We start from the raw sequence: 111,950 nt of genomic DNA, 5'->3' as shown, positions 1-111,950 counted from the left end.
GCGAGGGTGGGTACCTGGTGCCAGGCTGGCGGCTTTGCTGTGTGCGGGCGTGTCCGCGCGGGCCGGGGTGCATCCGTCCGGGGGGCACTTTGGGCACGGATTTCGACGGCGGCGCCCCAGTTGGCGGCGTGTCCGCGCCAATGTGCCCCTGGAGCGCGGGCGGCCCCGGGGGACCTCTGGATCTGGGGGCCCAGGGGCCAGGGGTCCGCGGGATGCGAGATGCCCGGTTTCGGCGTCGCGGGTGACTCGGGACCCGGCTGCGCGACGCGCAACTGGTTCCATGACGCGCCAAAGGGCTGTCGACGCGGGTATAACCGGTGCGAGAGCCCCTTAGCGCAGCCTGAGAAAATTAGCGCATCGTCAGGACCTTAGCGCATCGTCAGGACCTGAGCGCATCGCCAGGACCTTGGCGCAGCGTCAGGACATTTGCGCCGCGAGGAGGTGCTTCTAGCTGCGGAAGTTCACGAACTGCAGGTCGGCCTCGTCGAAGCCCTTCAGCAGGTTCATGGTCTCCTGCAGGTCGTCGCGGGACTTCGAGGTCACGCGGAGTTCGTCGCCCTGGATCTGCGACTTGACGGACTTGGGTCCCTCGTCACGGATGAGCTTGTTAATCTTCTTCGCGAGGTCCTGCGCGATGCCCTCCTTGATGGTGGCCTCGAGCCGGAACTCCTTGCCGGACGGGTACGGCTCGCCCGCGTCGAGGGACTTCAGGGAAATGCCGCGGCGGATGAGCTTGGACTGCAGCACGTCCAGGACCGCGAGCACACGCTCTTCGGAGTTGGCCTTCATCAGGATCTTCTCGTCGCTGAAATCGACCTCGGCGCCGACGCCCTTGAAGTCGTAGCGCTGGACCAGTTCCTTCTGCGCCTGGTGCAGCGCGTTGGCGACCTCCTGCTTGTCGACCTTGCTGACGACGTCGAATGTGGATTCGCCTGCCATGACTGTCCTCCTGGTGGTTGGGGGGGCCCGGTGAGGGGCCTTTGTGTCTGCAATCCAGCCTAGTACGGATGCCCCTGATGTGAAGGCCGGCGGGACGTTGTCGCCTTCACAGTCCCGTTCACAGTCCGCTCAAAGCTGAGTCAGGGCGGGAACGAAGTTTCGGGCGGCAGAGTTGCAGGAGTTGGAAGAGTCGCTCGAAAGGTACAGCTCATGCAGAACAACGCCGGCCGGTCCGTCATCCGCTCCACGGCAGCAGCCGTCGGCGGTATCGCCGCCGCCGCGACCTCGGTGGCGGCCGCGACGCTGGCGGCCTCGATCATCTTCAGCCCGGCTGCGGACGCCTCGTCGAGGCTGGACGGCGTCCACGCCGATCTGGCCCGCGCCGTCCAGCTGAACCAGATCACGGAGGAGCAGGCGGCAAGGTTTGAATCAAAACTCGCCGGCCGCATCCTGGGAGAAGCCTGATTTCCCGGGCTTTTTTGGGCCTAAAAGCGCCGATTCGATTCTTCGGCAGAAGTTCTGTAAAGTTGTCTTGCCCGCGGTTACTGGAAGCGGAACGGACTGGAAACAGGCGTTCTGACGATGGAGGCCGCGAGTGATCTTCTTTTGAAGTTCGGCAGATTACCCGAGCGGCCAAAGGGGGCTGACTGTAAATCAGCTGGCAACGCCTACGGGGGTTCGAATCCCTCATCTGCCACCCTTGGAAGAGCCTCCGGAACCACCAGGTTCCGGAGGCTTTTTCTTTTCCCGCCTCAGACCGGAGCGCCCGCCAGGACCCAGTTTCCGCGCCTGTTTCAGACGCGGGGCGCGGATTCGGATGGCGGCACGCCGGATCCGCGTAGCGCGCGTCCGAATGCGTAGCGGAAGGTGCAGAGCGTCCCGCCGGCGGTGGACGCCAGGACCAGTTTCCGCGCCTGCTTCGGACGCGGGGCGCGGATTCGGACGGCGGCACGTCGGATCCACGTAGCGCGCGTCCGAAAGTGTAGCGGAACGTGCTGCGCGTCCCGACTCGGGGGCCGCGGAAACGGGAGACCCGCGCCAGGGGCTATAGATCCGCATGCGTAGCGGAAGGTGCAGAGCGTCCCGCCGGCGGTGGCCGCCGGCTACTGGCGGCGCGCGGCCAGGGCAGCGGCCAGCGCTGTGGCGGAGCTGGTGCTGCTGTTGATCCGCCAATCTGTTTCCTTGTTGAAGTTGAACCAGACCACGGCCGTGACGTCGGCCTGCGCCGCGAGGTAGCTGATCAGCCCCGTGTTCCAGTCCGCCTTGGATCCGCCTTGTTCCGCGGACGAGGTTTCCGCGATGAGCACCTGTTTGCCGGGCGCAAGCCGCCGCAGTTCGGCGAGGCCCGGGCCGAAGAGCTCCGTCGGGGAGATCCAGCTGCTCCACGCCGCCGAAGTGCCCCAGTTGTACCCGTCGAGGGCCACCGCGTCCACGTACCCGGGGCCGGGGTAGAGGCCGTCGAGCGGCGTTGACCCCCAGTAGGGGACGTTGGGGTTCCAGACCCAGGTGATGTTGGTGGCGCCGGTGGCAGTGACGACGTCGTGGACGTGCCGCCACGCCGCCGCGTAATCACCGGGTCCGTTGCCGTTGGCGCCCTCGGACCACGGGTACCAGTTGCCGTTCATCTCGTGCCCGAAGCGCAGCATCACCGGGTGCCCCCAGGACGCCAGGGCCGTGCCCCACTGCCTCAGGTAGGGGTCGAAGTCACCGGCGGTAACGCGGTCGAGGGCGTAGGCGGGCTGTTCGGTTCCGCCGCCCCAGGCCCACGGCTCCCACGTCAGCAGGGTCGTGGCGCCACGGCTACGGGCGGCGTCGAGCTCCGGGACGGGCGGGGCCTGGTTGAAATCCTTGTAGGACAGAATGACGGACGGCACCTCGCCGGCGAGGGACGCGGCCTGGTCCAGTTCCGCCGACGCCAGCGGTCCGCCCGGGGTGCCGACGCCGAAGCGCAGCGCCGCGCTGCTGATGGCCGGTGGCGGCGCCGCAGGGTTGGTTACCGGGGCGACGACTGTGAAGGCCGCCGACGCCGTGACGGTCCCGGCGGCGGCCTGGACGTCGAGAACCGGCTGGGTGGTCTGCGGGATGACGACGGCGGCCGTGAAGTATCCGGAGGCGCTCACCTTGAACGCGGCGGAGCTGGTGCCCGCCGTGAGGGTCCCGGAGGTCTTTTTGGGGTATCCGGTCCCGGTGACGGTGACCGTGGTTCCCGCCGGGCCCTGGGCCGGACTGAGGCTCAGGGACGCGGAGGCGGCCTGCGCGGGGACTGCTGCCAGCGACAGGCTCAGGACCACCAGCGCCAGGACGCAGGCCAGGCTTCTTATCGGCTTCATCGGAACTCCTGGGCCGGACGCCGGGAACGGCGGGGCGTCGTGACGGTACCCGGCCCCCACCGGAAGCCGTAACTTCCAGTGTCCGCCACGTCCGTCCGGCCGCGGGGACCAAAAAGGCGCAGGACCTCCCGAGGATTGCCCAAGGATTCCGCTCAGTCGTGCAGCGGGGACCTTGAGAGGATCCAGGTGTTCGTCCCGTCCTGGCGCTTGAACGTCACGGTGGTGACGAGGGCGCGGATGAGGGCGAGGCCGCGCCCCGACTCCGCCTCGCCGTCGGGCATCGCGGGGTCGGTGTCGATGGGGTCGGGGCAGGCTGCGCCGAAGGCGCTGACCCGGGCCTCCAGCCTGATGGGCGTGACGCTGATGTCGACACCGAGTTCCACCGGGTTCCTGGATTCGGGAACGGCATGCTGCACCACGTTGCTGGCAGCTTCGATGACGGCCGTGGCGAACGTCATGCGGTCCATGTCCGGGACAAAGGACGCGTCATCCCACAGACCGTCCAGCTCGGTGTGCACGGCCTCGATGGCTTCCGGGAGTGCCGCCTGGCGCAGCGTCCGCCGGGCGAGAACGTCAGTCATCGCCGAACGCCTGGGCCGCGGAGGGGTACGACGTCAGGACTTTGTCCATGCTGGTCAGGCCCAGGACCATCTGGACCTGGGGCTGGACTGCCGCGATCCGCAGGTCGCCGCCGGCCTGCCGGGCGGCCTTGAGGCAGCCGATGAGGGCTCCGAGGCCGGAGGAGTCCATAAAGGCCGTCTCTTCCAGGTTGATCACGATCCGGGAGGTACCCGCCGCGACAACTTCCGCCACCATTTCCCGCAGTTTCGGCGCCGACACCATGTTGAGCCGGCCGGCGGCCGTTATCTCGGCGTAGCTGTCTTTCACTTCATAGCTCAGGTCCACGGATGGCCCTTTCTTTGGATGGCTCGGTGGTGCTGTCGGTCCCGTCGCCGGCATCGCTGGCCGGGTAGCCGCGGTACAGGACGGCCCGGACCAGGATGCTCATGACGACGAGGTCAAACACCACCCAGAGTACGTTGACGAGGGTGCCGATCGGTTCGGACATTCCGGCGGCGAGCCGCCCAATCCCCACAACCGCAGCGATGACCAGCAGGACGGACACGGCAATCTGCGGCCGGATCAGGCTCCACCGCGGTCCGCCGGACTGCCGGTCCTTGGGGGTGACGGCGAAGCCGAGGGGGCGTCCCAGCCAGACGTTCCGGGCCGCCGTCGTGCACGCCTTGATCCAGGTCGGAAACAGAGCGAGGCTGTACTGCTGGCCCCGCCACGTGGGGATGCCCTTCCCGGCAATGGCAAACAGGACCTGGTTCACCACCATGAACGGGATGAATCTCAGGAAGAAGTCCGCGCTGAGGCTGGTGACGGGCAGGATGCCGAAGAGCAGGTAGACGATCGGGGCGGCGAAGTAGACGACGGCGGCGAAGCCGCTGAGGTAGGTCCACATGGTCGCGAAGTACATAAGCCGCTGGCCGAGCTTGAGCCCGCGCTGGACCATGGGGTTTTCCCGCAGGAAGACCTGCATGGTGCCCTGGGCCCAGCGGAGCCGCTGGGTCAGCATGGTGCCGATGTCCTCCGGTGCCAGCCCGTAGGCCAGGACCTCGTGGTGGTACACGCTCTGCCATCCCATGGCGTGGAGCCGCATGGCGGTGGCCATGTCCTCTGTCACCGAGATGGTGGCCAGCGGCATGACCGGCTGGGCCTCGTCGGTCCGTTCCACCGACAATGCGTCCAGCACCGCCTGCACAGACTCGATGGCCCCGAGCGGGGACCAGTCGCGGGCGGCCATCCGCTGCACGGCGTCGTCGGTCACCACCGGCACGCCTGCTTCTCCGACCTCCACCGGGGACATCGCCGCGATCTCCTCCAGATCGGCCTGCAGGGCGGACACATCGGCCAGCACCAGCGACTGGACCGTCTGGTCCACCCGCCGGCGCGCCCGGTAGGTGATCTCGCTGAGGGACCCGCCGGCGTCGAGCTGGCGGCGTGCCTCCTGGGTTGCGGCTTCGACTTCGTCGAGGGTCTGCTGCAGGAGGACGGATTCGCTGGAGGCCGCTTTGCGTGCCTTGCGGATGGCGGCCTGGGAGGCGCTGAGGGCGCGCCGGATGCTCTTTTCCGTTTCCTTGACGTAGCCAACCAGCCCCAGCTGCATCAGGGCCTCGCGCCGGAGGACGGCGTTGGAGCCGCAGAAGAAGGCGGCATTCCAGCCGTCCTTGCCCTGCTGGATCGGACCGTAGAACAGCGGCGCCTGGCTGCCCAGGGGATCGTCCGCCGGGACGTTGCTGAAGTACTGGGGCGTCTGGACGAGGGCGACCCTGCGGTTGTTGAAGTAGCCCAGGGTGTTGTCCAGGATGTCCGGTTCGGGGATCTGGTCCGCGTCCAGGATGAGCAGGAACTCGCCGGCCGTCATCATCAGCGCATTGTTCAGGTTCCCGGCTTTGGCGTGCCGGGGCATCCCGCTCCACGCCGCACTGCGTGTCACGTACCCCAGCCCGTGCGCGGCGGCCAGGTCCCGGAGTTCCGGCCGGTCGCCGTCGTCGAGGATCCAGGTGCTGTGCGGATGCCGGATCTTCTTGGCTGCCAGCGCCGTCGTCATCACCATGTCCAGCGGCTCGTTGTACGTCGTAATGAAGACGTCGACAGTGGCGTCCGCGGGCGCCGGCGACGGCGGTGTGCGGGTCTTGAGCCGCCAGACCGTCATTCCGAAAAGCATCACATCGATCAGGCTGTACGTTTCGGCGATGACAAGCGGCACCGCGATCCACCAGGCGTCCCAGTTCAGCGACGCCAGCCAGCGCCAGGCAACGTAGTTGACCCCGGTCAGCACCGTCAGTACGACAACGAGCCGGACCCAGAAGGGCCTCACCGGGTCTCCCGCCGGACGGCAAGGATGGTGACGTCGTCGGGGTTGGCGGTTCCCTGGGCCCGACGGCGGACGGCGGCCACGAGCTCCTCCGCGGACCCCGCGGAGGCGGCGAGCTTTCCGATCTCGTCAACCGCGGCGAGTGTTCCGTCATAGAGGTCCAGGACACCGTCACTGAAGCTGACAATCATGTCCCCGGGGCCGAGCCGTGTCTCCAACGATTCCCAGCGGGTGCCGGGGAGCAGGCCGACCGGGAAGTTGTCGGAGGTGAGCCTCTCCCAGGTGCCGGCCGCCCGGACGACCAGGGTCAGGCCGTGGCCGGCGTCCGAGAACAGGATCCGCCCGTCCGAGGCCCTGAGCCGGGCGTGGAAGAGTGTCGCGAAGGAGCCCGCCTGGCTCAGGTCGGTCGCCAGGCAGTCCTGCGTCAGCGCCAGGGCAGCGGCGGGGTCACCGTTGTTTCGGGCGCTGCGGATGACAGCCCGCGTCGTGGCAGCGATCATGCCGGCCCCGGCGCCCTTGCCCATGACGTCGCCGAGGGTGAACCCGAGGCCCTCTTCGATGAGGTACCAGTCAAAGAAGTCCCCTCCCACGGCGGTGGAGGGAATGCAGGCGCCGGCTGTCTGGTAGCCGGGGAGGGGAGCGGCGTTCTTGGGGAGCAGGAAGCGTTGGATCTCGGCGGCCCGGCTGAGTTCGGCAGTGGCCGCGGCGGCTTGCTCGTGGGCGGTGTGGAGACGGCGCCGTGCCCGGCGCGCCAACTCGTTGACCACAAGGGCTCCCAGGACGAAGATCATCGTGCTGAACAGCCCGCGGAAGACCTCATTGGGGTTCGCGTCGATGCTCGACCCGAGTGCAAACGGGACCATGATTGCCACCGTCGCGCCCATCGCCGCGTAGGCCACGTGGCGGCGGCCTTCCATTGCGGCGAGCCAGAGCACCGGCAGCAGGACAATCGAGGCGTAGATGGAGTGGCTTTCGCCTGTGCCGTGCCGCAGGGCTCCGGCCGCGAGGAAATCCAGGAAGGGCACAATGATGGCAAAACGTGCCAGCTCCGGCCGGATTGCCAGTGCGGCCAGGCCGGTGGCGGACGCCATCAGAACCGCCCCGGCTGCCAGAGCCATCCAGTCGCTGACCGTCAGCGTCGCGATCGCACTGCTCATGGCCGCGGCGACGATAAAGAACACCACGAACGGCAGTTGTTTCCACAGCGGTGTCAGCTCGTCCACACCGGTCAAGAGGGACGGCATCTGGTGCCGCAGCCCTGGCTGCTCGTCCACACCCGTCACAACGGATTCCTGTGTTGCCGTCGCCGCCACTGAATCCCCTATGCCTAGACTTCCCCAGCTCTTGTCCCCATGAATCCTACCGATCCTTTTTGGGTGAAAGTTCCGGCGGGACGCCGGCCCGGCGCGGAGCGGCGCTGGACCGCCGTCGGAGCATAGATCCCTCCGGGACCGCGCTGGAAGAGGACGGCCGTGATGTCGTCCAGGACAACGGATTTTCCCCGCCGGTCGCACAATGTCCTCACGGCCGCGTCCGCACCGTCCTGCGTCAGGCTCTCCGTCATGGCGGCGGCGAGCAGGCCGAGGTCGCCGCCGTGGAGGTCAAGGAGGCCGTCGGTCGGAATCAGGACGGCGTCTCCGGGCGAGAGTGCGAAGGGGCGCTGGTTCCACGTCGCGCCGGGGACCAGCCCCAGGGGTGGTCCGGTGGGGGGCAGCCGCTCGACGGTGCTGTCGGCGCGCAGGATGTGGGTCAGTCCCTGTCCGGCGTCCGCATAGAGGCCGGTGCCGGTGGCCGGGTCGATGACGGCGTGGAAGACCGAGGCGAAGGACCCGGCGCGCGCCAGGGTCCCGTCGAGGCGGTCCGATACATCCCGGAGGAGGCGGGACGGGTCCGCGTCCCAGCCGGCGTCCGCGAAGGCGGAACGCGCCGCCCCCGCCACGAGCCCGGGACCGACACCCTTGCCCATCGCGTCGCCGACGGTCATGCGGAAGTGTCCGGACCCGGTGGTGCCGAGGTCGTAGAAGTCCCCGCTGAGGCCGAAGGCGGGATAGAAGCAGACTCCCAGAGAGTAGCCGGCTGGGGCCGGTGGAGTGACCGGCAGGAGGGCCCGTTGCGTGCGGGCGCCCTGGTCGATGTCCCATGACAGGTTCATCTCACGCTGGATGATCTGGGTGAGGTCCTCAAGGATCCTTTGCTGTTCCGCACCGAAGGACCGGGGCGACTGGTCGATGATGCAGAACGTCCCCACGTGCGTGCCACCGGGCCCGGTGAGGGGGTGGCCCGCGTAGAACTTGATGTGGGGGTCACCCGTCACGAGCGGGTTGTGCCGGAAACGTTCGTCGGTGAGGGCGTTCTCCACGATCAAGGTTTCGGAGGACTTGAGCGTCTCGGCGCAGAACGCTTCACTCCGGTCCGATTCGCGGGACAGCGGACCTACGAAGGATTTCAGGTACTGGCGGTTCTCGGCGATCAGCGACACGCTGGCTGCGCTGACCCCGAAAAGGCTCTGCGCCAGCCGCGTGATCCGGTCGAAGCGCTCCTCGGAAGGTGTGTCCAGCAGGCGGGTCCTGGACAGGTCCTCGAGCCGCGCCCATTCCGGGGCATTGGGGCCCCGGAGGCTGCTGGGGGATGGGTGTTCCGTGCTTGTCATACGTCCTCCAACGTTGAGGGGGAACACCCGCCGCGGACCTACTCGTCAGAATAGCCGGGTCATCCCGATTCCACGGTGGGCGCTCAACCTCGAATGAGCTTACAGCCCACCGCGGGGGAGCGGAGAAGCGTCGCACTCTTGCCTTGCACCGGGCGTCCAGCGCGTTCGCTGAGGCTCACCCGAAAGGGATGATGTGGCGGCCCCGCCGCGGACGCTTTAGTGGCATGTAGGACCCTAAGCGGGACAACCACGCTGCCGGCAACCCGCCGCCGGGATCACCCCGTGCGGGTGGCGACGCCCCGGCCGGTGACGACCACACTTAGACGAGCGTGCCGGACCGGGCGCGCCAATCAGAACGGAGGAAAGCCAGTGACAACCACACCGGAGACTGAGGCCCACGGGCCGGTCGACTTTGTGCTCCTCGAGTTCCCCATGGCAGGACTGACCGGACGGGCGAGTGAAGAGCTGATAAGGCTCGTGGAGCAGCGTGTGATCCGGCTCTTTGATCTCCTCGTCGTCATGAAGAACGAGGACGGCACAGTCGAGGTGCTTGAGCTCACCGATCCAGGCGGTCCCGCGGAGTCCTTCTCGTACTTCGATGGCGCGCAGACCGGTCTTCTCGGCGAGGAGGAAATCGCCGAGGCAACAGACGCGATCCTCCCAGGGAGCGTCGCCGCGCTGATTGTCTACGAGAACATCTGGGCGGCACCATTCGTTGCGGCCGTTCGCGACGGCGGGGGCGAGCTCGTTGCGAGCACGCGGATCCCTGCTCCGGACGTGATGGCAGCCCTCGAAGCCCTCGACGCCAAGCCGCCCGTGGCCTGACACACAAGACCCGATGCGAGAGGAGAAAAATTATGGGACTGCTTAGGGGTATGGCACGGACGGCGGTCGTCGCCGGGACGGCATCAGCGGTCAGCGGCCGCGTCCAGCGCCGGCAGGCTTCGAAGTTCGCCGAAAAGGACGCCGCTACCGCGGCCAAGCAGCAGGAGGCCTACGACGCGCAGATGAGCCAGCAGCAGCAACCGGTGTACGAGCAACCCGCTCCGCCCCCGGCTGCCGCAGGCGGAATCTCCAACGAGGCCATCCAGCAGCTCAAAGAGCTCGCGGCTCTGAAGGAGCAGGGGATTCTCACGGAACAGGAGTTCGGGGTACAGAAGGCGAAGATCCTCGGCGGCTAGTGCCGGCGGCCGCTTGACACGGATAGAGCACCCCCGCGGCTGCCTGGGAAGGCATCCGCGGGGGTGTTGCCTTGCGGGTCTGGGCTCGGCCCCGGAAAGACTCCCGTCAGCTGACCTTTGACTCGGCGAGGATGGCGTCGATCTGGGCGAGGGCCTCCCTCATGCCCTCTTCCATACCCATGGCGAGGACCTTCTCGAGCGCATCCGCGGAGTCGAACGTCGACACCATCGTCATGCGTGTGCGGTTGCCGATTGCCTCCAGCTCCATGACGGCGTGGCCCGTGCCCATCGCCAGGACCGGGTCGCCGTTCTCATCGGCGAAACCGTCGTCGAATTCCAGCCGGTGTGGCGCCTCGATGGCAGTGAACCGCCACCATCCCCAGCTCTTCTCGCCTTCGGGCCCGGTCATGTAATAGCTGGCCTTTCCGCCGGACACAAAGTCGTGGCTGGCGAAGGTCGCGGGCCAGGTGGGCGGGCCCCACCAGCGTTCGAGCTTGCGCGGGTCTTCCCAGACCTGCCAGACACGCTCGACGCCGGCATCGAACTCGGCGACGACGGTGAAGGTCAGGGCTTCGGCATTCGTGTGCGAACTGATGACCGTCATGACTGAACTCTCTTCCTATCCCTCTGCGAGAATGTCTGCGATCCGGTCGGCCCGCTGCCGCCAGATCGTCTCGTACTCATCGAGCAGCCGTCGAGCTCGTTGCAGGCCGTAGTGGTGGGCCCGCACGATCTGCTCCCGTCCGCGCTTTTCCTTCGTCACGAGGGAAGCGCGCTCCAAAACCGCCACGTGCTTCTGTACGGCGGCGAAACTCATGGCGTAGTGCTCCGCCAGCCCGGAGACCGAATACTCGCCGGCCGTCACGCGGGTGACAATGTCCCGGCGGGTGGCATCGGCGAACGCCTGGAACAGGCGGTCAAGGTCAGCATCCCGGAGCTCATCTACAACCATTTGGTTGTAGAATATTCCGCCCGTTCTGCGAAGTCAACAGGTTTTCAGGAAGCTATTTGGCCATGCCGGGGCGCACGGCGACGAACTCGATCGCGTTGGCGGGCTGGATGGTCCTCTTCGGTGCCCGGGAGTATCCCTTCGCGTCCAGGTGGTTCTCTGCCCGGTACACGGCCAGGGCCTCGTCATAGAGGGTGTTGAGCTGCTGGCCGGTGAACTCCTCCGAGGAGCCATCATTAAAAGTCACGGAAATGACGGTACTGCCGGGGAAGTGCCTCTTCATGCGGATGAAGCCTTCGGCGTCCTGCTGGAGATTGATCAATGCGGTCCTGCCTTCGTAGTGGGGACTTCCAGTCTCCCGCACGTTCTTCGGAACGCCCGCACGGAGGGGGCCTGACGGAGCGGAAGGCCCCTTGTGGAGGGGCCTTCCGTGGATTTCCGGCTAGACCTTCTCGCGGGTCCGGTCAGTCGTGGCCGGCTCCTCGACGGTGAATTCCCGGCTGCGGCGGGGGAAAGCCCAGAACTTGAAGCCTGGCTCGTCCACCCGGGGCTCCGGGCGTACACCGGTGTCCTTGGAATCATCCTTCTTGATGTCCCGCCGGAACTCCCTGTTGTACTGGTAGCACATCACTGACCTCCTCATCGTGGGTGCCCCTTAATCCTCCTCCGCGTCCCGCCGCGCGTCGATACCCTGCCTGCTTAACGCGGGGATCGCAGGGGAGTCTCTTCCAGATCGGCCGCGGAACAGCTTTACTGAACCCTGATACACACAATGGAGGGGGAACCATGAAGTCCAAGGGAACATGGCACGTCGCTGCCGGGAGCCTCGCCCTGGCTGCGACGATTTTCGTCCTGCCGACGCCATTTTTCCAGGTGGTCACCGGCAGTGCCGATGCGGGCGCGACGGGTCTTTTTGTCCTGGGACTGGCGCTGCTGGCAGGCGGACTCGGATCTGTCGGCGTCGGACTGTACCGGCGCTCGCGCGACCTGAAAACTGCGCGGACTTATGCCACGAGAGAGCCGTCGTCCCTGGACGAGGACCGGCCGGTCAACCCTTACGCGATCCCGAAGTCGTACGGCGCGGTACCTCCGCCGTCGTGATGGGATGACGATGGAGCCAATGCTGATCATGGACGCGGCGCCCTAATCCCGGCCGAGGAGCTTGTCGGTGGCCGCATCGGGCATGGCGTCAAAGTACTTCGCCAGGACCTCCTGGAAGATGCTCTGCCGGGGGTCCGCACGGAGGAACAGGGTCATTGAGGAGTGCAGCTTCCGCTCGTCGGTGCCGCCGAAGATCTGCCTCGCGGTGCGCCCTTCGAGACCGGCGACGGCCGCGGCGCACTCGACCAGCCGTGGACCCACCACCGGGTGTTGCAGATAGGCCTTCGCCTCATCGAGCGACGCCACGGCGTACCGTCGCGCGGTCGGGCTCTGCCCGAGTCCGGCGATCTGCGGGAACACAAACCACATCCAGTGGCTGCGCTTGGAGCCCGCGCGGAGTTCGTCGAGGGCGTGACGGTACGTGCCGCCCGAGTCCTGGGCCGTGACGAACCGTTGCAGATCGTAGGGATCCTCCACCGGGTCCTCCCGGGCTCCGCGGGTCATCACTCCTCGAACCGTGCCGTCATGTCGGTATCTCCGGCGATGGAGGACACGACGGCGGCCGCGACGTCGCGGATTTTCATGTTCCTGTTGTTGGACGTATTCCGGAGGATCTTGAAGGCGGCTTCCCTCCCGCACCGGTTCTGGGCCATGATTGCCCCGATCGCCAGGTCGATGATGGTCCTCGACTGCATGGCGGCGGCCAGGTCGTCCCGGGATTCGCTGAGCTGCGCGATCCGCAGGGCCAGCAGGAGGGCCGGCGCGGCTTCGGCGGCAGACCGATGAGCCCGCTCCGAATCGTCGTCGGAGAATGCCTGCGTCCGCGGCGAATAGAAGGTGACGACGGCGGAGCTGTCACCGTCGAGAACCAGAGGGATCCGCAGCGTGCTGCCGTATTCCCCGCCGGTGCTGCCCGCCTCCAGGGAAGCCTGCCTCCGCCGGTCGACGGTGATGCCGCAGGACACCTCGCGTCCCGGGTGCGAGAGTTCCTCCGCAGCCAGGCCGGCCAGTTCGGCCAGGAAACTTTCGACGCCGGACCCGTCCCGGGTGCTCTCCAGCAGAAGTTCCAGCAGCGTGCCGGCGCCGCCTCTGACGTTGTGCGCCGTCGACGAATCGGCATGGTTGTAACGCATAGCTGCCCCCAAATTCCCGGCCGCGCGCTGACGAAGCGGACGGCTTTCTCCCATCCTATTGCGGGGGATACGCCGGGGGTAGGGATGCGCCTTGCAGGATGTCCGCGGCAATGGTGTGCAGCTTCGTGTCGTTTGCCCTGGCGGCGAGATGGAGCAGCTCCAGGGACTGCTCCCTGCTGCATCTGTTCTGAACCATGATGAGCGCTACGGCGGCGTCAACAACGGCGCGGGATTTTAAGGCGGACCGGAGGTGCTCCGGGTAGATCTCCGGGGGATGGACCTTGAGTGCCAGCCTTAGTATCCGGGAGATGGACGCGGCGTGGCGCTCCACTTCCGCGACTGTGTCGCTGTCAAAAACGCCGCTGGTGCGGGCGTAGCAGTTCAGGGCCGCGGCGGAGCCAGGGTCCGTGGCGATCGGCACGGCCAGCACCGACCGGATGCCCTCGCCGGAAACCGCAGAGGCGTAGTGCTCCCAGCGGTCGTCGGCCCCCACGTCAGGAACCAGGACGGTGGTTCCGTGCCGGAGGGCAGTCAGGCAAGGGCCGTCGTCGAACGCGTATTGCTTCTCGTCCAGCCGTTTCGCGTCCTCGCCGCTGCTGGCGACAGTGGCCGGGGCCCCGTCCCGTTCCACCGTGATGGCACACAGCATGGGCTCCGGACCGCCGAGGCGGGTCGCGGAGATGGTGGTCAGGCCCAAAAGAAACTCGGTGAATCCCGGACTTTCCAGCAGGAGATCCTGCAGTTGCTCGGGTGTTGGAGATGCGCCGGTACCGGAAACCATGCCGGCCTCAATCCTACGAACGCCTGGACGTCCGTGACGCGCCGGCTCAGCGATGGCGGACTCTTGATCGCCCGCAACCCAAATAGCAAAGCCTGGATTCCCCCAAGCCAAGATGTAACTACTGACGACACTACGCCGTGCGGGGGACAGTGAATATACGCGCCCCCGGCCGGCCCGCCGTATGCTTGACTCCTGCGGCGATGCGCGCCGGCTGGCGTCCCGCCGGTATGGACCACTGAGGTGAAAATGAGCGTGGAACTGCCGCTGGCTGACGAGATCACCGCTGTTTTCGCCCGGGCCAGCAAGCTGCTGCTGACCGAACAGACGGTGGCCCACGCCCTGCGGCTGATCACCGACGCCGCCACTGTGGCGATACCCGGCGCGATCGGCGCCGGAGTATCCCTGATCAACCGTTCGGGCCTGCGGCAGACGACCGCCGCCTCCGACGCCGTCGTGGCTGAAGCCGACGCACTCCAGTACGAGCTGGGGGAAGGCCCGTGCATCACGGCCTGGGCCAGCGGGGAAACGGTCCTGGTCGACGATCTGGCCTCGGACCGGCGCTGGAAGCGCTGGGCCCCCGCCGCGGTGTCCCTGGGCATTTCGTCCTCGGTCAGCTGCCCCCTGTTGTCCGGCGGCCTGGCCCTGGGAGCAGTGAAGGTCTACTCCGACGGGGGAGGGTTCGCCGGAAATGGCACGGTCCGTTTGGCCGAGCTCTTTGCTGAACAGGCCACGCTCTTTGTCATCCACTCGCACGCCCGTGAGGCTGCCCGGACGCTCAGTGACCGCCTGCAGGAATCCCTGGCGCAGCGGGACACGATCAGCATGGCCAGGGGCGTGCTGATGGCCCGGAACGGAACCAATGATGACGTGGCGCTCCGGGACCTGATGATGCTGTCGCGGCAGACAGGGAAGCCCCTGGCGCTGGTCGCGGCAGAACTGCTGGCTGCGGCCAGACCCTTCGAAAACTAAGCGCAGGACGACGGCATGGCCTTGGGCGACGAGGAGAGCGAACAGCGGCAGCGGTTTGCCGAATCGCTGCGCCATGCCGACTTGGGCATGGAAGAGCTGTGGCTGAGGTACTTCACCCTCGGTGGGCACGCCGGACAGTTCGAGGTCGAGGCCTACATCCACGGCGCCATGGCGCTGCCCCCACTCCAGCGCGACATCCTCGCCCATGCCCTGAACGAACGCCTCGATGAGCTGTACTCCGGGGCGCCCCGGGCGCCGTACAGCGTCGATGCCTCCGACAAAACGTCCGACGGCGGGTCGGTCGAGGGCCCGGTTGAGGGTGCGGACGAGAAGCCCGACGGCGGGTCCGATGGCGGGTCCGAAAAATAGTCCGGCGACGACTGACTCCCGCGTTGCTAGAGTCAGCACTAGGGTGAGTGACCCGGGCCGGTCCGCCACTGGTTGACGGGCCAAGGAAGGTGGGCGGCATGTTCCCTTTTTTCACCGACACAAGCCTGGTGGAAGCCGGGCTGCTGCTCGCGACGTTCGTGCTGTGTTCGCTGGTCGGCATTGAACGGCAGGTCCGGCAGAAGAGCGCTGGCTACCGGACCCATGTGCTGGTGGGACTCGGCTCGTGCGCCTTCACGCTCGTGTCCGCTTACGGCTTCGCCTTCGTGACGGAGCCCGGAGCCGTCCTGGACCCGTCCCGCATCGCGGCCCAGATCGTCAGCGGGATCGGCTTCCTGGGCGCAGGCGTCATCTTCAAGGGCCGGGACGTGGTCCGCGGCCTCACCACGGCCGCCACCATCTGGGTATCTGCCGCGGTGGGCATGGCCTGCGGCGCCGGCATGGTCTCCCTGGGCGTCGTGCTGACGGTCTTCCACCTCGTGACACTGTTTGTGATTGCCCCGGCGGTCCGCCGAATTCCGTCCGTGGACAGAAACCGCGTGATGCACATCGATTATGCCGACGGCCAGGGCGTGTTGCGGCAGATCCTCGAAATCGCCACCAGCATGGGGTTCAGTTCCTCGATCCTGCGCACCCGGAGGACCGGCGACGAGCAGAAGCCCATGGTCTCGATGGAAGTGCGGTTCTTCGGCCGCCATCCGCTGCGCAACCTGGTCCTTCCCCTGATGGACCTGAACGGTGTCGCCAGCGTGATTGTCCGGGGGACCGATTCGAGCGAGGACGACGACGACGATGACGAAGACTGAGGCGCTTCCCGGGGCTCCCGGATGACCGGGACCAGCCGGGCCCTGGCGGGCAGCGTCCGGATCCGGGTCCTGAGAGCCTCCGACGCCGAACCCATGTGCGCCGCCTACCTGCGCAACCGTGAACACCTAGCGCCGTGGGAACCGCTGCGGGCCGAGGAGTTCTTTACCGTGGACGGCCAGATGGTGAGCGTCCAGTCCAAGCTGGCCTTGTTCATCGCGGGGTCCGACGTTCCATGGGTGCTGACCGACGGGGAACAGATTGTGGGGCTGATGACCCTCAGCGGCATCGTCCGCGGGCCGTTCCTCAGCGCCCACCTCGGGTACTGGGTGGACCAGGACTACAACGGGCGCGGGATCGGCTCCGCGGCGGTCGCCTTCGCCGTCGCCGCGGCGCGGGACGAGCTGGGCCTGCACCGGCTGCAGGCAGCGACCCTCCAGCACAATGCCGCCTCACAGAAGATCCTCACACGCTCGGGGTTCACGGAAATCGGTGTGGCACCGGCTTACCTCCACATTGCCGGGGGCTGGCGGGACCACATCCTCTTCCAGCGCATCCTGTTCTGAGCCCACCGGATACTGAATCAACGGTTACTGAGACAACCCAACGCGGGGTCAATCCGCGCCCACCCCGGAAAGGGCCGTACGTGACCCCGCGCTGCTGTTGGCGGCGGGGGCCGACGTACATCGGCTTCGAAGCCGAACTCATCGCCACGGACTGACGCTGCGCCCGATCGGCCCGGTGCACCGCGCCGCGGACGGCTCAGCGCACCATCCTCAGGATCCGGACCGGTGTTCCGGCCAGCTCATGCACCGCGGTGGCACCGTCGGGGGTGAAGCCGTTGCGCCGGTAAAAGGCGAAGGCGCGGGGGTTCTCCTCCGCAATCCAAAGGTAGGCGCCGGCGTCGCCCAGTGCTGCGTCCAGCAGCATCTGCCCCGCCCCGGAGCCATAGTGGCTGGCGAGCACGTAGATGCCCGACAGCTCCCGGGCCCGGGGGCCGTCGTCGTCGCGGCCGGCTCCGGCGCTTGCCCAGCCGACGATGTCCGGCCCTGCGCAGGCCACCCAGATATCCGAGGTGGCGGCAGCGATGATGGCGCGCCATCTGGCCTCCCGCGGGCCTTGCTGCAGCGCCGCCAGGGACCCGGCCGGCAGCAGGTGGGCATAGCTCTCGCGCCAGGCCTGGATGTGCACCCGCGCAATGCCAGCCGCGTCGTCCGGCACGGCGGCCCGAACGGTCAGGTCTGTCGTCATCCGGACAGCGTAATACGCATTTGTGCCCCACCCGTGGCAGCGATCCGGGTACCTTGAAGCCATGAGCATCTTTCTGGTCGGCGGCGGCCCGGATACCGTGTCGACTCCCGTGATCTTCGACCAGTTCATGGCGGAGGCCCGGCAACGCACCGGGGGCAGCCGGCCGCCGCAGATCGCGGTGGTGCTGGTCGACCATGAAGGCAGCGCCGAATACTTCCTCCCCGCCTATCTGGACCCCCTGCACCGCCGGACGCCGAGTGAGGTGACGACGGTCCTGCTCCGCCGCCACGGGCCGGTGGACCCCGGGGCGTTCGACGGCGTCGACGCGATAGTCGTCGGCGGTGGCCCCACTCCCGTCTACGCCGAGGGACTGCGGCCCGCCGCTGCGGCCATCCGCGAGGCGGTCGCCGCGGGCGCCCCCTATCTGGGCTTCTCCGCCGGTGCCATGATTGCGCCGGAGCGGGCGATTGTCGGCGGCTACCGGGTCCGCGGCGTCGAGGTGTGCCCCGAGGAAGCGTCCGAGGGGCTCGGGGAGGTGGAGTTCCGCGAGGGGCTGGGCCTTGTTCCGTTCGCCGTCGACGTCCACGCCGCGCAGGCCGGCACGCTGGGCCGTGCGGTCGCCGCCGTCGTGCACGGCATGGTCGACAGGGCCGTGGCTGTCGACGAGAACACGGCCCTGGTGCTGCCGCATGCGGACCCGGCGGAGCAGCGCGTGATCGGGACCAACAACTGCTGGCTGGTCCGTGGCCCCGGACACAAAGCCACGGTCTCGGTCCTTGGCAGTGTTGTTACCCGCGGGTAACATGATCCCATGCATCTGCTCCTCCGCACGCTTGTCCTGCTGTTCACGTCCTCCCGCCGCTCCCCGCTGAGCATCTGGGACACGTCGTCGCTGCCGCTGAAGGTCCTGCCGACCGACATTGACATCGCGATGCATGTCAACAACGGCATGTATTTCTCGCTGATGGACCTGGGCCGGTTCGACCTGATGGCCCGCAGCGGAACCTGGAAGGCCATGCGCCGTCGGGGATGGAGCCCGGTGGCGGCGGGGGAGACCATCGCCTTCCGCCGGTCGCTGCAATTGTGGCAGCGGTACACGATCGAAACGAAGATCATCGGCCTCGACGAGAAGGCCATCTACTTCGAGCAGCGCATGGTGGTGGCCCGGGAAATCTACGCCCGCGCCTTCATCGCCACGCGCCTGGTCTGCAAGGGCAAGCCCGTCAGCCAGGAGGAGATCATCCGCGAGTTCGGGGCGCCGCCGGCGGACCTGGAACTGCCCGCATGGATCCACGAATGGCGCGAAACCAATGCCCTCCCCGGCGCGCGGCGTCCGGCGCCCCACGTCTGGGCCTGAGCCGGCCTGCGCCTGAGCCCGGCCGCTCAGGCCCGGCCGCGCCTACGTCCCGACGTCGCGCCGGCTCAGCGCCACCGCGCTGAGTGCCACGAGAACGGCCGAAATTCCCCACAGCCAGCCGGCGGCCGCCCAGTCCGCGCCGTTGGCCACCGGGTTGTTGCCGTACGCCCAGCTGTAGGGCGAGAGGTTCAGGAGCCAGCCGACGTCGGTGCTTTGCCGGCCCACCGCGTTGAACACATAGCCCAGGACCCCGACGCCGGCGCCCGCGGCCAGCCCGTAGGTCTTCCGCCCCGTCACCGCGCCGGCAAAAAGCGCCGTGCTGCCCGAGAGCATGGTCAGGCCGGCGAACAATACGGAGGCGCCGAAAAGGTTCTCCGGTTCGATGTTGAGCTGGGCGGAATCGATCAGCAGCCGGATCAGCACAAACACGAGGGCCACGAGCAGCAGCACGCGCGCCAGGATGGCCAGCGCCCGCTCCAGGACCACCTGCTCGCGGGTGACGCCGTGCGCCAGGGTGAGTTCGAGCTGGCCCGATTCCTCATCCCCGCCCACCGCGGCCGCACCCCACGCCACCGAGGCGATGGTCATCAGCAGGAAGCCGATCAGCCCGAACATGGTGGCCTGGGTGTAGCCCGGTCCCGAGGTGATCTGGTCGTAGTTGAGGGCCTTGATCATCTCCGGCGGGAAGGCATCCATCACACCCTGCATCTCGGGGCTTCCGCCGATCGAGGGGTAGAGCGGCAGGTAGATGAAGATCGCGGCGGCGAGCCCCGCAGCCCAACCGAGCGTGGAGCGCCAGGAGTCCACGAACGCCCGGGTGAACAGCGGCAGCGGTTTGCTCATGCGCCGTGTCCCTTCCGACGGCGGCGTCCGTTCCCGTTCCCGTTCCCCACGCCGTTGCCGTTGCCGCGGATGGTGCCGTAGAGCTCAAGGACCGATTCCTCGAGGTCCGGCTCCTCCAGCACCAGTTCGGTGAGCCTGAGGGTGGCCAGGACCCGGAGCAGCGGCTGGATCGCGCCGCCCAGCGTGGCGGACAGCTCGACGCCGTCGCCCGCCGGCAGCACCTCAAGGTGCCCGATCCCGGGCACCCCTGCCAGCAGCGCGCCGGCGTCGGGCGCCGAAATCCCGGCGGCGGTGAACCGCACGTGCCGGACCGCGCCTTCCCGCAGGCTGTCCACGGTGGCGACGGTGATGATGCGGCCGTCGCGGAGGATCGCGACCGTGTCGGCGGCCTGCTGGACTTCGCTGAGCACATGGGAACTGAGGAAGACCGTCTGCCCGTTGGCCTGGGCCTCGCGGACCATGGTGAGGAATTCCTGCTGGACGAGCGGGTCCAGTCCGCTCGTTGGCTCGTCCAGCACGAGCAGTTCGGGATCATGCATAAAGGCCTGGACGAGCCCCAGTTTCTGCTTGTTGCCCTTGGAGAGTTTGCGGGTGTGGCGGTCCAGGTCCAGGCCCAGCCGTTCGGCCAGGGCGTCGACCCGGCCGGGCCGGACGGGACCGCTGATGTCGGCGTAATGGGACAGCAGCTTGCGGCCGGTGATCCGCCCCTCCAGGAACAGTTCGCCGGGCAGATAACCGATCCGGCGGCGGAGCGCAGGGCCGGCGGTCCGGGGGTTCTCGCCGAGCACCGTCGACGTGCCGGCGGTGGGCCGGATGATGTCCAGGAGGCACCTCATGACGGTCGTTTTGCCCGCGCCGTTGGGCCCGATCACGCCAAAGACCGAGCCCTTCTCGATGCCGAAGCTGACGCCGTGCAGCACTTCGCGGCGGCCGAACTTCTTGGTCAGGGAGTCGGCCATGATGGCCTGGCTGGCGGTGTTTCCCGGGTCTGGGGGCATGGCGCCGATGGTAGGCCGTGGCCGTTGTGCGGGCTAGGGTCCTAGGGCCCCGGGCCGGATGGCAGGGTGCGCGGGAGGGCCGTCACATGGATGTGCCAACAGCGAAATGCAGGGGACAAGCCGGGGCTGCTCGCGTACCGTTGACCCATGGCTACCGTCGACATTACAGGTGAACAGTTCGCATCGACCGTCGAGGACAATGACATTGTCCTCGTTGATTTCTGGGCCGAATGGTGCGGCCCGTGCAAGCAGTTCGGCCCCACCTACGCCGCAGTTTCCGAGAAGCACCAGGACGTCGTCTTCTCCAAGGTGGACACCGAGGCGGAGCAGCAGCTCGCCGCCGAGGCCGGCATCACGTCCATCCCGACGCTGATGGCGTTCCGCGAGAAGGTACTCGTATTTTCCCAGCCGGGCGCGCTGAATGCCCAGCAGCTGGAGCAGGTCGTGGACGCCGTCAAGGCCCTCGACATGGAGGAAGTCCACGCGCACGTTGCCCGGTCCCAGGCCGAGGCTGCCGCCGCGGCCGGCAAGCAGGACGGCAGCCAGATCCCGGAGGCCTAAGCGCCTCCCCATCCCGGCTGACAGCAACCCACCGGCAAACAGCAACGCGGGGTCACTCCGCGCCCATAATCCTCGGATTAATGGGCGCGGAGTGACCCCGCGTTGCTATGTCTGTTGTTGGGGCCGCTTAGAGCTTTACGAGCTTGACCGGCTCGGCCAGCAGGGCGCTGAGGGATTCGTTGAGGTCCTGCACGGCGGTGCCCTTCGAGTGCTTGTCCAGGTCCTCCTGCGAGGCCCACCGTTCGGTCAGGACCAGCTTGTCCTCGGTCGCCTCGGTGAGCTCGTACCGGATGCAGCCGGGCTCGTTGACCACCTCGTCAATCGCGATCTCCAGCGCGAGCTTCACGCGGAAGAACTCGCCGTCGTTGGGGATGAAGATGGCCTGAAGGTCAATGGGTGCACTCATGGATTTCACAATACCGGGCGACGGCGTTGTGTCCCGAAGATTTCGTAGGACATCCAAGCTTTAGTCTTCTTTTGCCGGCCGAGTGTTGGTAGCGTCACACCATGCTTGCATACACAGCCGGGGACACTGACGTCCCGCTGCTCGAGGAAACCATCGGCGACAATTTCGAACGGATCGTGGCCAGGTTCCCCTACCAGGACGCCCTGATCGAGGCTGCGGCGGTGCCGGGGGAAGAGGCCCGGCGCTGGAGCTACACCAAGCTGAACGACGACGTCGACCGCGTGGCACGCGCGCTGCTCGCGCTGGGCGTGGCCAAGGGTGAACGGATCGGCATCTGGAGCCCGAACTGTGCCGAGTGGACCATCCTGCAGTACGCGACGGCGAAGGTCGGGGCGGTCCTGGTCAACGTCAATCCCGCGTACCGCAGCCATGAGCTGGAATTCGTCGTCAAGCAGAACGGCATGCGGATGCTGGTCGCGGCGCCGTCGGACCGCAACAGCGACTACACCGGCATGGCCCGGCAGGCGCTCGCCGGATGCCCGGAACTGCGCGAACTCGTGTTCCTGCCCGACGCCGGGCTGCCCGGCCTCACCGCCGGCGTGCCCGAAACCCCGGCGGAGCGGACCTTCGCGGAGCTGCTCAAGCGGGCCGACGACGTCGCCCACTCCGCGCTGAAGGCGCGCATGGCCGAACTGGACCCCCACGACGCGATCAACCTGCAGTACACCTCCGGCACCACCGGCTTCCCCAAGGGGGCCACCCTCTCGCACTACAACATCCTGAACAACGGCTACTCGATCGGTGAGCTGCTGGAGTACACCGAGCACGACCGGGTGGTGCTGCCGGTGCCGTTCTACCACTGCTTCGGCATGGTGATCGGAAACCTGGCGGCCCTCAGCCACGGCAGCGCCACCATCATCCCGGGCCGGGGGTTCACTCCCGCCGCGGCGCTGGAGGCCGTGCAGGACTTCGGCGGGACGTCGCTGTACGGGGTGCCCACCATGTTCATCGCCGAACTCGCGCTGCCGGATTTCGCCTCCTACGACTTGTCCACCCTGCGGACCGGGGTGATGGCCGGCTCGCTGTGCCCCATCGAGGTGATGAACCGCGTCATCTCGGAGATGAACATGGCGGATGTGGCCATCTGCTACGGCATGACGGAGACCTCGCCGGTGTCCACCATGACCCGCAGCGTGGACACCATGGACCAGCGCACCCAGAGCGTGGGCCGGACCATGCCGCACCTGGAAAGCGAGGTGGTTGACCCGGTGACCGGTGACGTCATGCAGCGCGGCGAGATCGGCGAACTGTGCACCCGCGGGTACTCCGTCATGAAGGGCTACTGGAACCAGCCGGACAAGACCGCCGAGGCGATCGATGCCGACGGCTGGATGCACACCGGGGACCTGGCCCGGATGGACGAGGACGGCTACATCGTGATCGAGGGCCGGATCAAGGACATGGTGATCCGCGGCGGCGAGAACGTCTATCCCCGCGAAATCGAGGAGTTCCTGTACACGCACCCGGACATCCAGGACGTGCAGGTCATCGGCGTACCGGACGCCAAATACGGCGAGGAGCTGATGGCCTGCGTCATCCTCAAGCCCGGCGCCGCCCCGCTGGATGCCGGCAGCCTGGCCGAGTTCTGCCGCGGGAAGCTGGCGCACTACAAGATCCCGCGCTACGTGGACGTCCGCGAGAACTTCCCGATGACCGTCTCCGGCAAGATCCGCAAGGTGGACATGCGGCGGGAGGCAGTGTCCCGGCTGGGCCTCTGACCGCAACCAACCGCAACGCGGGGTCACGTAGCGCCCATAGCGCACCCCCGGATGGGCCGGGAGTGACCCCGCGTTGCGGTGTTTCCCGGGACCTGTGGATAACCTCTGCGCCGAGGCCGGGAGGCGGCCACACTGGTGGGCATGGTCCGCATTGTGCCGCTCCCCGAAAGCCTCGCCCGGACGCCGTTCACCGTCTATGAGTCCCGCCAGCTGGGTGTCCCGCCCAAACGGCTGCGGGCGAAGGACCTGTCCGACGGCGGCCGCCTCATCTACCTGCCCGCCGGCCGGTCCCTGGAGATCACCGAACGAGCCCGTGTGCTGGCCGCCGCCACCCCCGGCGCCTGGGTGTCCCACGAAACCGCGGCGGTCCTCACCCTGCTGGGCCTGCCGCCCTGGCTGGGCGGCTGCGCCAGCATCCACCTCAGCAAGCCGCATGAACTGCCCCGGGTCCGGCGGGTCGGAGTCATCGGCCACCGCGTGCGATGCATCCCGGGCGAGCTGACCGACGTCGACGGCATCCCCGTGACGGCACCGCCACGGACCTGGCTGGATCTGGCCGCGGTCCTGCCGCTGAACTACCTCATCGCCCTCGGCGACCAGATCATCCGCATACCCCGGCCGGGGCTCGAGCAGCGGTCCGAACCGTATGCGGAGAAGGAAGGGCTGCGGCTGCTCATCCGCCAGCATCCCAACATGAAGGGTGTGGAGAAGGCCAGGCTCGCGTTGGAGGAGATGCGGGTGGGAGCTGACTCCTTTCCGGAAACCTTCCTGCGGCTGGCGATGCTGGAGGCGCACCTGCCGGAGCCGGAGCTGCAAGTGCGGCTCGATCCGGACGACCGGCGCTCGCCGGCCGCCGACCTGGGCTACCGGCGGTACCGGATCGCCATCCAGTACGTCGGGGCGCCCCACCTGACGCGGGAACAGCAGTCCCGCGACAACCGGCGGGACGAGGCGTTCCGCAGCGCCGGGTGGGCGTACTTCAAAGTCAACGCCGACGATCTGGCCGAGGGCTTCGCAGGTGTCATCGCCCGGATTAAGAGGACAAGGCTCCGCCGTCTCTGACCCCTCCTCCGCGCCTGACGAATCCAGGCCGCCGCCCCGCCCGCCCGCCCCCAAGCAACGCGGGGTCACTTAGCGCCCAAAACGGGGCTCCGGACCGGCCGTAGGTGACCCCGCGTTGCTTTAAGGAGTGGGCTAGTGGCTGCGGTGGTCCTGGATGGTCATCCGCGGGCCGAAGGTCGGCTTGCGGAAGCCGCTGAGCCCGAGCATCCGGACCACGCGCTGCCGGTGCCCGGCCCACGGGGCCAGCAGCCGGAGCATCCCGGCGTCGTCCGTCCGGCGGCCGGTCAGCGCCGCCCCCACGTACGCCGCCAGGTGGTAGTCGCCCACCGCGATCGAATCCGGGCAGCCGTGCGTGCGCTGCACGACTTCCGCCGCGGTCCACACCCCGATGCCGGGGATGGTCTGCAGCTTCGCGGAGGCCTCCGCGGCCGGGAGCGCGGCCAGCCGCTCCAGCGCGGCGGCGGAACGCAGGGCCCGCATGACGGTCGCCGAACGCTGCGGACCCACCCCGGCCTTGTGCCACTCCCAGGACGGGATGCGCAGCCACTGTTCCGGCGTGGGCTGCACCAACAGGTTCGCCGGAGCAACGGTGCCGGCGCCGGGGGCCGGAGTGCCGAAGCGGTACATCAGGTAGCGGTAGCCGCGCCGGGCCTCGATCACGGTGACCTTCTGCTCCAGGATGGTGGGCACGAGGGAGTCGATCAGGCGGCCCGTGGCGGGCAGCCGCACGGCGGGGTTCCGGCGCCGGGCCTCCACAACCATCCGGGGGAGGGTGGCGTGGAAGGCGGGCTCGTCAAAGGCGGACCAGTCGTCGTCGCGTCCCAGCATCCGGGGGGCGGCATCGACGGCGTCGGCGGCACCCGGCCCCCAGGCCTGGACCTCGACGGCGGGATTAGCCGGCGGACAATCCGGCGCATAAGCCACCACCAGCCGGAGCGTGGCGGGACCCGACGGCGTGGTGAACGCCATCCAGAGTCCGTCCGGCGCGGTGCGGATGGCCGGATCGCCGTGCCCGCGCAACAGCGTCCCGACGGTCTGCATCAGGTCGAAAGGCCCGCCCGGGTGCCACCGCAGGGAGGCGTCCGCCGCGGCGGCAACGCCGGCGGGAACGTCTGCAATGGTCATCCGACCATGATTCCACGAACACCTGACAGCGCCCGCAGCTGCCCGCCCCTGCTGCCCGCCGGAAGCAGGGGCGGACGGCCCTTAACCCGCGGACCGGCCGGGACTAGACTCCGGCTGTGGCCTGGACGCCCGCGCCCGGCCCTGGGCCCGGATCCCTGTTCAAAGGAGAATGTGATGGCTGGTGGAGTGGTGCATTTCGAGATCCCCGCGGACGACGAGAACCGCGCCCGCGAGTTCTACAGTAAAGCGTTCGGCTGGGGCTTTGAGGTCATGCCGGAGATGAACTACAGCCTGGCGACGACCACGCCGATGGACGGGCAAGGCCGGCCGGCGGTTCCCGGCTCCATCAACGGCGGGCTGTTCAAGCGGGAAGGGGGGATCACGACGTCGGTGGTCACCGTGGACGTGGACGACATCGACGCCGCGCTGGAGAAGATCACCGCGCTGGGCGGCTCGACGTACCGGGAAAAGATGCAGGTTGGCGGGATGGGCTGGAACGCCTACTTCAAAGACTCCGAAGGCAACATCGTGGGTCTGTGGCAGAACGCGGCACAGACCTAGAATTTCCCTATGGCGCGGACCGCCGCGCTACAACCGAGGCACCGAATTCCTGTTCTAAGGAGAAAGTGATGGCTGGCGGAGTAATCCATTTCGAAATCCCCGCAGACGACGAGAACCGCGCGCGGGAGTTCTACAGGTCGGCGCTCGGCTGGAGAATAGACGCCATGCCGGAGCTGAGTTACGCCATGCTCATGACGACGCCGACGGATGAGACGGGCATGCCCTCCGTTCCGGGGTCCATCAACGGCGGCATGTTCCGCCGCGAGGGGGAGCTCACGTCCCCGGTGATCACGGTGGACGTGGAGGACATCGACGCGGCGCTGGAGAAGATCAATGCCCTGGGCGGCAGCACCGTCCAGCCGCGGCAGGAAGTCGGCACCATGGGCTGGGCCGCCTATTTCCGGGACACCGAAGGCAACATCATCGGCCTGTGGCAGAACGCCGCGCCGGAGGGAGGCACCGCCGCAGGGGCGAGCGGGGCGAACGACATCGGCGCCTGAGGCGCCCGGGGCGGCCCCCGGCGGGCGGAGACGGTAACTTTGTACCTATGAAGTACGCCCAGTCCGTTCTGGACCTCATCGGCAATACGCCGCTCGTCAAGCTGCACCACGTTACCGACGGCATCGGGGCCACGGTCCTGGTGAAGCTGGAATACCTGAACCCCGGCGGTTCCATCAAGGACCGCATCGCGGTGAAGATGATCGAGGAGGCCGAACGCACCGGCAAGCTCCTGCCCGGCGGCACCATCGTGGAACCCACCTCCGGCAACACCGGCGTCGGCCTGGCCCTAGTCGCCCAGCAGAAGGGCTACCGCTGCATCTTCGTGGTGCCGGACAAGGTCGGCGAGGACAAGCGCGCCGTCCTCCAGGCCTACGGCGCCGAGGTGGTGGTGACGCCGACCGCCGTGCCCCCCGACAGCCCGCAGAGCTACTACGGCGTCTCGGACCGCCTCGTCACCGAGATCCCCGGTGCCTACAAGCCCGACCAGTTCTCCAACCCGGCTGCCCCGGCCAGCCACTACGAATCCACCGGCCCGGAAATCTGGCGCGACACGGAGGGCCGGATCACGCACTGCGTGATCGGCGCCGGCACCGGCGGCACCATCACCGGCACCGGCCGGTACCTCAAGGAAGTTTCCGCCCACCGCGCGGAGGCCGACGGCGGCGTGGTCAAGATCATCGGCGCGGATCCGGCGGGTTCGGTCTACTCCGGCGGCACCGGCCGGCCGTACTTCGTCGAGGGCGTCGGCGAGGACATGTGGCCCGCGAACTACGACAAGTCCGTCCCGGACGACGTCATCGCCGTCAGTGACGCCGACTCCTTCGAGATGACGCGGCGGCTGGCCCGCGAGGAAGGCCTGCTCGTGGGCGGGTCCTCCGGCATGGCCGTCGTCGCCGCCCTGCAGGTCGCCAGGAACCTGCCGGACGACGCCGTCGTCGTCGTGATCCTGCCGGACTCCGGCCGCGGCTACCTGGCCAAGATCTTCAACGACCAGTGGATGCGCTCCTACGGCTTCCTGGCCAGCGGCGACGAAGCCTCCGTGGGCGAGATCCTCAAGGCCAAGACCGGGGAGCTGCCGGACCTCGTGCACATTCACCCGAACGAGAGCGTCCGCGACGTCATCAACATCATGAACGAGTACGGCGTCTCCCACATCCCCGTGCTGTCCCAGGAACCGCCCGTAGTGATGGGCGAGGTCCTCGGCGCCGTGGACGAACGCACCCTGACCGCCAAGCTGTTCCGCGGCGAGGCCAAACTCTCGGACAAGATCTCCGAACACATGGAGGCCCGGCTGCCGGTGATCGGTTCGCTCGAATCGATCTCGACGGCCCGCGAACTCCTCTCCGACGCCGACACCCTGATGGTGACGTTCGTCGGCGCTCCGGTGGGGATCCTGACCCGCCACGACCTCCTCGCCTACCTGAGCAACTGACCGCCGCAACTGACCTCAGCAACTGACCCGGCAGCCGGACCGCCCCCGGGGGCGCCCGGCCGCCGGCCGAAAGGAACGCACATGTCTTTGCCAGAAAGCTCCTCCGCACGAACCCCCGGCTTCAACACCCGCGCCGTGCACGCCGGCCAGGAATTCGAGCCGCGCACCGGCGCCGTCGTGCCGCCCGTGCACTTCTCCACCACCTACGCCCAGGAAGCGATCGGCGTGCTGCGGGCCGGCTACGAGTACGGCCGCGGCACCAACCCCACCCGCGACTCGCTGCAGGAACAGCTCGCCGCGCTGGAGGGCGGCTCCGCCGCGTTCTCCTTCAGCTCCGGCCTCGCCGCCGAGGACTCCATGATCCGCGCGCTCACGCGCCCCGGTGACCACATCGTGCTCGGCAACGACGCCTATGGCGGCACCTACCGGCTGATTGCCCGCGTGCTGGGGGAGTGGGGCATCGGCAACACCCCGGTGGACATGTCCAACCTCGACGCCGTCGCACAGGCCGTGGCGGCTGGTGGATCGAACGGGGGCAAGACCCGCCTCGTGTGGGTGGAGACGCCGTCCAACCCGATGATGAAGATCACCGACATCGCGGCCCTCGCCGAGCTGGCGCACGGCGCCGGCGCCCTCCTGGTCGTGGACAACACCTTCGCCTCGCCATACCTGCAGAACCCGCTGGCCCTCGGCGCCGACGTCGTGGTGCACTCCACGACGAAGTACATCGGCGGGCACTCCGACGTCGTCGGCGGCGCCATCATCGTCAACGACGCGGAGCTGGCCGAGAAGATCGGCTTCGTGCAGTTCGCCGTCGGTGCGATCTCCGGCCCGATGGACGCCTTCCTCACCACCCGCGGGCTCAAGACCCTGGGCGTCCGGATGGACCGCCACAGCGACAACGCGCAGGCCGTGGCCGAATGGCTGCTGCAGCGCCCCGAGGTCGAGGCCGTGCTGTACCCGGGACTGCCCTCGCACCCGGGGCACGAGCTCGCCAAAAAGCAGATGAAGAAGTTCGGCGGCATGATCTCCGTGCAGTTCAAGGGCGGCGAGGCGGCAGCACGCAAGGTGGCCGAGTCCACCTCCGTGTTCACCCTGGCGGAGTCCCTCGGCGGGATCGAATCCCTGATGAACTACCCCTCGGAAATGACGCATGCCTCGGTCAAGGGCACCGAACTCGCCGTCCCGGTCAACCTGATCCGGCTCTCCTGCGGCATTGAGGACGTCGAGGACCTCATCGCCGACCTCGAGCAGGCCTTCGCGCAGCTCGACTCCGCCACCGGCAAGTCAGGCAGCTAAGCACCCGTGACCACCACCACCAGGGCCACGCCCTCCACCATGCGCGGCTGGCTCGCGACGGCGGCCGGCGCGCTCGCCGTCGTCGCCGCCCTGGTGGTGCTGTACTCGTCCTACAACCCGCTGCTGAACGACTTCGAGGTGTATTTCTACGGCGGCAACCGGGTGCTGCAGACCGGCGAGACCGGCGTCAACGAGCTCTACGCGCCGCGGGACGGGCTGCCGTTCACCTACCCGCCGTTCGCGGCGCTGCTGTTCGCGGCCATGGCGGCGCTGGGCCAGGGCGGCGGCGGCCTCGTGTTCATCACCACGGCGCTGCTGGGCGCAGCGATCGTCTCGGCCTGGCTCGCCCGGCACTACTTCCGGCTTGGCAGCTGGCGGAACGCGTTCGCCGACTGGCGCTTCCGGGCCGTGGCCCTGGCTGGCACGGCGGCGATCCTGCTCCTGGGGCCGTGGCGGGACACCTTCGACTTCGGCCAGATCAACATCATCCTGATGGGCCTGATCCTCGCCGACTTCGCGCTCTACGGGAAAGCCCGGGCCGGGGAGATCCGCTGGCCCGCGGGGCTGCTGATCGGCATCGCGGCCGGGATCAAGCTGACACCGCTGGCATTCGGGCTGTATTTCCTGGTCCGCCGCGACTTCAAAGCCCTCGGTTGGATGGCAGCCGGTTTCTTCGGCTCGATCGGCTTGGCCTGGGCCATCCTGCCCACGGCCTCGCTCACCTTCTGGACCAAGATCCTGCCGGACACCGGCCGAATCGGCGGGCCGGCCTACGTGGACAACCTCTCGGTCAAAGGCCTGCTGCTGCACCTGGGACTCCCTGACTCCGGCCTGACCAGCATGCTGTGGCTCGTGCTCTCCCTGGCACTGGCCGCGGTGGCCGCGCTCGTGATCGCATGGGCCGTGGCCGCGGACGAGAACTTCGTCGCGGTCTCGGCCACCGCCGTGCTGATGCTGCTGGTCAGCCCGGTGTCCTGGTCCCACCACTGGGTGTGGATGGCCGTGGCGCTGCCCTGCATGGGCTTCGCGATCCACCGGGTGCCGTCCCGGAAGGGGCGGATGCGCCTCGCCGGATGGATCATCGTGGCGTTCTCGGCCCTGGCCTTCTACCTGACGCCCAAGTACCTGTCCGTCATGGCCGGGGCGGCCGAATGGGGCAAGGACCCGCAGACCCAGTGGCAGCTCATTGTGGCGAGCCTGGGCGTGCTCTGCGGGATCGCCATGCTGGTGTTCTGGGCGCTGGCCTACCGTCCCTCCCGCGCCGCGCTCCGCCCGGGGGCGTAACGCCGGGTTTCCCCGCTCTCCTTCCCTCCCGCACTCCTTTCCTCCCGCGCGAGTGTGCATTTCACGGCAGTGTTGCTCTAGCTTTCTTGAAGATAGTCAGCTAGTTTGGTCGGCATGGCACTTCGATCCGACTGGTCCCAGCGGAACTGCAGCATGGCCCGCGGCCTGGATATCCTCGGCGACCCCTGGGGCATGCTGGTCCTGCGTGAGGTCTTCTTCGGCAACGGCCGCTTCGACGCCATCAAGTCCCGGCTGGGGGCCGCGGATTCCGTCCTCACCAAACGCCTCACGGCCCTCGTCGACGCCGGAATGCTCCGCCGGCAGCCGTACGACGACGGCGGCCGCACCCGCCAGGAGTACGTGCTCACCGCGAAGGGGGAGGACGCCCTGCCGGTGCTGAACGCCGTCGTGCTCTGGGCCGAAAAGCATCTGCCGGCACCGTCGGAGCAAGCCCACATGTTCGTGATCCACACCGGCTGCGGCGCGCGCACGACCTCCGCGGACAGCTGCACCGTGTGCGGGGAGCGGCTCACGGCCCACAACACCAGCTGGCACAGCCTGACCCGGACCCCGGAACCCGTGGCCCTCGCCGCCGCCCCCGCCTCCGCCGCCCCCCGGCCGGCACTCCCACCGACGTGAACGGACCCGCCGCATGAGCGCCCCCGAAACCACCCTGCTGCCCGCGCGCAAACGGCGGATCCACCCTGCCTGGATCGTCGCAGCGGTCGCCTTCCTCGCGCTCGTGGGCGCCGCGGGCTTCCGCGCCGCGCCGGGGGTGCTGATGGTGCCGCTGCAGAGCGAATTCGGCTGGTCCACCACGGTGCTCTCAGCCGCGGTCAGCATCAACCTCGTGCTCTTCGGCCTCACTGCGCCCTTCGCCGCCGCCCTGATGGAGCGCTTCGGCGTCCGCGTTGTCACGTCGGTGGCGCTGGTGCTGATCGGGGCCGGCAGCGCCCTGACCGTGCTGGTCAACGAGTCCTGGCAGATCCTGCTGACATGGGGGCTGCTGATCGGGCTCGGGACCGGGTCCATGGCGCTGGTCTTCGCGGCGACCATTGCCAACACCTGGTTCGTCAAGAGCCGCGGCCTGGTGATCGGCATCCTCACCGCCGGCAGCGCCGCGGGACAGCTGGTCTTCCTGCCGTTCATCGCCGCCCTTGCGCAGGACCCGGGGTGGCGGCAGGCTTCGCTGCTGATCGCCGCCGGCGCCCTCGCCGTGGTCCCGCTGGTGCTGAAGTTCCTGAAGAACTCCCCGGCCGAGGCCGGCGTGCTGCCCTACGGCGCCGAAGCCGAGCCGGCGTCGGAAGGACCGGGAGCCGCTGGCACTTCCGGACCGGACGCCGCCGGAGCGGCCGGACCGAGCCGGAACGCCGCGGTCCGTGCCCTGCAGGTGCTCAAGCGGGCCAGCAAGGTGCGCACCTTCTGGGCCCTCGCCGCGGGGTTCGCGATCTGCGGCGCCACCACCAACGGCCTGATCGGCACCCACTTCATCCCCTCCGCCCACGACCACGGGATGTCCCAGACGACGGCGGCGGGCCTGCTGGCCGTCGTCGGGATCTTCGACATCGTGGGGACCATCGCTTCCGGCTGGCTGACCGACCGCTTCAATCCGCGGATCCTGCTCGCGGTCTACTACCAGTTCCGGGGCATTGGCCTGCTGGTCCTGCCGCTGCTGCTCAGCGCGACCGTGCAGCCCAGCATGATCGTGTTCGTGGTGATCTACGGGCTGGACTGGGTTGCCACCGTGCCGCCAACGGCCGCCATCTGCCGTGAGGTCTTCGGAGCGGACGGCAGCGTCGTGTTCGGCTGGGTCTTCGCGGCCCACCAGCTCGGGGCGGCCGCCGCGGCACTGGCCGCCGGCGCCATCCGGGACGCCACCGGACAGTACACCTACGCCTGGTTCGGTGCCGCCGCGATGTGCACCATCGCCGCCGTCATCAGCGCGACCATCCGCAAGGACACCGCCGCCAAGGAACCCGCGCCCGTTCCGGCCTAACCTCCCGCTGGGAACCTGCCGCTAGGCTGGTCCGCATGGATGCGACCCCGCCCGCCACGCCGTCTGCCGTGCCCCAGCCTCCCGAACACCGGCCCGCCGTGCCCCAGCTGGCCGAGACACCGGCGCACCGCAAGACTGTCCTCGTGACCGGCGTCGGGCGGCTGGCGGGAATCGGTGCGGGCATCGCGCGCCGGCTGGCGGCCGACGGCTGGGACCTCGTCCTGACGTACTGGCAGGACTACGACGCCCGGATGCCCTGGGGCGTCCAGCCCGACGACGTCGAACAACTCACCGCGGAACTCCAGGCCACCGGCGCCGCCGTCGTGGCCCTGCCGGCAGACTTCCAGGACCCGCAGGCCGTGGACCGGCTGATGGAATCCATTGCGGCGGAGGCCGGACCCCTGCAGGGGCTGGTGCTGAGCCACGCTGAATCCGTGGACTCGGGCATCCTCGACACGACCCTGGAGAGCTTCGAGCGGCATTTCGCCGTCAACACCCGCGCCAGCTGGCAGCTGATCGCGGCGTTTGCGCGGCAGGTCCCGGCCTCGGGCGGCGCGATTGTGGCCCTGACCAGCGACCACACCGCCTTCAACTTGCCCTACGGCGCCTCCAAAGGCGCGCTGGACCGGATCGTGACCGCGGCTGCGCGGGAACTCGGGCCCCGGGGGATCAGCGCCAACGTGCTCAATCCCGGTCCGGTGGACACCGGCTGGATGGACCGGCAGCTGCGCGACGACCTGACCCGGCGCCAGCCGGGCGGCCGGCTCGGAACCCCCGCGGATGTGGCCGGGACGGTCGCGTTCCTGCTCTCGCCCGAAGGCCGCTGGGTATCGGGCCAGCTGGTCAAGGCCGACGGCGGCTTCTCCGCCTGAGCGCCCCTCGACGGGCCCGCCGAGTTGGCATTCCGCGTTGCTCCGACTGCTTGACTTTGCCCGCTCAACACTGCCGCGAAATGCCAACTCGCGGAGGGTGCAGGCTCAGCGGAAGGCGGCCAACCCGGTGATGTGCTGGCCCAGGACCAGGGTATGGACCTCGTCGGTGCCCTCGTAGGTCCGCACGGACTCAAGGTTGGCGGCGTGCCGGAGCGGCGAATAGTCCAGGGTGATCCCGTTCCCGCCCAGGATGGTCCGGGCCTCCCGCGCGATCGCGATCGCCTCGCGCACGTTGTTCAGCTTGCCCAGCGAGATCTGCTCGGGCCGCAGCTTCCCGGCATCCTTGAGCCGTCCCAGCTGCAGCGCCAGGAGCGTGCCCTTCTGGATCTCGACCAGCATGTTCACGAGCTTCTCCTGGGTCAGCTGGTACCCCGCGAGCGGCTTGCCGAACTGCAGCCGCTCCTGCGAATACTTCAGCGCGGCCTCATAGGAGTCCCGGGCAGCGCCCATCGCACCCCACGCGATCCCGTAGCGGGCCTCGTTGAGGCAGCTGAACGGGCCACGCAGCCCCCGGGCTGCCGGAAGCAGGGCCTCCGGACCCAGCCGGACGCCGTCAAACGCGACATCACACTGGATCGAGGCGCGCATGGAGAGCTTTTGCCCGATCGGCGTCGCGGTGACCCCGGGTGTGCCGGCGGGGACCACGAAGCCGCGGACACCGTCGTCGGTCATCGCCCACACCACCAGCACGTCGGCCACCGACGCGAGCCCGATCCAGCGCTTGGCGCCGTCCAGGATCCATCCGGCCGCGTCGCCGGGGCCGTCGCGGCGGGCGAAGGTCTTCATTGAGGCCGGGTCCGAGCCGGCCGTGGGCTCGGTCAGCGCGAAGCTGCCGATCAGTTCGCCGGCGGCCATCCGGGGGAGCCACTCCTGCTTCTGCTCCTCCGAGCCCCACTTGTGGATGGCTGTCATGGCCAGCGAGCCCTGCACGGAGACGAACGTGCGGATCCCGGAATCGCCGGCTTCCAGTTCCATCGCCGCCAGGCCGTATTCGACGGCGGAGCGGCCCGGGCAGCCATAGCCCTCCAGATGCATCCCGAGGACGCCGAGTTCGCCCAGTTCGGGGGCCAGTTCGAGCGGGAACACGCCGTCGTCGTACCAGTCCGCGATTCCCGGACGGATCCGCTGGTCCGTGAAATCGCGGACCCGCTCCCGGACGGCCAGTTCCCCGGCGCTCAGCAGGGAATCGATCGCCAGGACGTCGGACACGTCTGTTCCTGCAGATCCAGGGGGAAAACCAGCCTCGTTGCTCATTCCAGCATCCTACGGTCTAGGCGCAGCGGTATTCGCGGGGGTGGGCCGGAAAGTAACCGGGCAGGAGCGCCGCGCGGGGCCCGGGCCTACACTGGTGCCATGGACACCGCTTCTGTGCTCGCCGTCTGCCGCGTACACCAGTTGCTGGACGACCCCGGAAGTGTGGGCGTCACAGCGATCGACAAACGGCCCGTGGCCGGGCCGGTCAGGGTGCACAGCCTTGGGCTGCGCGGTGACGTCCAGGCCAGCCGGGTCCACCACGGCGGCGAGGACCAGGCGCTCTACGCCTACTCCCAGGACGATGCCGACTACTGGGCCGCGGAGCTGGGCCGTGAACTGCCGCCGGGGATCTTCGGGGAGAACCTGCGCGTCGCCGGCATCAGCGCCACCAACGCCATTATCGGCGAACGCTGGAAGATCGGACTCGACGTCGAGGTCGAGGTGACGTCGCCCCGCACCCCCTGCGCGACGTTCCAGCGCCGGATGCATGAGCCGCACTGGACCAAGCGCTTCGGCGATGCCGGGCGGGTGGGGACCTATCTGCGGGTGGTTCGGGTGGGCAGCATCCAGGCAGGCGACCACATCCACCGGATCTTCGTCCCCACGCACGGGGTCACCATCGGCAAGTGGTTCAGCGACCCCACGATGGAGGACATGGAGGCCCTGCGGGACGCCGACGCCGACGGCGAGATCCGCCTCCAGCCCGAGTACCACGGGGAGTTCGCGAAGCTTCAGCGCCGCCTCGGCGTGTAGCGGGGCCGGCGCCCGTGTGCGCAAGCTCACCGCCGTCGCGGGCCCCTGCGTTACCCATGCGCGGATCCATGCCCTACAATTGAACTATCCCCCACTCCGGAAATCCCTTATTTCCTGCCCAATTCTTGAGGCAAGACTGGTAAGTGTTGGGGCCCGCGCATTGCGATGCGGGCATTTTCATAGGGAGAGCCGGCTAAAGAAAACGCTGTACAGACTGCTGGGATAGCAGCCAAGAGATGCAGCGGGAAGTCCTGCCACGGGATTGCGAAAGCGCCGGGCTTCTATGTGACCGGCCGGTCAAAGTATGCCCGGCGATTTCGGTCACGCGTACTGCGGCTCCGCTCACCTCGGGTTGTGCCGCTTGGCCCCTATGGATGAGGATATTTCACCTATGCCCGAAAATCAGAACAACTCCGTCGAAACCGAACTCGCCACCGAGAACAGCCAGGCCGACGTCGAGACTTCTGAAACGGCTGCCCCCGCAGCCGGCTCCGCCCCGGTATTCACCGAGGCTCCTGCGAACAACGACGCTCCGGCCGCTGCCGAAGCTGCACCGCAGGCCGACACCCAGACCGAAGCCCCGGCCGCCCCCGCGAAGGAAGACGACGCCGAGGAAGAGGGCGTCAAGTTCGTGGACCTCGGCATCGACGGCCGCGTCCTTGCTGCCCTGCAGGACGTCGGCTACGAGAAGCCGTCCCCGATCCAGGCAGCAACCATCCCGCTGCTGCTCGAAGGCCGCGACGTCGTGGGCCTGGCCCAGACGGGCACCGGTAAGACTGCAGCATTCGCAGTACCGGCGCTGTCCCGCCTGGCCGAGCTCCACGACCTCAACGGCCCGTCCCGCAAGACCCAGGCCCTGGTGCTCGCCCCGACCCGTGAGCTCGCCCTTCAGGTTGCCGAGGCCTTCACCTCCTACGCCAAGCACATCGACGACTTCACCGTCCTCCCGGTGTACGGCGGCTCCGCCTACGGCCCCCAGCTCGCCGGCCTGCGCCGCGGCGCCCAGGTTGTTGTCGGTACCCCCGGGCGCGTGATCGACCACATCTCCAAGGGTTCCCTCGACCTGTCCGAACTCCAGTACCTGGTGCTGGACGAGGCTGACGAGATGCTCCGCATGGGCTTCGCCGAAGACGTGGAGCAGATCTTCCAGCAGACCCCCGCGGGCCGCCAGGTTGCACTGTTCTCCGCCACGATGCCGAGCCAGATCCGCCGGCTGTCCAAGCAGTACCTGAACAACCCGGCCGAGGTGCAGGTCAAGTCCAAGACCACCACGGGCGCCAACACCCGCCAGCGTTACCTGCAGGTCATGGGCCCGCACAAGCTCGACGCGCTGACCCGCATCCTCGAGGTCGAACCGTTCGAAGGCGTCATCGCGTTCGTCCGTACCAAGATGGCCACCGAGGACCTCGCCGACAAGCTGCGTTCACGGGGCTTCCAGGCCGCCGCCATCAACGGCGACATCCCGCAGCAGCAGCGTGAGCGCACGGTCGAGGCCCTGCGTGACGGCAAGATCGACATCCTGGTCGCCACCGACGTCGCGGCCCGCGGCCTTGACGTCGAGCGCGTCAGCCACGTGGTCAACTACGACATCCCGCACGACACCGAGTCCTACGTGCACCGCATCGGCCGCACCGGCCGTGCAGGTCGTTCCGGCGACGCGATCCTCTTCATGACGCCGCGGGAGAAGTACCTGCTGCGGTCCATCGAGAAGGCGACCCGCCAGCCGGTGGAGCAGATGCACCTGCCCACCGCCGAGACGGTCAACACCCTGCGCCTGGGCAAGTTCGCGGAAAAGATCACCGAGACCCTCGCCTCCGAGGATGTTTCGTCGTTCCGCGACCTCATCGCCTCCTACGAGGAAGAGCACAACGTGCCGGCCTCGGAAATCGCTGCCGCACTGGCCGTGATGGCGCAGGGCGGCCAGCCGCTGCTGGTCAAGGAGCTGCCTGCTGCTCCTGAATTCCAGAAGCGTGAGCGCGCCAAGGACGGCTTCGGCTCCCGCGGCCCGACCCGCTCCCTGACCGAGGGCAACGCCACCTACCGGATCGCCGTCGGACGCCGCCAGCGCGTCATGCCGGGTTCGATCGTCGGCGCCATTGCCAACGAAGGCGGCATCTCCTCGGCCCAGATCGGCGGCATCGACATCCGCGCCGACCACTCCCTCGTGGAGCTCCCGGCGGACCTTAGCGCCGACCAGCTGAAGGCCCTGTCCCGCACCCGGATCGGCGGCGAACTGATCCACCTCGAGCTGGACAACGGCCGCAAGCCCTCCGGGGAGCGCGGCAGCTACCAGGGCGGCGGCCAGGGCGGCGGCCAGGGCGGCAGCCGCGGCGGTTACTCCGGCGGCGGCGACCGTGGCGGCAACTTCAAGGGCAACGGCGGCTTCAAGCGCGAATTCCGCAAGAACGACGGCGAGCGGACCTCCGCTGACCGTGGCGGGCGGTCCTTCAGCGACCGCAACGAGCGTGGCGTCGGCTCCGACGCGGCCCGCAAGCCGCGCACCGAAGGCGGCTTCAAGCCCCGGACCAAGTGGTAACCATCAGCTGCTAAAGCACTGATTCACCCTGAGAACGGGCCGGCCCAACAGCCGGCCCGTTCTGCGTTAAGTTCCCTTGGTCACATCCGCACCTCCGGCGGTGGTGCCGGGCCGCCCGCGGCCGTCGCTAGGGCCCCTCAGACCCCGGTTTTCCGCCGATTTAGGCGCTTTCGGGACGTCCCGGGCGCCGATTTGTTGGGAGCGGAATCTTCCGGTAGAGTATTTACTCGTTGCCCCCCTAGCTCAGTGGTAGAGCGCGTTCTTGGTAAGAACGAGGTCACCGGATCGATTCCGGTGGGGGGCTCTGAATGAGGGCCTGTGTCAAGGCGGTTTTTGACCGGCTGAGCACAGGTTTTCCTCATTTATGGCGGCGTAGCTCAGTTGGTTAGAGCGCACGACTCATAATCGTGAGGTCGGGAGATCGAGCCTCCCCGCCGCTACCAGATAAGACCCCCGGAATCCTTGTGGTTCCGGGGGTTTTTTGCGTGGGCAGTGGGTCAAGGAAACTACAAGGTCCTTGGGTAAGACTGTTCATGCTGGCCGGTCCGGGGCTGTGTTGGTGCACCTGTTGATGCATCTGGCGGGCGCTGGCTGCCGGTGAGGGCGGGCTTCCGGGGCGCGGGGTCTGCGCCTTTGCAGGTCCGGGTGCTGCGCGCCGACTGACGGAATGAGGACACGTGAAAAGAAGTGTGTTCAAGATTCGGGGCCTGCTGGCAGGTCTGGCGGTTTCTGCCCTGATGCTCACGGGCGTGGCGCCCGTGCAGGCGGCGGAGCCGGTCACTGTACTTCATGTCTTCCTGGCGGCGGGGCAGTCGAATATGTCCGGGCGGGGGCTGCCCCGCGGCACCACCGATGATCCGGTGGATCCGCGGATCTTCCAGTACGGCGCCAAGGACCGCAGGTTCCGGACGGCCACGGTGCCCCTGGACATGCATGACACCGCGAGCGGGATTTCGCCGGCCACGACGTTTGCCCGTGAGTATTTGAGAACCCAGCCCGCCAAAGTTGGGGTTCTCATCATCCCGGCGGCGCACGGCGGCACCGGGTTCACGAGCGATACGTCCTCACTCACGTGGACTGTCGGCGCGGCCACATCGTCCGCGCGTGACCTCCCGGAGTTGGCGGTGAGGCAGACCCAGGCGGGCATCGCGGCGGCGAAGGCGACCGGGCGCACGGTGAATCTCAAAGGCGTTCTCTGGCACCAGGGCGAGAACAACTCCTCGATGTCCACCTCCACGTACAGCGCGAAGTTGGATAAGCTCATTGCCTTCTTCCGGTCACGGTTGGCCGCGTCGACGCTGCCTTTTGTGGTGGGGCAGATGACGCGGGAGGGCATCGAGGCCACGCCCGGAAGGATCAACATCGACAGGAGCCACCGGGAGACGCCGGGGCGCGTCCCCTCCACGGGTTTTGCACTCTCCAAATCCGGCACCGTCAATGATGGCGATCTGATCCACTTCAACCGGGCCGGCGTCCAATACCTGGGGAAAACGTACCTTTCCGGGTATTGGCACGCCGCCAAGATCACCTACGGTCCGGTTCCGACCATCACCGGGATCCGGAAGGTCGGGTCCACGCTGTCCGCGGTGCCCGGTACCTGGGGCCCGTCGCCGGTGAACTTGACCTACCAGTGGTACCGATCGGGCGCCGCGATCAGCGACGCCAGCGGACCCGGCTACAAACTGCGCTCCGGCGATGCGGGCCGGTCCATCACCGTGAAGGTCACCGGTTCCAAGACCGGGTACACGTCGGCGTCCAGAACGTCCAACGGGACCTCAGCCATCGCCAAGGGCACGCTCACCGCACCCACGCCCACGATCACCGGCACCGCGGCGTACGGGTCCACGCTCACGGCGGTGCCCGGAGCGTGGGGCCCGGCGCCGGTGACCCTGACCTACAAGTGGTACCGCTCGGGCATTCTGATCAGCGATGCCAGTTCTGCCACGTACAAGGTCCGCTCCGGTGACCGTGGACGCACCATCACGGTGAAGGTCACCGGCTCCAAGAGCGGCTACAACACCGCCTCCAAAACCTCCGCCGGCACCAAGATCGCCGGGTAGCACCGGGTTGCGGGCGCGCGGGGATGGGACAGAATGGGTCCATGACGCGAATCGCAATCATTGGCGGCCACGGCAAGGTGGCACTGGAACTGTCCCGCATCCTCTCCGGCGAGGGAGTGGACGTTACGTCGTTCATCCGCAACCCGGACCACCGGGAGGACGTCGCGGCAACGGGGGCCACTCCGGTGGTCCTGGATGTTGAACATTCGACGACGGCGGAGATCGCCGGGGCGCTCCGGAACCACGACGCCGTGGTCTGGTCGGCCGGTGCCGGCGGCGGAAGCCCCGAGCGGACCTACGCCGTGGACCGGGACGCGGCCATCCGGTCGATGGATGCGGCGGCCGGGGCCGGCGTCGGGCGGTACATCATGGTCTCCTACCTGGGTGCGGGGCCGGACCACGGCGTCCCGGAGGACAACAGTTTCTTCGCGTATGCCGAGGCCAAAGCAGCCGCGGATGCCTACCTGCGCGGAACGGAGCTGGAGTGGACCATCCTGGGCCCTGGGGCGCTCACCGATGGGCCCGGCAACGGGCTGATCGATGTCGACCCCGCCGACGGCTCCGGGGGCCGGGAAACGGCCCGTGCCAACGTGGCCCTCGTCGCGGCGGCTGTGCTGGGCCTGCCCTCCACGGCCGGGCGCACGATCGAATTCCGCGACGGCAGGCTCCCGCTGGCGGCTGCCCTGGAACAGGTGGGGTAGCGGGCGCTTTGTCCGGGAGGCTGCTGCCGCGGGCCTAGAGCGTGAGCTCCAGCTCCGGGGCGTTCGCCTCGACGTAGTCCAGGGCATGCCGGACGGCGCCGACCGTAACGATCGCGTCGCCCAGGGGCGAAACCGTCACGCGCGGCGGAGTCGCCGTGAACCGTGGGAGCAGGGCGGTGATGCCCGGCAGGAGCGCGCCAGCGGATTCGGCCACTGCCCCGCCGATCACCACCTGCTCCGGGTTCATGAAGCTGGCCACGGAAGCGATGACGCGTGCCATCCGGTCCGAGAGGCGGGCCAGGATGGCCAGCGCGGCGGGATCCCCTGCGGCGGCATCCTCAAAGACCCGGCGGGCGCTCGCCTCACCGCCCGTGGCGGGGCCGCCGCCGGCCGCGGACCACTGCCGGGCGAGGCTGGCGATGCCGTCACTGGAGCCGACGCCCTCGACGAGGTCCAGGTATCCCATTTCGCCGGCCGCGCCGCCGCGGCCGTGCAGCAGCCGCCCGGACTCCATTACGCCGGCGCCCAGGCGTTCGCCGGCCAGCAGCACCACAAGGTCGTCGACGCCGGCGCCGGAACCCCGCCAGCGTTCGCCCAGGGCGGCCAGGTTCGCATCGTTCTCCAGCAGCACCGTCCACCCGTGCAGTTCGTTCAGGGCCGCGCGGAGCCCGACGTCGAACAGGCCCCAGAAGTGCTGGGTGACCAGCACCTTGCCGTCCCGGTCCACCGGGGCAGCGATGCCGGCGCCGACGGCCAGGACCTTGTCCGGGCCGGTCCGGGCGGCGGACAGCGCCCGGCGGCAGGCACGGTCGACGACGGCGATCCGCTCCTCCGCGGGAATGTCGGTGGCCCGGAAGCTTTCGCTGGACCGTCCGAGGATGGTGCCGCGGAGGTCCGCGACCGCTGCGGTGGTGGTGGCGGCGCCGATGTCGAGGCCCAGCACGTACCCGGCGCCGCTGTTGAGCTCGAAGCGACGGGCCGGGCGTCCTTTGCGCTGGCTTCCGGGCTGTTCGTCGCCGCGTGCCCCCAGCTCACGGATCCAGCCGCGCCGAATCAGGTCCTCACAGACGGCGATGACGGATGCCCGAGTCAGACCGGTCCGGGCCATCAGCTCGGTCCCGGTGGCCACGTCCGTGTTGCGGATAACGCCGAGCACGGAGCGGGCGTTGACCCGGCGCAGCAGCTGCGGCGTGGCGGCGGCTGCGTGCGGCATCAGATCTTGACCTCCCCGTAAGTCCGGACCCATAATTGATCCGGCAATATATTTACCTTGTATCTAAATTATCAGAAGCACGCTCCGAACCCGAAGGATCACCCCTTGTCCAACACCGCCACGCTGGCAACCCTGTCCGGTTCCGACCTCGCCGCCGACCCCAACTGGTGGCGCCAGGCATCCGTGTACCAGATCTACCCGCGCAGCTTCTCCGATTCCAACGGCGACGGACTCGGTGACATCAAGGGCATCACGGCGAAGGTCCCCTACCTGAAGGAACTCGGGATCGACGCCGTCTGGCTGAGCCCGTTCTACCCCTCGGCCCTCGCGGACGGCGGCTACGACGTCGACGACTACCGCGACGTCGACCCCAAGCTCGGCACGCTGGAGGACTTCGACGAGATGTCCGCCGCCCTGCACGCCGCCGGGATCAAGCTGATCGCCGACATCGTCCCCAACCACTCCTCCAACCGTCACATCTGGTTCCAGGAAGCCCTCGCGTCCCCGCGCGGCTCCGACGCCCGGGAGCGCTACATCTTCCGCGACGGCAAAGGCGAGAATGGCGAGATCCCGCCGTCGGACTGGGAGTCCGTGTTCGGCGGCCCGGCCTGGGAACGCATCACGGAACCCGACGGCACCCCCGGCCAGTGGTACATGCACATCTTCGCCAAGGAGCAGCCGGACCTGAACTGGTCCAACCGGGAAATCCGCGACGACTTCCTCAAGACCCTGCGCTTCTGGTCCGACCGCGGCGTGGACGGCTTCCGCGTCGACGTTGCGCATGCCCTGACCAAGGACCTCACCGAGCCGCTGCTGTCCAAGGTCGAGCTCAGCGAGGCCAACAGCGGCACCGACGGCTTCGACGACGGCTCGCACCCGTTCTGGGACCGCGACGAGGTCCACGAGATCTACGTCGAGTGGCGCGAGGTGTTCAACGAATACAACCCGCCGCGCACCGCGGTCGCCGAAGCCTGGGTCCACGCCAGCCGCCGCGGCCGCTACGCGAGCCCCGAGGGCCTGGGCCAGGCGTTTAACTTCGACCTCCTGCAGGCCGACTTCGACGCCGACGAGTTCCGCGAAATCATCACCCGGAACCTCGCCGAGGCCACCGAGTCCGGCGCCTCCTCCACCTGGGTGTTCTCCAACCACGACGTCGTCCGCCACGCCACGCGCTACGGGCTGCCCAAGGGCGGCGGCAAGCACGCCAAGGGCCAGGACGGCAAGGGCTGGCTGCTGGCCGGCGCCCCTGCCGGGGAGCTCGACGTCGAGCTCGGATTGCGCCGTGCCCGCGCGGCCACCCAGCTGATGCTCGCGCTTCCGGGCTCCGCGTACCTGTACCAGGGTGAGGAGCTGGGCCTGCAGGAAGTCGCGGAAATTCCCGACGCCGAGCGGCAGGATCCGACCTTCTTCCGCAACAAGGGCGTGGAGATCGGCCGGGACGGCTGCCGGGTGCCGCTGCCCTGGGCAGCCGAGGGCAGCTCGTTCGGCTTCGGCGACGGCGGGGCGCACCTGCCGCAGCCGGCGTGGTTCGGCCGCTACGCCGTCGCGGCCGAGGAAGGCGTGGAGGGGTCCACGCTGGAGTTTTATCGCAAGGCGCTGAAGCTGCGCCGGGAACTGCAGACCTCGGAGGATCTGGAGTGGCACACCACGGCCAGCCCCGAGATGCTGCACTTCAGCCGCCCCGGCGGCTGGCAGACGGTGACCAACTTCGGTGACGATCCCGTTGAGCTGCCCGCCGGAACGGTGCTGCTCAGCAGCGGACCGCTGGACGGGAACCTCCTGCCCGGCAGCACCACTGTCTGGCTGCGGTGAGCTGGCGGGAGGCCGGAGCGCCAGTCAGAGAGCCAGCCGGCCAGCCCGCCCAGGAACTGATTTACGGCTGCATGGGCCTGGGCGGCAGCTGGTCCTCGGAGCCGCACTCGTCCGCGCATGTGGACGAGGCGGCTGCCGCCGTCGACGCTGCCCTCGACATTGGCATCACCCTGTTCGACCATGCCGACATCTACCGTGGCGGCAAGTCCGAGGCCGTGTTCGGTGAGGTGCTCGCGCAGACCCCTGGGCTGCGGGACCGGATCCGGCTGCAGACCAAATGCGGCATCCGGCTCAACGAACACGGCCTGGAGGGCTACTACGACCTGAGCCGGGACGCCATCCTGGCCCGGGTCAACGAAAGCCTCGGCCGGCTCCGCACGGACTACGTGGACGTGCTGATGCTCCACCGCCCCGATCCGCTGATGGACCCCGCCGAGGTGTCCTCCGCCGTCGGGCAGCTGATGGCCGAAGGCAAGGTCCGGGCGCTGGGCGTGTCCAACATGTCCGGGGCGCAGATCGAGGTGCTGCAGGACCGGCTCGAGACGCCGGTGGTCGCCAACCAGCTGGAGATGAGCCTGTTCAAACGGGCCTGGCTGGAGAGCTCGGTGCTCGTCAACCATGCCGAGGGGACGGACTACAGCTTCCCGCACGGCACCGTGGAGCATTGTGTCCGGCACGGAATCACCCTTCAGGCCTACGGTTCCCTGGCCCGGGGCCTCTACACCGGGGCGCCGGCCGCAGCACCGTCGGCCGCGGAGGAGGCGACCGCCAGGCTGGTGGCGCAGCTCGCCGCGGAGAAAATGACGACCGGGGAATCAGTCCTGCTGGGCTGGCTGATGAAACACCCCGCCGGAATCGCCCCCGTGATCGGCACCGCTACGCCGGACCGCATCCGCGCCTGCACGGAAGCGGCCACGGTCGCCGCGGGCCTGACCCGGGCCGAGTGGTACCGGCTCTGGGTGACGGCGCGCGGGAGCAACATCCCGTAGTCGCCCCACCCATGCAGCCCGCAGCAGGGGCCGTTCAGGACGAACGAAAACGGCCCCTGCTGCGAGTCAGCGGCGCGCGGACGTGATTTTGGTCGTAATGGTCGCCCCGGAGTGCCGGATCGCTTAGCCGCAAACGCCCCCGGGCGGATAGCGTAGAGACATGACTTCCACCACCACCGCCGGGACCGTCCGGCAGCAACGCAATATTCCGGCAGAAATCGCCCGCTCCTGGCTGCTGGTCAACGCTATGAAAACCGAGCTCTTCGACCAGTCGGCCGGCTCCCGCGCGGACGCCATCATCCTGGACATCGAGGACGCGGTGGACCCTTCGCAGAAGGATGCCGCCCGCGGCAACGTCGTGGACTGGCTGACCGCCGGCGGCAGCGCCTGGGTCCGGATCAACGACGCCACGAGCCCCTTCTGGGCCGACGACCTGGCGGGCCTCCGCGGCACCCCGGGCCTGCTCGGCGTGATGCTGGCCAAGACCGAGTCCGCCGACCAGGTCACCGAGAGCTTCCACCGGATGGACGGCAAGACGCCCGTCATCCCGCTCGTCGAGTCCGCCGTCGGCATCGAGGAAGCGAACCACATCGCCAAGGCCCAGGGCGCGTTCCGGCTGGCCTTCGGCTCCGGCGACTTCCGCCGCGACACCGGCATGGCGGCTACGCCGGAGGCCATGGCCTACCCACGGGCCAAGCTGGTTGTGGCCAGCCGGGTCGGAAACCTGCCGGGACCCATCGACGGGCCCACTGTCGGCACCAACCACCCGATCCTGCGCGAGCAGACCGGGATCACGGTGATGATGGGCATGACCGGCAAGCTCTGCCTCGCGATCGACCAGACGCCGGTCATCAACGAGGTCATCAGCCCGACGCCGTCCGATGTCGCCTGGGCCACTGACTTCATGGCCGACTTCGAGGCCAACGGCCGCGTCATCCGCGACGGCTCCGACCTGCCCCGCCTGGGCCGCGCCGAGAAGATCATGAAGCTCGCGGTAGCCTTTGGGGTGCAGCCGGCCCTGTAGCCGGCCCCGACCCTAGGAGACCCCGTGACCGATACCCGCTATCTGGTCCACGGGGTCTTTTGGGATGCCGGTCCGGCGGGGCCGGCGGGCTCGGAAGTGCCCGACGGCCGGCTCCCGGCGATGCGCCTGCAGGACCCGGACGGCGGCGTCACTGAACTGCCGCTCGACGCCGGAACCCGGCTCGGTTTCCGGCTCGCCGCCGCGGGCAGGCATTGCCTCGGGCACCATAAGGTCCACGGGCCCGCGGACCGCGATCACGTCCTGTGCCCGGACCGGGCGCCGGCCACCAGGGGAAGCCAGTGTGAGCGGTGCTTCGTCGTCGACGATTCGCGGCTCATCCACGATTTCCACCGCGGCGGGCGCGTGCCGCCCGGGCTGCGTGCGTACCTGATGCAGCCGCACTGGCTGTACATCGCCACCTTCGCCAACGGCGCCAGCAAAGTGGGCACCGCCGCCAACCTGCGGAAATGGAAGAGGCTCGCGGAGCAGGGCGCCGTCGCTGCCCGCTACGTCGCCCGCGCCGACGACGGCCGGGTGGTCAGGAACCTCGAGGACCTGGTGACCCGCGACGCCGGCATCCCGCAGCAGATCCGTTCCGCCGCCAAAGCCGCAGCCCTGACGGGGCCTGCGCCCGCCGCCGAACTGGACGCCCGGAACAGCCGGCTGGCCGCGGAGGTCCGCGCGCTGCTGGCCGGTGCCGGGGGCGGCGGGTTCGACGTCGTGGACGAGCACTGGCTGCGGCCCGGGTTATCGGATGCGGTCTGCGCGCCGGCTGCCCGGCACGCCTACCCGCATGAGCTCAGCACCGGCGCCCACGGGTTCCGGATCGACTCGCTGAGCGGCAGCGTCGCGCTGGCCCGGCTCGACGGCGCCGACCTCGAATTCGTCGTCAACCTGGGGCAGCTGAAGGCGCGCACGATTGAGCTCGGCGACCACGGCGCCGACGTCCCGGCGGTCCAGGAGTCCCTGTTCTGACGCCGAAATTGCCCCGCGATGCGCCAAATACCGCACGCGCCCGTACTCCCACTCTGTCAGCCTGACGTGAGACAGACATTTTAAGCGTCGCCGGGAACTTCACGGCTCGCGGCGTTGCCGGCAGCCCCCAGTAGACTGGCACGGTGCTGAAAGAATTCTGGGACTCCGCGCCAACCACCTACAAGGTGCTCGTTTTCAGTGCCATGGGCCTGCTCGGCGTCGGCATTGTCCTGAACCTGGTCGGCAACAGCTCCGGCAACCAGGACCTGGCCGTCGCCTCCCTGGCCGTGATCGGACTCGGCCTGGTCCTGCACATCGCCGGGATCGTGGTCCGCGGCCAGACGATCCGCAAAAACCTCAAGCGTTAGCGGCGGCGTTCCGGAGCACATGGCTGCGGGCGTGCGCCACGGCCTCGGGCAGGGACGTGAACAGGTGCTTGTGGTGCCGCAGCGAGCGGATCACCCCGACGTTGGTCACGAGCTCCAGGTGCTGCGGCTGGACGCCCTTCAGCAGCACCGTCACACCGCGCAGCTCCAGCGCCGAGATGACCTCCACCAAAGTGTGGGCGCCGGTGGCGTCGAGCATCCGCACCTGTGAGAGCCGGATGATGGCCACCTGGATGTCCTTGACCTGGCTGATTTCCTGCAGGACGCGTTCCGCGGCGCCGAAGAACATGGCCCCGTCCAGCCGGAAGATCGCGATGTGCTCGTCCCCCTCCTCGCGGGGTCCCGGAATCTCCTCGCGCTTGACCCCGCTGAGCGAGGCGAACTTCCGCAGCGTGAAGATGGCCGCGGCGACCAGCCCGATCTCGATCGCCACAATCAGGTCGAAGGCCACCGTGATCAGGGCCGTCAGGACGAACACGAACGCGTCGGCGCGGGTGGAGCCCATGATGGCGGTGACCGTGCGCCGGGACACCATGCGCGTGGCCGTGACCATCAGGATCCCGGCCAGGACGGCCAGCGGGATCTTCCCGACCAGGTCGGCCGCCAGGTAGATGATGGCCAGCAGGACCAGGGCGTGCACGATCGCGGAGAGCCGGGTCTTGGCTCCGGAACGGACGTTGACCGCGGTCCGGGCGATCGCGCCCGTGGCCGGCATGCCGCCGAAGAACCCCGCGGCAACCGAGGCGAGTCCCTGCCCCATGAGTTCCCGGTCCGGACTGTAGGCCCCGGAGGGCCTCCCGTCGGGGCCAACCATGCCGGCGGCCACCCGCGCGGAGAGCAGGGATTCGATGGCGGCCAGCATCGCGATGGACACCGCCGGCATCAGCAAGCCGCCCAGCGCCGCCGGATCCAGGGACGGGACCGACGGTGCCGACAGGGAATGCGGCAGTTCGCCGATCCGGGGGATGTCCAGCTGCAGCAGCTCGGCGGCCACGGTGGCCAGCAGCACCGCGATCAGGCTCGCGGGCAGGGCCTTGTTCAGCTTCGGCAGCAGCAGCATCACGGCGGCCACTCCCGCGACGACGCCGAGCGTCTGCAGGACGGTGGGCACGGTGGCCTGGGAGGCGCTCTCGAAGGCGGCCAGCAGGGTGTTGTGGCCCGGCACGGCCTCGGTGCCGGTGGCCAGGGGCACCTGCTGGAGAAAAATGATCGCGGCGATGCCGAGCGTGAAGCCCTCCACCACCGGCCACGGGATGAAGGCCACGGCCCGGCCCAGCCCGCTGATGCCCAGGATGACCACCAGGAGCCCGGCCATCAGGGAGACCAGCGCGATGCTGCCGACACCGTGGATGGCCACGACCGGCGCCAGCACCACCACCATGGCGCCGGTGGGGCCGGAGACCTGGACGTGCGAGCCGCCCATGACCGCGGCGACCAATCCGGCCACGACTGCGGTGATCAGTCCGGCTTCGGCGCCGACGCCGGAACTCACCCCGAAGGCTAGCGCCAGCGGCAGGGCCACAATCCCCACGGTGATGCCCGCCAGCAGATCTGTTTTCCAGGATGAACTCAGCCCCTCGTAATCACGCCGGGACGGCAGGAACCGGGTCAGGGTGGCCGGTACGGCCCTCATGAATCGGAACCCTGCAGATGCTCGCTGGGCAGTCCGTGGGCGAGTTTTAGCTGTTCGTTGGAATCGGCCAGGCGGTCGAGGAGGAAGGCCCGGGCGATGGCCAGCAGTTCGGCGATCTTAGGGTGGGCCAGCCGGTAGGTCACGGCGTTAGCGGTCCGGGACGAGGTCACCACCCCGTGCCGCCGCAGGGTGGCGAGGTGCTGGGACAGGTGGGAGGCCTCGAGGCCCGTCTCGGCCAGCAGGTAGCTGACGGGCGCCGAATTGTCCGGCGCGGCGGACAGCAGCTCAAGCACGCGGATCCGCGCCGGATGGGCGAGGGCCTTGAACAGGTTCGCTTTGATCTCGTACAGGGGGGTTTGCGCCGGGGAAATCATCGCTGCCTGGGCTTTCTTGTCCGCGGATCCGGAAAACCGGTCGTGAATTGATGGAATGATGTTTTCATCATACCGCACGAGTCGTCATCCTGTGCGGCCCACCGTCACCGGCGCGGGCGGGCCGGAGGCCTGCCGTTAGGCTGGAACCATGACTATCAATCCGGATCTGCAGGGGCGCAGCTACCCTGCCAAAGAGGCGTACGACGTCGGCCGCGAGAAAATCCGCGAGTTCGCCCGCGCGGTCAAGGCCACCCACCCCGCCCACTTCGAGCTGGATGCCGCCGAAGCGCTGGGACACAGCGACCTCGTGGCACCCCCGACCTTCGCCATCATCGTGGCGCAACGGGCGGACGCCCAGCTGATCGAGGACCCCGACTCCGGCATCGACTTCTCCCGCGTGGTCCACGCCGACCAGCGGTTCATCCACCACCGGCCCATCGTCGCCGGCGACCGGCTGGTTGCGGAACTGCACGTCGACGGCGTCCGCGCCATGGGCGGGGGAGCCATGATCACCACACGCTCGGAGATCTTCGCCCTGACCGCCGGCGCCGCCGCCCCCGGCGAAGTCGCTGACGCCGCCCGCGAGGCCGTCGCCACCGCCACCTCGTCCATTCTGGTCCGCGGAGAGGGACAGTAGCCATGACACCCACACTTTCGGAACTCACCGTCGGCCAGGACATCGGCATCCGCAGCATCGACGTCACCCGCACAGACCTCGTCAAGTACGCCGGCGCCTCCGGCGACTTCAACCCCATTCACTGGAACGAAGCCTTTGCCACCAGCGTGGGACTGCCCGGCGTGATCGCGCACGGCATGTTCACCATGGGCTCCGCCGTCCAGCTCGTCAGCTACTGGGCCGGCGACCCTGCCGCCGTCGTCGATTTCCAGACCCGCTTCACCAAACCGGTCCCGGTGTCCGACACCACGGGCACGGCCGGGGCCGGTGCCGTGATCGAGGTCAGCGGCGCCATCGGGGCGATCGACGCCGACAAGGGCACCGCCCGGGTGGACCTGACCGTCATGTGCGCCGGACAGAAGGTGCTCATGAAGGCCCAGGCCGTCGTCAGGCTGGCCTAGCCGCATGGTGATGCTGTGAGCGTGAGCACCGGCCAGGCCGCGGAGGTCACGCACTGGCGGAACGCCGTCGTGGCCGCCTACGCGTTCAGCGGCATCGCCTTCGCCACCTGGGTGTCCCGGCTGCCGGCCATCCGTGACGGGCTGGACCTCACTCCGGCCAACGTCGGCCTGCTGCTGCTGTGCATGACCCTGGGCTCCTTCATCTCGGTCTCCGCGTCCGGGCTGATCGTGCTGCGGTTCGGATCCAAACAGACGATCCGGATCGGCAGCATCATGGTGGGCACCGGGCTGGTGCTCACCGGCGTGGGCACGTCGGTGCTGGTCAATTCGCTCGCCGTCGCCGCGGGGCTGGCCGTCATCGGCCTGGGAACGGCCAGCTGGAACACGGCCTCCAACGTCGAGGGGGCCGCGGTGGAACGCGCCGTCCGCCGGCACATTATGCCGCGGCTGCACGGAGCGTTCAGCCTGGGCACGGTGGCCGGCGCCGCGGCGGGCGCCTGGGCCGCCGGCGCCGGTGTTCCCGTCGTCTGGCACTTCGCCGTGGCGGGGCTGCTGGTCGCGGGCTCTGTGGCCACCGCGGCCTCCTGGTTCCGTGCAGACATCACCCCGGTGGAGGGCGGGCAGAGTTTCAGGCCCGCCAAGCCCGATACCTTCGAGGACCCCTCCACCGGGCCCATCCCGGTCATCGTGCCTGCCACGGTCCGGCCCGATGAACCGCTGGACAACAAACGCCAGATCGCGCAGGCCTGGCGGGACCGCCGGACGCTCTTGCTGGGCGTGCTCGTGCTGGGCCTCGCCCTCGCCGAGGGGGCGGCGGGGGACTGGGTGGCCCTTGCGCTCGCCGACGGCCACGGCCAGTCCGACGCCGCGGGCGCCGCCGGATACGGGCTCTTCGTAACATTCATGACCGTCGGCCGCTTCGCCGGCACCGTGGTCCTGGACCGCTTCGGCCGGGTCCCGGTGATGCGCTGGTGCGCGGCCCTTGCAGTGCTGGGCCTGGGCCTGTTCGTCTTCGCCCCGGTGCCGTGGGTCGCGTACGTGGCCCTCGCGGTCTGGGGGCTCGGTGCCTCGCTCGGCTTCCCGGTGGGCATGTCCGCCGCCGCCGACGACCCGCTCAGGGCCGCCGCCCGGGTCTCCGTGGTCTCCACGATCGGCTACGGCGCGTTCCTCTGCGGCCCGCCCCTGCTGGGCCTGCTGGCCGAGCACGTCGGCATCCTGCACTCGCTGCTGGCCGTGATGGTGATGCTCGTGGTCAGCTTCCTGCTCTCCCCGGTGGCCCGGAAGCTCGGCTGACGCGGCCCTGCTTAGGGGAGTCGGGCCATACCCGGCTAGGCTGGTCGGGTGACCCAGACACTGCTTTCCGCCCTGACCACGGCCGCCGTCGGCGGCCCCGCCGGCCGCTTCATCGAGGCCCGCACCGAGGCAGAGATCATCGAGACCGTCCGCTCAGCGGACGCGGCCGGTGAGCCCCTGCTGATCATCGGCGGCGGCTCCAATTTGCTGGTGTCCGACGACGGGTTCCCCGGCACCGTGCTGAAAATCGCCTCGGAGGGTTTCACCGTCAACGCGGAGGACTCCTGCGGCGGCGTCGCCGTGGTGGTCCAGGCCGGCCACAACTGGGACGCCCTGGTGGAGCACGCCGTGCGGCACGCCTGGTCCGGCATCGAGGCGCTCTCCGGCATTCCGGGCGCCACCGGCGCCACCCCGGTTCAGAACGTCGGTGCGTACGGCTCGGACGTTTCGCAGACCATCGCCGCCGTGCGGACCTGGGACCGGCAGCGCAACGCCGTGCACACCTTCGCCAATTCGGAGCTGAAGTTCGGCTACCGCGATTCGATCCTCAAGCAGACCACCGTCAACGGCTCCCCGCGCTACGTCGTGCTCACGGTCGAGTTCCAGCTGCCGCTGGGCCGGATGAGCGCCCCCATCCGCTACGCCGAACTGGCCCGCGCGCTGGGCGTGGAAGCCGGCCAGCGCGCCTATTCCAACGATGTCCGGCGCGAGGTGCTCCGGCTCCGGGCATCCAAGGGCATGGTGTGGGACGCCGCGGACCGGGACACTTACTCCACCGGCTCCTTCTTCACGAACCCGATCGTGCCGGCAGACGTAGCCGCCGGGCTGCCCGGCGACGCGCCGCGCTACCCGGGCGGCGCGGACGGGCTGACCAAACTCTCGGCGGCCTGGCTGATCGACCAGGCTGGCTACGGCAAGGGATTCGGCCTCGAACCGGACAGCGTCTCCGGCGGACGGGCCTCGCTGTCCACCAAACACACCCTGGCCATCACCAACCGGGGACACGCCAGCGCCGCGGACCTGCTGGCGGTCGCGCGCGAGGTGCGCCGCGGCGTCGTCGAACGCTTCGGGATCGAGCTGCACCCGGAGCCGCTGCTGATCGGCATGGAGCTCTAGGAAACAGCAGGCCTTTAGTTCCTGCGGCGGCGCCCGGCGACCCTGCCGAACAGCATGAAGCTGAAGCCGGACGCGGCGGCGCCCAGGAAGAAGACCTGGCAAAACGCCACGGACTGGGCGCTGGGACCGCTGCGGAGCACCAGGCCGGCGAGGGCGAAGACGACCGCCCCGGCCAGCAGGGCCAGCGAGCCAAGCAGGAAACTCTGCACGGTGTCCGGGAATTCCGCGGGGTCCAGGCGGTCCGGTGCCTCAGGTGATTTAGCAGTGATCCGCACGGCAGGACGCGGCTGCACCGAGGCGGCCGTGACGAAACTGGCCACTGCCACGGCCATGGATACCACCGCCACGAGTTGCAGGTTGCTCATCATGGGAGAAAGCCGAGTCCCGCTCGCAATGGCGACGGCGAGCCCGGCGGTCATGCCGGCGGCGCTGGACGCCCAGCCCAGCAGGGCCAGCCTCCGGCTCAGGGGCCGCAGCAGCGGCCACATCTCACTCAAGGTCATCCAATAAGGGTAGGGAGTCTGGCTGGACGGTGGCTGGGAACTACCCGCCAGGAGCCCTAGCATGGTGGCATGGCAGCAACGGCGCGTGCCCGGCTGAGCCGGGGGATCCTGGGACGGCTGCGGCTGGCCTCGCAGGGGCTGGCCGGGTCCGGATTCGGCAGTGTCCCCGCGGCTGTGCGCTGGATGACGGCCATGCAGGCGCAGGATCTGCAGTCCGCGCTGTGGGCCGTGGGCCAGCGCGTGCCGGGATCCCGCATCGGCGACGTCCGCAGCGCCCTCGACCGCGGCGAAATAGTCCGCTCCTGGCCGATGCGCGGCACCCTGCACCTGTTGGCGCCCGAAGACCTCCAATGGATGCTGGCCATCACTGCCGATCGGCTGATCCGGGGCCTGGCCGGGCGCCACCGGGAACTCGGCATCACCCCCGCGGACGTCGACGCCGCAGCGGGAGCTGCGCTGCAGCTGGTCTCAGGCGGGGCAGCCGCCAGCCGGGCGGAGCTGTTCCAGGCCTTCGAACGGGCCGGGCAGTCCACGGCCGGCCAGCGCGGCATCCACCTGATGGGGATCCTGTGCCAGCGGGGCTGGCTGGTGCAGGGCCCGCTGGCCGGCAACCAGCAGCTGGTGGTGGCCTTCGACGACTGGATCACGGAGTCGCGGGCCCTGGACCGCGCGGAAGGCACCGCCGAGTGGCTGCTGCGCTACCTGCGCAGCCACGGGCCCGCCACCGAGCGTGACTTTTCCTGGTGGTCCGGCATTCCCCTGACCGAGGTCCGCGCGGCCCTGGTCCGGGTGTTGGACCAGCTGGAGGAGTTGACCTTCGAGGGGACCAGCTACTGGCTGTCCCCGGAGACGGCGGCGCTGCTCGATGAAGGCGTCCCGGCGGGGCGCCTGGTGCTGGCACTGCCCGGCTTCGATGAGTTCCTGCTCGGCTACACGGACCGGTCGCTTGTGTTGCCGCCGGAGCATGCGGACAAGATCGTGCCCGGCGGCAATGGGGTCTTCCGAAGGACGATTGTTGCCGGCGGCCAGATCGTCGGCACCTGGGACGTGTCCCGCAGCGGAAAGGCCGCGGTGGTGGTGCCGGAGCCCTTCGACGACGTTAACGGGCTGCGGCCTGCCGCCCAAAGATCCTTTGAGCTGCAGGCCGCGAAGTACCGGAGATTCCTCGGCACCTGAACGGGGGTGGTGACTTCCCTAGCTAGAGCTTGCCGGTGGCGATGTTGAGCATGCGGCGCAGCGGTTCGGCCGCACCCCACAGGAGCTGGTCGCCCACCGTGAAGGCACTGATGTACTGCGGCCCCATCTCCAGCTTGCGGATGCGCCCCACCGGGATATCCAGGGTGCCGGAGGCCGCCACAGGCGTGAGGTCCGCCATGGAAGCATCCTTGGTATTGGGCACCACCTTGGCCCACTCGTTGTCCGCGTCCAGGAGCTTTTCGATCTCGGCGACGGAGAGGTCTTCGCGGAGCTTGAGCGTGAGCGCCTGGGAGTGCGAACGCATGGCGCCGATCCGGATGCACAGCCCGTCCATGATGATGTGCTCATCGCCGGAGGTGCCCAGGATCTTGTTGGTCTCCACCCCGGCCTTCCACTCTTCCTTGGACTGGCCGTTGCCGAGGTCCGCGTCGATCCACGGGATCAGCGACCCGGCCAGCGGCACCCCGAACTGGGTGGCGTCGATGTCACTGCGCTGGTGGGCCAGGACCTTGCGGTCGATCTCCAGGATGGCCGACGCCGGGTCGTCCAGTTCCGTGCTGACGGTGGCGTTGAGCGTGCCGAACTGGCTCAGGAGTTCGCGCATGTGCCGGGCGCCGCCGCCGGAGGCCGCCTGGTAGGTCATGGAGGTGCCCCATTCGACGAGGCCGTTCTTGAACAATCCGCCCAGGCCCATCAGCATGCAGGAGACGGTGCAGTTGCCGCCAATGAAATCCTTGGTGCCGTTGGCGAGGCCCTTGTCGATCACGTCGCGATTGATCGGGTCCAGCACGATGATCGAATCGTCGCTCATCCGCAGCGTGGACGCGGCATCGATCCAAAGGCCGTCCCAGCCGCGGCTGCGCAGCTCGCCGTGGACCTGCTTGGTGTAGTCCCCGCCCTGGGCGGTCACGATAATCGGCAGCTTGGCGAGGGTCTCGACGTCGAACGCGTCTTCGAGCTTGCCGGCGTCGCCCCCGGCAGAACCGGCGAAGGAGGGGGCGGCGCCCCCGGCGTTCGAGGTGGAGAAAAAGACCGGGTTGATGTTGGCGAAGTCGCCCTCGTCCTGCATGCGCTGCATCAGGACGGAGCCGACCATGCCACGCCAACCGACAAGTCCAACGGACGGAGTAGCTGCTGTAGTCATTTTGCCAGTTTAGACTTTGCCGGCACCGGCGCGCAGTCGGTTACGTCCGCTACTCGCCGTGGTGCTCGGTGAGCAGCGCGTGCTTGCGCTTCCGGAGGGCGTAGAACGCCCCGAAGGCGAAGGCCTGGGTAACGACCACAAGCACAATTGCTCCGACGATCTTGTTGCCGCCCAGGATCATTGTCAGCCCCACGATCGCGGACAGCAGCGCGAGCAGCGGAAGCAGCATGTAGCCAAGGACAAAGAGGGTCTCGGGTTTCTTCAGCATTTCCTTTAGCCCTCCGTCCGGCGCCACACGTTGATGCGGTAACGGGTGCCGTTGTCGGCGGTTTCCCAGCCGTCGGCCGGCAGGCTGGCGCCCATGGTCCAGTCGTAGCCGAGGTCCGGGGCGAACGTGTCGCCCTCCGTCGTGGCGTCGATCGTGGTGATCACGGCGACGTTGGCGAGGTCCATGGACTGCGCATAAATATTGCCGCCACCGATGATCCACACCATCTCGTTCCCCGGTGCGAACTGGGACTCCAGGAGCGCGTCGTCCAGGGACTTGACCGCGACGGCGCCTTCCGCTGCCGGCGTCCCGCCCCACTCCTCCTGCCGGGTGATGACGATGTTCGTCCGCCCGGGCAGGGGGCGGTACTGGTCGGGAAAGGATTCCCAGGTCTTGCGGCCCATGATCACCGGGTGGCCGGTGGTGAGCCGGGTGAAGTGCCGCATGTCCTCGGGCAGGCGCCACGGCATGCCCCCGTCCTTGCCGATGACGCCGGTGCTGGTCTGGACCCAGATGACGCCGAGCCCGGTGAGGGTGGCCAGCGTGTCGGTGAAGTCGGCGGGCTGCGCGCCCGGGATGTTGTCGTTGCTCATACGGCTATCGGGGCCTTAATCGTCGGGTGGTGCTGGTATCCGACCACCTCGAAGTCATCGAAGGTGTAGTCGAAGATGGAGGCAGGCTTGCGGGTGATCTTCAGCTGCGGGTAGTCGTAGGGCTCGCGGGCGAGCTGCTTGAGGACCTGGTCCATGTGGTTGTCATAGATGTGGACGTCGCCGCCGGTCCAGACGAATTCGCCGGGTTCCAGACCGGTCTGCTGGGCGACCATGCAGGTCAGCAGGGCGTAGGAGGCTATGTTGAACGGCACGCCCAGGAAAGTGTCCGCCGAGCGCTGGTAGAGCTGGCAGGAGAGCTTGCCGTCGGCCACGTAGAACTGGAAGAACGCGTGGCACGGCGGGAGTGCCATGTCCTGGAGCTCGGCGACGTTCCAGGCCGAGACGATGTGCCGGCGGGAATCCGGGTTGCTCTTGAGGTTCTCGATGAGCTCGGCGATCTGGTCGATGTGGCCGCCGTCGGGGGTCGGCCAGGAGCGCCACTGGACGCCGTAGACCGGGCCAAGTTCGCCGTCGGCGTCGGCCCACTCGTTCCAGATGGTGACACCCTGCTCCTGCATCCACTTCACGTTCGTGTCCCCGCGGAGGAACCAGAGCAGCTCCACGGCGACGGATTTGAAGTGCACGCGTTTGGTGGTGATCAGGGGGAAACTCTTACTGAGATCGAAACGCATCTGGCGGCCGAAGACGCTCAGGGTGCCCGTCCCGGTCCGGTCCGATTTATGCGTGCCGTGGTCCAGCACATCGCGCAGCAGGTCTTCATAGGGCGTTGGAATGCTCACCGTCCCAGTCTACTGAGAAGTCGCGGCCGCACCTTATCCGTCTTGCTGGCTGAGCTTCGTCCGCAGGATTGCCAGCAGCGCGGCGTCGTCGAAACCGGCGCGCCGGCCCTCGGCAATGTAGTGCTCGACGGCGGTGGTCACCTCCGCGGCGACGGCACCCGGCACCGGAGCGCCGACCAGAGCCCCTGCCGGTTCCTGCGTCGCGGGGGCCGGAGTCCCGGCGACCACGGTGCCGTTGCGCCGCCTGGTGTCGATCAGCCCCGACTGCTCCAGCTCCCGGTAGGCCCTGGCGACGGTCCCGGCCGCGATCCCGAGGTCCGCGGCAAGGCGCCGGACCGTCGGCAGCCGGGTGCCCGGCTCCAGCGCGCCGAGGACGATCAGCGAGGAGATCTGCGTCCGGATCTGTTCGTACGGCGGCGTGGCCGAGGCCAGGTCCACGGAGATCCCGGCCGTCACGCGGAGACTTCCGTCCTCGGCGCGGGAGCAGGGGCGGGCCGGGCCAGGCCGCGCACCGGGATGACGGCGATGACCGTGGCCGCAACACCCAGCACCGCGCCGGCCGCGATCGCCGGCCACCAGGTGGTCGCGGCCGGGTCCGTTTCCCCGAAGGCCGCCCGGCCCAGCACCGCAGCCCAGGCGTTGCTCCGGGTCAGCAGCAGGACACCGGCCTGGGCGGTGAGGGTGGCAGCCAGGGTCCGCACCACCCGGTGGACCGTGATGGCGCGCAGGGCCGCGTCCAGGCCGGCGGGAGCATCGGCCACACCTTGGCGGCGCCTGGCCAGGACGAGCGCAGGGAGGGCGACGGCGCACACTCCGGCGGTGAGCAGCCCGGCCGGAACCCAGCCCGGGCCCTCGGCGAGGCGGGCCTGCCCCAGCGCCGTGACTACCAGGACGACGAGGAAGGCCAGCAGCCCCAGGACGGCCGTGGTCAGCAGCGCGGGGCTTACCGGTGGCCGGGGCCAACCGCGCGGTGCGGCCGGGCTGCCGTAGTTGTGCTGCAGCAGGAACTCGCCGGCGGCGATGACGAGCAGGACCAGGCCGGCCATCATCGCCACGACGCCGGCAAAGCCGTAACTGGCCGCAGCGGCAAGGGCATCATAGAGGAAGGCTCCGCCCGCCAGCGGCACGGCCGCCGCCAGCCCCAGCAGCGCCCCCAGGGAGGTGACGAGCCGGGCCGCCGGGTGCTGCGGGCCGGTGGCGATTCCTGGTTCGGGCCGGTTCCCGGGGCCCAGCCCGGCGGCCGCGAGCCGCGGGGGCCGCCACCCCCACATGACGAGCAGCACCACCATGCCCGCCAGACCGGCAGGATTCGTCCATGACGCTGTCCCCTGGGCCGGATCGGGCCGGGCCGCGAAGTTCCCCGCGATCACACCGAGTCCAGCGGCCACCGTGGCGACCGTCCGCAGCAGCCGGTTCATCGCGATGGTCCGCAGCACGGAGTTATCGGCCGTGTCGAGGGACTCCAGCTGGCGGCGGCTGGCGATCAGCCACAGCACCAGCCACGTCCCGCCGGCCAGCACCAGCAGGGCGCCGCCGAGCCACCCGGCCACCTCCGTCCCGGGGATGCGGCCGTCACCGCCGCCGCTGTAGTAGCTGTAGCTGTTGGGGCCGTCTCGGACAGTTGTGGGTGCCACGGCCGCGAACCCTGGGAGGGTTGCCGTTCGGGCGATGGCCGCGGCGGCGCTGAGGAAGATGGCGGCAGTGGTGAGGGCCAGCCGGCGGGGCAGGAAGTCGCGGATCTGCCGGACGGACAGCACGGCCTGCCGCCGCATCCGCTTCGGCCCCGGGTAACTCACCTGACCCAGGGCGTGGACCGTCAGGCAGCCCAGGACCGGCCACAGCAGTGCCGGCAGGATCGTCCCGGCGGTGGTCAGGCAACCGCCGGTGGAGGGATTGGCCGGAATGATACCCAGGGTCATCGCCCCCTGGAGGGAGCTCGCCAGCCAGCCGATGACGCCCACCCACAGGGCGTGCTCCGACACCGACGCCGGCGAGGTTCCCGTGCGCGGCGCCCAGACCACCCAGCGCAGTACCACGTACACAACGACGGCGGCGAGGAGCGGACCCAGCAACAGAAGCGGCGGCAGGTCGGACTGGACCGGCATAAAATCCCCCAAAGATTCCGCGGCAATGTATCAAGTGTTTGATACAAACTACGGCCGCGACCCCGGAGGGTCAAGGACCTCAGTCGTCGAAGGGCCTGAACCGCTCGACGGCAACCACCTTGTCCTTGCTATGGTGCGCCACGTGGCAGACGACGATCTCACCGGGAGCGAGGAACGGGTCGGCGTCCGGCAGCAAGGCCCGCAACCGGGACCCCATGTGCTTGCCAAGCTGCGCGAACACTGTCGGCAGGGCGGGGCGGTGCGTGCACAGCGCCACAGCCCGCTGTTTGTCGAAGAGGCCCTCGACGGCGGCCGCCGTCCTGTGCGGATGACGGCCGTGCCGGTGCTCGGTGAGGGCTTCATTCAGCTTCACCTTCGCCTCGGACGCCTTGGCGTAGGGGGCGATCGTGGCGACGCACCTCAGCCACGGGCTGGAGACAATGCGCAGGGGCTTCCAAACCTGCAGCAGCCGGCCCACTGCCTGCGCCTGCCGCAACCCGGTGGCGGCCAGGGGCCGGTCCCCTTCGGCCTTGGACCATGAAGAGCGCGGCTTGGCTTTGGCGTGGCGCACAATCACGAGCGGCCACGTCTTCAGTTCGCCCCGGGCATGGGCGTCCGCCAGGTGCTCCAACGGGGCCACATCGCCCGGGTTGCTCAGCAGGCCGGCCGCCCGCTCCGGCGAGCACCACATGACGCTGTCCACCTCCTTGCCGTCCGGCACGAGGATGGCCCCGTCGACGTTGACCGCCCAGTAATGGACGACCTTCAGCCCGACGGGGACATGGTAGTGGATGGCGGGCAGCGGGATGCCCAGGGGCGCCTTCAGCCCGATTTCCTCGTCGACCTCGCGGGCGGCACACTCGGGCACCGTCTCGCCGGGGTCGATCTTGCCCTTGGGCCAGGACCAGTCGTCATACCGCGGGCGGTGGATCAGCAGGACCTCGACTTTGTCCTTGTCGCCCGGAGCGACGCGCCAGGGAACGGCGCCGGCAGCCACCACGGCGATCGCTTCACCGGGATGGTCGGTCTGGTCGGGAACCAGTGAATCGCTGTTCAATGCCAGAGCCCCTACCGCAGCCCGGCCGAGCGCTGCCGCGAGCGGGAATTGAGCAGCCAGGACTGGATGTCTGCGAGATCCTGCCCGTCTTCGGCGAGGTGGTGGCGGGTCCATTCCGCCTTGTTGTTAAGGTGCCAGCTGGCGGTGCCGGGATCCATGTAGCGGCGCAGCAGGTCCATGACGTACGTCGTGTCGTCCCCGCTGGTGAGCTGGACGAGGGCTTCCACCCGCCGGTCGAGGTTCCGGTGCATCATGTCAGCCGATCCGATGTAGACCACCGGGTCCCCGGCATTGGCGAAGGCGAAGACGCGGGAGTGCTCCAGGAAGCGGCCCAGCACGGAGCGGACCGTGATGTTCTCGCTGAGGCCGGGCACGCCGGGGCGCAGGGAGCAGATGCCGCGGACGATGATGTCCACGGGGACGCCGGCCTGGGAGGCCCGGTACAGGGAATCGATGATGGCTTCGTCCACCATCGAGTTGACCTTGATCTGGACCCGGGCGGTGAGGCCGGCCCGGGCGTTGCGGATCTCGGTTTCGATCCGGTCGATGAGTCCGGAACGCACGGACCGCGGCGCCACCAGGAGCCGCTTGAAGGTCGATTTCGGGGCGTAGCCGGAGAGCTGGTTGAAGAGCTTGGAGAGGTCCTCGCCCACCTGCTCGTTGGCCGTGAGGAGCCCCAGGTCCTCGTAGTAGCGGGCCGTGCGTGGGTGGTAGTTGCCGGTGCCGATGTGGCAGTAGCGGCGGAGGCCGTCGACTTCCTGGCGTACCACGAGCGAGAGCTTGCAGTGGGTCTTGAGGCCCACGATGCCGTAGACCACGTGGACCCCGGCCTGCTCCAGCTTCCTTGCCCACGAGATGTTCGCCTGCTCGTCGAAGCGGGCCTTGATTTCGACCAGGGCCAGGACCTGCTTGCCGGCCTCGGCGGCGTCGATCAGGGCGTCGACGATCGGCGAGTCGCCGGAGGTGCGGTACAGCGTCTGCTTGATGGCCTGGACCTTCGGGTCCGAGGCGGCCTGTTCCAGGAAAGCCTGCACGGAGGTGGAGAACGAGTCATAGGGGTGGTGGAGCAGGATGTCCCGCCGCCGCATGGCCGCAAAGACGTTCGCCGCCTTGGACGTTTCCGATTCGTTGAGGTGCCGGGAGGTGTGCGGGACGTGCTTGGGGTAATGCAGGTCGGCCCGGTCGATTCCGGCGATGACGGAGAGCCCGCGGAGATCCAGCGGGGCCGGGACGGAGTAGACCTCGGATTCCTCGACGCCCAGCTCTCGGATCAGCAGTGCCCGGATGTTCGGATTGATGTCGTTCGTGACTTCGAGCCGGACCGGGGGGCCGAAGCGGCGCCGGAGCAGTTCCTTTTCGAGGGCCTGTAGCAGGTTCTCGGCGTCATCCTCTTCGACCTCGAGGTCCTCGTTGCGGGTGACGCGGAAGGTGTGGTGCTCCAGCACTTCCATCCCGGCGAAGAGCTGGTCCAGGTGGACGGCGATGACTTCCTCGAGCGCGATGAAGCGTGCCACCCGGCCTGGCACGGAGCCGGCGCGCGGACCGTCGACCGAGATCAGCCGGGGGAGCTGGTCCGGGACCTTGAGGCGGGCGAAGAGTTCCTTGTCGCTGATCGGGTTGCGGACGACGACGGCGAGGTTCAGTGAGAGCCCCGAGATGTAGGGGAAGGGGTGGGCCGGGTCAACGGCCAGCGGGGTCAGGATCGGGAAGACCTTCTCGGCGAACATGGCGCTGAGCTGGTCCTTGGCCTGGGAGTCGAGTTCGTCCCAGTGCATGAGGTGGATGTGCTCATACGCCAGTGCCGGGCGGATCTGCTCGGCGTAGACGCGGGCGTGGCGCTGCTGCAGCCGGTGGGCCTCCTCGCCGATCTGCTCGAGGACCTGCACCGGGCTGAGCCCGGCGGGGGAGGGGACGGCCAGGCCGGTGGCGATCCGGCGCTTCAGCCCGGCGACCCGGACCATAAAGAATTCGTCCAGGTTGGACGCGAAGATGGACAGGAAGCTGACCCGTTCCAGCAGGTGCAGGTCCGGGTCTTCGGCGAGTTCCAGCACACGGGCGTTGAAGGAGAGCCAGCTCAGTTCGCGGTCCAGGAAGCGGTCCGGGCTGAAGTCGCCTTCAGGCTCCAGATTGGGCGCGAATTCCGGAATGTCGATCCGGTCCTGGGTGGCACGTGAGGCAGGCACTTCGGAGGAGCCGAACTGGGCGCGCGCGGGCCGGACTTTTTTGTCCGGCGTGGCGGTCTCAGACGTGGCTGTCCGGGCAGAATCCCGTTGCATGGTCTCTCCTAATGCTGGCTCGATTTAGCTTCAACCTTACAAGCAATTACCCTGCGATCAGCTTTCGAGGAGTCCAGATTTCCCGGGGCCGGAGACAAGATGTCCGCCGATTGGATTAACGCCCCTCCAGTGGGGCGTACATGACGTCGACGTCCCAGCGGGTGAAGCCCAGCCGCCGGTACAGCGAAACGGCCGGTATGTTGTCCGCATCGACGTAAAGCATAACGGCGTGCAGGCCCTGGTGCTGCAGGTGGCGGATGCCGGCCACGGTCAGCGCTTTCCCCAGGCCGGTGCCCTGCGCCTCCGGAGTGACGCCGACGACGTACACCTCGCCGATCGCGGGGTGGTCCCCGTGCCGGGGGTGCACCTTGGTCCAGTGGAAGCCGAGGATCCGGTCCGAGGCGTCGACGGCGAGCAGGAAACCGGCGGGATCGAACCACGGCTCGGCCATCCTGGCGTCCAGATCGGCGCGGGTCATGTTTCCCTGCTCGGCATGGTGCGCGAAGGCGGCCCGGTTCGCGGCGAGCCAGGCGTCCTCATCCCGGCCGGGGACGAAGGCGCGCAGCGTCACGCCGTCGGGCAGGGGGACGTCGGGCAGCTCCGCGGTCAAGCTGGCGAGCCGCATCTTCCACAGCTCCCGGACCGGGCCGTAACCGTAGCGCGCGGCGAGGTCGGCCGCGGCCTCGTGGTTGCCGTGGGACCAGGCCTTCAGCCCGGCGAAGCCGCGGGTGGCCCGGAGTTCGCCGACCAGCCGGCCCGCCACGCCCTGGTTGCGGTAGGTGGGGTGGACGGCTATTTCCAGCACGCCCGTGCCGTCCGGTTCACCGATCACGACGGCGACGCCGGCCAGGTCCTGCGCTGTCGGCGGCCCGGAGGTCTCGTCGGGGCAGTATAGGGCGAGGGTCAGCACGGCATGGGCGCCAGCATCCGCGGCGCGCAGCGTCACAAGCGTCTGCTCGGACAGCGGCGGGTTGCCGTCGGATTCCTCCGCCGCGGCCGCGAGGGCTTTGATGTCCTTCAGGAGCTGCGGATCCGCGGCTCCCTTGGCGGTGAGGACGGGCCAGTTCTCAGGGTGCGCAGGACTCATGGTGCAAGGCTATACGGTGCCGCCGGAGCGGGACCGATTTTGTGGTTTCCGGAACTGTTACGTATAGTCGTTATCTCGTCCGGCTGTTCGGTCCAGAACTTGTTTCTGGGTGCCGCTGGCTTGGAATCGAGGGGGATCCACCACTGGGGTGGCCTCGATACGTTCGACCCGTATGTCCTCCACTGAAGAAAGCGAAAGCCCCGGACTGATGTCCGGGGCTTTCTGCGTGCACGTCAGGCTTCGGTGAGTTCTTCCTCCGGATGCCGGACCAGGGTCAGGCGGTACCCCACGTTCCGGACCGTGCTGATCAGGTTCTCGTGGTCGGCGCCGAGTTTCGCCCGCAGGCGCCGGACGTGGACGTCCACCGTGCGCGTGCCTCCGTAGTAGTCGTAGCCCCAGACCTCGGTCAGCAGTTGCTGGCGGGTGAAGACCCGGCCGGGGTGCTGCGCCAGGTACTTGAGCAGTTCAAATTCCTTGAAGGTCAGGTTCAGCGGAGCGCCGTTGACCCGGGCGGTGTAACTTGCCTCATCGATGACGACGCCGGCGGCCCGGATCTCGGTCGGGGCGTCGTCCTGGTCGGGCACGGCCCGGGCGACGCCCAGGCGGATGCGGGCCTCGACCTCGGCGGGTCCGGCGGACTCCAGCAGGATGTCGTCGACCGCCCATGCCGAGGATACGGCGGCCATGCCGCCCTCGGTCAGGATCAGCATGAGGGGGGCGCTCAGGCCGGTGGCCTTGAGCAGCTGGGTCAGGGAGCGTGCGCCGACGAGGTCTTTGCGGGCGTCCAGCAGGACAATGTCGCAGGGGTCGGTCTCCAGCAGCGCCGTCGGCTCGGCCGGGAGAATATGGACCCGGTGGTTCAGTAGTTCCAGCGCGGGCAAGACGTCCACCGATGAGCCGGTGCTGTTCGTCAGTAGCAGGATGTGCGACATGTTTCCTCCAAGGGGTGTCCGCGCATCGTTGGGCGTCTGTAGCTGAGTCTGAGTATACCCAAAGGCCCCTTGCCGGACATGCTTCCGTCACCTGCGTCCGGATCTTTTGCGACACAAAACGGTCACATAGGGCAGGATTGATCGGGCGGGGCTTGCCGCCCCCATGACGAAAGATCAGGTCGAATTGGGGTCCGCAGTGAGCGAGAGTACGACGATGGCCGGGAGACGGATGACGGATATGCGCATGTCGGGTAAACAGTGAGGGCTTGGTCCATCGGCGTCATCGGCCTGGCCGGACTCGCCGCGACTGTCGGCGCGTCCTACACCTCGCCGGAGGCACTCCTGGCGGTGGGGGTGCTCACCGCCGCCGCCGTCGGCATCGGCTGGCCGCACTTCCTCGGCATCCCCGCCAGGAAAACCCTCGCTGTCCTGATCGGCCTGCCGGGCGTGGGCGCTGCCGTGACCGCCGCGTACCTTCCCGCCCCGGGTTTCCTGGATTGGACGCCGTCGTTCATAGCGGCAGGCGTGATGGCCATCTTCGTGATGCAGCTGATCCGCGGCACCGGCCAGGCGCAGCGGCTGGAGTCCACGCTCGGGTCCTGCGCCGGCGTCCTGCTGTCCTGCCTGGGCGCCGGGTGGATCGCGACCTCCCGCTTCAACGGCGTCCGTGAGATGCTCCTGGTCGCCACGATCAGCGCTGCGATCGCCCTGCTGGCGGGCCTGATCCGCTGGCCGGACCGGGTCGTGGCACCGCTGGGCGTCGTCGCTGCCGGGCTGGCCGGACCGCTCGCCGGCCTCGTTTTCTCCGACATCGCCGTGATCCCGGCCGCGATTGTCGGAGTGGTGGTGGGAGCCGTGCTGGTCAGTTTCCGCCGGCTGGTCATCATCCGCGGTGAGTCGCTAAGCTTTGCGGCAGCCCTGGGAATCGGGCTGGGGCCGGTGTCCGCCGTCGGTTCGCTGGCGTACTTCATAGACAAACTACTCATCTTCTAAAGCGCTAGGATGGCATCATGTCCGTACTTGCATTTGAAATTTTCTTCCTTGTCCTCCTTGGCGTTGCGAGCCTGGCCATGGCCTGGTTTGCCGGCTTCGTGGTGTACCGCCTCTTCAAGGGCCAGAAGTAACAGCCAGAAATTACTAGCCGTCTTCGTTTCCAGAGGTAGCTGCTGTGCCGATTGAAATACCTACAGATCTGACCCCGGAGATCGTTCCGCTGTCCTGGCTCATAGGTGAGTGGGAGGGCCGAGGCCGGCTGGGGGCCGGGGAAGAGGATTCCGAGCACTTCCTGCAACACGTGTCCTTCACCCACAACGGCCTGCCGTACCTGCAGTACCGGGCCGAGAGCTGGCTGACCGACGACGACGGCACCAGACTGCGTCCGTTGACGGTCGAAACCGGTTTCTGGGCGCTGGAGCGCAAGCAGCGCGAGGAAGACGGCGGCCCCGGGCTGATCCCGGCGGACATCGTTCCCGTGCTCAAGAGCGCCGACGAGGTCGAGGCCCTGCGCAACAAGGACGGCGGCTTCGACATCTCCGTTTCGATCTCCCACCCCGGCGGGATCTCCGAGCTGTACTACGGGCAGATCAAGGGCCCGCAGATCCAGCTCAGCACCGACATGGTGATGCGCGGCAGCCACTCCAAGGAGTACACGGCGGCCACCCGGATCTTCGGACTCGTGGACGGCAACCTGCTCTGGCGCTGGGACGTGGCCACGGGCAAGGCTCCTGCGGGGGGCAGCGGCCTGGAAGCCCACGCGTCCGCCATCCTCCATAAGGTCACCTAAGCGGCGCTACACGCTGCGCCGCCCGTGGTGGGGTCTCACTGATTTTCCTTTGTCCATAGCGACCGCAGGGAGTACCACAGTGAATGCCACAGCTGCCATGCCTGGAACGTCCGGAACGCCGGCCGATTTCAGCGACCTCAAGGCCGTGTATTTCAACGGCACCCTCAAGAAGTCCCCGGAGACCTCCAACACGCAGGGCCTGATCGAGGTCAGCCGCCGGATCATGGCCAAACACGGCGTCAGCACACAGGTCATCCGGACCGTGGACCACGACATCGCCAGCGGCGTCTACCCGGACATGCGCGAGCACGGCTGGGCCACCGATGAATGGCCGGAGCTGTATCCGGCCGTCCGGGAAGCCGACATCGTCATCGTGGCCGGACCGATCTGGCTGGGCGACAACTCCTCGCAGACCAAGAAGCTGATCGAACGGCTCTATGCGCACTCCGGAGAGCTCAACGACAAGGGCCAGTGGGCGTTCTACCCCAAGGTGGGCGGCTGCCTCATCACCGGCAACGAGGACGGCATCAAGCACTGCGCCATGAACGTCCTCTACAGCCTCCAGCACATCGGCTTCACCATCCCGCCGCAGGCCGACGCCGGCTGGATCGGCGCCGTCGGGCCGGGCCCGAGCTACCTCGATGAAGGCTCCGGCGGCCCGGAAAGCGACTTCACCAACCGCAACACCACGTTCATGACATGGAACCATGCTGCACATGGCCCGGATGCTCAAGGATGCCGGCGGCATCCCCGCCTACGGAAACCTGCCGGAGGCGTGGAAAGCCGGAACACGGTTTGACTTCGAGAATCCGGAATACCGCTAGCCCCAAAGGACTTCTACTTCATATGACTATCAAGAGCCCCCTGCTGGCGCGCCCTGGCGCCGTCGAAGCCGGCGGCGCTGACGCCGGCGTCGCCTCCCACTATGGCGAACCGCTGCGCGAACAGCGGGCGCTGGCCGCCGGCACCGCCGTCGTGGACCTGTCCCACCGCGGCGTGGTCACCGTCACCGGGCCGGACCGGCTGAGCTGGCTCAACACCCTGTCCTCCCAGCAGCTCACCAGCCTGGCGCCCGGGCAGTCCAGCGAGCTGCTGCTGCTGAGTGTGCAGGGACGGATCGAATTCGACGCGCGGGTGGTGGACGACGGCGCCACCACCTGGCTGATCGTCGAGGCCGCCGAGGCCGCGCCGCTGGCCGAGTGGCTCAACAAGATGAAGTTCATGCTCCGCGTCGAGATCGCCGACGCCTCGGCGGACTGGGCCGTGCTGGGAGCCACCCACCGCGTGCCGGAATGGTCCGGCCTGCTGGTCTGGGAAGACCCCTGGCCGCATGTCGGCGCCGGCGGCTACTCCTACGCGGTGGTCGCGGAGGACTCCCACCCCGGGCTGGAACGGCCCTGGTTCGAATACCTCGTCCCGGCCACGGAGCTGGAAGCCACGGTCGGCGATCGCCCGCTCGCCGGGATCTGGGCAGCCGAAGCGCTGCGCATCGCAGCCTGGCGGCCGCGCTGGGGTGCCGAAACCGACGACAAGACCATCCCGCACGAACTCGACCTGCTCCGCACCGCCGTGCACCTGAACAAGGGCTGCTACAAGGGCCAGGAGACCGTGGCCCGGGTCCACAACCTGGGCCACCCGCCGCGCCGGCTGGTGTTCCTGCAGCTCGACGGCTCGCAGCACACGATGCCCGCGGTCGGCAGCGAGGTCCGCGCCGGCGACCGCAAGGTGGGCACCGTGACCTCGGTGGCGCAGCACTACGAAATGGGGCCGGTGGCCCTGGCCGTGGTCAAACGGTCGGTCGCGCCCGAGGAAGTCCTGACCGTCCTCGACGGCGAGGAACCCTACACCGCGGCGCAGGAACTCATCGTGGCGCCCGACGCCGGCCAGGTCGTGGGCCGCCAGACCGGCTTCCTGCGGGGTACCCGATGACCCACGACAGCACCGCACCGGACGACGAGACCCTGGCGCTTGCCCACAAGCTCTTCGACGCGGCCCGCCAGGGGGACTCCGCGCTGCTCGCGGGCTACCTCGCCGCCGGGGTCCCGGCCACGCTGACCAACGAGGCAGGGGACACCCTGCTGATGCTCGCGGCCTACCATGGCCACGCCGACACCGTCCGGCTGATCCTGCAGCACGGCGGCGAGGCCAATATCGCCAACGACCGCGGCCAGACGCCGCTCGCCGGTGCCGTGTTCAAGGGCTACGCGGAGGTGGCGCGGGCGCTGCTGGACGCCGGAGCGGACCCCGACGCCGGCACGCCCTCCGCGCGCGCCGCGGCGCAGATGTTCGAGCGCAAGGACATCCTGGTCCTGCTGGGCTGAGCGCGCCCTGCGCGGAACAGCATCAGCCCGCCCTTCAGCCCCTAAGGAATCCCGTGGAAAACGTAGCCAGGCCTTGGCCTGCACTCTGGTCCCTGGTGATCGGGTTCTTTATGATCCTGATCGACACCACCATCGTGTCGGTGGCCAACCCCCGCATCATGGAAGGCCTCAATACCGACATCAACTCGGTCATCTGGGTCACCAGCGCCTACCTCCTCGCCTACGCCGTCCCGCTGCTGATCACCGGCCGGCTGGGTGACCGGTTCGGCCCCAAGAAGCTCTACCTGTCCGGTCTTGTGGTCTTCACCGCCGCCTCGCTCTGGTGCGGGCTCTCCGGCGACGTGGAGATGCTGATCCTGGCCCGGGTGTTCCAGGGCTTCGGCGCGGCGATGATGACGCCCCAGACCATGGCGGTCATCACCCGGATCTTCCCGCCGGACCGGCGCGGCGCCGCGATGGGCATCTGGGGCGCGACGGCGGGCATGGCCACCCTGGTGGGGCCGATCCTCGGCGGCGTCCTGGTGGACGGGCTCGGCTGGGAATGGATCTTTTTCATCAACGTCCCGGTGGGCATCGCCGGGTTCTTCCTCGCGCTGCGCTACGTGCCGGCACTGAGCACCCACCCGCACAAGTTCGATATCCCCGGCGTGCTGCTCAGCGCCGTCGGGCTGTTCCTGCTGGTGTTCGGCATCCAGGAGGGCGAGACCTACGACTGGGGCACCATCGCCGGACCCATCACGGTATGGGGGCTGATCATCTCCGGAATCGCCGTGCTGGGGGTGTTCGTGGTGTGGCAGAAGGTCAACAAGGGCGAGCCGCTGCTGCCGCTGTCCCTGTTCAAGGACCGCAACTTCTCCCTCGCCAACATCGGCATCACCACGGTGGGCTTCACCGTGACCGCGTTCACGCTGCCGCTGATCTTCTACTACCAGGTGGTCCGGGACCTGACCCCGACCCAGTCAGCGCTGATGATGGTGCCGATGGCCTTGATCTCGGGCGGGCTGGCCCCGGTGGTGGGACGGATCATTGACCGGATCAACCCGAAGTTCATCACCGTGGCCGGACTGGTCCTGATGTCCGTGGCACTGTTCTGGAACGCCGTCCTGATGCACCCGGACACGCCGATCTGGCTGTTCCTGCTGCCCAGCGCGGTCCTTGGCTTCGCCAATGCCGGGATCTGGGCGCCGATGAGCACCACCGCCACCCGGAACCTGCCGCCCCGGCAGGCGGGAGCCGGCGCCGGCGTCTACAACACCACGCGCCAGATCGGGGCCGTCCTGGGCAGCGCCGCCATTGCCGTGCTGATCCAGGCGCGGCTCGCGGCGGAACTCCCTGCCGCTCCGGGAGGGGCCGGGGAAGCCGGTGCGATGTCGTTTGGCGGCGCCCTTCCCGAGGCTCTGCAGGAGGGTTTCTCGACGGCCATGGGCCAGTCCATTCTGCTGCCCGCCGCGGTCATCTTGCTCGGCGCGGCGGTGGCGCTGTTCTTCGCCAGGCCCCAGCCGATGCAGGGCTGGGGCACCCCCGGCACGGTGCCGGCAGCATCGGCCGGCACCCAGGGCGCCGGGGCGCAGTCCCGCTGACGCTACCCCGGCCCTGATCAGCCCAGCAGGACGCTGGTCTGGATGCCGCCGGCGGTGAAGCCCAGGCTGCGGGCGATGGCCATCGAGCCCTTGTTGCTGACGTCCGAGCGCCACTGCAGCGTCAGCCCGGAGGCGAGTGCCTCGTGGGCCGCAATGGAGGCGGCCAGGGAGCCCAGCCCCCGGCGGCGCCACTCCGGCGCCACCAGCACCCCCATCTGCGCCAGGATGCCCTCCCACTCGGTGTAGGCGCCGCACGCCACGGGCGTCCGGCGGCCGTCCTCCGCGTGCAGGATGGTAAAGCGGTGCTCCAGGCCCGAGAGGCCCACTTCGTTGACGTCATCCGGCGGGCAGGCAGCCTCCAGCTCGATCGCTTCCGGATGGCCGTGCGAGACGGTCAGCTCCTCCGCGGGCTGCCGCAGCGGCAGGTCGTCCGCGAAGAACAGCGCGGCGGCGCCGAGCCCGTGGCCGCCGTGGTCCCGGCTGATGGTCAGCAGCGTGACGTGCTGCGCGAGTTCCTCGTCGGACAGCCCGACGGCGGCGTCCAGCGCCCACTGCGGGCCCACCAGCACGGAGTTCCCGAACAGCCGGACGAACTGGACGGCGCGGGCCTCCTCGTCGGCGCGCGTGATGCGGACCCCCGCGGCGGCCGCGAAAGCGCCGTCGTCGAGCCCCAGGCGGCGGGCCCACGCGAGCTGGATGATGTCGACCGAACCGGGCTCAAGTGTCATGACTCCACCCTACCCACGGGCGTGCCGGGCCCCAGTGCGGAGGCTCAGGAGCCTCAGCCGAAGAGGACCGCGGCCTCGTCGTAGCGGTACTGCGGGACGGTCTTGAGGTTGCCGAGCGCGGCGTCGAAGCCCACATGGACGATGTCGGTGCCGTTGAGGGACACCATGGTGCCCCAGCGTTGTTCCACGACGGAGTCAATGGCCGCCATGCCGAGGCGGGTCGCCAGCACCCGGTCGAACGCCGTAGGGACGCCGCCGCGCTGGATGTGGCCCAGCACCGTCGCCCGGGTTTCGATGCCCGTCATGGCTTCCAGTTCCGGGGCCAGCCGTTCGGAGATCCCGCCCAGCCGCGGACGTCCGAAGGTGTCCAGCCCGCGTTCGGAGTGCGGGGTTTCCTGGTCATCCGGGACGAACCCCTCCGCGACGACGACGAGCGGCGCGCGGCCGCGGTCGTGCGCCGAGGTAACCCATTCGGCGATCTGCTTCATCGAGGCCTTCTGCTCCGGGATCAGGATGGCGTGGGCGCCGGAGGCCATGCCGGCGTGCAGCGCGATCCAGCCCACGTGGCGGCCCATCACCTCGGCGATCATGCAGCGGTGGTGGGACTCTCCGGTGGTGCGCAGCCGGTCGATCGCCTCGGTGGCGATCTCGACGGCGGTGTCGAAGCCGAAGGTGTAGTCCGTCGCGTCGAGGTCGTTGTCGACGGTCTTGGGGACGCCGACGATTTTCAGGCCGGCGTCGGTGAGCCGCTTGGCGGCCGCGAGGGTGCCCTCGCCACCGATGGCGATGAGGGCGTCGATGCCGAGCCGGTCCATGTTGGCCTTGATGACCTCGGGCCCGCCGTTGTTCTCAAACGGGTTGGTGCGGGAGGTGCCCAGGATGGTGCCGCCCTGCTTGGCGATGCCGCGGACCATGGTGCGGGGGATATCGATGATGTCGCCCTCGACGACGCCGCGCCAGCCGTCCAGGAACCCCACGAATTCGTGGCCGTGGACGGCGATGCCCTTCAGGACGGCGCCACGGATGACGGCGTTCAGTCCGGGGCAGTCTCCGCCGCTGGTGAGGATTCCAATTTTCATGTTTCGGCTCAAATCCTGGCTCGAAGGGTTACAGGCAGAGCGCCACGCTGAGCTCACCTAGAGTCTAATGGCGCATGTGTGGCAGGACACAAACGATGACAACGCCCAAGTGCCCCTGCCGGGCGGCAGGGGCACTTTTTGTCTTTGCGGTACGTCGTCGCGCCACTCCCTCGGGGAGGGCCTTAGGGCCGGTTCGGACGCTTCGCCAGGAACGTCTCAAGGACGATGGCATTCTGCTGGTCCGGCAGGAGCAGCCAGGCCACGAGATACAGCACGAAGGCCGGTCCGGGCAGCAGGGCGAAGAGCAGGAACGCGATCCGGACGAACGCCACATCCACGTTCAGCTTCGCGGCGATCCCGCCGCAAACACCGCCCAGCCAACGCTGCGGACCACGTTTCAGGCCGAGGCCCCGGATAGTGCTATAGAACTTTTCCATGGCTCAAGACTTCCCTGTTGGTGCCGCTTTGTCACGCCCCCGGGCCGAGAGCAGCCCGCCGATCACCAGTGCCGCCCCGGCGCCAATCATCAGGCCGATCACCACGTAGGTGCCGTTGAGGGCCACGATGCCGAGCTGGGCGACGATGATGAGAACTGCGAGGGCCACCACGATCAGCCCCCAGACGATGGTGCCGACGCGGGCCGGGGAATCCTCCGGCGGCTCCGGGTTATCCGACCGGGGAGCGGCGGGGCCGTCGTCGTTCGCGCTGCCGGCCGGTGCGTCATAGCTGCTCATGTCAGTTCCCTTCCTTGATGGTGACGTTGCTGAAAGTGCCGTTGATCTCCACGATCAGCGTCTCTCCCGGCTTCTCGGTGTTGTAGCTGCTTTGCTGGTTGGTCATGCCGCCGTGATTCTGGCTGCCTTCATTGAGGTTGCCCATGGTCATGTCGGCGCGGATCTGCACCGGAACGGTGTCCGGGATGACCACCGTGAGGTTGCTCGCCGTCGCGTCGATGGGGACCACGACGTCGGCCCTCAACGGCGGGTTGATCGCGAGCCTCGTCAGGTCCACGGTCCCGGTGCCGGCGGTGATGTCGAAGCCGCCCCGGGCCTGCTCGACGCTCACCGGTGACCAGTCGGCGTTCTGCGGGCGGAAGCGGTCGCCGTTGGGGAGCACGTTGTAGATGCCGCCGACAATGAGGGCGACGACGGCGAAGAAGCCGAGGATGCCGGAGGTGCGGCCCCGCAGGCCGGCGATGGCGATGCCGAGGCCCAGGACCACAGCGGCGCTGGCCCAGACGACAGCATTGCTGGACGTGCCCAGGTCGATCACGTTCGCGACGTCGAGGGCTTTGAGGCCGCCGCCCACCAGCAGGGCGAGTCCGGCGGTGACCGCGACGGCGGGGGCGCCGGGGCCGAAGTTCCGCTTCGCAGCCGGCGGGACGGGTCCGCCGCCCGGCACCGGCTGGTAGCCGCCCCCGGGGGGAGGGACGGGTCCGGCAGGCGGAGGCGTGCCCCAGCCCGGGCCGGGCACCGTTGACTCACCGTAGCGGGGGAGCGTGGCCGAGGCGCCGTAGCCGGTCGTGGCGATGGGAGCCGTCGACGTCGACGGCGTTGCCGGCGGTGCCGGGTTCGGCGGGTAGCCGGGGTTCGCCGGGCCGCCGGACTGGGGGCTCGAGGACATGAGTGGAACTCCGTTCGGGGACTTGTTGCGCTGTGTGAGGTAGTAAATGAGGTAGATGGCGCCGCCCACCCAGAAGACGGTCCAGACGAAGGCGCCGAAGCCGTAGCGGTCCCAGCCCCAGATTCCGGTGCCCAGGCTGGGGAAGCCGATGATCGTGGTGATCAGCGCACCGGTCATGCCCGCGGACCAGCGGCCCGCGGCGGCCTCCTGGACGTGGATGCGGCCGTCGGGTTCCGGCAGGAGGGCCCAGGCGATGCCGTAGAGGAGGACGCCGACGCCCGCGAAGATTGTCAGGACGATCAGGATGCCGCGGACAATCAGCGGGTCGACGCCGAGGCGCTGGGCGATTCCGCTGGCGACGCCCCCGACCCAGCGCTCGCGGCCCCGGTACACGCCCTGGCTGCGGATCCAGTCGAAGAAATTCTGCGGCTGGCTGCCGGCCGGCGGCGGCGTCGGGCCGTAGTAGGGCGGCGGGGGCGGTGGTGGTGGCGGCGGCGTCCCTGCGCCGCCGCCGGCCGAAAAGTCCAACGGCAGAGTCGCGGAAGTATGCAGCGGCAGGGTGGCGGAGGTGTCTGCCGGCTGATCCGTCGGCCGTCCTGTATTTATCCCTGTTTCTTGCCCTGCATTTTGCCCTGTTTCTTGCCCTTCGGGCCGACCTGCGTTGCCGTTCGAAGGGTCGGTGCCTTCATCGGGGTGCTCAGTGTGCGGATTCATACTTCGATCCTCCCGTCCGTGGCGAATCCGCTCTACTGGGGAACACCCTGAACTGTCCCTGAGTCACCCCCGGTTCGGGCTGAAAACGGGTCCGGGGGACCCTGATTCATGTTTGGATTGAGTCATGACAACCGCAGCCTCCCGCCCGCCGCTGGTCCGCGGCAGCGACCGGGTGATTGCCGGGGTGTGTGCCGGCCTCGCCCGGCATCTGGGCTGGCCGGTGCGGATGGTCCGCCTCGGCATGGCGGTGGCCGCGCTCGCCGGGGGCGCCGGCGTCGCCTTCTACGCCTGGCTCTGGATTATGGTTCCCACCGCGGACGAAAGCGCCAAGCGCGACGCCCGCCAGCCGGCGTCGCCGATTGCCCCGGCGGTCAGCGCACCGTTCGGGGCCCCGCTTGCCGAGCTGCACGCCGGCCCCCTCACGGCAGCCACCTTCCCGGCGCCGGCCGGGGCCGGGCGAGGGGCAGGGGGAGCGGCAGCAACCCCGCCGGCCGGGGCGGTCCCTGCCGATTCCTGGCGGAGCAGGGTCACCGGCATGCGCTACGGCAAGGAGATTCTGCTCGGGGCGGGCCTGCTGCTGGCCGCCGGCATCCTGATCGCCCGCCTGCTCGGCGTTGATGTTCCGCTCGGGACGCTCATCCCGGTTGCGGCCATCCTCGGCGGCGCGGCCATCGCCTGGATGCAACTGGACGAGACCCGCCGGGCAGGGCTCGTGGACAAGACAAAAGCGGACCAGGCCGGCGGCTGGGCCCGTCTCGCGGCCGGTCTGGCCCTCGTCGTGTCCGGTGTCCTGGTCATGGTGTCCGGCTCCGGGTCCTGGGAACAGACCTGGCTTGCCCTGCTGTCCTCGGTGGCGGTGCTCGGCGGCGTGGCCCTGGTCCTTCTGCCCTGGGGGCTGAAATTCTGGCGCGACCTGGAGGCGGAGCGGGCAGGCCGGGTCCGCGCGACCGAACGGGCCGAGATTGCCGCCCACCTGCACGACTCCGTGCTGCAGACGCTGGCCCTGATCCAGCGGCGCGCCGGGAACGAGACCGACGTCGTCCGCCTTGCCCGTGCCCAGGAGCGTGAGCTGCGGGGCTGGCTGTACCGGGATCCGGGCAAGGAAGCCGGTCAGCTGTCCGAGGGCATCAAGACCGCGGCGGCGGAAGTCGAAGACTCCCTGGGCCACGCCGTCGAAGTGGTCACGGTAGGCGACTGCGCCATGACCGAGCGCCACGAGGCACTCGTGCAGGCCGCCCGTGAGGCCATGCTGAACGCCGCCCGGCACGGCGGCGGCGCCGTGTCGGTCTACCTGGAAGTCACCGATGGCGCGGCAGAGGTCTTCGTGAAGGACCGCGGTCCCGGCTTCGACCCGGACGCCGTCCCCGCTGACCGGCTGGGAGTCCGCGAGTCGATTGTCGGCCGGATGAACCGCCACGGCGGCACCGCCACCATCATCAGCACCCAGGACGGCACCGAGGTGCGGCTCAGGCTGCCCCTGACAGCGGGAGCAGCCGCCGGGGCTGCCGGCACAAACAGCAACGGAGAGGCAACACTGTGAACACCGAAGCGGGGAGCCCGGCCCCGGGGATCCGGGTGGTGATCGTGGACGACCACGCCATCTTCCGGTCCGGGCTGAAAGCGGACCTGGACCCGGACATCGTCGTGGCCGGCGAGGCCGGAACCGTGGAGGACGCCGTCGCCGTGATCGCGGCCGTCCGCCCCGACGTCGTGCTCCTCGATGTCCACCTGCCGGGAGGGCTCGGCGGCGGCGGGCGCGAAGTGCTGGCCGGCTCCGCGCCCCTGCTGGGCAGCACCCGGTTCCTGGCCCTGAGCGTCTCGGACGCGGCCGAGGACGTTGTTTCGGTGATCCGGGCCGGGGCCCGCGGCTACGTCACGAAGACCATTTCCGGGGCGGAAATTTCCGACGCCGTCCGCCGCGTCGCCGGCGGGGACGCCGTCTTCTCGCCCCGGCTGGCGGGTTTTGTGCTGGACGCCTTCGGGACCGCCCCGGCGGACATTGCCGACGACGAGCTGGACAAGCTCTCCGCCCGCGAACTCGAGGTGATGCGGCTCATCGCCCGCGGCTACAGCTACAAGGAAGTCGCCAAGGAGCTGTTCATCTCGATCAAGACCGTGGAGACCCACGTCTCGGCGGTGCTGCGCAAACTCCAGCTCTCCAGCCGGCACGAACTCACGCGCTGGGCCGCCGAACGCCGCCTCCTTTAGCCAAGGACCCCGACGCTCCCGCAGCTGTTGCGGTCTTTTTCGGGACGCTCCCTCACTTCCCGCAGCCAGACGACAAACGCTCCCGCAGGATCTGCGGGAGCGTCTGAAAGAATCCGGCAGGATCTGCGGGAGCGTCTGAAAGAATCCGGCAGGATCTGCGGGAGCGTCTGAAAGAATCCGGCAGGATCTGCGGGAGGGTTGCTACTTCGCCTTGCCGAGGAAGTCCTGCAGCCGGGCGACGCCGGTGGCCAGGTCCTCGTCACCCAGGGCGTAGGAGAGGCGCAGGTAGCCGGAGGGGCCAAAGGCCTCGCCGGGAACCACGGCCACTTCGACCTCATCCAGGATCAGGGTGGCCAGCTCCGCCGACGTCGACGGCCGGACGGGACCGTTCGCGGACGGGAACTCCTTGCCGAGCAGGGCGCGGACGTCCGCATAGACGTAGAAGGCGCCCTTCGGCGTCGGGCATTCGACGCCCTCGATGGCATTCAGCCCGGCCACGATGGCTTTGCGGCGGCGGTCGAACGCGACTTTCATTTCGTAGACGGCGGTGAGCGGCCCGGACACCGCGGCGATGGCAGCGACCTGCGGGATGTTGGAGACGTTGGATGTGGCGTGCGACTGCAGGTTGGTGGCGGCCTTGATGACGTCCGCCGGACCGATCATCCAGCCCACGCGCCAGCCGGTCATGGCGTAGGTCTTCGCGACACCGTTGAGGATGACAACCTTGTCGCCCAGTTCCGGGACGGCCGTGGCAATCGAGGTGAAGGGCACGCCGTCGTAGGTCAGGTGCTCGTAGATCTCATCCGTGACCACCCACAGGCCCTTGGCGGCGGCCCACTGGCCGATTTCCCTGACCTGTTCCGGCGAGTACACGGCGCCGGTGGGGTTGGAGGGGGAGACGAAGAGCAGGATCTTGGTGCGGTCCGTGACGGCGGCCTCAAGCTGCTCCACCGTGACCAGGTAGCCCTGCTCCGGTCCGGCGAAGACCTCGACCGGGACGCCTCCGGCGAGACGGATGGCCTCCGGGTAGGTGGTCCAGAACGGCGTGGGCACAATGACCTCGTCGCCCGGATCCAGCAGCGTCGCGAAGGTGTTGTACACGGCCTGCTTGCCGCCGTTGGTGACCAGCACCTGGGCTGCCTCGGCCTTGTAGCCGGAGTCGCGGAACGTCTTGTCCGCGATGGCCTGCTTCAGCTCGGGCAGGCCGCCCGCCGGCGAATAGCGGTGGTACTTGGGCTGGCTGGCGGCTTCGATGGCTGCCTGCACGATGTAATCGGGGGTCGGGAAGTCCGGTTCGCCGGCGCCGAAGCCGATGACTGGCCGGCCGGCCGCCTTCAGCGCCTTCGCCTTGGCATCAACAGCCAACGTGGCGGATTCGGCTATGGCGGAAATACGCTGTGAAATGCGGGCGGCAGGCATCGCGGGTCCATTCTTCGCTAGCAGCTTCGGTGGCTGTTTGTGGGATTCGACGGAACCTACTCTATGCTGTTCACCGGATCGTCCGCGGTGCCGGCGAGGAAATATGACCGCATGTTGGTCAGATGGTTTTCGCGCCAGGTTTTTCGACGAGTTTCGCCGCATGTTCGCCGGTGTTTCTCGGTGCGGTGAAGGGTCCGGCGGGGGGCCGGTTCGACGTAGGCGCAGTTGTTGCGTAGACTGGTTCTCCGGTGTTGAAAACACGATGATGGTCTGCGCCTCAGGGAAGCCTTGGGGAAACGGGCCGGAACAGTTTTTCGCTCCATAGGGTAGTGGCGCAATTGGTAGCGCAGCGGTCTCCAAAACCGCAGGTTGCAGGTTCGAGTCCTGTCTGCCCTGCGCAAGCTGTTCCGGTTTCTCCGGAACAAGCGCAGCAACCATGGTTCAGTTCAGAGCCGGGTATCCGACATTGCGAGGATGAGTGAGGACCAGGTGACCGAAACGGCTGCAAGCAGCTCCAGTGGCCGCCCCGCCAAGAATGCCCCCAAGGCAGGCTTCTTCTCTCGAATCGCGCTCTTCGTCCGCCAGGTCATCGGCGAACTGAAGAAGGTCGTTGCACCGACCCGCAAGGAACTGATCAACTACACCCTCGTGGTGCTGGTGTTCGTGGTCATCATGATGGTCATCGTCACCCTGCTGGATCTGGCCTTCGGGACCGCAGTTGGCTGGGTCTTCGGCGGCACGGGCCCCACGGACAGCTAGGTCGACCGGTCCGCAGACTGCGTGGATTACCACCGGGATTCCGGGGGTTCCGCGGGGTGTGCGGAATTGAGTCATTTAAATAGGCATGTTAGGCAATGAGGAAGCAGGAGACCAAGTGTCTGAGCAGGAGCTCGAGGTAACTGAGACTGAGCTGGATAAGAGCCAGGGCGCCGCGGTGGAAGCCGCGGAAGAGTCCGAGGCTGTGTCTGCTGCGCCCGAATCCGACGTCGCTGACGAGGCCGTAGACACGGCAGAAGCTGACGAATCCGCCGAGGCAGAATCCGCCGGCGAAGAGTCAGCCGACGACGAGTCGGGCGACGCGCTGGCCGCTGCTGCCGCCGCCGCCGAGGTCGATCCGGCCGATGAGTTCAAGGCCAAGCTGCGCCGCCAGGAGGGTGACTGGTACGTCATCCACTCCTACGCAGGCTACGAGAACCGCGTCAAGGCCAACCTTGAAACCCGCATCCAGACCCTGGACATGGAAGATTACATCTTCGAAATCCAGGTTCCGATGGAGGAAGTCGTTGAGATCAAGAACGCTCAGCGCAAGGTCATCAACCGCGTCCGCATCCCCGGTTACGTCCTGGTCCGCATGGACCTGACGGATGCCTCCTGGGGCGCCGTCCGCCACACCCCCGGCGTCACCGGCTTCGTGGGCAACGCCCACAACCCGGTCCCGCTGCGCCTCGACGAGGTCTTCTCCATGCTCGCCCCGGTCTTCGAAGAAGAGCAGGCCGAGAAGGGCAAGCCGGTCAAGCACGCCGCCGCGCAGGTCGACGTCGACTTCGAGGTTGGCGAGTCCGTCATCGTCAAGGAAGGTCCCTTCGAGACCCTTCCGGCCACGATCTCCGAAATCAAGGTGGATTCCCAGACCCTCGTGGTGCTGGTCTCCATCTTCGAACGCGAGACCCCGGTCACGCTGGCATTCAACCAGGTCAGCAAGATCTAGTTATCCCCACAGAATTCGCCCCGGACTGCCCGCTTTAGCAGCCAGGGGCGGCCGGCCGCCTCGCCATGGCGGCCACCAACCTGAGGCACGCTCCTGTGTCCCAGGACGTAATTGAGAGAAGGACCCTACATTGGCTCCCAAGAAGAAGGTCACCGGCCTCATCAAGCTGCAGATCCAGGCAGGTGCCGCTAACCCGGCCCCGCCGATCGGTCCTGCGCTTGGCCAGCACGGTGTCAACATCATGGAATTCTGCAAGGCGTACAACGCTGCGACGGAAGCCCAGCGCGGCAACGTTATTCCGGTTGAAATCACGGTCTACGAGGACCGTTCGTTCACGTTCATCACCAAGACCCCGCCGGCTGCAGAGCTCATCAAAAAGGCTGCAGGCGTCGCCAAGGGTTCAGCTACCCCGCACACCGTCAAGGTTGCCAAGCTGACCCAGGCCCAGGTCAACGAGATCGCCACCACCAAGATGGAAGACCTCAACGCCACCAGCCTGGAAGGCGCCGCGAAGATCATCGCCGGCACCGCCCGTTCCATGGGTATCACCGTCGAAGGCTAATAGCCTTCCCCGCCGGGCAACCGGCACCACATAAACATTGAGATGTTGGACATCCGGAACGGACAACCCGTTCGAGGTTCCAACTGTGGCAGGGCCCAGCGCGGTCCGCAGACCACAACTGCACAAGGAGAATAAGCAGCATGGCAAAGCGCAGCAAAGCATATGAGGCAGCCGCAGCCAAGATCGACGCGGAGAAGTTCTACGCGCCGTTCGAGGCAGTGACGCTGGCCAAGGACACCAACCCGTCCAAGTTCGACGCCACCGTTGAGGTTGCTTTCCGCCTGGGTGTAGACCCGCGTAAGGCTGACCAGATGGTCCGCGGCACCGTTAACCTGCCGCACGGCACCGGTAAGGTCGCCCGCGTCCTCGTTTTCGCAACGGGCGACAAGGCTGAGGCAGCAATCGCAGCCGGCGCCGACTTCGTTGGTTCCGACGACCTGATCGAAAAGATCGCAGCCGGCTGGACCGACTTCGACGCCGCCGTCGCCACCCCTGACCTCATGGGCAAGGTTGGCCGCCTCGGTAAGGTCCTGGGCCCGCGTAACCTGATGCCGAACCCGAAGACCGGCACCGTGACCGCTGACGTCGCCAAGGCCGTCAACGACATCAAGGGCGGCAAGATCGACTTCCGCGTCGACAAGCACTCGAACCTGCACTTCATCATCGGCAAGGTTTCCTTCGACGCCCTTAAGCTGGCCGAGAACTACGCAGCCGCTCTGGAAGAGGTCCTGCGCCTCAAGCCGTCCGCTTCCAAGGGCCGCTACATCCAGAAGGCCACCGTCGCCACCACCTTTGGCCCGGGCATCTCGGTTGACCCCAACGTCACCAAGGTCCTGACCGAGGTCTAAGCTTCACCTGGTTCACAGCACCACAGGAAAGACCGTCCCGCCTCCGCGGGGCGGTCTTTTCTGCGTTCCGGGCACCGGCTACGCTGTCCCGGTGACTGCACCGCCGTACTGCATCGAACGCCTCCTCCTGCCGGACGCCCTCGAGTCCCCGGACGCCGGGAACTTCCTCGAATTCAGCAAGCTCAGCGACGCGCTGGTGCTGGAGACCTGGGGGAACCTGGACCGTGCCACCCCTCCCGGGGCCCGCCTCCGGTACTGGAGGGACGACGCCTACAAACGCATGCAGCTCTTCTTTGTCCGCGACGGCGGCCGGATGGTCGCGCGGTCCTGGATCCGTTACGAGCTGCAGGAGAACCTCGGCAGCGCGCTCGTCCATGTGGACGTCCTGAAGGACTTCACCGGCCGCGGGATCGGGCGGACCCTGCTGGCCCATGCCGAAGCGCTGGCGGCCGCTGACGGCCGCACCGTCCTGATGTCTTTCACCGAGCACCCTGCCGACTTCGACGCCGAGGGTCCGGATGTCCTCTGTCCCGCCACCGGGACCGGTGCGCTGCCGGCGTCGGCGCGCGCTGTCCGGTTCGCGCAGGAAGCGGGCTACCAACTGGAGCAGGTGGAGCGGTTCAGCTCCCTGGCCATGCCGCCGGCTCCGGCAATGCTGGACGCCCTGGAGCGGGAGGCGTTGGCCCGGGCCGAAGCGTACGAGCTGGTCACGTGGACCGACCATTGCCCGGAGGAATACGTGGAGCAGCTCGCCGTGCTGATGTCCCGGATGAGCACGGACGCGCCGACGGGTGGGCTGAGCTATGACGAAGAGACCTGGGACGCCGCCCGCGTCCGGCATGTTGAGGACACCTGGACGCAGGCCGGAAACATCTCGCTCGTGACCGCCGCACGGCACCGCGACAGCAATGAACTGGCGGCGTACACCGTGCTCGAACTGGCGCCCAGCAAACCGTGGCTGGCGGACCAGGACGATACCCTGGTCGCCGCCAGCCACCGCGGGCACCGCCTGGGCATGCTCGTCAAGATCCGCAACCTCCGCCGCCTGCTCGCCGAGTACCCGGCGGTGGAACGCGTCAACACGTTCAACGCCGCGGAGAACGACCATATGCTCGCCATCAACGTGGCGCTAGGATTCCGCGCCGCCGGCTACGACGGCGAATGGCAGCGGACCGTCGACGCCGCCGTCCGGGGGTCGTAGCGGGTCGGGCGGACGTCGGACGATGGAACGCCGGCGCAAACCGGCATATGCTGACCGTGGAAGCCCTGTTCCTGCAGGAAATCCGGTACCCGTAGATGGCAGAACAGCTGGGGATGATGCCCGTTATGGCAAACGACGTACGGATTGAACAGCTGTGGATCCCCGATTCGCTGGACGGGCCGGAGGCCGCCGACTTCATTGCCGCCGTCGAAGTGGGCCGCAGGGTGCGCATGCAAACCTGGGGCAGCGACGATCTTGCCTACGCTCCGCAGGAGAAACTGCTGGAGATGGCAGACCCGTACGAACGCCAGGTGATTCTTGTGGCAAAAATCGGTGGGGAGATCGTCGGGACCGTCGACATCGCGCTGCCGCTCTCAGAGAACCTCGACCTGGCCGAATTCGCCCTGGACATCCTGCCGGAGTTCCAGGGGCGGGGCGTGGGCCGGCAACTGCTCGAGGCCGCGGAGCACTTTGCCCGCGACGAGGGCCGCCACACCATCCTGATCGACACGAACCATCCGAGCTCCTCGCTGGGGGACAGCGAAGCCGGGCAGCTGGTGCCCGGCACAGGCCTCGGCTTCGTACCGATGGACAGCCGGGAGGTGGAGTTCGCCCGCCACAGCGGCTACACCCTTCAGCACATCGAACAGTTCAGTGCCTGTGCGCTGCCGCTGGACAGCGTGCTCGTGGAGGAGCTGCAAACGGAGGCCGAGGAAGCCAACGGCGGCCGCTACCGCCTGCACCATTGGACGGACCGGTGCCCGGAGCAGTGGCTCGAGGCGGTCGCGGCGCTGGAAAACAGCGCGGGCGAAGACGGCGTGCCCGGCGTTGAGGACACGGACATGGTGTTCGACGGCGGCATCCTCCGTGAGGCGGAAGACGTCGCCATCGCGCAGGGCCGCCGGACGGTGGTCACCGCCGTCGAACACATCGAAAGCGGTGAACTCGTGGGCCTGACCACCATCAGCGTCCTCGCGCTGCGCCCCGACGTCGTGTTCCAGGACGACACCGTGGTCCTGCGGGAGCACCGGGGCAACAAGCTGGGCCTGCTGATCAAGGTCGCGAACATGGAGCGGCTGTCCGAGCAGTTCCCGGATGCCCGGGTCCTCTACACCTGGAACGCGCCGGAAAACCGGTACCTGCTCAAGGTCAACCTGCAGCTGGGATTCGCCACCGCCGGCGTGACCGGGATATGGCAAAAGGAACTTCCCAACTTCGGCCCCAGCAACAGCTGAACCGGGCCCGGACCGCCCGATTTGGAGCACACGCCTCGATTCGCGTAAGCTGGGGGGACCAAAGACCGTCGGTTGTTGGAAATCCACTCTCCCAAGCAAGACTCACTTCTGCAGTCGCGCCGGGAGAGCCAGTGGATCTCCAGACGAAGGACCCTGAACATAGGGCGGCCGGCGCAGGTGAACGAAGCAAAGCTCCGCAGTCATGGACTGCGTCGAGACAAGCCCCGTGCATCTGCGCGGGGCGTTTTTAGTTTTTAGCTCTTTTGAGCGGGGACCGGGAAACACCGGCACTATCCCCGGAAGGAGGGTTATGGCAACGCCTAGCAAGGTTTCAGCAGTAGCTGAGATCACTAACGATTTCAAGGAATCGAACGCCGCTGTCCTGACCGAATACCGTGGGCTCACCGTTGCACAGCTCAAGCAGCTGCGTGTCTCTCTCGGCCAGGACACCAAGTTCTCGGTCGTCAAGAACACCCTGACCGCTATTGCAGCCAAGGAAGCTGGTGTCGAAGCATTCGACGGCCAGCTCGCCGGCCCCACTGCAATCGCGTTCATCAAGGGTGACGCAGTTGCCGCTGCCAAGAGCCTGACGGATTTTGCCAAGACCAACAAGCAGCTGGTTATCAAGACCGGTTACTTCGAGGGCAAGGCACTGAACGCCAGCGAAGTCGCTGCCCTGGCAGCACTCGAGTCCCGCGAGCTGCAGCTCGCCAAGGTTGCAGGCATCCTCAAGGCTCCTGCTGCCGCCGCTGTACGCATCATCGACGCGCTGCGCCTCAAGCTTGAAGAAGAGAACGGCGCACCGGCTGAAGCCGAAGCGCCCGCCGCTGACGAAGCCCCGGCCGACGCTGCAGCAGAAGCTCCGGCTGACGCCGCCGCTGAAGCTCCGGCCGATGCAGCAGCCCCCGAAGAGAACTAACTCTCTAAACCAGACTCCGGTGCGAAGGCACGGCTCCGGCCGCCGAGCACCACTATAGGAAGGACGCCACACCATGGCGAAGCTCACCAACGAAGAGCTCATTGAAGCTTTCAAGGAACTGACCATCATCGAGCTCTCTGAGTTCGTAAAGCTCTTCGAAGAGACCTTCGAAGTTACGGCTGCTGCTGTTGCAGTTGCTGGCCCCGCTGCCGGCGGCGCTGCAGAAGAAGAAGAGCAGACCGCATTCGACGTCATCCTGGAGCACCCGGGCGACAAGAAGATTGCAGTCATCAAGGAAGTTCGCGCAATCACTTCCCTGGGCCTCAAGGAAGCAAAGGACGTTGTTGACAGCGCTCCGAAGGCCATCCTCGAAGGTGTCACCAAGGAAGCTGCCGAGAAGGCTGTTGCACAGCTCGAAGAAGCCGGCGCTCGCGTTACCCTCAAGTAACTCGCCGCTTCAGGAACTGTCCGGGAACCCCGCGTTCCCGTTCCGCTCCGGGAAACCCCGTCCACTCCGGTGGGCGGGGTTTCCTGCGTTAAGAACACCAACGCGGGGGAGGAGTTAACCCGGTCGGGTTAGATAGCCGGGCCGGGGCCGGGTCATTCCCGGGTGGGCCGTCCCGGGCGGGTCAGTTCGGTTCGGAGATGTCCGCGACGACGGCGGCGAGGGCTGCGGTCAGGGCGTCGGCGTCCACGAAGGCGCTGAAGCCGTGTTCACCGGCACCCATGGAAATCCTGCGCCCGCTGATGGTCCGGTCCGCGTACACCGGCCAGGCCACGGTGCTGCCGAGCGGGGTGATCGTGCCGCGCTCGTAGCCCGTGGCGGCCAGGGCCACGTCCGCCGTCGGAAGGGACAGCTTGTTCACCCCGATCAGCGCGCGGAGCTTGGGCCAGGAGATCTGCCGGTCGCCCGGAACCAGGGCAAACAGGAAGCTGCCGTCCTTGTGTTTGACCACGAGGGACTTCACGATATCCCCGGGCTGGATCCCCAGGATCCGGGCCGCCTCCTCCAGGCTGTTCGCGGCAAGGCGCTCGACCAGCTGGACGCTGAGCCCGCGGGCGGCGGCGTCAGCCAGGAACCGCTCCCGGCCGGCGCCGCCCCCGCCGGCACCGCCACCGGCGGCACTGCCGTCTGACAAGCCCTGCCCGGGCATCACGGGGTCCGGCATGGCACTCAGTCGCGGTACAGCAGGAGCGCTTCGCCCTGGCCGCCGCCGCCGCAGAGGGAGACAGCGGCCTTGCCGGCGCCGCGACGCTTCAGCTCGTGCGCCGCGTGCAGGGCGAGGCGGGCACCGGAGGCGCCGATCGGGTGGCCCAGGGCGATCGCGCCGCCGTGGATGTTGCACTTCTCCAGCGGGTAGTCGAGGTCCTTGAGTGACTGGACGGCAACGGAACCGAAGGCCTCGTTGATCTCGATGAAGTCCAGGTCCGCGGCGGACCAGCCGGCCTTCCGCAGTGCGCTCTTGATCGCGTTGGAGGGCTGGGAGTGCAGCGAGTTGTCTGGGCCCGCCACCTGCCCGGGTTTCCCGACGACGGCGAGGTACTCCAGGCCGTTGTCCTCGGCAAACTTCCGCGAGGACAGCACAAGGGCGGAGGCGCCGTCGGACAGGGGAGAGGAGTTGCCGGCGGTGATGGTGCCGTCCGTGACGAACGCCGCGCGCAGCCCGGCCAGTGAACCGACGGTTGTGTCGGGCCGGAGGCCTTCATCCGCGGCCAGGATGATCGGGTCCCCCTTGCGCTGCTTCACGCTGATCGGGGCGATTTCGCCGTCGAACACGCCGTCCTTGGCGGCGCGGGCGGCGCGCTGGTGGGACGCGGCCGCCACCTCGTCCTGGGAGGTGCGGTCGATGCCCAGCGTGAGGTTCTTGGTCTCGGTGGACAGGCCCATGGACTGCCCGTCGAACGCGTCGGTCAGGCCGTCATGGGCGGCGACGTCGAGCGCCTGGATGGAACCGTAGGTCCAGCCCTGCCGGGAACCGGGGAGGAGGTGCGGCGCGCGGGTCATGGACTCCTGGCCGCCAGCGACGACGACGGTGGCGTCGCCGCTGCGGATCATCCGCGCCGCGTCGATCACCGCAGTCAGCCCGGAGAGGCAGACCTTGTTGATGGTCACGGTGGGAACGTTCCAGCCGATGCCGGCGCCGATGGCGCTCTGGCGGGCGGGGTTCTGGCCTGCCCCCGCCTGCAGGACCTGGCCCATGATCACCGAGTCCACCTGTTCGGCCTTCACCCCGCTGGCGGCCAGGGCCGCGCGGATTGCGTGCGCGCCGAGCTCCACGGCCGTGAAGCTGGCGAGCTGCCCGTTGAGGCGTCCCTGGGGCGTGCGGGCGGCAGCGAGGATGACAACATCATTGTTGTCTGCAGAGTTGCTCATGGTTTTCTCTTCCGATCTTGAACGATATACAGCAAGGTTATCGTGACCCCCGTCACCGAGCCATCCGCCAGTGCAGGCCTGCCGGTGGGGCGCCGGGATCCGAGGGCTTTATACCCCATCCGGGAGGTGGGGCCGGTGCTTGCAATCCCGGACGAAGTGGGGTAGACAAGTAGGTTGCTTTGCCGTATCGTAGATATTTGCGTCTTCCCTGTTTACCTTCAGCCTTCATATAGCGGTGGGCTTAGCCTGGCAGCTGGGCCATCAATGTGCCGTCAACAACGGCACCAGCATGGTCAGCGCGGGTCCCGGGTCATATAGCGGAACCGGATTGGTAGCACTGCGGAGTCACTCCGCAGGGTGCATAACGGGGGAGATCTGAAAACGCCTGAAGGTCTGTGGAAGGATCCCTCTTGGTCGCCTCGAGCACCTCTAATGTAAACAACGCTGCAACCGCTATCAATGCCGACAGCACCGACGGTGCAACCCGCCGGCTCTCATTCGCAAAGATTCACGAACCTCTTGACGTTCCGAATCTGCTTGCCCTGCAAACCGACAGCTTTGACTGGCTGGTCGGAAACGAACGCTGGCAGGCACGCGTAGCCAAGGCCGTCGAAGAAGGCGACCTCAGCGTCGCCACCTCCTCGGGTCTGTCCGACATCTTCGAAGAGATCTCCCCGATCGAGGACTTCCAGGGCACCATGTCCCTGAGCTTCTCGGAGCCGGAGTTCGCTGATCCGAAATACACGATGGCCGAGTGCAAGGACCGGGACGCAACGTACTCGGCTCCGCTGTACGTCAAGGCCGAATTCATGAACAACAACACGGGCGAAATCAAGCAGCAGACCGTGTTCATGGGTGACTTCCCGCTGATGACCGAGAAGGGCACCTTCGTCGTCAACGGCACCGAGCGTGTCGTTGTCTCGCAGCTGGTCCGCTCCCCGGGCGCCTACTTTGAGCGCACCGCCGACAAGACCAGCGACAAGGACATCTTCACCGCGAAGATCATCCCGTCCCGCGGCGCCTGGTTCGAACTCGAAATCGACAAGCGCGACCAGGTCGGCGTTCGCCTCGACCGCAAGCGCAAGCAGTCCGTCACGGTGCTGCTGAAGGCCCTCGGCTGGACCGAAGGCCAGATCCTCGAAGAGTTCGGCCAGTACGACTCCATGCGCGCAACGCTGGAGAAGGACGCCACCGAAACCCGCGAAGACGCCTTGCTGGATATCTACCGGAAGCTGCGACCGGGCGAGCCGCCCACGGTCGAGGCTGCCCAGTCCCTGCTGGACAACCTGTACTTCAACTCGAAGCGCTACGATCTGGCCAAGGTTGGCCGTTACAAGATCAACCGCAAGCTCGGCATCGACCGCTCCCTTGGCGACAAGGAAGCGTCTGTCCTGCACGTTGAAGACATCGTCGCGATGATCAAGTTCCTCGTTGCCCTGCACGCCGGTGAGAAGACCCTCACGGGCAAGCGCGACGGCCAGGACCACGAGCTGCGCGTTGAGATCGATGACATCGACCACTTCGGCAACCGCCGCATCCGCGCCGTCGGCGAGCTCATCGAGAACCAGGTCCGCACCGGCCTGTCCCGCATGGAGCGCGTTGTCCGCGAGCGTATGACGACCCAGGACGTCGAGGCCATCACGCCGCAGACGCTGATCAACATCCGCCCCGTCGTGGCAGCGATCAAGGAGTTCTTCGGAACGTCCCAGCTGTCCCAGTTCATGGACCAGAACAACCCGCTGTCGGGTCTGACCCACAAGCGCCGCCTGTCGGCGCTGGGCCCGGGCGGTCTGTCCCGTGACCGTGCAGGCATGGAAGTCCGAGACGTTCACCCGTCCCACTACGGACGTATGTGCCCCATCGAAACCCCTGAAGGCCCGAACATTGGTCTGATCGGTTCGCTGGCTTCCTACGGACGCATCAACCCGTTCGGTTTCATCGAGACCCCGTACCGCCTTGTGGCCGAGGGTGTTGTCTCCGATGAGGTCCAGTACCTCACGGCAGACGACGAAGCAGAGGTCCTGATTGCCCAGGCCAACGCTCCGCTCGACGCGAACAAGAAGTTCGCCGAAGAGACCGTCCTGGTCCGCGCCCGTGGTGGTGGAGGCGAGCCCGTGCTGGTTCCCGCCGCCGACGTCGAGTTCATGGATGTTTCCCCGCGCCAGATGGTGTCCGTGGCTACCGCCCTGATCCCGTTCCTCGAGCATGACGATGCTAACCGCGCACTCATGGGTGCCAATATGCAGCGCCAGGCCGTGCCGCTGGTCCGTTCCGAGGCGCCGTTCGTCGGCACCGGCATGGAACGCGCCGCAGCCGTCGACGCCGGTGACGTCACCATCGCGAAGAAGGCCGGTGTGGTCACCGAGGTTTCCGCCGAGCTCGTCATCATGCTCAACGATGACGGCACGGAAACCAACTACCGGATCAACAAGTTCGCCCGCTCCAACCAGGGCAACTGCTACAACAACCGCGTTCTGGTGAGCGAAGGCCAGCGCCTGGAGGTCGGCGGCATCATCGCTGACGGCCCGGCAACGGACCAGGGCGAACTGGCCCTCGGTAAGAACCTGCTCGTGGCATTCATGTCATGGGAAGGCCACAACTTCGAGGATGCCATCATCCTGTCCCAGCGCATCGTGGCTGAGGACGTTCTTTCCTCCATCCACATCGAGGAGCACGAGATCGATGCCCGCGACACCAAGCTTGGTGCCGAGGAAATCACCCGTGACATCCCCAATGTGTCCGAGGAAGTCCTGGCAGGCCTGGACGAGCGCGGCATCATCCACATCGGTGCCGAGGTTGAAGCCGGCGACATCCTGGTCGGAAAGGTCACGCCCAAGGGCGAGACCGAGCTGACCCCGGAAGAGCGCCTGCTGCGCGCCATCTTCGGTGAGAAGTCCCGCGAAGTGCGCGACACCTCCCTGAAGGTCCCGCACGGCGAGTCCGGCACCGTTATCGGTGTCCGCGTCTTCGACCGCGACAACGACGACGAACTGCCCCCGGGCGTCAACCAGCTGGTCCGCGTCTACGTCGCTGCCAAGCGCAAGATCACCGACGGCGACAAGCTCGCCGGCCGTCACGGCAACAAGGGTGTTATCTCCAAGATCCTCCCGATCGAGGACATGCCCTTCCTTGCCGACGGTACCCCCGTTGATATCGTCCTGAACCCGCTGGGTGTTCCGGGCCGTATGAACGTCGGCCAGGTGCTGGAAACGCACCTCGGCTGGGTTGCCAAGACCGGCTGGAAGATCGAGGGCGAGCCCGAGTGGGTCAAGCAGCTGCCGAACCTGCCGCGCGAGAGTGGCTCGACCACTGTTGCAACGCCGGTCTTCGACGGTGCGCGCGAAGAGGAAATCACCGGTCTCCTCGACTCCACCAACGTCACCCGCGACGGCGTCCGCCTGATCAACTCCTCAGGCAAGACCCGTCTGTTCGACGGCCGCTCCGGCGAGCCGTTCCCGGATCCGATCTCGGTCGGCTACATGTACATCCTGAAGCTCCACCACCTGGTGGACGACAAGATCCACGCGCGCTCCACCGGCCCGTACTCCATGATCACGCAGCAGCCGCTGGGTGGTAAGGCACAGTTCGGTGGCCAGCGCTTCGGTGAAATGGAAGTGTGGGCGCTCGAAGCTTACGGCGCCGCCTACACGCTCCAGGAGCTCCTCACGATCAAGTCGGATGACATCCATGGTCGTGTGAAGGTCTACGAAGCCATCGTCAAGGGCGAGAACATCCCGGAGCCGGGCGTTCCTGAGTCCTTCAAGGTCTTGATCAAGGAAATGCAGTCGCTGTGCCTGAACGTGGAAGTTCTTTCCACGGACGGAACCACAATTGAAATGCGTGACTCTGATGACGCAGTCTTCACGGCTGCGGAAGAACTGGGCATCGATCTGTCTCGTGCAGAGCCCAGTTCCGTAGAAGAGGTCTAGCAGGTGGTGTACGGGGAAAAGCAAGCGGCCCCGCCGCGCTGTCTTTTCCCCGTGCACCCCTCCCTCTTCCCGTAACCCAAGACTTCAGAATTTAGAGAACAAGAGAGAACAGGGACCATATGTCCAGCGAATCCTCCTTCGGCCTCATGCAGATCGGCCTCGCCACCGCGGAAGACATCCGTGGCTGGTCTTACGGCGAGGTTAAGAAGCCGGAAACCATCAACTACCGCACGCTCAAGCCTGAGAAGGACGGCCTCTTCTGCGAGAAGATCTTCGGCCCGTCCCGCGACTGGGAGTGCTACTGCGGTAAGTACAAGCGCGTGCGCTTCAAGGGCATCATCTGCGAGCGGTGTGGCGTTGAGGTCACCCGCGCAAAGGTCCGCCGTGAGCGCATGGGCCACATCGAGCTGGCCGCCCCGGTCACGCACATCTGGTACTTCAAGGGTGTTCCGTCCCGTCTGGGCTACCTCCTTGACCTGGCACCGAAGGACCTCGAAAAGGTCATTTACTTCGCTGCCTACATGATCACGAGCGTCGACGCCGACAGCCGCCACGAAGAACTGCCCAACCTCCAGGTTGAGCACGACATCGAGAAGAAGCAGCTGATCGACAACCGCGACTCGGACATCGCCACGATCGCCCGCGACCTCGAGAACGAGCTTGCCCGTCTCGAGGGCGAAGGCGCCAAGGCTGCCGACAAGAAGAAGGCCCGTGACTCCGCTGACCGCCAGATGGCCAACGTCCGCAAGCGCGCGGATGCTGAAATCGAGCGCCTCGAGCAGGTCTGGGACCGCTTCAAGAACCTCAAGGTCGCTGACCTTGAGGGTGACGAAGGCCTGTACCGCGAACTGCGCGACCGCTACGGCATGTACTTCGAAGGCTCCATGGGTGCCGAAGCGATCAAGAAGCGTCTTGAGAACTTCGACATGCAGGCCGAGTCGGACATGCTCCGCGACATCATCGCCAACGGCAAGGGCCAGCGCAAGACCCGCGCCCTGAAGCGGCTCAAGGTGGTCAACGCGTTCCTGACGACCAACAACAGCCCGCTCGGCATGGTGCTGGACGCAGTCCCGGTGATCCCGCCGGAACTGCGCCCGATGGTCCAGCTGGACGGTGGCCGCTTCGCGACCTCCGACCTCAACGACCTCTACCGCCGCGTGATCAACCGGAATAACCGCCTCAAGCGCCTGCTTGATCTCGGTGCCCCGGAGATCATCGTCAACAACGAGAAGCGCATGCTTCAGGAAGCTGTTGACAGCCTCTTCGACAACGGCCGCCGCGGCCGTCCGGTCACCGGACCGGGCAACCGTCCGCTGAAGTCCCTGAGCGACATGCTCAAGGGCAAGCAGGGTCGTTTCCGCCAGAACCTCCTGGGTAAGCGCGTTGACTACTCCGGCCGTTCCGTGATCGTCGTCGGCCCGCAGCTGAAGCTGCACCAGTGCGGCCTGCCGAAGCAGATGGCGCTGGAGCTCTTCAAGCCGTTCGTGATGAAGCGCCTGGTTGACCTCAACCACGCCCAGAACATCAAGTCGGCCAAGCGGATGGTCGAGCGCTACCGCCCGCAGGTCTGGGATGTCCTCGAAGAGATCATCACCGAGCACCCCGTGCTGCTGAACCGTGCACCCACCCTGCACCGTCTCGGCATCCAGGCGTTCGAACCGCAGCTTGTTGAAGGCAAGGCAATCCAGCTCCACCCGCTGGTTTGTGGCGCCTTCAACGCTGACTTCGACGGCGACCAGATGGCAGTCCACCTGCCGCTGAGCCCCGAAGCGCAGGCTGAGGCCCGCATCCTGATGCTGTCCTCGAACAACATCCTGAAGCCGTCTGACGGCCGACCGGTGACGCTGCCTTCGCAGGATATGATCATCGGCCTCTACCACCTGACAACGAAGCGTGTCGGTTCAGCTGGCGAGGGCCGGATCTTCTCCTCCGTCGCGGAAGCCATCATGGCGTTCGACCTGCACGAGCTGCACCTGAACTCCCAGGTCAAGATCCGGCTCGAGGGCTTTGTTCCTTACGCCGGCTGGGAAGCTCCGGAAGGCTACGAGCCGGGTCAGACCGTGCTCGTCCAGACGTCCCTGGGCCAGGTCCTCTTCAACGAGACGCTTCCCGCGGACTACCCGTGGGTTGAGAACGTTGCCGACAAGGGCGAACTGTCCACGATCGTCAACGACCTCGCAGAGCGTTACCCGAAGGTGGTCACGGCGGCAACGCTGGACAACCTGAAGGATGCCGGTTTCTACTGGGCCACCCGGTCCGGTGTCACCGTCGCCATCTCCGACATCGAGGTGCCCAAGGACAAGCCGCGGATCCTCGCCGGTTACGAGACCATGGCTGCCAAGATCCAGGGCCAGTACGACAAGGGCCTGATCGACGACGACGAGCGTCGCCAGGAACTGATCGAGATCTGGAACAAGGCAACCAACGAGATCGCCCAGGCGATGCGTGACAACCTGTCCCCGATGAACACCATCAACCGCATGGTGTCCTCCGGCGCACGTGGTAACTGGATGCAGGTCCGCCAGATCGCGGGTATCCGTGGCCTGGTGGCCAACCCTAAGGGTGAGATCATCCCGCGTCCGATCAAGTCCTCGTACCGCGAGGGCCTGTCGGTGCTGGAATACTTCATCGCCACGCACGGTGCCCGTAAGGGTCTGGCTGACACCGCGCTGCGTACCGCCAACTCGGGTTACCTGACCCGTCGTCTGGTGGACGTGTCGCAGGACGTCATCGTCCGCGAAGAGGATTGTGGCACCGAGCGCGGTCTCATGACCGCCATCGCGGTCGCGGACTCCAACGGCGAGCTGGTCCTGGACGAGAACGTCGAGAACAGCGCGTACGCCCGAACCCTGGCCGTGGATGTCGTTGACTCCAAGGGCAAGGTCCTGGCAGCAGGCGGCACCGACTGCGGCGACGTCGTTATTGCCGAACTGTTCGCAGCCGGCATCACCGAGGTCAAGGTCCGCTCCGTACTCACCTGTGAGTCCAGCGTCGGCACCTGCGCCCTGTGCTACGGCCGTTCGCTGGCCACGGGCAAGACCGTCGACATCGGTGAGGCAGTCGGCATCATCGCCGCACAGTCCATCGGTGAGCCGGGTACCCAGCTGACCATGCGTACGTTCCACACCGGTGGTGCTGTTTCCTCCAGCGGTGGCGACGACATCACCCAGGGTCTGCCCCGTATCCAGGAGCTCTTCGAAGCCCGTACTCCGAAGGGTGTCGCGCCGATTGCTGAAGCAGCCGGCCGCATCACCATCGAAGAGTCCGAGCGCCAGATGCGCCTGGTCATCACCCCGGATGACGGATCCGAAGAGATCGCTTACCCGGTCCTGCGCCGTTCACGTCTTCTCATCGAAGACGGCGAGCACGTCAGCGTCGGCCAGAAGCTCATCAACGGTCCGGTCGACCCCAAGCAGGTTCTGCGCATCATGGGCCCCCGTGCCGCGCAGAAGTTCCTGGTGGACGAGGTCCAGGGCGTGTACCGCAGCCAGGGCATCGGTATCCACGACAAGCACGTCGAGGTTATCGTCCGCCAGATGCTGCGCCGCGTCACGGTCATCGAGTCCGGCGAATCGGACCTGCTGCCCGGCGAGCTCGCCGAGCGCAGCCGCTTCGAAGATGCCAACCGCCGTGTTGTGTCCGAGGGCAAGACGCCGGCGTCCGGCCGTCCCGAGCTCATGGGCATCACCAAGGCGTCCCTGGCGACCGAGTCCTGGCTGTCCGCAGCTTCCTTCCAGGAGACCACCCGCGTCCTGACGCAGGCGGCCATGGAAGGCAAGAGCGATCCGCTGCTTGGCCTCAAGGAAAACGTCATCATCGGTAAGCTGATCCCGGCCGGCACGGGTCTCCCGCGCTACACCGAGGTCACCGTGGAGCCCACTGAAGAAGCAAAGGCCAACCTGTTCACCGGCCCCAGCGCGTTCAGTGACTTCTCCTACGATTCCCTGGGCGGCGACGGAGCTCCTGAGTTCCACGCCATCCCGCTGGATGACTACGACCTGGGCAGCGACTTCCGCTAACAGGCACGGCAGCCCCTGCGGCCGCCAGCGCTTTCCCAGGATGGTCCCGCACCGCAAGGTGCGGGACCATCCCCGTTTAAACCCATCGATTGCTCCAGCAGCGCCCTTTAGAGCCCCCAAAACGGCGTTTACGGAGCAGTCGATGGGGGAGGGGGCGCCGGAGGGGCGATGGGGAGGAGGGGCCTGGTTCCGCGCCGATTAAGGGCTGGGACCCGTCCGTGTTAGAGTTGAGACTAATTGTTATTGTGGCAGTGGATGAGTGCGCCGGTTGTAGCTGAGAGGCTGGGCCAGGACGACGTTTCCGGTTTGCAGGGTTCTTGTGCAACGTATGCCACATTTTCGCATGCCTAGGGGCAATTCAGGATGAAAGTCCGTGGGCCCCGGCGTGCGGTCCGACTATTAAGGCTTCGCCTCAGCTGCTCTGGAGAGAACTTCAAAGCTCGAGCGGCAGGGCGCAGCGACAAGAGAGCGGCCGCCAACGGCCGCTCCGGATAAAACGGAGAACACGAGAGTGCCTACGATTAACCAGCTGGTCCGCAAGGGCCGCACGCCGAAGGTCAAGAAGACCAAGGCCCCCGCGCTTAACGGCAGCCCGATGCGCCGCGGTGTTTGCACCCGCGTGTACACGACGACCCCGAAGAAGCCGAACTCGGCTCTGCGTAAGGTTGCACGTGTGCGCCTCAACGGCGGCGTTGAAGTTACCGCGTACATCCCCGGTGTAGGCCACAACCTGCAGGAGCACTCCATTGTGCTCGTCCGCGGCGGCCGCGTTAAGGACCTTCCGGGTGTCCGTTACAAGATCGTCCGTGGCGCCCTCGATACCCAGGGTGTCAAGAACCGTAAGCAGGCTCGTAGCCGTTACGGCGCAAAGATGGAGAAGAAGTAATATGCCTCGCAAGGGTCCGGCCCCCAAGCGGCCGCTAGTTCTAGATCCCGTTTACGGCTCCCCGCTGGTCACCCAGCTGATCAACAAGGTGCTCGTTGACGGCAAGAAGTCCACCGCAGAGCGCATCGTTTACGGTGCACTCGAGGGTGCTCGTGCCAAGTCCGGCGGCGACCCGGTTGCAGCCCTCAAGAAGGCCATGGAGAACGTCAAGCCTTCACTCGAGGTCCGCTCCCGCCGCGTCGGTGGCGCCACCTACCAGGTTCCGGTTGAGGTCAAGCCGGGCCGCTCCACCGCACTCGCCCTGCGCTGGCTGGTTGGCTACTCCAAGGCCCGCCGCGAGAAGACCATGACCGAGCGCCTCCAGAACGAAATTCTGGATGCCTCCAACGGTCTCGGTGCCGCTGTGAAGCGTCGCGAAGACACCCACAAGATGGCCGAGTCCAACAAGGCCTTCGCACACTACCGCTGGTAATACTTCCCGGACGCCGCCGGCTCTACCGAGCCGGCGGCGAACGTGCAGTCCATCCGAAAGGGAGACACCGTGGCACAGGACGTGCTTACCGACCTTAGCAAGGTCCGCAATATCGGCATCATGGCCCACATCGATGCCGGCAAGACCACTACTACCGAGCGCATTCTGTTCTACACAGGTGTGAACCACAAGATCGGCGAAACGCACGACGGCGCTTCGACGACTGACTGGATGGAACAGGAAAAGGAACGCGGCATCACCATCACGTCTGCCGCCGTGACCTGCTTCTGGGAAAACAACCAGATCAACATCATCGACACCCCCGGCCACGTGGACTTCACGGTTGAGGTTGAGCGCTCCCTGCGCGTCCTCGACGGTGCAGTTGCCGTGTTCGACGGCAAGGAAGGCGTGGAGCCGCAGTCTGAGACTGTCTGGCGCCAGGCTGACAAGTACAACGTCCCGCGCATCTGCTTCGTCAACAAGATGGACAAGCTCGGCGCTGACTTCTACTTCACCGTCGACACCATCATCAGCCGCCTCGGTGCCAAGCCGCTCGTCATGCAGCTGCCGATCGGCGCCGAGAACGACTTCATCGGCGTCGTCGACCTGCTCTACATGCGCGCACTGGTCTGGCCCGGCGACTCCAAGGGTGACGTCACCATGGGTGCCAAGTACGAGATCCAGGAGATCCCGGCTGACCTCAAGGAAAAGGCCGAAGAGTACCGCGCAACGCTCGTTGAGACCGTTGCAGAGTCCTCCGAAGAGCTCATGGAGAAGTACCTCGAAGGTGAAGAAATCACCGAAGACGAGCTCAAGGCCGGCATCCGCAAGATGACGATCAACTCCGAGCTCTACCCGGTCTTCTGCGGCTCCGCGTTCAAGAACCGCGGCGTCCAGCCGATGCTTGACGCCGTCGTGGACTACCTGCCGAACCCGCTCGACGTCCCGCCGATGATCGGTCACGATCCCCGCGACGAAGAGAAGGAACTGACGCGCAAGCCGTCCTCCGAGGAGCCGTTCTCGGCTCTGGCGTTCAAGATTGCTACGCACCCGTTCTTCGGTCAGCTCACCTTCATCCGCGTGTACTCCGGTCACGTGGAAGCAGGCGCCCAGGTGGTCAACTCCACCAAGGGCAAGAAGGAGCGCATCGGCAAGCTGTTCCAGATGCACGCCAACAAGGAAATGCCCGTCGACGGCGCTACCGCTGGCCACATCTACGCAGCGATCGGTCTGAAGGACACCACCACGGGCGACACCCTGTGCGACTCCAGCAACCAGATCGTCCTCGAGTCCATGAGCTTCCCGGAGCCCGTGATCTCTGTTGCGATCGAGCCGAACACCAAGGGTGACCAGGAGAAGCTCTCCACGGCCATCCAGAAGCTCTCCGCTGAGGACCCGACCTTCCAGGTCTCCCTCAACGAAGACACCGGTCAGACCATCATCGCCGGCATGGGCGAGCTCCACCTGGACATCCTGGTGGACCGCATGCGCCGCGAATTCAAGGTCGAGGCCAACGTGGGCAAGCCACAGGTCGCGTACCGCGAAACCATCAAGCGTGCTGTAGAGCGTCACGACTACACGCACAAGAAGCAGACCGGTGGTTCGGGCCAGTTCGCAAAGATCCAGATCGCGATCGAGCCGCTGGACACGTCCGAGGGCGAGATGTACGAGTTCTCGAACAAGGTCACCGGTGGACGTATTCCGCGCGAATACATCCCGTCGGTTGACGCCGGTATCCAGGATGCACTGAACGACGGCGTCCTGGCCGGTTACCCGGTTGTCGGCATCAAGGCCACGCTGATTGACGGCGCATACCACGATGTTGACTCCTCGGAAATGGCGTTCAAGATCGCCGGCCGTATGGCTTTCAAGGAAGCCGCACGCAAGGCGAACCCCATCCTGCTCGAACCAATGATGGATGTCGAGGTCCGCACCCCTGAGGAATACATGGGTGAAGTTATCGGTGACCTCAACTCCCGCCGTGGCCAGATGCAGTCCATGGAAGATGCCCAGGGCGTCAAGGTCATCCGCGCACACGTCCCGCTGTCCGGCATGTTCGGCTACATCGGTGACCTGCGCTCGAAGACCCAGGGCCGCGCTGTGTACTCCATGACGTTCCACAGCTACGCCGAGGTCCCGAAGGCGTTTGCCGACGAGATCATCCAGAAGAACCGCGGCGAGTAGTCCCAAAGGCTCTCGCAGCAACAAACTCGGGTGCGTCTTCGTCAACGGAGATTCACCTGGTGCAGGTGGTCGGCTCCGGTCAGCCGCTTTCCGGTCAAGCCGGGACCGGCCATCTGCACCGACAGACTCGAGGGACTAGTATTAGTTCCTGAATCTGCAATTTCATCAATCCAAAGCCCCCCAAGTAGACTTACTGAAGTTTCGCCGCGACAAGCGCGGTCGAAGGGTAAGTCATTTGAAAACGTTCTAGGAGGAACCTGTGGCAAAGGCAAAGTTCGAGCGGACTAAGCCGCACGTCAACATCGGCACCATTGGTCACGTTGACCACGGTAAGACGACGCTGACGGCCGCGATTTCCAAGGTGCTGTACGACAAGTACCCGACTCTCAACGAGCAGCGCGACTTCGCGTCCATTGACTCTGCTCCCGAAGAGCGTCAGCGCGGCATTACCATCAACATCTCCCACGTTGAGTACCAGACCGAGAAGCGCCACTACGCACACGTAGACGCTCCGGGTCACGCTGACTACATCAAGAACATGATCACCGGCGCTGCACAGATGGACGGTGCAATCCTCGTGGTTGCCGCCACTGACGGCCCGATGGCTCAGACCCGCGAGCACGTCCTGCTCGCCCGCCAGGTTGGTGTCCCCTACCTGCTGGTTGCGCTGAACAAGTCGGACATGGTCGACGACGAAGAGCTCCTCGACCTCGTCGAAATGGAAGTTCGCGAGCTGCTTTCGGCTCAGGGCTTCGATGGCGATGAGGCTCCGGTCGTTCGCGTTTCCGGTCTGAAGGCTCTCGAAGGCGACCCGGTTTGGGTCAAGTCCGTCGAGGACCTCATGGAAGCTGTCGACAACTCCGTGCCGGACCCGGTTCGTGACCGCGACAAGCCCTTCCTGATGCCGATCGAAGATGTCTTCACGATCACCGGCCGTGGCACCGTTGTTACGGGCCGCGCCGAGCGTGGAACCCTCGCCATCAACTCCGAGGTCGAGATCGTCGGCATCCGCCCGGTCCAGAAGACCACGGTTACCGGTATCGAGATGTTCCACAAGCAGCTCGACGAAGCATGGGCCGGCGAGAACTGTGGCCTCCTGCTCCGCGGTCTGAAGCGCGACGATGTCGAGCGTGGCCAGGTTGTCGTCAAGCCGGGTTCCATCACCCCGCACACCGACTTCGAAGCTAACGTCTACATCCTCTCCAAGGACGAAGGCGGACGTCACAACCCGTTCTACTCCAACTACCGCCCGCAGTTCTACTTCCGCACCACGGACGTAACCGGCGTTATCACCCTGCCGGAAGGCACGGAAATGGTTATGCCCGGCGACAACACTGAGATGACCGTTGCGCTCATCCAGCCCATCGCCATGGAAGAGGGCCTCGGCTTCGCTATCCGCGAAGGCGGCCGCACCGTTGGTTCGGGACGCGTTACCAAGATCCTCAAGTAATACTTGTTGATCTGAGTTAGACCCCTGATCGGTTGGCCGTCTGACGGCCCCGTGAAGCAAAGAACAGCCCCGCTGCACTCGCAGCGGGGCTGTTCTTTTTTGCGTCCTGGCCCCGAAACCAAAGCCGTTGACACCCTTTCCCGCCCGGCGTGTACTTGAATCGGCGTCTGCATTAACAGAAGCCAAGCCACGGAGCGGCCTGACCTCTTCGTGGGGCCGCCAACAATGGAGGTCTAAAATGGGACAAGCACGCGATGCAATGGACCGCTTAACCGCAGCCGTGACGGCGAAGGACAAAGAGACACAGGCAGCGTGTTACTCAGCTGATGCGGTCGCCTTCACGCCTGAAGAAGGCAAACTCGTTGGGCCTGAAGCCATCAGCAACTACCTGTCACAGTTCGGGGTATCTTTCCCGGACATCACCTACGAGTACGCGGATAGGTACGAGGCCGGAAATGTGGCGATCGATGAAGGCTTTGTCGTCGGAACCAACACAGGACCGTTGATCATGCCGTCCGGCGAAAGCCTCCCTCCGACCGGAAAGAGCATCCGGGTCAGGAGCTGCGATGTCGCCCACGTCGAAAATGGCCTGATCACAGCCCACCACTTTTACTTTGACCAGATGGAGTTCCTCGGACAACTCGGGCTGCTTCCTGAATCCAAGCCCTGAACCCCAGGGCGGAGGTCCGCGGCCGCGTGAGGTGCACGCGACGTCAGGCAGAACGACGGTTTGTGCAGACGACTTCTGAAACTGACGCCGGGCGCAGGATCAAGGCCCCTTACTGCGCGGACGCGCGGTCATGGCCAGCGGGATGCCGTGGCAGCCCGTCCTCGACGGCGACGTCCTGCCGGTCGTGCCGATCGAGCGGATCGCTGCAGGGTCCGGCGGGCAGGTGGACGTGATCGTCGGCACGAACACCGACGACTGGCGGCTGTGGCTGGTCGCCAGCGGCGCGATCGCCGGCATCACCGACGAGATCCTCACAGGGCCGGTCCGCACCTACGGACACCAGGCTCTGGCTTCGACACCGCGACGACGGACGTGCCGCTGTTCGGGCCGATGCTCGGCCAGAACCCGCTGCAGGAGCTCGCGCGGACGATGCACGCCGCATGGGTGGCCTTTGCGGGCACCGGCGACCCGGGCTGGCTGCGGTATGAACTGGGGCGAAGGACCACGATGCGGTTCGACACGGTCTCCAAGGTCGTGGAGGATCCCCGGTCCTGGGAACGGGCCCTGTGGGCAGGCATCCGCTGAGCACACTCCGGTGCTATATTTCATCTAGTCATTGGAGTTAATGGGGGCTGGTCGGGTCCGTACAGCCGGAGTCACAAAGGATATCCATGTCGACCGCTGTCCATCCGCTGCTGGTAATTCTCCTCGTGGCCGCTGCCCTCCTGCTGGGCCTCCGCCGGGGGAGGGCGCGGGAACGCAGGCGTACAGCCGACGCGAACAGCCAGGCCTTCGCGGCCGGCTTCCGCGCGGGTCACCTGCAGGGCTGGCGGGACGGCCAGGCTGCCCCTGAGCCGGTCGCGGCGACCCCGCCGGCGCCGGCCGCGGCCCCGCCGCCGGCCGCGGCGCCACCGCCAGCCCAGCAAGCACCGCCGGTCCACACCGCCGGGGAGCTCCCTCACCAGCCACTTCCGCCCGTCCGGCCAGCAGCCCACCAACAGCCCTGGCCGCTGCCCATCCAGCGTTCCGCTCCGCCACCCCCGGCTTCGGGCCCGGCGGTTTCGCGGGCGGTTCCGCCGGAGTCCGCCGCGGACCGGGCTGCCCGCAAGGAGAGACGGGACCGGCAGAACATCAACATCACCCTGTATGTCGCCAGCCTGCTGCTGGTGGCGGCCGGGGCCCTGTTCGTTGGCACGTCCCTGCCGGAGGTCCTCCGCTTCGCCGGCGTTGTCGCCATTACGGCGCTGTTCTATGCCGGGGGACTCGTCCTGCACACGAGGGTACCGCGGCTCAGGCCCGCCGCCGTCGCGTTCGCCGGAACCGGCCTGGCACTGATCCCGGTGTCCGGACTGGCCCTGTACAACTTCCTCCTGCACGACGCCGCGGGCGCCTGGCTGGTTACGTCGTTCATCGGGACCGTTGCCTATGTTGCCGCCGCGGTCCGGATGGACAGCAGGGTTCTCGCTTACCTGTCCGTGACGTTCGTCGTGTCGACGGCGTGGTCCGGGGTTGCGGTTCTCGGCGGAGCGCTGGTCTGGTACTTCGCCGCCCTGATCGGCTTCGCGGTCCTGCTGGCCCTGCTGGCCCTGACGCGTCCGCGCTGGATGCCGTCCGTGTTCCTGAAACCGCTGTTGGACCTGCACCCCTTTGTGGTCCCCGCCGTCGCGGTGGCCGTGACCTGCGTGCCCCTGCTGCTCGGCAAGGGCGAGTACGCGCTCATCATGTTCCTGTGTGGCGCCTACTTCGCGCTCATGGCGGCGCTGCCGCGGGGCCGGTTCCGTGTCGCCCACTATTACGGCGGGCGGGTGAGCCTCACCGTGGCGGCCGCGGCCGGAACCTGGGCGGCCAGTGACAGCCTGCCGTGGGCGCTCCTGACCGCCGTCGCGCTGGCAGCCCTCCAGTCCGTGCTGCTGGCGTCCGGCCTGGCGGTGGTTCCGGCTACGCTGCTGGGGTCAGCCGGCCGCCGGCGAGCGGACGCCCTCGTCACCTTCGGTCTGCAACTGCTTCTGACCCTGCTGTGGGGAGCGGTGGCCCTGTTCCCAGCCGCCGTCGACCCAAGCTTTGACGTCCCGGTGTGGGTGGCGCTGCTGCTGGCCGTGCTCACCGGTATGGCCCTGGCCGTGGGCATGGGCGGGATGGCGGAAGGTGCCCCGGTGGCTGCCCTTGCGCTGACTGCGGGCTTCGGCGGCCGCGCCGGCGGCTGGACCGCGGCAGGTTTCCTGCTGCTGGTCGCGCTGTTCTGGGCCGTGCGCTCAGTGCCCGCGACGGAGCCCCTGCGCCGGCAGTTCGTACTCGCCGCCCGCATCGCGGCCACGCTGGCCGTTCCCGCGGCCGTCGCGGCGTGGACCGGCGGCGGCTACGACTCCGCCCCGGTGCTCTCCGCTCTTCTGCTGGCGCTCGTGGTGCAGCAGCTCGCCACAGCGGCCCTGGTCCGGGCGGGCGTGCCGTCGCCGGCCCCGGACGGGAGCCTGGCCGCGTTCTCCCTCGCGGCGCTTCCCGTCCTCGCCGCGCTGGCGTACGCGGACGGCACACCGGGGCGAACGCTCACCGGCGCCGCCGTCGTGCTCCAGCTCCTCACGTCCCTCGGCACCGGCCGGGCACTCTCCGGGGAAGCCGCTGAGGGGACGCCCTGGCGGTCCGGCGTCCGTGAACTGCTGCCCCTGGGTATGGCCGCGGCGCTGGCCGGCCTGGCGTTTGCCGCCGTCTCGCTCCAGAGCGGCAACATCTGCCTGGCCCTGACGGTGCTCTACCTCGCGGCAGCGGCGCTGCGCCGTGGTGCACTGCAACAGCGGTGGGGCTACTGGTGGATGTCCCGGGGGGCCGGCACCGTCCTGGTCCTCACTGGCTTCCAGCAGTTGCGGCAGGAGACCGGTCCGCTGGTGATTGGCGGCGGGGAGCTCATGGGCGCTTCGCTGGCGGTGCTGGTGCTGGGACTGCAGCTGGCCTTCCCGCTGCGGGCCGAGGTTCGGGGCAGGGCTCCCGACGGCGTGGTCGCCGACGCCGCCGCGGTGCTGGCGCTGCAGGCCGTCGCCCTGGCTGTCCTCACGGCGTCCGGCCTTCAGCACGAGTCACCCGGAGGCTGGCAGCTGACCGCTGCCGTCGTCGTGATGGCCCTCAGCGCAGCGGCGGCGGGGTTCATGCTCCGCGCCCGACCGCGGGCGGCAGTGTTTGCGCAGGCGGCGCTGGCGGTGCTCCTGCTGGCCCGTGCGGGCACCGCGCTCGACGTCGGGCCGGTCCTGGGCATCTTTGCCGCCTTCAGCGCCGTGATGGCGGCCGCCGCCACCTCGCGCACGGCCAAAGGCGCATACTTCGCATCCGCCCGCGTGCTTACCCTCGCCCTGGCGCTCGTCCTCAGCTACGACGCGACGGTCTCGGCCACCGCCGTCTCCGTGACGTTCGGGCTGGTCCTTGCCGCCCAGCACGTGATCCGCTGGCTCATGCGGCACCGCTTGACGGAAATCCCGTTCCAGCAGGCGGCGGTGTGGATCACCCTCGCGGCCCAGACAGTCCTACCGCTCGGCTATCTGGCGGCGGCGCCCGACGACGGCGGCCGCTGGGTCATCCTGCTGCACGCGGCCCTGCTGCTGCTCTCCGCAGCGGTGGCCAGCCGGGTGCTTGCGGCCCGCGGGGCGGCCTACCTGACGGTCTATGCTGCCGTGTTCGGCACTGTGGCGCTGGGGCCGCTCGTGCAGTTCGGCTCCCGCTCGTCTGCCGGCGGCGTGCTTGACCAGCCGGTCCTTGGCCACAACGGCGTCGTGGCGGCGCTGCTCGTGCTCTCGCTGGCCGCCACCGCCGCCGGCCTGCTGTTCCGGCGCAACGCAGCGGCCGACGTCGAACGCTGGCTGTGGCTGGCAGCGTCCGGCGCTTTCGTGGTGACCGCCCTGTTGCTGGCGCGGCCCGCCGCTGATTGGCTGACCGGGGCATCCGTCCTGGTGCTGGCCGTGGTCTGTTTCGCGGCGTCCCACCTGGAACGGTGGCCGATGCTCTACGTGCCCGCCGTCGGCGCGGTGCTGTCCGGCGCCACGCTGGCGGTGGCCGGGCTGCTGGAAGCCGTGCCGGGAGCCGGGGGCAGCTACCTGCCGTGGCTGGCGGGCTGCGCCCCGGCTGCGGCGGCGCTGTATGCCGTCCGCTGCGTGCGCCGCGACGCGCTGGCCGGCGATCCGGTCCGCCGCCGCGCTCTTGTGTCGGCAGCGATCCTGGGTCTTGGCCTCGCCGCCGCAGCCGGGCTGCGGTGGGACCAGACAGCGTGGGCCGGGGCCGCGCTCGTGGCCGCCACCGCCGCGGTGTGCTGCGCCGAAGTGCCGGAGAAAGCCCGCAGGGCCGGTGTGGAACTGGGGCTGTTCGCGACGGCGGCGGCAGTGCAGCGCGCGGTGCTCTTCACCGGGCTCGAGTCAGGCCCCGGGTGGCCCGATGTGTTCTGGACGCTGCAGTGGTATGTGGTTCTCGCCGGCATGCTGGGAGCCCTTCGCCTGGTGTCCGGGCACGGCAGGGCGGGCCGGATGCTGTTGTCCGGCGGCGCCGGGCTGTTGACGCTGTCCGGGCTGGGGATCATCGTTGGCGGTGATGTGGGGCAGCAGTTGTGGGTCCTGGCGCTGATGGCCGTCCTGCTCATGGCAGGGCTGGGCTTCGGCGAACGGTTGTTTGTCTGGTGGGGTGCGGCGGGCGTGGCGCTGTGCATCATGTGGGCGATGCGCCAGTACACCGTCGCGCTGCTCGCCCTCGTTGCCGCGGCCCTCATTGCGCTGGCGGTGTGGAGGCTGAACCGCAGCACGCCTGTGGCTGACGAGCCGGCCCCGTGGCGTGAACCGGCGGACCGTAGTTGACGGGGGCCGGGCGCTGATATCGTTGCTCCCAACGAAGGGAGCTCACAATGGGCTGGTTGATTTTCCTGTTGGTGGCCGTTGCCGTCGTCGCCGCTGTCTTTTGGGCCAAGAAGCATTTCCGCGACGAGATCGAGCGGGCCAAGCGCATTAACCGGGCCAACCGGGACAAGTAGCCGGCTCAGCCCTTGCGTGCCTGACTGAGTGCCTGGTACCAGTAGTACGACTCCTTGGGCGTGCGTTCCTGGGTGTCGAAATCGACGTGGACCAGCCCGAAGCGCTGCGAGTACCCGGCCGCCCACTCGAAGTTGTCCATCAGGGTCCAGACGTAATAGCCCAGCAGTTCTACGTCCTCGGCGATGCCCCCGGGCGCGGTGGCGTCCACGGCATGCCCCAGGTGCGATGCGATGTAGCTGATCCGCTCCGTATCCGCGATGGGGCCGGACACGTGCTCGGGCTCGGGGAAGCTGGCCCCGCTTTCCGTGATGTACAGCGGGGGCAGCGCCGCGGCGTACCTGTCCTTCAGCTCGCGGAGCAGCGGGCCCAGATGGTCCGGGGCCACCGGCCAGCCGAACCCCGTGGTCGCGTATTCCGGGAACGCCGCCATGTGGAACGGCATCTTCAGCATCGCGTCCGCGGTGCCCGCCGGGCTCTCGCCCGCGCCGCGTCCGGTCGCGACCTTCACGGGGTAGTAGTAGTTCAGCCCGTAGAAGTCGAGGGGCTGGTGGATGGTGCGCAGGTCGGCGTCGGAGATCTTCCCGAGCGAACGGAACCAGGGCTTGGCGATCAGCGGCACTGTCGGGTAGCGGCCCAGGAGGATCGGATCCGCATAGACCCGGTTCAGGACCAGGTCGAAGATGGTGGCCAGGAACCGGTCCGTCACCGACCGGGACGCGGGCCGCACCGGGGAATGCAGGTTCGTGACGCCGACAGCGCCGGTGACCCCCTCCGCGCGCAGTGCCTGCACGGCGAGGCCGTGCGCCAGGAGCTGGTGGTGGACGGCGGGCAGGGCGTCGAACAGCAGGCCGTGGCCCGGGGCATGGAGTCCCAGGGCATAGCCGTTGAGGGTGACCGACACCGGTTCGTTGAGCGTTACCCACTGCGCGACGCGGTCGCCGAAGCGGCGGCCGGCCGCAGCACTGTACTCGGCGAAGCGTTCAGCGGTCGACCGGTGCAGCCAGCCGCCGCGGTGTTCCAGCGGCAGCGGGGTATCCCAGTGGTACAGGGTGGCCATGGGGGAGATGCCGGCATCCAGCAACTGGTCGATGAGCCGGTCGTAGAAGTCGAGTCCCGCGCTGTTAAACGGACCGGTGCCGTCCGGCTGGATCCGCGGCCAGGAGAGGGAGAACCGGTAGGAGTCGATGCCGAGCGTGCGCATCAGCTCGACGTCTTCGGCGGTGCGGTTGTAGTGGTCGCAGGCAACGGCGGGGGAGTGGCCGTCCTGGATGGTGCCCGGCTTCTCGGCAAAGGCGTCCCAGCCGGAGGGCCCGCGGCCGCCGGCCGCGAGCGAGCCTTCAATCTGGAATGCGGCCGAGGCAACTCCCAGCTGAAAATCCGGGCCCAGGCGCGCCGCAAGGGCCTGAACTGCTACGGAATCCTGCACAGTCATGCACTCATCATCCCCACGGCGCCTGCTGAAGGCAATGAGCTTCAGGCCCGGTCCCGCCGTCGGCCGTCCCGAAGCGGCCATCAGTCCCACGCCCGGACTGCCGTCTGCGCCGCCCCGCCCGGCCGTCGATTCGCTTCTGCCCGGCAATTCCGGCATACTAGATGAGTTGTTCAAGCGCTCTTTCGCGTCCCGATCCGGATAATGCCGGGTGTCAGGGTCCAAGTAGGAGACCAAACATAACCCACGCCCCCAGGAATTGCGGACGAGTACGCGTGAAAAGCGCGACACGCCCGACCGCGGGGGTCGGTTACGCCGGCAGGTTGAGGAACCCGGATTTATCCGGATTCAGCTTGTGCGGCGGGTGGTAGTTACGACTTCAATTGCTTCGGCAGCCACATGCAACACGCAAGTAAACAGAGCAGCCCTCACTGGAGCAGCACTAACGAAAGAGAGTCAGGCGACATGGCGGGACAAAAAATCCGCATCCGGCTGAAGTCATACGACCACGAGGTCATTGACTCTTCAGCACGGAAGATCGTTGAGACGGTCACGCGCGCAGGCGCCACGGTAGTAGGCCCTGTGCCGCTGCCGACGGAGAAGAACATCTACTGCGTCATCCGCTCTCCGCACAAGTACAAGGACAGCCGTGAGCACTTCGAAATGCGTACTCACAAGCGTCTGATCGACATCATCGACCCCACGCCGAAGGCTGTTGATTCGCTTATGCGTCTCGACCTGCCGGCCGACGTGAACATCGAAATCAAGCTGTAGGGAGGTGCTGAGAAACTATGACCGCAACCCGTAACGTAAAGGGCCTGCTGGGCACGAAGCTCGGCATGACCCAGGTCTGGGACGAGAACAACAAGCTCATCCCCGTCACTGTGGTCCAGGCTGACTCGAACGTCATCACGCAGCTGCGCAATGCAGACACTGATGGCTATGTCGCCGTTCAGATCGGCTACGGCCAGATCGATCCCCGCAAGGTCACCAAGCCGCTGGCTGGTCACTTTGAAAAGGCAGGCGTCACGCCTCGCCGTCACGTCGTCGAACTGCGCACTGCAGATGCTGACTCTTACGAGCTGGGCCAGGAGCTCTCCGTTGAGCTCTTCGAAGCCGGCCAGAAGATCGACGTCGTTGGCACCACCAAGGGTAAGGGCTTCGCCGGTGTTATGAAGCGTCACGGCTTCCACGGCGTTGGAGCTTCCCACGGTGCCCACAAGAACCACCGTAAGCCCGGTTCAATCGGTGGCGCATCCACCCCGAGCCGCGTCTTCAAGGGCATGAAAATGGCCGGCCGCATGGGCGCCGTTCGTCACACCACGCTGAACCTCACGGTCCACGCGGTTGACGTCGAGAAGTCGCTGCTCCTGATCAAGGGCGCCGTCCCCGGCGCCCGCGGCCAGGTCGTACTCGTACGCACCGCCGTGAAGGGAGCCTAGTTCAATGACTAGCACTGTCAAGGTTGACCTGCCTGCAGAGATCTTCGACGTACAGACCAACGTGCCGCTGCTGCACCAGGTCGTCGTTGCCCAGCTCGCTGCTGCTCGCCAGGGTACCCACAAGACCAAGACCCGCGCCGAGGTTTCCGGTGCAGGTCGCAAGCCGTTCAAGCAGAAGGGCACCGGCCGCGCCCGTCAGGGTTCAATCCGTGCTCCTCACATGACCGGTGGTGGCGTTGTCCACGGCCCCACGCCGCGTGACTACAGCCAGCGCACCCCCAAGAAGATGATTGCTGCTGCCCTGCGCGGCGCTCTCTCTGACCGCGCCCGTAACGGCCGCATCCACGTCGTTGCTGAACTGGTACCCGGCACCAAGCCGTCCTCCAGCGCAGCACTGGCAACTCTGCGGGGTGTCTCCGAGCGCAAGAACCTGCTCGTCGTCATCGAGCGCGCCAACGATGTTGCTGCACTCTCCGTGCGCAACCTCACTGATGTTCACGTTCTGTACGCAGACCAGCTGAACACCTACGACGTTCTCGTCTCCGATGACGTTGTCTTCACCAAGGCTGCCTACGAAGCATTCGTTGCTTCCAAGGCAGTGGCAAAGAACGAGGAGGATGCCAAGTGAGTGCAGCCACCATCAAAGACCCGCGCGACGTCGTGCTTGCACCCGTCGTCTCGGAAAAGAGCTACGGCCTGATCGATGAGGGCAAGTACACCTTCCTGGTGGACCCCCGCTCGAACAAGACCGAGATCAAGCTGGCCGTGGAGAAAATCTTCTCCGTCAAGGTCGACTCGATCAACACCATCAACCGTGCCGGTAAGCGCAAGCGCACCAAATTCGGATGGGGTACCCGCAAGAACACCAAGCGTGCAATTGTGAGCCTCAAAGAAGGCACTATCGACATCTTCGGCGGTCCGCTCTCGTAGCGGAGACCACTTTAACGAGGAAATAAATTATGGGAATCCGTAAATATAAGCCGACTACCCCGGGCCGTCGCGGCTCGAGCGTAGCGGACTTCACTGAAATCACGCGGTCGACGCCGGAAAAGTCGTTGGTACGTCCCCTCCCGAAAAAGGGTGGCCGTAACAACACCGGTAAGATCACGACCCGTCACAAGGGTGGTGGCCACAAGCGCCAGTACCGTCTGATCGACTTCCGTCGCCACGACAAAGACGGCGTCAACGCCCGCGTTGCCGAAATCGAGTACGACCCGAACCGCACGGCTCGCATCGCACTCCTGCACTACATTGATGGCACCAAGCGTTACATCATTGCCCCGAACAAGCTGTCCCAGGGTGACACGGTAGAAGCAGGTGCCGACGCTGACATCAAGCCCGGCAACAACCTTCCGCTGCGCAACATCCCGGTCGGTACCGTAATCCACGCAGTCGAACTGCGTCCGGGTGGCGGCGCCAAGATGGGCCGCTCCGCCGGCGCATCGATCCAGCTCGTTGCTAAGGAAGGCCGTTTCGCCCAGCTGCGTCTGCCTTCCGGCGAAATCCGCAACGTTGACGTGCGCTGCCGCGCAACCGTCGGCGAGGTCGGCAACGCCGAGCAGTCGAACATCAACTGGGGTAAGGCCGGCCGTATGCGCTGGAAGGGCGTTCGCCCGACCGTCCGTGGTGTCGCCATGAACCCGGTTGACCACCCCCACGGTGGTGGCGAGGGTAAGACGTCCGGTGGACGTCACCCCGTCAACCCGAACGGTAAGCGCGAAGGCCGCACCCGCCGTCCCAACAAAGAGAGCGACAAGCTTATTGTTCGTCGCCGTCGTACTGGCAAGAACAAGCGATAGGAGCCTGGACACATGCCACGCAGCCTGAAAAAAGGTCCTTTCGTTGACCAGCACCTCTTTGTAAAGGTAGCCAGGGAAAACGAAAAGGGCACCAAGAACGTCATCAAGACCTGGTCCCGCCGTTCGATGATCGTCCCCGACATGCTCGGCCACACGATCGCCGTACACGACGGACGCAAGCACATCCCCGTGTTTGTCACTGAGTCGATGGTCGGGCACAAGCTCGGCGAATTCGCTCCCACGCGGACATTCCGCGGCCATGTCAAGGACGACCGTAAGGGCAAGCGCCGCTAGGCGCCTGCACTTACGTCAAAGACGAGAGAAGGAAAGCAATGGAAGCCAAGGCAATTGCGCGTCACATCCGCGTAACGCCTATGAAGGCCCGGCGCGTCGTCAACCTTGTTCGTGGTAAGCAAGCGAATGAGGCTCTGGCAATTCTGAAGTTTGCCCCCCAGGCAGCTTCGGAGCCGGTATTCAAGGTAGTTCAGTCGGCAATCTCCAACGCCCGGGTCCTCGCGGACCGCGACGGCGTGGCGTTTGACGAAAGTGACCTCATCATCAGCGAAATGTATGTTGATGAAGGCCCGACCATGAAGCGGTTTCAGCCGCGAGCCCAGGGTCGTGCATTTCAGATCAAGAAGCGCACGAGCCACATCACCGTGGTAGTTGCTACCCCGGAGAAAGAGGAGGCTCGCTAAGTGGGACAGAAAGTTAACCCGCACGGGTTCCGACTCGGCATCACCACCGATCACGTATCGCACTGGTTTGCTGACAGCACCAAGCCCGGCCAGCGGTACAAGGACTTCGTTCGCGAAGACATCCGTATCCGCCAGCTCATGTCCACGGGCATGGAGCGCGCCGGCATCGCCAAGGTTGAAATCGAGCGCACCCGCGACCGTGTCCGTGTGGATATCCACACGGCACGTCCGGGCATCGTTATCGGCCGCCGCGGCGCAGAAGCAGACCGCATCCGCGGCGAGCTCGAAAAGCTCACCGGCAAGCAGGTTCAGCTGAACATCCTCGAGGTCAAGAACCCCGAGATGGAAGCACAGCTTGTTGCCCAGGGCGTTGCTGAGCAGCTGACTTCCCGCGTGGCTTTCCGCCGTGCGATGAAGAAGGCCATGCAGTCCGCACAGCGTGCAGGTGCCAAGGGCATCCGTATCGCTTGCTCGGGTCGACTGGGCGGCGCAGAAATGTCCCGCTCGGAGTTCTACCGCGAAGGCCGTGTGCCCCTGCACACCCTCCGCGCGAACATCGACTACGGCTTCTACGAGGCCAAGACCACCTTCGGCCGCATCGGCGTGAAGGTCTGGATCTACAAGGGTGACGTCACCGCCAAGGAACTGGCTCAGCAGGCAGCTGCTGCTCCGTCCCGCGGCCGTGGTGCCAGCGACCGCCCGGGCCGCCCGGGTGGCGCTGACCGTGGTGACCGCCGTCGTCGTACCGACCGCCCGGCCGAGGCTGCACCCGCTGCTGCCGAAGCTCCGGCGGCTGAGGCAGCTGCACCGGCAGTAGAAGGAGGACAGGCTTAAATGCTTATCCCACGTCGAGTCAAGCACCGTAAGCAGCACCACCCGGGTCGTTCCGGCGCTGCTACGGGCGGCACCAAGGTCTCCTTCGGTGAATGGGGTATCCAGGCTCTGAGCCCGGCATACGTCACGAACCGTCAGATCGAGTCTGCCCGTATCGCGATGACCCGCCACATCAAGCGTGGCGGCA

At 67.4% G+C, this 111,950-nt stretch carries 113 protein-coding genes, 4 tRNA genes and 1 pseudogene (1 of these 118 running past the window's edge); 74 read left to right on the top strand and 44 right to left on the bottom strand.

What is annotated here, in order from left to right; genetic code table 11:
- Positions 1-447: 447 nt before the first annotated feature.
- The gene (locus tag ABIC21_RS01400; RefSeq protein WP_354348633.1) at positions 448-939 is read right to left on the bottom strand and encodes a YajQ family cyclic di-GMP-binding protein; all 492 of its coding nucleotides are present in this window, start codon (positions 937-939) and stop codon (positions 448-450) included.
- Positions 940-1,149: 210 nt separating this feature from the next.
- Between ABIC21_RS01400 and ABIC21_RS01395 the strand changes: the two genes are divergently transcribed.
- Positions 1,150-1,404, top strand: coding sequence for a hypothetical protein (locus ABIC21_RS01395; protein ID WP_354348632.1), 255 nt, complete (start codon positions 1,150-1,152; stop codon positions 1,402-1,404).
- A 150-nt stretch (positions 1,405-1,554) separates the two neighbouring features.
- Positions 1,555-1,636 (top strand) — tRNA-Tyr (locus tag ABIC21_RS01390).
- A 406-nt stretch (positions 1,637-2,042) separates the two neighbouring features.
- Here ABIC21_RS01390 and ABIC21_RS01385 read toward each other — a convergent pair.
- The 6 genes from ABIC21_RS01385 to ABIC21_RS01360 all read right to left on the bottom strand — a co-directional run bounded on the left by ABIC21_RS01385 (position 2,043) and on the right by ABIC21_RS01360 (position 8,803).
- On the bottom strand, positions 2,043-3,269 hold the full coding sequence (locus ABIC21_RS01385; protein ID WP_354348631.1) for a glycoside hydrolase family 26 protein: 1,227 nt from the start codon (positions 3,267-3,269) through the stop codon (positions 2,043-2,045).
- A 152-nt stretch (positions 3,270-3,421) separates the two neighbouring features.
- A complete protein-coding gene (locus ABIC21_RS01380) occupies positions 3,422-3,850 on the bottom strand; it encodes an ATP-binding protein (RefSeq protein WP_354348630.1) in 429 nt (142 codons plus the stop codon).
- Positions 3,843-4,175 (bottom strand): STAS domain-containing protein, encoded by a 333-nt coding sequence (locus ABIC21_RS01375; protein ID WP_354348629.1) that lies wholly within the window; start codon positions 4,173-4,175, stop codon positions 3,843-3,845. The genes ABIC21_RS01380 and ABIC21_RS01375 overlap by 8 nt, the downstream gene beginning before the upstream one ends.
- Entirely contained in the window at positions 4,159-6,156 is a 1,998-nt protein-coding gene (locus tag ABIC21_RS01370; protein WP_354348628.1) for a glycosyltransferase family 2 protein, read from the bottom strand. Before ABIC21_RS01370 ends, ABIC21_RS01375 begins: the two co-directional genes overlap by 17 nt.
- Positions 6,153-7,436: a PP2C family protein-serine/threonine phosphatase gene (locus ABIC21_RS01365; protein WP_354348627.1), complete on the bottom strand. Its 1,284-nt coding sequence runs from the start codon at positions 7,434-7,436 to the stop codon at positions 6,153-6,155. The genes ABIC21_RS01370 and ABIC21_RS01365 overlap by 4 nt, the downstream gene beginning before the upstream one ends.
- 44 nt (positions 7,437-7,480) lie before the next feature.
- Positions 7,481-8,803, bottom strand: coding sequence for a PP2C family protein-serine/threonine phosphatase (locus tag ABIC21_RS01360; protein WP_354348626.1), 1,323 nt, complete (start codon positions 8,801-8,803; stop codon positions 7,481-7,483).
- A gap of 369 nt (positions 8,804-9,172) precedes the next feature.
- Between ABIC21_RS01360 and ABIC21_RS01355 the strand changes: the two genes are divergently transcribed.
- The gene (locus ABIC21_RS01355) at positions 9,173-9,628 is read left to right on the top strand and encodes a DUF6325 family protein (protein ID WP_354348625.1); all 456 of its coding nucleotides are present in this window, start codon (positions 9,173-9,175) and stop codon (positions 9,626-9,628) included.
- Between the two features lie 32 nt (positions 9,629-9,660).
- The gene (locus ABIC21_RS01350) at positions 9,661-9,984 is read left to right on the top strand and encodes an SHOCT domain-containing protein (RefSeq protein WP_354348624.1); all 324 of its coding nucleotides are present in this window, start codon (positions 9,661-9,663) and stop codon (positions 9,982-9,984) included.
- A 106-nt stretch (positions 9,985-10,090) separates the two neighbouring features.
- On the opposite strand, the gene ABIC21_RS01345 is transcribed toward ABIC21_RS01350, so the two are convergent.
- The 4 genes from ABIC21_RS01345 to ABIC21_RS01330 form a co-directional block, all read right to left on the bottom strand.
- The gene (locus tag ABIC21_RS01345; RefSeq protein WP_354348623.1) at positions 10,091-10,588 is read right to left on the bottom strand and encodes an SRPBCC family protein; all 498 of its coding nucleotides are present in this window, start codon (positions 10,586-10,588) and stop codon (positions 10,091-10,093) included.
- Positions 10,589-10,603: 15 nt separating this feature from the next.
- On the bottom strand, positions 10,604-10,936 hold the full coding sequence (locus ABIC21_RS01340; protein WP_354348622.1) for an ArsR/SmtB family transcription factor: 333 nt from the start codon (positions 10,934-10,936) through the stop codon (positions 10,604-10,606).
- A gap of 52 nt (positions 10,937-10,988) precedes the next feature.
- Positions 10,989-11,255, bottom strand: coding sequence for a hypothetical protein (locus tag ABIC21_RS01335; protein ID WP_354348621.1), 267 nt, complete (start codon positions 11,253-11,255; stop codon positions 10,989-10,991).
- Between the two features lie 120 nt (positions 11,256-11,375).
- Positions 11,376-11,576, bottom strand: a complete 201-nt coding sequence (locus ABIC21_RS01330; RefSeq protein ID WP_354348620.1) for a hypothetical protein — start codon at positions 11,574-11,576, stop codon at positions 11,376-11,378.
- A gap of 143 nt (positions 11,577-11,719) precedes the next feature.
- Between ABIC21_RS01330 and ABIC21_RS01325 the strand changes: the two genes are divergently transcribed.
- Positions 11,720-12,034: a hypothetical protein gene (locus ABIC21_RS01325; protein WP_354348619.1), complete on the top strand. Its 315-nt coding sequence runs from the start codon at positions 11,720-11,722 to the stop codon at positions 12,032-12,034.
- Between the two features lie 42 nt (positions 12,035-12,076).
- On the opposite strand, the gene ABIC21_RS01320 is transcribed toward ABIC21_RS01325, so the two are convergent.
- From ABIC21_RS01320 to ABIC21_RS01310, 3 genes are read right to left on the bottom strand one after another with little or no spacing between them, the layout of a single operon-like run.
- Positions 12,077-12,538, bottom strand: a complete 462-nt coding sequence (locus ABIC21_RS01320; protein ID WP_354348618.1) for a DUF1810 domain-containing protein — start codon at positions 12,536-12,538, stop codon at positions 12,077-12,079.
- The gene (locus ABIC21_RS01315; RefSeq protein ID WP_354348617.1) at positions 12,538-13,167 is read right to left on the bottom strand and encodes an ANTAR domain-containing protein; all 630 of its coding nucleotides are present in this window, start codon (positions 13,165-13,167) and stop codon (positions 12,538-12,540) included. Before ABIC21_RS01315 ends, ABIC21_RS01320 begins: the two co-directional genes overlap by 1 nt.
- A 55-nt stretch (positions 13,168-13,222) precedes the next feature.
- Positions 13,223-13,948, bottom strand: a complete 726-nt coding sequence (locus tag ABIC21_RS01310; RefSeq protein ID WP_354348616.1) for a GAF and ANTAR domain-containing protein — start codon at positions 13,946-13,948, stop codon at positions 13,223-13,225.
- A 246-nt stretch (positions 13,949-14,194) separates the two neighbouring features.
- On the opposite strand from ABIC21_RS01310, the gene ABIC21_RS01305 reads away from it, so the two are divergent.
- From ABIC21_RS01305 to ABIC21_RS01290, 4 genes are all read left to right on the top strand, one after another.
- Positions 14,195-14,917: a GAF and ANTAR domain-containing protein gene (locus ABIC21_RS01305; protein ID WP_354348615.1), complete on the top strand. Its 723-nt coding sequence runs from the start codon at positions 14,195-14,197 to the stop codon at positions 14,915-14,917.
- 15 nt (positions 14,918-14,932) lie between these two features.
- Positions 14,933-15,286 (top strand): hypothetical protein, encoded by a 354-nt coding sequence (locus ABIC21_RS01300; protein WP_354348614.1) that lies wholly within the window; start codon positions 14,933-14,935, stop codon positions 15,284-15,286.
- Between the two features lie 98 nt (positions 15,287-15,384).
- Positions 15,385-16,110: an MgtC/SapB family protein gene (locus ABIC21_RS01295; RefSeq protein WP_354348613.1), complete on the top strand. Its 726-nt coding sequence runs from the start codon at positions 15,385-15,387 to the stop codon at positions 16,108-16,110.
- 21 nt (positions 16,111-16,131) lie between these two features.
- Positions 16,132-16,674 carry a GNAT family N-acetyltransferase gene (locus ABIC21_RS01290; protein WP_354348612.1) on the top strand — a complete coding sequence of 181 codons (543 nt, stop codon included), beginning with the start codon at positions 16,132-16,134 and terminating at the stop codon, positions 16,672-16,674.
- Between the two features lie 196 nt (positions 16,675-16,870).
- On the opposite strand, the gene ABIC21_RS01285 is transcribed toward ABIC21_RS01290, so the two are convergent.
- On the bottom strand, positions 16,871-17,359 hold the full coding sequence (locus ABIC21_RS01285) for a GNAT family N-acetyltransferase (RefSeq protein ID WP_354348611.1): 489 nt from the start codon (positions 17,357-17,359) through the stop codon (positions 16,871-16,873).
- Between the two features lie 61 nt (positions 17,360-17,420).
- On the opposite strand from ABIC21_RS01285, the gene ABIC21_RS01280 reads away from it, so the two are divergent.
- Together ABIC21_RS01280 and ABIC21_RS01275 are read left to right on the top strand one after the other, a co-directional pair.
- Positions 17,421-18,161 carry a Type 1 glutamine amidotransferase-like domain-containing protein gene (locus ABIC21_RS01280; RefSeq protein WP_354348610.1) on the top strand — a complete coding sequence of 247 codons (741 nt, stop codon included), beginning with the start codon at positions 17,421-17,423 and terminating at the stop codon, positions 18,159-18,161.
- 9 nt (positions 18,162-18,170) lie between these two features.
- Positions 18,171-18,716 (top strand): acyl-CoA thioesterase, encoded by a 546-nt coding sequence (locus ABIC21_RS01275; RefSeq protein ID WP_354348609.1) that lies wholly within the window; start codon positions 18,171-18,173, stop codon positions 18,714-18,716.
- A 42-nt stretch (positions 18,717-18,758) separates the two neighbouring features.
- Here the strand turns inward: ABIC21_RS01275 and ABIC21_RS01270 are convergent, their stop codons facing one another.
- The gene (locus ABIC21_RS01270) at positions 18,759-19,559 is read right to left on the bottom strand and encodes an ABC transporter permease subunit (protein ID WP_354348608.1); all 801 of its coding nucleotides are present in this window, start codon (positions 19,557-19,559) and stop codon (positions 18,759-18,761) included.
- Positions 19,556-20,557 (bottom strand): ABC transporter ATP-binding protein, encoded by a 1,002-nt coding sequence (locus ABIC21_RS01265; protein WP_354348607.1) that lies wholly within the window; start codon positions 20,555-20,557, stop codon positions 19,556-19,558. Before ABIC21_RS01265 ends, ABIC21_RS01270 begins: the two co-directional genes overlap by 4 nt.
- A 147-nt stretch (positions 20,558-20,704) precedes the next feature.
- On the opposite strand from ABIC21_RS01265, the gene trxA reads away from it, so the two are divergent.
- Positions 20,705-21,118 (top strand): thioredoxin, encoded by a 414-nt coding sequence (gene trxA, locus ABIC21_RS01260; RefSeq protein WP_224047339.1) that lies wholly within the window; start codon positions 20,705-20,707, stop codon positions 21,116-21,118.
- Between the two features lie 127 nt (positions 21,119-21,245).
- On the opposite strand, the gene ABIC21_RS01255 is transcribed toward trxA, so the two are convergent.
- Complete coding sequence (locus ABIC21_RS01255; RefSeq protein WP_354348606.1) at positions 21,246-21,524, bottom strand: putative quinol monooxygenase; 279 nt, start codon at positions 21,522-21,524, stop codon at positions 21,246-21,248.
- A 101-nt stretch (positions 21,525-21,625) separates the two neighbouring features.
- Here ABIC21_RS01255 and ABIC21_RS01250 point away from each other — a divergent pair, with 101 nt between their 5' ends.
- Together ABIC21_RS01250 and ABIC21_RS01245 are read left to right on the top strand one after the other, a co-directional pair.
- The gene (locus tag ABIC21_RS01250) at positions 21,626-23,302 is read left to right on the top strand and encodes an AMP-binding protein (protein ID WP_354348605.1); all 1,677 of its coding nucleotides are present in this window, start codon (positions 21,626-21,628) and stop codon (positions 23,300-23,302) included.
- Positions 23,303-23,443: 141 nt separating this feature from the next.
- Positions 23,444-24,364 carry a putative endonuclease domain-containing protein gene (locus ABIC21_RS01245; protein ID WP_354348604.1) on the top strand — a complete coding sequence of 307 codons (921 nt, stop codon included), beginning with the start codon at positions 23,444-23,446 and terminating at the stop codon, positions 24,362-24,364.
- Positions 24,365-24,496: 132 nt separating this feature from the next.
- On the opposite strand, the gene ABIC21_RS01240 is transcribed toward ABIC21_RS01245, so the two are convergent.
- Complete coding sequence (locus ABIC21_RS01240) at positions 24,497-25,489, bottom strand: DNA-3-methyladenine glycosylase family protein (protein ID WP_354348603.1); 993 nt, start codon at positions 25,487-25,489, stop codon at positions 24,497-24,499.
- A gap of 174 nt (positions 25,490-25,663) precedes the next feature.
- Between ABIC21_RS01240 and ABIC21_RS01235 the strand changes: the two genes are divergently transcribed.
- The 8 genes from ABIC21_RS01235 to ABIC21_RS01200 all read left to right on the top strand — a co-directional run bounded on the left by ABIC21_RS01235 (position 25,664) and on the right by ABIC21_RS01200 (position 33,434).
- A complete protein-coding gene (locus ABIC21_RS01235) occupies positions 25,664-26,050 on the top strand; it encodes a VOC family protein (RefSeq protein WP_354348602.1) in 387 nt (128 codons plus the stop codon).
- Positions 26,051-26,118: 68 nt separating this feature from the next.
- Complete coding sequence (locus ABIC21_RS01230) at positions 26,119-26,550, top strand: VOC family protein (protein ID WP_354348601.1); 432 nt, start codon at positions 26,119-26,121, stop codon at positions 26,548-26,550.
- 47 nt (positions 26,551-26,597) lie between these two features.
- Positions 26,598-27,983: a cystathionine beta-synthase gene (locus ABIC21_RS01225; RefSeq protein ID WP_354348600.1), complete on the top strand. Its 1,386-nt coding sequence runs from the start codon at positions 26,598-26,600 to the stop codon at positions 27,981-27,983.
- 81 nt (positions 27,984-28,064) lie between these two features.
- Positions 28,065-29,282, top strand: a complete 1,218-nt coding sequence (locus ABIC21_RS01220) for a cystathionine gamma-synthase (protein ID WP_354348599.1) — start codon at positions 28,065-28,067, stop codon at positions 29,280-29,282.
- Positions 29,283-29,288: 6 nt separating this feature from the next.
- Positions 29,289-30,566 (top strand): glycosyltransferase 87 family protein, encoded by a 1,278-nt coding sequence (locus ABIC21_RS01215; protein WP_354348598.1) that lies wholly within the window; start codon positions 29,289-29,291, stop codon positions 30,564-30,566.
- 114 nt (positions 30,567-30,680) lie between these two features.
- Positions 30,681-31,205: a winged helix-turn-helix transcriptional regulator gene (locus ABIC21_RS01210; protein ID WP_354348597.1), complete on the top strand. Its 525-nt coding sequence runs from the start codon at positions 30,681-30,683 to the stop codon at positions 31,203-31,205.
- Between the two features lie 13 nt (positions 31,206-31,218).
- Positions 31,219-32,562 carry an MFS transporter gene (locus ABIC21_RS01205; RefSeq protein WP_354348596.1) on the top strand — a complete coding sequence of 448 codons (1,344 nt, stop codon included), beginning with the start codon at positions 31,219-31,221 and terminating at the stop codon, positions 32,560-32,562.
- A gap of 35 nt (positions 32,563-32,597) precedes the next feature.
- Positions 32,598-33,434 (top strand): SDR family oxidoreductase, encoded by an 837-nt coding sequence (locus tag ABIC21_RS01200; protein WP_354348595.1) that lies wholly within the window; start codon positions 32,598-32,600, stop codon positions 33,432-33,434.
- A gap of 105 nt (positions 33,435-33,539) precedes the next feature.
- Here the strand turns inward: ABIC21_RS01200 and ABIC21_RS01195 are convergent, their stop codons facing one another.
- Positions 33,540-34,748 (bottom strand): acyl-CoA dehydrogenase family protein, encoded by a 1,209-nt coding sequence (locus tag ABIC21_RS01195; protein ID WP_354348594.1) that lies wholly within the window; start codon positions 34,746-34,748, stop codon positions 33,540-33,542.
- Positions 34,749-34,847: 99 nt separating this feature from the next.
- Between ABIC21_RS01195 and ABIC21_RS01190 the strand changes: the two genes are divergently transcribed.
- The 6 genes from ABIC21_RS01190 (at position 34,848) to ABIC21_RS01165 (ending at position 40,798) form a co-directional block, all read left to right on the top strand.
- Positions 34,848-35,501, top strand: a complete 654-nt coding sequence (locus ABIC21_RS01190) for an MOSC domain-containing protein (protein WP_354348593.1) — start codon at positions 34,848-34,850, stop codon at positions 35,499-35,501.
- 391 nt (positions 35,502-35,892) lie between these two features.
- The gene (locus ABIC21_RS01185; protein WP_354348592.1) at positions 35,893-38,037 is read left to right on the top strand and encodes a DEAD/DEAH box helicase; all 2,145 of its coding nucleotides are present in this window, start codon (positions 35,893-35,895) and stop codon (positions 38,035-38,037) included.
- Positions 38,038-38,269: 232 nt separating this feature from the next.
- Positions 38,270-38,341 (top strand) — tRNA-Thr (locus ABIC21_RS01180).
- Positions 38,342-38,403: 62 nt separating this feature from the next.
- Positions 38,404-38,480 (top strand) — tRNA-Met (locus ABIC21_RS01175).
- A gap of 246 nt (positions 38,481-38,726) precedes the next feature.
- Positions 38,727-40,097 carry a sialate O-acetylesterase gene (locus tag ABIC21_RS01170; RefSeq protein ID WP_354348591.1) on the top strand — a complete coding sequence of 457 codons (1,371 nt, stop codon included), beginning with the start codon at positions 38,727-38,729 and terminating at the stop codon, positions 40,095-40,097.
- A gap of 41 nt (positions 40,098-40,138) precedes the next feature.
- On the top strand, positions 40,139-40,798 hold the full coding sequence (locus tag ABIC21_RS01165) for an NAD(P)H-binding protein (protein ID WP_354348590.1): 660 nt from the start codon (positions 40,139-40,141) through the stop codon (positions 40,796-40,798).
- Positions 40,799-40,832: 34 nt separating this feature from the next.
- On the opposite strand, the gene ABIC21_RS01160 is transcribed toward ABIC21_RS01165, so the two are convergent.
- Positions 40,833-42,011: an ROK family protein gene (locus ABIC21_RS01160; protein WP_354348589.1), complete on the bottom strand. Its 1,179-nt coding sequence runs from the start codon at positions 42,009-42,011 to the stop codon at positions 40,833-40,835.
- A 105-nt stretch (positions 42,012-42,116) separates the two neighbouring features.
- Here ABIC21_RS01160 and ABIC21_RS01155 point away from each other — a divergent pair, with 105 nt between their 5' ends.
- The 5 genes from ABIC21_RS01155 (at position 42,117) to ABIC21_RS01135 (ending at position 47,179) form a co-directional block, all read left to right on the top strand.
- A complete protein-coding gene (locus tag ABIC21_RS01155; protein WP_354348588.1) occupies positions 42,117-43,823 on the top strand; it encodes a glycoside hydrolase family 13 protein in 1,707 nt (568 codons plus the stop codon).
- Positions 43,820-44,812, top strand: a complete 993-nt coding sequence (locus ABIC21_RS01150) for an aldo/keto reductase (protein WP_354348587.1) — start codon at positions 43,820-43,822, stop codon at positions 44,810-44,812. The genes ABIC21_RS01155 and ABIC21_RS01150 overlap by 4 nt, the downstream gene beginning before the upstream one ends.
- A 160-nt stretch (positions 44,813-44,972) precedes the next feature.
- A complete protein-coding gene (locus ABIC21_RS01145) occupies positions 44,973-45,836 on the top strand; it encodes an HpcH/HpaI aldolase/citrate lyase family protein (RefSeq protein WP_354348586.1) in 864 nt (287 codons plus the stop codon).
- A 24-nt stretch (positions 45,837-45,860) separates the two neighbouring features.
- A complete protein-coding gene (locus ABIC21_RS01140) occupies positions 45,861-46,811 on the top strand; it encodes a DUF2797 domain-containing protein (protein ID WP_354348585.1) in 951 nt (316 codons plus the stop codon).
- Between the two features lie 143 nt (positions 46,812-46,954).
- The gene (locus ABIC21_RS01135; RefSeq protein ID WP_282379689.1) at positions 46,955-47,179 is read left to right on the top strand and encodes a DUF3188 domain-containing protein; all 225 of its coding nucleotides are present in this window, start codon (positions 46,955-46,957) and stop codon (positions 47,177-47,179) included.
- Here the strand turns inward: ABIC21_RS01135 and ABIC21_RS01130 are convergent.
- Together ABIC21_RS01130 and ABIC21_RS01125 are read right to left on the bottom strand one after the other, a co-directional pair.
- Positions 47,169-48,830 carry a SulP family inorganic anion transporter gene (locus ABIC21_RS01130; RefSeq protein WP_354348584.1) on the bottom strand — a complete coding sequence of 554 codons (1,662 nt, stop codon included), beginning with the start codon at positions 48,828-48,830 and terminating at the stop codon, positions 47,169-47,171. The genes ABIC21_RS01135 and ABIC21_RS01130 overlap by 11 nt on opposite strands.
- Positions 48,827-49,204, bottom strand: coding sequence for an ArsR/SmtB family transcription factor (locus tag ABIC21_RS01125; protein ID WP_354348748.1), 378 nt, complete (start codon positions 49,202-49,204; stop codon positions 48,827-48,829). The genes ABIC21_RS01130 and ABIC21_RS01125 overlap by 4 nt, the downstream gene beginning before the upstream one ends.
- A 148-nt stretch (positions 49,205-49,352) precedes the next feature.
- On the opposite strand from ABIC21_RS01125, the gene ABIC21_RS01120 reads away from it, so the two are divergent.
- Genes ABIC21_RS01120 through ABIC21_RS01105 form a run of 4 tightly spaced genes read left to right on the top strand, consistent with a single transcriptional unit; the run spans position 49,353 to position 52,690 of the window.
- The gene (locus ABIC21_RS01120; RefSeq protein ID WP_354348583.1) at positions 49,353-49,841 is read left to right on the top strand and encodes an FAS1-like dehydratase domain-containing protein; all 489 of its coding nucleotides are present in this window, start codon (positions 49,353-49,355) and stop codon (positions 49,839-49,841) included.
- A gap of 2 nt (positions 49,842-49,843) precedes the next feature.
- Positions 49,844-50,281 (top strand): MaoC family dehydratase, encoded by a 438-nt coding sequence (locus ABIC21_RS01115; protein WP_354348582.1) that lies wholly within the window; start codon positions 49,844-49,846, stop codon positions 50,279-50,281.
- A gap of 15 nt (positions 50,282-50,296) precedes the next feature.
- Entirely contained in the window at positions 50,297-51,574 is a 1,278-nt protein-coding gene (locus ABIC21_RS01110) for an MFS transporter (RefSeq protein ID WP_354348581.1), read from the top strand.
- A gap of 48 nt (positions 51,575-51,622) precedes the next feature.
- Positions 51,623-52,690: a UDP-N-acetylmuramate dehydrogenase gene (locus tag ABIC21_RS01105; protein WP_354348580.1), complete on the top strand. Its 1,068-nt coding sequence runs from the start codon at positions 51,623-51,625 to the stop codon at positions 52,688-52,690.
- Positions 52,691-52,704: 14 nt separating this feature from the next.
- Here the strand turns inward: ABIC21_RS01105 and ABIC21_RS01100 are convergent, their stop codons facing one another.
- Entirely contained in the window at positions 52,705-53,193 is a 489-nt protein-coding gene (locus ABIC21_RS01100; protein WP_354348579.1) for a hypothetical protein, read from the bottom strand.
- A 69-nt stretch (positions 53,194-53,262) separates the two neighbouring features.
- On the opposite strand from ABIC21_RS01100, the gene ABIC21_RS01095 reads away from it, so the two are divergent.
- Positions 53,263-54,369, top strand: coding sequence for a winged helix DNA-binding domain-containing protein (locus tag ABIC21_RS01095; protein ID WP_354348578.1), 1,107 nt, complete (start codon positions 53,263-53,265; stop codon positions 54,367-54,369).
- 22 nt (positions 54,370-54,391) lie between these two features.
- On the opposite strand, the gene asd is transcribed toward ABIC21_RS01095, so the two are convergent.
- From asd to ABIC21_RS01045, 10 genes are all read right to left on the bottom strand, one after another.
- Entirely contained in the window at positions 54,392-55,534 is a 1,143-nt protein-coding gene (asd, locus tag ABIC21_RS01090) for an aspartate-semialdehyde dehydrogenase (RefSeq protein WP_354348577.1), read from the bottom strand.
- Between the two features lie 49 nt (positions 55,535-55,583).
- Entirely contained in the window at positions 55,584-55,802 is a 219-nt protein-coding gene (locus ABIC21_RS01085; RefSeq protein ID WP_354348576.1) for an NF038396 family protein, read from the bottom strand.
- 5 nt (positions 55,803-55,807) lie between these two features.
- Positions 55,808-56,395, bottom strand: coding sequence for a dihydrofolate reductase (locus ABIC21_RS01080; RefSeq protein ID WP_354348575.1), 588 nt, complete (start codon positions 56,393-56,395; stop codon positions 55,808-55,810).
- Positions 56,392-57,195, bottom strand: a complete 804-nt coding sequence (locus ABIC21_RS01075; RefSeq protein ID WP_354348574.1) for a thymidylate synthase — start codon at positions 57,193-57,195, stop codon at positions 56,392-56,394. Before ABIC21_RS01075 ends, ABIC21_RS01080 begins: the two co-directional genes overlap by 4 nt.
- A 33-nt stretch (positions 57,196-57,228) precedes the next feature.
- Positions 57,229-57,651, bottom strand: a complete 423-nt coding sequence (locus ABIC21_RS01070; RefSeq protein WP_354348573.1) for a GntR family transcriptional regulator — start codon at positions 57,649-57,651, stop codon at positions 57,229-57,231.
- The gene (locus ABIC21_RS01065) at positions 57,648-59,300 is read right to left on the bottom strand and encodes a hypothetical protein (protein ID WP_354348572.1); all 1,653 of its coding nucleotides are present in this window, start codon (positions 59,298-59,300) and stop codon (positions 57,648-57,650) included. The genes ABIC21_RS01070 and ABIC21_RS01065 overlap by 4 nt, the downstream gene beginning before the upstream one ends.
- 79 nt (positions 59,301-59,379) lie before the next feature.
- Entirely contained in the window at positions 59,380-60,357 is a 978-nt protein-coding gene (locus ABIC21_RS01060; protein ID WP_354348571.1) for an NUDIX hydrolase, read from the bottom strand.
- Between the two features lie 11 nt (positions 60,358-60,368).
- Positions 60,369-62,633, bottom strand: coding sequence for an RNA degradosome polyphosphate kinase (locus tag ABIC21_RS01055; RefSeq protein ID WP_354348570.1), 2,265 nt, complete (start codon positions 62,631-62,633; stop codon positions 60,369-60,371).
- Between the two features lie 115 nt (positions 62,634-62,748).
- Positions 62,749-63,720 carry a mycothiol synthase gene (gene mshD, locus ABIC21_RS01050; RefSeq protein WP_354348569.1) on the bottom strand — a complete coding sequence of 324 codons (972 nt, stop codon included), beginning with the start codon at positions 63,718-63,720 and terminating at the stop codon, positions 62,749-62,751.
- Between the two features lie 233 nt (positions 63,721-63,953).
- Positions 63,954-64,652: a winged helix-turn-helix transcriptional regulator gene (locus ABIC21_RS01045; protein ID WP_307465631.1), complete on the bottom strand. Its 699-nt coding sequence runs from the start codon at positions 64,650-64,652 to the stop codon at positions 63,954-63,956.
- Between the two features lie 258 nt (positions 64,653-64,910).
- Between ABIC21_RS01045 and ABIC21_RS01040 the strand changes: the two genes are divergently transcribed.
- The 6 genes and pseudogenes from ABIC21_RS01040 (at position 64,911) to ABIC21_RS01015 (ending at position 70,336) form a co-directional block, all read left to right on the top strand.
- On the top strand, positions 64,911-65,645 hold the full coding sequence (locus tag ABIC21_RS01040; RefSeq protein ID WP_354348568.1) for a permease: 735 nt from the start codon (positions 64,911-64,913) through the stop codon (positions 65,643-65,645).
- Positions 65,646-65,820: 175 nt separating this feature from the next.
- On the top strand, positions 65,821-66,435 hold the full coding sequence (locus ABIC21_RS01035; protein WP_307465627.1) for a nitrobindin family protein: 615 nt from the start codon (positions 65,821-65,823) through the stop codon (positions 66,433-66,435).
- A 97-nt stretch (positions 66,436-66,532) separates the two neighbouring features.
- Positions 66,533-67,259 (top strand): annotated as a pseudogene (locus ABIC21_RS01030) (flavodoxin family protein).
- A gap of 22 nt (positions 67,260-67,281) precedes the next feature.
- Positions 67,282-68,364 carry a CAF17-like 4Fe-4S cluster assembly/insertion protein YgfZ gene (gene ygfZ / locus ABIC21_RS01025; RefSeq protein ID WP_354348567.1) on the top strand — a complete coding sequence of 361 codons (1,083 nt, stop codon included), beginning with the start codon at positions 67,282-67,284 and terminating at the stop codon, positions 68,362-68,364.
- On the top strand, positions 68,361-68,756 hold the full coding sequence (locus tag ABIC21_RS01020) for an ankyrin repeat domain-containing protein (protein ID WP_354348566.1): 396 nt from the start codon (positions 68,361-68,363) through the stop codon (positions 68,754-68,756). The genes ygfZ and ABIC21_RS01020 overlap by 4 nt, the downstream gene beginning before the upstream one ends.
- 53 nt (positions 68,757-68,809) lie before the next feature.
- Positions 68,810-70,336: a DHA2 family efflux MFS transporter permease subunit gene (locus ABIC21_RS01015; protein WP_354348565.1), complete on the top strand. Its 1,527-nt coding sequence runs from the start codon at positions 68,810-68,812 to the stop codon at positions 70,334-70,336.
- A gap of 17 nt (positions 70,337-70,353) precedes the next feature.
- Here the strand turns inward: ABIC21_RS01015 and ABIC21_RS01010 are convergent, their stop codons facing one another.
- The 5 genes from ABIC21_RS01010 to ABIC21_RS00990 all read right to left on the bottom strand — a co-directional run bounded on the left by ABIC21_RS01010 (position 70,354) and on the right by ABIC21_RS00990 (position 74,294).
- Positions 70,354-71,064: a GNAT family N-acetyltransferase gene (locus tag ABIC21_RS01010; protein WP_354348564.1), complete on the bottom strand. Its 711-nt coding sequence runs from the start codon at positions 71,062-71,064 to the stop codon at positions 70,354-70,356.
- Between the two features lie 53 nt (positions 71,065-71,117).
- A complete protein-coding gene (locus ABIC21_RS01005; RefSeq protein ID WP_354348563.1) occupies positions 71,118-72,143 on the bottom strand; it encodes a 6-phosphofructokinase in 1,026 nt (341 codons plus the stop codon).
- Between the two features lie 182 nt (positions 72,144-72,325).
- Positions 72,326-72,580: a PspC domain-containing protein gene (locus ABIC21_RS01000; RefSeq protein ID WP_354348562.1), complete on the bottom strand. Its 255-nt coding sequence runs from the start codon at positions 72,578-72,580 to the stop codon at positions 72,326-72,328.
- A 3-nt stretch (positions 72,581-72,583) separates the two neighbouring features.
- Positions 72,584-72,877 carry a hypothetical protein gene (locus ABIC21_RS00995; protein ID WP_354348561.1) on the bottom strand — a complete coding sequence of 98 codons (294 nt, stop codon included), beginning with the start codon at positions 72,875-72,877 and terminating at the stop codon, positions 72,584-72,586.
- Between the two features lies 1 nt (position 72,878).
- Positions 72,879-74,294 carry a PspC domain-containing protein gene (locus ABIC21_RS00990; protein ID WP_502935938.1) on the bottom strand — a complete coding sequence of 472 codons (1,416 nt, stop codon included), beginning with the start codon at positions 74,292-74,294 and terminating at the stop codon, positions 72,879-72,881.
- Positions 74,295-74,604: 310 nt separating this feature from the next.
- Here ABIC21_RS00990 and ABIC21_RS00985 point away from each other — a divergent pair, with 310 nt between their 5' ends.
- Both ABIC21_RS00985 and ABIC21_RS00980 read left to right on the top strand, forming a co-directional pair.
- Positions 74,605-76,020 carry an ATP-binding protein gene (locus ABIC21_RS00985; RefSeq protein ID WP_354348559.1) on the top strand — a complete coding sequence of 472 codons (1,416 nt, stop codon included), beginning with the start codon at positions 74,605-74,607 and terminating at the stop codon, positions 76,018-76,020.
- On the top strand, positions 76,017-76,688 hold the full coding sequence (locus tag ABIC21_RS00980; RefSeq protein WP_354348558.1) for a LuxR C-terminal-related transcriptional regulator: 672 nt from the start codon (positions 76,017-76,019) through the stop codon (positions 76,686-76,688). The genes ABIC21_RS00985 and ABIC21_RS00980 overlap by 4 nt, the downstream gene beginning before the upstream one ends.
- Positions 76,689-76,889: 201 nt before the next feature.
- Here the strand turns inward: ABIC21_RS00980 and ABIC21_RS00975 are convergent, their stop codons facing one another.
- Positions 76,890-78,107 (bottom strand): pyridoxal phosphate-dependent aminotransferase, encoded by a 1,218-nt coding sequence (locus ABIC21_RS00975; protein WP_354348557.1) that lies wholly within the window; start codon positions 78,105-78,107, stop codon positions 76,890-76,892.
- Between the two features lie 323 nt (positions 78,108-78,430).
- Here ABIC21_RS00975 and ABIC21_RS00970 point away from each other — a divergent pair.
- From ABIC21_RS00970 to rplL, 9 genes are all read left to right on the top strand, one after another.
- Positions 78,431-78,503 (top strand) — tRNA-Trp (locus tag ABIC21_RS00970).
- 78 nt (positions 78,504-78,581) lie between these two features.
- Positions 78,582-78,866: a preprotein translocase subunit SecE gene (gene secE / locus ABIC21_RS00965; RefSeq protein ID WP_354348556.1), complete on the top strand. Its 285-nt coding sequence runs from the start codon at positions 78,582-78,584 to the stop codon at positions 78,864-78,866.
- A gap of 115 nt (positions 78,867-78,981) precedes the next feature.
- Positions 78,982-79,815: a transcription termination/antitermination protein NusG gene (nusG, locus tag ABIC21_RS00960; RefSeq protein WP_354348555.1), complete on the top strand. Its 834-nt coding sequence runs from the start codon at positions 78,982-78,984 to the stop codon at positions 79,813-79,815.
- Between the two features lie 130 nt (positions 79,816-79,945).
- On the top strand, positions 79,946-80,377 hold the full coding sequence (gene rplK, locus ABIC21_RS00955) for a 50S ribosomal protein L11 (protein WP_018773647.1): 432 nt from the start codon (positions 79,946-79,948) through the stop codon (positions 80,375-80,377).
- 140 nt (positions 80,378-80,517) lie between these two features.
- Entirely contained in the window at positions 80,518-81,225 is a 708-nt protein-coding gene (rplA, locus tag ABIC21_RS00950; protein ID WP_104172017.1) for a 50S ribosomal protein L1, read from the top strand.
- A gap of 91 nt (positions 81,226-81,316) precedes the next feature.
- Positions 81,317-82,426 carry a GNAT family N-acetyltransferase gene (locus tag ABIC21_RS00945; protein ID WP_354348554.1) on the top strand — a complete coding sequence of 370 codons (1,110 nt, stop codon included), beginning with the start codon at positions 81,317-81,319 and terminating at the stop codon, positions 82,424-82,426.
- A gap of 125 nt (positions 82,427-82,551) precedes the next feature.
- Positions 82,552-83,661, top strand: a complete 1,110-nt coding sequence (locus ABIC21_RS00940; protein ID WP_354348553.1) for a GNAT family N-acetyltransferase — start codon at positions 82,552-82,554, stop codon at positions 83,659-83,661.
- Between the two features lie 310 nt (positions 83,662-83,971).
- Positions 83,972-84,580, top strand: coding sequence for a 50S ribosomal protein L10 (gene rplJ, locus ABIC21_RS00935; protein ID WP_307465590.1), 609 nt, complete (start codon positions 83,972-83,974; stop codon positions 84,578-84,580).
- 73 nt (positions 84,581-84,653) lie between these two features.
- On the top strand, positions 84,654-85,028 hold the full coding sequence (gene rplL / locus ABIC21_RS00930) for a 50S ribosomal protein L7/L12 (protein WP_024365995.1): 375 nt from the start codon (positions 84,654-84,656) through the stop codon (positions 85,026-85,028).
- 181 nt (positions 85,029-85,209) lie between these two features.
- Here rplL and ABIC21_RS00925 read toward each other — a convergent pair whose 3' ends face one another.
- Together ABIC21_RS00925 and ABIC21_RS00920 are read right to left on the bottom strand one after the other, a co-directional pair.
- Positions 85,210-85,734 (bottom strand): aminoacyl-tRNA deacylase, encoded by a 525-nt coding sequence (locus ABIC21_RS00925; protein WP_354348747.1) that lies wholly within the window; start codon positions 85,732-85,734, stop codon positions 85,210-85,212.
- 20 nt (positions 85,735-85,754) lie between these two features.
- Positions 85,755-86,954: an acetyl-CoA C-acetyltransferase gene (locus ABIC21_RS00920; RefSeq protein ID WP_354348552.1), complete on the bottom strand. Its 1,200-nt coding sequence runs from the start codon at positions 86,952-86,954 to the stop codon at positions 85,755-85,757.
- A gap of 410 nt (positions 86,955-87,364) precedes the next feature.
- Here ABIC21_RS00920 and rpoB point away from each other — a divergent pair, with 410 nt between their 5' ends.
- The 7 genes from rpoB (at position 87,365) to ABIC21_RS00885 (ending at position 100,564) form a co-directional block, all read left to right on the top strand.
- Entirely contained in the window at positions 87,365-90,883 is a 3,519-nt protein-coding gene (gene rpoB / locus ABIC21_RS00915; protein ID WP_354348551.1) for a DNA-directed RNA polymerase subunit beta, read from the top strand.
- A 119-nt stretch (positions 90,884-91,002) separates the two neighbouring features.
- On the top strand, positions 91,003-94,902 hold the full coding sequence (locus ABIC21_RS00910) for a DNA-directed RNA polymerase subunit beta' (RefSeq protein WP_354348550.1): 3,900 nt from the start codon (positions 91,003-91,005) through the stop codon (positions 94,900-94,902).
- 511 nt (positions 94,903-95,413) lie between these two features.
- Positions 95,414-95,788 carry a 30S ribosomal protein S12 gene (gene rpsL / locus ABIC21_RS00905; RefSeq protein WP_011692814.1) on the top strand — a complete coding sequence of 125 codons (375 nt, stop codon included), beginning with the start codon at positions 95,414-95,416 and terminating at the stop codon, positions 95,786-95,788.
- Position 95,789: 1 nt separating this feature from the next.
- A complete protein-coding gene (gene rpsG, locus ABIC21_RS00900) occupies positions 95,790-96,260 on the top strand; it encodes a 30S ribosomal protein S7 (RefSeq protein ID WP_011692813.1) in 471 nt (156 codons plus the stop codon).
- 69 nt (positions 96,261-96,329) lie between these two features.
- Positions 96,330-98,444, top strand: coding sequence for an elongation factor G (gene fusA / locus ABIC21_RS00895; protein ID WP_354348549.1), 2,115 nt, complete (start codon positions 96,330-96,332; stop codon positions 98,442-98,444).
- A gap of 259 nt (positions 98,445-98,703) precedes the next feature.
- Complete coding sequence (gene tuf, locus ABIC21_RS00890; protein ID WP_069949303.1) at positions 98,704-99,894, top strand: elongation factor Tu; 1,191 nt, start codon at positions 98,704-98,706, stop codon at positions 99,892-99,894.
- 238 nt (positions 99,895-100,132) lie between these two features.
- Positions 100,133-100,564, top strand: a complete 432-nt coding sequence (locus ABIC21_RS00885; RefSeq protein ID WP_354348548.1) for a nuclear transport factor 2 family protein — start codon at positions 100,133-100,135, stop codon at positions 100,562-100,564.
- A 99-nt stretch (positions 100,565-100,663) separates the two neighbouring features.
- On the opposite strand, the gene ABIC21_RS00880 is transcribed toward ABIC21_RS00885, so the two are convergent.
- Positions 100,664-100,879 carry a hypothetical protein gene (locus ABIC21_RS00880; protein WP_354348547.1) on the bottom strand — a complete coding sequence of 72 codons (216 nt, stop codon included), beginning with the start codon at positions 100,877-100,879 and terminating at the stop codon, positions 100,664-100,666.
- A gap of 57 nt (positions 100,880-100,936) precedes the next feature.
- On the opposite strand from ABIC21_RS00880, the gene ABIC21_RS00875 reads away from it, so the two are divergent.
- The 3 genes from ABIC21_RS00875 to ABIC21_RS00865 all read left to right on the top strand — a co-directional run bounded on the left by ABIC21_RS00875 (position 100,937) and on the right by ABIC21_RS00865 (position 105,560).
- Positions 100,937-101,149 (top strand): hypothetical protein, encoded by a 213-nt coding sequence (locus ABIC21_RS00875; RefSeq protein ID WP_354348546.1) that lies wholly within the window; start codon positions 100,937-100,939, stop codon positions 101,147-101,149.
- Between the two features lie 86 nt (positions 101,150-101,235).
- Positions 101,236-105,387: a hypothetical protein gene (locus tag ABIC21_RS00870; protein WP_354348545.1), complete on the top strand. Its 4,152-nt coding sequence runs from the start codon at positions 101,236-101,238 to the stop codon at positions 105,385-105,387.
- A 47-nt stretch (positions 105,388-105,434) separates the two neighbouring features.
- Positions 105,435-105,560 (top strand): hypothetical protein, encoded by a 126-nt coding sequence (locus ABIC21_RS00865; protein WP_282379773.1) that lies wholly within the window; start codon positions 105,435-105,437, stop codon positions 105,558-105,560.
- A 5-nt stretch (positions 105,561-105,565) separates the two neighbouring features.
- Here ABIC21_RS00865 and ABIC21_RS00860 read toward each other — a convergent pair whose 3' ends face one another.
- The gene (locus ABIC21_RS00860; RefSeq protein ID WP_354348544.1) at positions 105,566-106,993 is read right to left on the bottom strand and encodes a GH1 family beta-glucosidase; all 1,428 of its coding nucleotides are present in this window, start codon (positions 106,991-106,993) and stop codon (positions 105,566-105,568) included.
- Between the two features lie 462 nt (positions 106,994-107,455).
- Here ABIC21_RS00860 and rpsJ point away from each other — a divergent pair, with 462 nt between their 5' ends.
- The 9 genes in view from rpsJ to rplP are tightly spaced (at most 38 nt apart) and all read left to right on the top strand, a layout consistent with a single transcriptional unit that may run on beyond the window.
- Positions 107,456-107,764: a 30S ribosomal protein S10 gene (gene rpsJ / locus ABIC21_RS00855; RefSeq protein WP_024366135.1), complete on the top strand. Its 309-nt coding sequence runs from the start codon at positions 107,456-107,458 to the stop codon at positions 107,762-107,764.
- 17 nt (positions 107,765-107,781) lie between these two features.
- The gene (gene rplC / locus ABIC21_RS00850; protein WP_024366134.1) at positions 107,782-108,432 is read left to right on the top strand and encodes a 50S ribosomal protein L3; all 651 of its coding nucleotides are present in this window, start codon (positions 107,782-107,784) and stop codon (positions 108,430-108,432) included.
- A gap of 4 nt (positions 108,433-108,436) precedes the next feature.
- A complete protein-coding gene (gene rplD, locus ABIC21_RS00845; protein ID WP_024366133.1) occupies positions 108,437-109,060 on the top strand; it encodes a 50S ribosomal protein L4 in 624 nt (207 codons plus the stop codon).
- Positions 109,057-109,362 (top strand): 50S ribosomal protein L23, encoded by a 306-nt coding sequence (gene rplW, locus ABIC21_RS00840; RefSeq protein ID WP_024366132.1) that lies wholly within the window; start codon positions 109,057-109,059, stop codon positions 109,360-109,362. The genes rplD and rplW overlap by 4 nt, the downstream gene beginning before the upstream one ends.
- Positions 109,363-109,391: 29 nt before the next feature.
- Positions 109,392-110,231: a 50S ribosomal protein L2 gene (rplB, locus tag ABIC21_RS00835; protein ID WP_069949299.1), complete on the top strand. Its 840-nt coding sequence runs from the start codon at positions 109,392-109,394 to the stop codon at positions 110,229-110,231.
- A 12-nt stretch (positions 110,232-110,243) separates the two neighbouring features.
- Positions 110,244-110,525, top strand: a complete 282-nt coding sequence (rpsS, locus tag ABIC21_RS00830) for a 30S ribosomal protein S19 (protein WP_018773666.1) — start codon at positions 110,244-110,246, stop codon at positions 110,523-110,525.
- A 38-nt stretch (positions 110,526-110,563) separates the two neighbouring features.
- A complete protein-coding gene (gene rplV / locus ABIC21_RS00825; RefSeq protein WP_354348543.1) occupies positions 110,564-110,929 on the top strand; it encodes a 50S ribosomal protein L22 in 366 nt (121 codons plus the stop codon).
- On the top strand, positions 110,930-111,763 hold the full coding sequence (rpsC, locus tag ABIC21_RS00820) for a 30S ribosomal protein S3 (protein ID WP_354348542.1): 834 nt from the start codon (positions 110,930-110,932) through the stop codon (positions 111,761-111,763).
- Positions 111,764-111,950, top strand: partial view of a 50S ribosomal protein L16 gene (gene rplP, locus ABIC21_RS00815; protein ID WP_123257072.1) — the 5' portion only. The gene runs 230 nt beyond the window's last position; only the first 187 of its 417 coding nucleotides appear in the window; the start codon lies at positions 111,764-111,766; its stop codon lies beyond the right edge, outside the window.

Source organism: Pseudarthrobacter sp. PvP090 (assembly GCF_040547365.1).
Classification (GTDB): domain Bacteria; phylum Actinomycetota; class Actinomycetes; order Actinomycetales; family Micrococcaceae; genus Arthrobacter.
Note: the sequence above shows the minus strand (reverse complement) of the source record. Positions and strands in the feature narration are given on the sequence as shown.

Bases quoted from the DNA above. Each gene is read 5' to 3' on its own strand.
- ABIC21_RS01360 (WP_354348626.1), bottom strand. From the start codon at position 8,803: ATGACAAGCACGGAACACCCATCCCCCAGCAGCCTCCGGGGCCCCAAT.
- ABIC21_RS01200 (WP_354348595.1), top strand. From the start codon at position 32,598: ATGGATGCGACCCCGCCCGCCACGCCGTCTGCCGTGCCCCAGCCTCCC.
- ABIC21_RS01265 (WP_354348607.1), bottom strand. From the start codon at position 20,557: ATGCCCCCAGACCCGGGAAACACCGCCAGCCAGGCCATCATGGCCGAC.
- ABIC21_RS00885 (WP_354348548.1), top strand. From the start codon at position 100,133: ATGGGACAAGCACGCGATGCAATGGACCGCTTAACCGCAGCCGTGACG.
- ABIC21_RS01020 (WP_354348566.1), top strand. From the start codon at position 68,361: ATGACCCACGACAGCACCGCACCGGACGACGAGACCCTGGCGCTTGCC.
- ABIC21_RS01130 (WP_354348584.1), bottom strand. From the start codon at position 48,830: ATGAGGGCCGTACCGGCCACCCTGACCCGGTTCCTGCCGTCCCGGCGT.
- trxA (WP_224047339.1), top strand. From the start codon at position 20,705: ATGGCTACCGTCGACATTACAGGTGAACAGTTCGCATCGACCGTCGAG.
- ABIC21_RS01055 (WP_354348570.1), bottom strand. From the start codon at position 62,633: ATGCAACGGGATTCTGCCCGGACAGCCACGTCTGAGACCGCCACGCCG.
- ABIC21_RS01395 (WP_354348632.1), top strand. From the start codon at position 1,150: ATGCAGAACAACGCCGGCCGGTCCGTCATCCGCTCCACGGCAGCAGCC.
- ABIC21_RS01285 (WP_354348611.1), bottom strand. From the start codon at position 17,359: ATGACGACAGACCTGACCGTTCGGGCCGCCGTGCCGGACGACGCGGCT.
- ABIC21_RS01095 (WP_354348578.1), top strand. From the start codon at position 53,263: ATGGCAGCAACGGCGCGTGCCCGGCTGAGCCGGGGGATCCTGGGACGG.
- mshD (WP_354348569.1), bottom strand. From the start codon at position 63,720: ATGAGTCCTGCGCACCCTGAGAACTGGCCCGTCCTCACCGCCAAGGGA.
- ABIC21_RS01205 (WP_354348596.1), top strand. From the start codon at position 31,219: ATGAGCGCCCCCGAAACCACCCTGCTGCCCGCGCGCAAACGGCGGATC.
- rplC (WP_024366134.1), top strand. From the start codon at position 107,782: ATGACCGCAACCCGTAACGTAAAGGGCCTGCTGGGCACGAAGCTCGGC.
- ABIC21_RS01240 (WP_354348603.1), bottom strand. From the start codon at position 25,489: ATGACCATTGCAGACGTTCCCGCCGGCGTTGCCGCCGCGGCGGACGCC.
- ABIC21_RS01145 (WP_354348586.1), top strand. From the start codon at position 44,973: ATGACTTCCACCACCACCGCCGGGACCGTCCGGCAGCAACGCAATATT.
- secE (WP_354348556.1), top strand. From the start codon at position 78,582: ATGAGTGAGGACCAGGTGACCGAAACGGCTGCAAGCAGCTCCAGTGGC.
- ABIC21_RS00920 (WP_354348552.1), bottom strand. From the start codon at position 86,954: ATGAGCAACTCTGCAGACAACAATGATGTTGTCATCCTCGCTGCCGCC.
- ABIC21_RS01185 (WP_354348592.1), top strand. From the start codon at position 35,893: ATGCCCGAAAATCAGAACAACTCCGTCGAAACCGAACTCGCCACCGAG.
- ABIC21_RS00985 (WP_354348559.1), top strand. From the start codon at position 74,605: ATGACAACCGCAGCCTCCCGCCCGCCGCTGGTCCGCGGCAGCGACCGG.
- ABIC21_RS00975 (WP_354348557.1), bottom strand. From the start codon at position 78,107: ATGCCTGCCGCCCGCATTTCACAGCGTATTTCCGCCATAGCCGAATCC.
- ABIC21_RS01295 (WP_354348613.1), top strand. From the start codon at position 15,385: ATGTTCCCTTTTTTCACCGACACAAGCCTGGTGGAAGCCGGGCTGCTG.
- rpsS (WP_018773666.1), top strand. From the start codon at position 110,244: ATGCCACGCAGCCTGAAAAAAGGTCCTTTCGTTGACCAGCACCTCTTT.
- ABIC21_RS01380 (WP_354348630.1), bottom strand. From the start codon at position 3,850: ATGACTGACGTTCTCGCCCGGCGGACGCTGCGCCAGGCGGCACTCCCG.
- rplB (WP_069949299.1), top strand. From the start codon at position 109,392: ATGGGAATCCGTAAATATAAGCCGACTACCCCGGGCCGTCGCGGCTCG.
- ABIC21_RS01305 (WP_354348615.1), top strand. From the start codon at position 14,195: ATGAGCGTGGAACTGCCGCTGGCTGACGAGATCACCGCTGTTTTCGCC.
- ABIC21_RS01330 (WP_354348620.1), bottom strand. From the start codon at position 11,576: ATGAGGAGGTCAGTGATGTGCTACCAGTACAACAGGGAGTTCCGGCGG.
- ABIC21_RS01005 (WP_354348563.1), bottom strand. From the start codon at position 72,143: ATGAAAATTGGAATCCTCACCAGCGGCGGAGACTGCCCCGGACTGAAC.
- ABIC21_RS01225 (WP_354348600.1), top strand. From the start codon at position 26,598: ATGAAGTACGCCCAGTCCGTTCTGGACCTCATCGGCAATACGCCGCTC.
- ABIC21_RS01280 (WP_354348610.1), top strand. From the start codon at position 17,421: ATGAGCATCTTTCTGGTCGGCGGCGGCCCGGATACCGTGTCGACTCCC.
- ABIC21_RS01195 (WP_354348594.1), bottom strand. From the start codon at position 34,748: ATGAGCAACGAGGCTGGTTTTCCCCCTGGATCTGCAGGAACAGACGTG.
- ABIC21_RS01230 (WP_354348601.1), top strand. From the start codon at position 26,119: ATGGCTGGCGGAGTAATCCATTTCGAAATCCCCGCAGACGACGAGAAC.
- ABIC21_RS01345 (WP_354348623.1), bottom strand. From the start codon at position 10,588: ATGACGGTCATCAGTTCGCACACGAATGCCGAAGCCCTGACCTTCACC.
- ABIC21_RS01325 (WP_354348619.1), top strand. From the start codon at position 11,720: ATGAAGTCCAAGGGAACATGGCACGTCGCTGCCGGGAGCCTCGCCCTG.
- ABIC21_RS01190 (WP_354348593.1), top strand. From the start codon at position 34,848: ATGGACACCGCTTCTGTGCTCGCCGTCTGCCGCGTACACCAGTTGCTG.
- ABIC21_RS01385 (WP_354348631.1), bottom strand. From the start codon at position 3,269: ATGAAGCCGATAAGAAGCCTGGCCTGCGTCCTGGCGCTGGTGGTCCTG.
- ABIC21_RS01125 (WP_354348748.1), bottom strand. From the start codon at position 49,204: ATGATTTCCCCGGCGCAAACCCCCCTGTACGAGATCAAAGCGAACCTG.
- ABIC21_RS00910 (WP_354348550.1), top strand. From the start codon at position 91,003: ATGTCCAGCGAATCCTCCTTCGGCCTCATGCAGATCGGCCTCGCCACC.
- rplD (WP_024366133.1), top strand. From the start codon at position 108,437: ATGACTAGCACTGTCAAGGTTGACCTGCCTGCAGAGATCTTCGACGTA.
- ABIC21_RS01315 (WP_354348617.1), bottom strand. From the start codon at position 13,167: ATGCGTTACAACCATGCCGATTCGTCGACGGCGCACAACGTCAGAGGC.
- rplJ (WP_307465590.1), top strand. From the start codon at position 83,972: ATGGCAACGCCTAGCAAGGTTTCAGCAGTAGCTGAGATCACTAACGAT.
- ABIC21_RS01165 (WP_354348590.1), top strand. From the start codon at position 40,139: ATGACGCGAATCGCAATCATTGGCGGCCACGGCAAGGTGGCACTGGAA.
- ABIC21_RS01210 (WP_354348597.1), top strand. From the start codon at position 30,681: ATGGCACTTCGATCCGACTGGTCCCAGCGGAACTGCAGCATGGCCCGC.
- ABIC21_RS00870 (WP_354348545.1), top strand. From the start codon at position 101,236: ATGTCGACCGCTGTCCATCCGCTGCTGGTAATTCTCCTCGTGGCCGCT.
- ABIC21_RS00865 (WP_282379773.1), top strand. From the start codon at position 105,435: ATGGGCTGGTTGATTTTCCTGTTGGTGGCCGTTGCCGTCGTCGCCGCT.
- ABIC21_RS01085 (WP_354348576.1), bottom strand. From the start codon at position 55,802: ATGCTGAAGAAACCCGAGACCCTCTTTGTCCTTGGCTACATGCTGCTT.
- ABIC21_RS01310 (WP_354348616.1), bottom strand. From the start codon at position 13,948: ATGGTTTCCGGTACCGGCGCATCTCCAACACCCGAGCAACTGCAGGAT.
- ABIC21_RS00860 (WP_354348544.1), bottom strand. From the start codon at position 106,993: ATGACTGTGCAGGATTCCGTAGCAGTTCAGGCCCTTGCGGCGCGCCTG.
- rpsG (WP_011692813.1), top strand. From the start codon at position 95,790: ATGCCTCGCAAGGGTCCGGCCCCCAAGCGGCCGCTAGTTCTAGATCCC.
- ABIC21_RS01245 (WP_354348604.1), top strand. From the start codon at position 23,444: ATGGTCCGCATTGTGCCGCTCCCCGAAAGCCTCGCCCGGACGCCGTTC.
- ABIC21_RS00995 (WP_354348561.1), bottom strand. From the start codon at position 72,877: ATGAGCAGCTATGACGCACCGGCCGGCAGCGCGAACGACGACGGCCCC.
- rplA (WP_104172017.1), top strand. From the start codon at position 80,518: ATGGCAAAGCGCAGCAAAGCATATGAGGCAGCCGCAGCCAAGATCGAC.
- ABIC21_RS01275 (WP_354348609.1), top strand. From the start codon at position 18,171: ATGCATCTGCTCCTCCGCACGCTTGTCCTGCTGTTCACGTCCTCCCGC.
- ABIC21_RS01250 (WP_354348605.1), top strand. From the start codon at position 21,626: ATGCTTGCATACACAGCCGGGGACACTGACGTCCCGCTGCTCGAGGAA.
- ABIC21_RS01000 (WP_354348562.1), bottom strand. From the start codon at position 72,580: ATGGAAAAGTTCTATAGCACTATCCGGGGCCTCGGCCTGAAACGTGGT.
- ABIC21_RS01120 (WP_354348583.1), top strand. From the start codon at position 49,353: ATGACTATCAATCCGGATCTGCAGGGGCGCAGCTACCCTGCCAAAGAG.
- asd (WP_354348577.1), bottom strand. From the start codon at position 55,534: ATGACTACAGCAGCTACTCCGTCCGTTGGACTTGTCGGTTGGCGTGGC.
- rplL (WP_024365995.1), top strand. From the start codon at position 84,654: ATGGCGAAGCTCACCAACGAAGAGCTCATTGAAGCTTTCAAGGAACTG.
- ABIC21_RS00940 (WP_354348553.1), top strand. From the start codon at position 82,552: ATGGCAAACGACGTACGGATTGAACAGCTGTGGATCCCCGATTCGCTG.
- ABIC21_RS01350 (WP_354348624.1), top strand. From the start codon at position 9,661: ATGGGACTGCTTAGGGGTATGGCACGGACGGCGGTCGTCGCCGGGACG.
- ABIC21_RS01010 (WP_354348564.1), bottom strand. From the start codon at position 71,064: ATGACACTTGAGCCCGGTTCGGTCGACATCATCCAGCTCGCGTGGGCC.
- ABIC21_RS01160 (WP_354348589.1), bottom strand. From the start codon at position 42,011: ATGCCGCACGCAGCCGCCGCCACGCCGCAGCTGCTGCGCCGGGTCAAC.
- ABIC21_RS00925 (WP_354348747.1), bottom strand. From the start codon at position 85,734: ATGCCCGGGCAGGGCTTGTCAGACGGCAGTGCCGCCGGTGGCGGTGCC.
- ABIC21_RS01320 (WP_354348618.1), bottom strand. From the start codon at position 12,538: ATGACCCGCGGAGCCCGGGAGGACCCGGTGGAGGATCCCTACGATCTG.
- ABIC21_RS01290 (WP_354348612.1), top strand. From the start codon at position 16,132: ATGACCGGGACCAGCCGGGCCCTGGCGGGCAGCGTCCGGATCCGGGTC.
- ABIC21_RS01300 (WP_354348614.1), top strand. From the start codon at position 14,933: ATGGCCTTGGGCGACGAGGAGAGCGAACAGCGGCAGCGGTTTGCCGAA.
- ABIC21_RS01115 (WP_354348582.1), top strand. From the start codon at position 49,844: ATGACACCCACACTTTCGGAACTCACCGTCGGCCAGGACATCGGCATC.
- ABIC21_RS01100 (WP_354348579.1), bottom strand. From the start codon at position 53,193: ATGACCTTGAGTGAGATGTGGCCGCTGCTGCGGCCCCTGAGCCGGAGG.
- ABIC21_RS01255 (WP_354348606.1), bottom strand. From the start codon at position 21,524: ATGAGTGCACCCATTGACCTTCAGGCCATCTTCATCCCCAACGACGGC.
- ABIC21_RS01270 (WP_354348608.1), bottom strand. From the start codon at position 19,559: ATGAGCAAACCGCTGCCGCTGTTCACCCGGGCGTTCGTGGACTCCTGG.
- ABIC21_RS01080 (WP_354348575.1), bottom strand. From the start codon at position 56,395: ATGAGCAACGACAACATCCCGGGCGCGCAGCCCGCCGACTTCACCGAC.
- ABIC21_RS01045 (WP_307465631.1), bottom strand. From the start codon at position 64,652: ATGTCGCACATCCTGCTACTGACGAACAGCACCGGCTCATCGGTGGAC.
- ABIC21_RS01065 (WP_354348572.1), bottom strand. From the start codon at position 59,300: ATGCCGGTCCAGTCCGACCTGCCGCCGCTTCTGTTGCTGGGTCCGCTC.
- ygfZ (WP_354348567.1), top strand. From the start codon at position 67,282: ATGACTATCAAGAGCCCCCTGCTGGCGCGCCCTGGCGCCGTCGAAGCC.
- ABIC21_RS01235 (WP_354348602.1), top strand. From the start codon at position 25,664: ATGGCTGGTGGAGTGGTGCATTTCGAGATCCCCGCGGACGACGAGAAC.
- rpsJ (WP_024366135.1), top strand. From the start codon at position 107,456: ATGGCGGGACAAAAAATCCGCATCCGGCTGAAGTCATACGACCACGAG.
- rplV (WP_354348543.1), top strand. From the start codon at position 110,564: ATGGAAGCCAAGGCAATTGCGCGTCACATCCGCGTAACGCCTATGAAG.
- ABIC21_RS01340 (WP_354348622.1), bottom strand. From the start codon at position 10,936: ATGGTTGTAGATGAGCTCCGGGATGCTGACCTTGACCGCCTGTTCCAG.
- ABIC21_RS01400 (WP_354348633.1), bottom strand. From the start codon at position 939: ATGGCAGGCGAATCCACATTCGACGTCGTCAGCAAGGTCGACAAGCAG.
- ABIC21_RS01220 (WP_354348599.1), top strand. From the start codon at position 28,065: ATGTCTTTGCCAGAAAGCTCCTCCGCACGAACCCCCGGCTTCAACACC.